Annotated in this window: 105 protein-coding genes and 13 pseudogenes (1 of these 118 only partly in view); 64 read left to right on the plus strand and 54 right to left on the minus strand. The window is 60.5% G+C overall.

Annotated elements, in window-relative coordinates; all coding sequences use genetic code 11:
- The 7 genes and pseudogenes from ligD to IVB19_RS25760 all read left to right on the plus strand — a co-directional run.
- Positions 1–118, plus strand: a pseudogene (gene ligD, locus IVB19_RS25730) (non-homologous end-joining DNA ligase) (it extends 796 nt beyond the left edge of the window).
- Positions 118–348 (plus strand): hypothetical protein, encoded by a 231-nt coding sequence (locus IVB19_RS25735; protein ID WP_018454854.1) that lies wholly within the window; start codon positions 118–120, stop codon positions 346–348. The pseudogene ligD and the gene IVB19_RS25735 overlap by 1 nt, the downstream one beginning before the upstream one ends.
- A complete protein-coding gene (locus tag IVB19_RS25740) occupies positions 326–574 on the plus strand; it encodes a hypothetical protein (protein WP_157642926.1) in 249 nt (82 codons plus the stop codon). Before IVB19_RS25735 ends, IVB19_RS25740 begins: the two co-directional genes overlap by 23 nt.
- Positions 575–682: 108 nt before the next feature.
- On the plus strand, positions 683–1096 hold the full coding sequence (locus tag IVB19_RS25745) for a hypothetical protein (RefSeq protein ID WP_018454856.1): 414 nt from the start codon (positions 683–685) through the stop codon (positions 1094–1096).
- Between the two features lie 14 nt (positions 1097–1110).
- A complete protein-coding gene (locus IVB19_RS25750; protein ID WP_018454857.1) occupies positions 1111–1788 on the plus strand; it encodes an SOS response-associated peptidase in 678 nt (225 codons plus the stop codon).
- Between the two features lie 258 nt (positions 1789–2046).
- Positions 2047–2247, plus strand: coding sequence for a hypothetical protein (locus IVB19_RS25755; protein ID WP_018454858.1), 201 nt, complete (start codon positions 2047–2049; stop codon positions 2245–2247).
- Complete coding sequence (locus IVB19_RS25760) at positions 2244–2450, plus strand: hypothetical protein (RefSeq protein ID WP_018454859.1); 207 nt, start codon at positions 2244–2246, stop codon at positions 2448–2450. The genes IVB19_RS25755 and IVB19_RS25760 overlap by 4 nt, the downstream gene beginning before the upstream one ends.
- On the opposite strand, the gene IVB19_RS25765 is transcribed toward IVB19_RS25760, so the two are convergent.
- The 5 genes from IVB19_RS25765 to IVB19_RS25785 form a co-directional block, all read right to left on the minus strand.
- Positions 2444–2713, minus strand: a complete 270-nt coding sequence (locus IVB19_RS25765; RefSeq protein WP_247335274.1) for a DUF6894 family protein — start codon at positions 2711–2713, stop codon at positions 2444–2446. The two genes, IVB19_RS25760 and IVB19_RS25765, sit on opposite strands and share 7 nt — an antisense overlap.
- 162 nt (positions 2714–2875) lie before the next feature.
- A complete protein-coding gene (locus IVB19_RS25770) occupies positions 2876–3115 on the minus strand; it encodes a hypothetical protein (RefSeq protein WP_018454861.1) in 240 nt (79 codons plus the stop codon).
- Positions 3116–3665: 550 nt separating this feature from the next.
- Positions 3666–3842: a hypothetical protein gene (locus IVB19_RS25775; RefSeq protein ID WP_198293354.1), complete on the minus strand. Its 177-nt coding sequence runs from the start codon at positions 3840–3842 to the stop codon at positions 3666–3668.
- Between the two features lie 107 nt (positions 3843–3949).
- A complete protein-coding gene (locus IVB19_RS25780; protein WP_247335279.1) occupies positions 3950–4141 on the minus strand; it encodes an SANT/Myb-like DNA-binding domain-containing protein in 192 nt (63 codons plus the stop codon).
- Positions 4142–4541: 400 nt separating this feature from the next.
- Entirely contained in the window at positions 4542–4829 is a 288-nt protein-coding gene (locus IVB19_RS25785) for a hypothetical protein (protein WP_247483223.1), read from the minus strand.
- A gap of 250 nt (positions 4830–5079) precedes the next feature.
- On the opposite strand from IVB19_RS25785, the gene IVB19_RS25790 reads away from it, so the two are divergent.
- Positions 5080–5265, plus strand: coding sequence for a hypothetical protein (locus tag IVB19_RS25790; protein ID WP_018454867.1), 186 nt, complete (start codon positions 5080–5082; stop codon positions 5263–5265).
- A 269-nt stretch (positions 5266–5534) separates the two neighbouring features.
- On the plus strand, positions 5535–6821 hold the full coding sequence (locus IVB19_RS25795) for an NRAMP family divalent metal transporter (protein ID WP_018454868.1): 1287 nt from the start codon (positions 5535–5537) through the stop codon (positions 6819–6821).
- Between the two features lie 151 nt (positions 6822–6972).
- On the opposite strand, the gene IVB19_RS25800 is transcribed toward IVB19_RS25795, so the two are convergent.
- Positions 6973–7161, minus strand: coding sequence for a hypothetical protein (locus tag IVB19_RS25800; protein WP_247296981.1), 189 nt, complete (start codon positions 7159–7161; stop codon positions 6973–6975).
- Positions 7162–7328: 167 nt separating this feature from the next.
- Between IVB19_RS25800 and IVB19_RS25805 the strand changes: the two genes are divergently transcribed.
- A complete protein-coding gene (locus IVB19_RS25805; protein ID WP_247372846.1) occupies positions 7329–8543 on the plus strand; it encodes a mandelate racemase/muconate lactonizing enzyme family protein in 1215 nt (404 codons plus the stop codon).
- A 6-nt stretch (positions 8544–8549) separates the two neighbouring features.
- On the opposite strand, the gene IVB19_RS25810 is transcribed toward IVB19_RS25805, so the two are convergent.
- The 4 genes from IVB19_RS25810 to rocF form a co-directional block, all read right to left on the minus strand.
- Positions 8550–8846, minus strand: coding sequence for a hypothetical protein (locus tag IVB19_RS25810; RefSeq protein ID WP_524536686.1), 297 nt, complete (start codon positions 8844–8846; stop codon positions 8550–8552).
- A 102-nt stretch (positions 8847–8948) separates the two neighbouring features.
- Complete coding sequence (locus tag IVB19_RS25815; protein ID WP_018454873.1) at positions 8949–9491, minus strand: c-type cytochrome; 543 nt, start codon at positions 9489–9491, stop codon at positions 8949–8951.
- Positions 9478–10749, minus strand: a complete 1272-nt coding sequence (soxC, locus tag IVB19_RS25820; RefSeq protein ID WP_247296979.1) for a sulfite dehydrogenase — start codon at positions 10747–10749, stop codon at positions 9478–9480. Before soxC ends, IVB19_RS25815 begins: the two co-directional genes overlap by 14 nt.
- Positions 10750–10910: 161 nt before the next feature.
- Positions 10911–11888, minus strand: coding sequence for an arginase (gene rocF, locus IVB19_RS25825; protein ID WP_085350647.1), 978 nt, complete (start codon positions 11886–11888; stop codon positions 10911–10913).
- Between the two features lie 267 nt (positions 11889–12155).
- Here rocF and IVB19_RS25830 point away from each other — a divergent pair, with 267 nt between their 5' ends.
- From IVB19_RS25830 to IVB19_RS25855, 6 genes are all read left to right on the plus strand, one after another.
- The gene (locus IVB19_RS25830; protein WP_247372841.1) at positions 12156–12416 is read left to right on the plus strand and encodes a hypothetical protein; all 261 of its coding nucleotides are present in this window, start codon (positions 12156–12158) and stop codon (positions 12414–12416) included.
- Positions 12417–12678: 262 nt separating this feature from the next.
- Positions 12679–12864 (plus strand): hypothetical protein, encoded by a 186-nt coding sequence (locus tag IVB19_RS25835; RefSeq protein ID WP_018454877.1) that lies wholly within the window; start codon positions 12679–12681, stop codon positions 12862–12864.
- 454 nt (positions 12865–13318) lie between these two features.
- A complete protein-coding gene (locus IVB19_RS25840; protein WP_247372839.1) occupies positions 13319–14302 on the plus strand; it encodes a DUF3618 domain-containing protein in 984 nt (327 codons plus the stop codon).
- Positions 14303–14394: 92 nt separating this feature from the next.
- Positions 14395–14994 carry a hypothetical protein gene (locus IVB19_RS25845; protein ID WP_247372837.1) on the plus strand — a complete coding sequence of 200 codons (600 nt, stop codon included), beginning with the start codon at positions 14395–14397 and terminating at the stop codon, positions 14992–14994.
- Complete coding sequence (locus tag IVB19_RS25850) at positions 14991–15407, plus strand: phage holin family protein (RefSeq protein ID WP_018454880.1); 417 nt, start codon at positions 14991–14993, stop codon at positions 15405–15407. The genes IVB19_RS25845 and IVB19_RS25850 overlap by 4 nt, the downstream gene beginning before the upstream one ends.
- On the plus strand, positions 15404–16147 hold the full coding sequence (locus tag IVB19_RS25855; protein WP_247820037.1) for a hypothetical protein: 744 nt from the start codon (positions 15404–15406) through the stop codon (positions 16145–16147). Before IVB19_RS25850 ends, IVB19_RS25855 begins: the two co-directional genes overlap by 4 nt.
- A gap of 197 nt (positions 16148–16344) precedes the next feature.
- Here the strand turns inward: IVB19_RS25855 and IVB19_RS25860 are convergent, their stop codons facing one another.
- Together IVB19_RS25860 and IVB19_RS25865 are read right to left on the minus strand one after the other, a co-directional pair.
- Positions 16345–19083 (minus strand): EAL domain-containing protein, encoded by a 2739-nt coding sequence (locus tag IVB19_RS25860; RefSeq protein WP_247820038.1) that lies wholly within the window; start codon positions 19081–19083, stop codon positions 16345–16347.
- 59 nt (positions 19084–19142) lie between these two features.
- Entirely contained in the window at positions 19143–20441 is a 1299-nt protein-coding gene (locus IVB19_RS25865; RefSeq protein ID WP_247820039.1) for a FecR family protein, read from the minus strand.
- A 130-nt stretch (positions 20442–20571) separates the two neighbouring features.
- On the opposite strand from IVB19_RS25865, the gene IVB19_RS25870 reads away from it, so the two are divergent.
- The 5 genes and pseudogenes from IVB19_RS25870 to IVB19_RS25890 all read left to right on the plus strand — a co-directional run bounded on the left by IVB19_RS25870 (position 20572) and on the right by IVB19_RS25890 (position 24664).
- Entirely contained in the window at positions 20572–22368 is a 1797-nt protein-coding gene (locus tag IVB19_RS25870; protein WP_247820040.1) for a ShlB/FhaC/HecB family hemolysin secretion/activation protein, read from the plus strand.
- A gap of 157 nt (positions 22369–22525) precedes the next feature.
- Entirely contained in the window at positions 22526–23356 is an 831-nt protein-coding gene (locus IVB19_RS25875) for an alpha/beta fold hydrolase (RefSeq protein ID WP_247409422.1), read from the plus strand.
- 77 nt (positions 23357–23433) lie between these two features.
- Entirely contained in the window at positions 23434–23610 is a 177-nt protein-coding gene (locus IVB19_RS25880; RefSeq protein ID WP_247361395.1) for a hypothetical protein, read from the plus strand.
- A gap of 359 nt (positions 23611–23969) precedes the next feature.
- The gene (locus tag IVB19_RS25885; RefSeq protein ID WP_247488397.1) at positions 23970–24350 is read left to right on the plus strand and encodes a GGDEF domain-containing protein; all 381 of its coding nucleotides are present in this window, start codon (positions 23970–23972) and stop codon (positions 24348–24350) included.
- A pseudogene (locus IVB19_RS25890) lies at positions 24350–24664 on the plus strand (PilZ domain-containing protein). The gene IVB19_RS25885 and the pseudogene IVB19_RS25890 overlap by 1 nt, the downstream one beginning before the upstream one ends.
- Here IVB19_RS25890 and IVB19_RS25895 read toward each other — a convergent pair.
- Positions 24556–24837, minus strand: a complete 282-nt coding sequence (locus IVB19_RS25895) for a hypothetical protein (protein ID WP_247821746.1) — start codon at positions 24835–24837, stop codon at positions 24556–24558. The pseudogene IVB19_RS25890 and the gene IVB19_RS25895 overlap by 109 nt on opposite strands.
- Positions 24838–25268: 431 nt before the next feature.
- On the opposite strand from IVB19_RS25895, the gene IVB19_RS25900 reads away from it, so the two are divergent.
- The gene (locus IVB19_RS25900; protein WP_247409421.1) at positions 25269–25469 is read left to right on the plus strand and encodes a hypothetical protein; all 201 of its coding nucleotides are present in this window, start codon (positions 25269–25271) and stop codon (positions 25467–25469) included.
- A gap of 96 nt (positions 25470–25565) precedes the next feature.
- Here the strand turns inward: IVB19_RS25900 and IVB19_RS25905 are convergent, their stop codons facing one another.
- The gene (locus tag IVB19_RS25905; protein ID WP_247409420.1) at positions 25566–25811 is read right to left on the minus strand and encodes a PilZ domain-containing protein; all 246 of its coding nucleotides are present in this window, start codon (positions 25809–25811) and stop codon (positions 25566–25568) included.
- Between the two features lie 223 nt (positions 25812–26034).
- Between IVB19_RS25905 and IVB19_RS25910 the strand changes: the two genes are divergently transcribed.
- The 5 genes from IVB19_RS25910 to IVB19_RS25930 all read left to right on the plus strand — a co-directional run bounded on the left by IVB19_RS25910 (position 26035) and on the right by IVB19_RS25930 (position 31518).
- The gene (locus IVB19_RS25910; protein ID WP_247820041.1) at positions 26035–27945 is read left to right on the plus strand and encodes a sensor domain-containing diguanylate cyclase; all 1911 of its coding nucleotides are present in this window, start codon (positions 26035–26037) and stop codon (positions 27943–27945) included.
- A 1294-nt stretch (positions 27946–29239) separates the two neighbouring features.
- The gene (locus IVB19_RS25915) at positions 29240–29743 is read left to right on the plus strand and encodes a YciE/YciF ferroxidase family protein (protein WP_247820042.1); all 504 of its coding nucleotides are present in this window, start codon (positions 29240–29242) and stop codon (positions 29741–29743) included.
- A 112-nt stretch (positions 29744–29855) separates the two neighbouring features.
- On the plus strand, positions 29856–30056 hold the full coding sequence (locus IVB19_RS25920; protein WP_247820043.1) for a hypothetical protein: 201 nt from the start codon (positions 29856–29858) through the stop codon (positions 30054–30056).
- Between the two features lie 199 nt (positions 30057–30255).
- Complete coding sequence (locus tag IVB19_RS25925; protein WP_247820044.1) at positions 30256–31209, plus strand: DUF72 domain-containing protein; 954 nt, start codon at positions 30256–30258, stop codon at positions 31207–31209.
- A gap of 66 nt (positions 31210–31275) precedes the next feature.
- Entirely contained in the window at positions 31276–31518 is a 243-nt protein-coding gene (locus IVB19_RS25930; RefSeq protein ID WP_247820045.1) for a hypothetical protein, read from the plus strand.
- A 1020-nt stretch (positions 31519–32538) separates the two neighbouring features.
- On the opposite strand, the gene istB is transcribed toward IVB19_RS25930, so the two are convergent.
- A complete protein-coding gene (gene istB / locus IVB19_RS25935; RefSeq protein ID WP_166107168.1) occupies positions 32539–33402 on the minus strand; it encodes an IS21-like element helper ATPase IstB in 864 nt (287 codons plus the stop codon).
- A gap of 8 nt (positions 33403–33410) precedes the next feature.
- Positions 33411–34901 (minus strand): annotated as a pseudogene (gene istA / locus IVB19_RS25940) (IS21 family transposase); the annotation flags it as partial.
- A gap of 120 nt (positions 34902–35021) precedes the next feature.
- On the opposite strand from istA, the pseudogene IVB19_RS40745 reads away from it, so the two are divergent.
- Positions 35022–35195 (plus strand): annotated as a pseudogene (locus IVB19_RS40745) (IS5/IS1182 family transposase); the annotation flags it as partial.
- Between the two features lie 1258 nt (positions 35196–36453).
- Here IVB19_RS40745 and IVB19_RS25945 read toward each other — a convergent pair.
- Positions 36454–36804, minus strand: a complete 351-nt coding sequence (locus IVB19_RS25945; RefSeq protein WP_247820046.1) for a hypothetical protein — start codon at positions 36802–36804, stop codon at positions 36454–36456.
- A gap of 1579 nt (positions 36805–38383) precedes the next feature.
- On the opposite strand from IVB19_RS25945, the gene IVB19_RS25950 reads away from it, so the two are divergent.
- From IVB19_RS25950 to IVB19_RS25960, 3 genes and pseudogenes are all read left to right on the plus strand, one after another.
- Positions 38384–38560 carry a hypothetical protein gene (locus IVB19_RS25950; RefSeq protein ID WP_247820047.1) on the plus strand — a complete coding sequence of 59 codons (177 nt, stop codon included), beginning with the start codon at positions 38384–38386 and terminating at the stop codon, positions 38558–38560.
- A gap of 274 nt (positions 38561–38834) precedes the next feature.
- A complete protein-coding gene (locus tag IVB19_RS25955; protein ID WP_256474562.1) occupies positions 38835–40142 on the plus strand; it encodes an amidase family protein in 1308 nt (435 codons plus the stop codon).
- A 153-nt stretch (positions 40143–40295) separates the two neighbouring features.
- A pseudogene (locus tag IVB19_RS25960) lies at positions 40296–40677 on the plus strand (nuclear transport factor 2 family protein); the annotation flags it as partial.
- Here IVB19_RS25960 and IVB19_RS25965 read toward each other — a convergent pair.
- Genes IVB19_RS25965 through IVB19_RS25975 form a run of 3 tightly spaced genes read right to left on the minus strand, consistent with a single transcriptional unit; the run spans position 40594 to position 42652 of the window.
- Positions 40594–40980, minus strand: coding sequence for a hypothetical protein (locus tag IVB19_RS25965; RefSeq protein WP_247821747.1), 387 nt, complete (start codon positions 40978–40980; stop codon positions 40594–40596). The pseudogene IVB19_RS25960 and the gene IVB19_RS25965 sit on opposite strands and share 84 nt — an antisense overlap.
- The gene (locus tag IVB19_RS25970; RefSeq protein WP_524536688.1) at positions 40977–41903 is read right to left on the minus strand and encodes a histidine kinase dimerization/phospho-acceptor domain-containing protein; all 927 of its coding nucleotides are present in this window, start codon (positions 41901–41903) and stop codon (positions 40977–40979) included. Before IVB19_RS25970 ends, IVB19_RS25965 begins: the two co-directional genes overlap by 4 nt.
- Complete coding sequence (locus IVB19_RS25975) at positions 41900–42652, minus strand: response regulator (protein ID WP_129273840.1); 753 nt, start codon at positions 42650–42652, stop codon at positions 41900–41902. Before IVB19_RS25975 ends, IVB19_RS25970 begins: the two co-directional genes overlap by 4 nt.
- Before the next feature lie 487 nt (positions 42653–43139).
- Between IVB19_RS25975 and IVB19_RS25980 the strand changes: the two are divergent.
- A pseudogene (locus tag IVB19_RS25980) lies at positions 43140–43346 on the plus strand (LabA-like NYN domain-containing protein); the annotation flags it as partial.
- Between the two features lie 1680 nt (positions 43347–45026).
- On the opposite strand, the gene IVB19_RS25985 reads toward IVB19_RS25980, so the two are convergent.
- Positions 45027–45470, minus strand: coding sequence for a DUF4399 domain-containing protein (locus IVB19_RS25985; RefSeq protein ID WP_247821706.1), 444 nt, complete (start codon positions 45468–45470; stop codon positions 45027–45029).
- The gene (locus IVB19_RS25990) at positions 45470–46795 is read right to left on the minus strand and encodes an SUMF1/EgtB/PvdO family nonheme iron enzyme (protein WP_247820049.1); all 1326 of its coding nucleotides are present in this window, start codon (positions 46793–46795) and stop codon (positions 45470–45472) included. The genes IVB19_RS25985 and IVB19_RS25990 overlap by 1 nt, the downstream gene beginning before the upstream one ends.
- A 758-nt stretch (positions 46796–47553) precedes the next feature.
- On the opposite strand from IVB19_RS25990, the pseudogene IVB19_RS25995 reads away from it, so the two are divergent.
- Together IVB19_RS25995 and IVB19_RS26000 are read left to right on the plus strand one after the other, a co-directional pair.
- Positions 47554–47829 (plus strand): annotated as a pseudogene (locus IVB19_RS25995) (ATP-dependent DNA ligase); the annotation flags it as partial.
- Positions 47830–47842: 13 nt separating this feature from the next.
- Positions 47843–48211, plus strand: coding sequence for an ATP dependent DNA ligase (locus tag IVB19_RS26000; RefSeq protein WP_247820050.1), 369 nt, complete (start codon positions 47843–47845; stop codon positions 48209–48211).
- 328 nt (positions 48212–48539) lie between these two features.
- Here the strand turns inward: IVB19_RS26000 and IVB19_RS26005 are convergent, their stop codons facing one another.
- The gene (locus IVB19_RS26005; protein WP_247820051.1) at positions 48540–49010 is read right to left on the minus strand and encodes an ester cyclase; all 471 of its coding nucleotides are present in this window, start codon (positions 49008–49010) and stop codon (positions 48540–48542) included.
- A gap of 389 nt (positions 49011–49399) precedes the next feature.
- On the opposite strand from IVB19_RS26005, the pseudogene IVB19_RS26010 reads away from it, so the two are divergent.
- Together IVB19_RS26010 and IVB19_RS26015 are read left to right on the plus strand one after the other, a co-directional pair.
- Positions 49400–50414: pseudogene (locus IVB19_RS26010) on the plus strand (IS110 family RNA-guided transposase).
- A gap of 444 nt (positions 50415–50858) precedes the next feature.
- Positions 50859–51216, plus strand: a pseudogene (locus IVB19_RS26015) (IS110 family transposase); the annotation flags it as partial.
- A 295-nt stretch (positions 51217–51511) separates the two neighbouring features.
- On the opposite strand, the gene IVB19_RS26020 reads toward IVB19_RS26015, so the two are convergent.
- The 8 genes from IVB19_RS26020 to tnpA all read right to left on the minus strand — a co-directional run bounded on the left by IVB19_RS26020 (position 51512) and on the right by tnpA (position 59387).
- Positions 51512–51676, minus strand: a complete 165-nt coding sequence (locus IVB19_RS26020; RefSeq protein ID WP_247820052.1) for a hypothetical protein — start codon at positions 51674–51676, stop codon at positions 51512–51514.
- Positions 51673–52035: a hypothetical protein gene (locus IVB19_RS26025; protein ID WP_247820053.1), complete on the minus strand. Its 363-nt coding sequence runs from the start codon at positions 52033–52035 to the stop codon at positions 51673–51675. The genes IVB19_RS26020 and IVB19_RS26025 overlap by 4 nt, the downstream gene beginning before the upstream one ends.
- A gap of 656 nt (positions 52036–52691) precedes the next feature.
- Positions 52692–55061 carry a hypothetical protein gene (locus IVB19_RS26030; RefSeq protein ID WP_247820054.1) on the minus strand — a complete coding sequence of 790 codons (2370 nt, stop codon included), beginning with the start codon at positions 55059–55061 and terminating at the stop codon, positions 52692–52694.
- 1134 nt (positions 55062–56195) lie between these two features.
- A complete protein-coding gene (locus tag IVB19_RS26040) occupies positions 56196–56483 on the minus strand; it encodes a hypothetical protein (RefSeq protein WP_247820056.1) in 288 nt (95 codons plus the stop codon).
- A complete protein-coding gene (locus IVB19_RS26045) occupies positions 56447–57049 on the minus strand; it encodes a plasmid pRiA4b ORF-3 family protein (RefSeq protein ID WP_247820057.1) in 603 nt (200 codons plus the stop codon). Before IVB19_RS26045 ends, IVB19_RS26040 begins: the two co-directional genes overlap by 37 nt.
- Complete coding sequence (gene tnpC, locus IVB19_RS26050) at positions 57046–58611, minus strand: IS66 family transposase (RefSeq protein WP_247820058.1); 1566 nt, start codon at positions 58609–58611, stop codon at positions 57046–57048. The genes IVB19_RS26045 and tnpC overlap by 4 nt, the downstream gene beginning before the upstream one ends.
- A 51-nt stretch (positions 58612–58662) precedes the next feature.
- Positions 58663–58971, minus strand: a complete 309-nt coding sequence (gene tnpB / locus IVB19_RS26055; RefSeq protein ID WP_247820059.1) for an IS66 family insertion sequence element accessory protein TnpB — start codon at positions 58969–58971, stop codon at positions 58663–58665.
- Entirely contained in the window at positions 58965–59387 is a 423-nt protein-coding gene (gene tnpA / locus IVB19_RS26060) for an IS66-like element accessory protein TnpA (RefSeq protein ID WP_247820060.1), read from the minus strand. Before tnpA ends, tnpB begins: the two co-directional genes overlap by 7 nt.
- A gap of 453 nt (positions 59388–59840) precedes the next feature.
- Here tnpA and IVB19_RS26065 point away from each other — a divergent pair, with 453 nt between their 5' ends.
- From IVB19_RS26065 to IVB19_RS26075, 3 genes are all read left to right on the plus strand, one after another.
- Entirely contained in the window at positions 59841–60020 is a 180-nt protein-coding gene (locus IVB19_RS26065; RefSeq protein WP_247820061.1) for a hypothetical protein, read from the plus strand.
- Between the two features lie 655 nt (positions 60021–60675).
- The gene (locus IVB19_RS26070) at positions 60676–60870 is read left to right on the plus strand and encodes a hypothetical protein (RefSeq protein WP_247820062.1); all 195 of its coding nucleotides are present in this window, start codon (positions 60676–60678) and stop codon (positions 60868–60870) included.
- A gap of 92 nt (positions 60871–60962) precedes the next feature.
- Entirely contained in the window at positions 60963–61199 is a 237-nt protein-coding gene (locus IVB19_RS26075; RefSeq protein WP_247820063.1) for a hypothetical protein, read from the plus strand.
- A 906-nt stretch (positions 61200–62105) separates the two neighbouring features.
- On the opposite strand, the gene IVB19_RS26080 is transcribed toward IVB19_RS26075, so the two are convergent.
- On the minus strand, positions 62106–62297 hold the full coding sequence (locus IVB19_RS26080) for a hypothetical protein (RefSeq protein ID WP_247820064.1): 192 nt from the start codon (positions 62295–62297) through the stop codon (positions 62106–62108).
- Positions 62298–63095: 798 nt separating this feature from the next.
- Between IVB19_RS26080 and IVB19_RS26085 the strand changes: the two genes are divergently transcribed.
- Together IVB19_RS26085 and IVB19_RS26090 are read left to right on the plus strand one after the other, a co-directional pair.
- Complete coding sequence (locus tag IVB19_RS26085; RefSeq protein ID WP_247820065.1) at positions 63096–63335, plus strand: hypothetical protein; 240 nt, start codon at positions 63096–63098, stop codon at positions 63333–63335.
- 2 nt (positions 63336–63337) lie between these two features.
- Positions 63338–63559 carry a hypothetical protein gene (locus IVB19_RS26090; protein ID WP_247820066.1) on the plus strand — a complete coding sequence of 74 codons (222 nt, stop codon included), beginning with the start codon at positions 63338–63340 and terminating at the stop codon, positions 63557–63559.
- Between the two features lie 462 nt (positions 63560–64021).
- On the opposite strand, the gene IVB19_RS26095 is transcribed toward IVB19_RS26090, so the two are convergent.
- Both IVB19_RS26095 and IVB19_RS26100 read right to left on the minus strand, forming a co-directional pair.
- Entirely contained in the window at positions 64022–64444 is a 423-nt protein-coding gene (locus IVB19_RS26095) for a hypothetical protein (RefSeq protein WP_247820067.1), read from the minus strand.
- A gap of 19 nt (positions 64445–64463) precedes the next feature.
- Positions 64464–64685 (minus strand): hypothetical protein, encoded by a 222-nt coding sequence (locus tag IVB19_RS26100; protein ID WP_247820068.1) that lies wholly within the window; start codon positions 64683–64685, stop codon positions 64464–64466.
- 1544 nt (positions 64686–66229) lie between these two features.
- On the opposite strand from IVB19_RS26100, the gene IVB19_RS26105 reads away from it, so the two are divergent.
- Entirely contained in the window at positions 66230–66418 is a 189-nt protein-coding gene (locus IVB19_RS26105) for a hypothetical protein (protein WP_247820069.1), read from the plus strand.
- 129 nt (positions 66419–66547) lie between these two features.
- On the opposite strand, the gene IVB19_RS26110 is transcribed toward IVB19_RS26105, so the two are convergent.
- The gene (locus IVB19_RS26110) at positions 66548–66853 is read right to left on the minus strand and encodes a hypothetical protein (protein ID WP_247820070.1); all 306 of its coding nucleotides are present in this window, start codon (positions 66851–66853) and stop codon (positions 66548–66550) included.
- Positions 66854–66895: 42 nt separating this feature from the next.
- On the opposite strand from IVB19_RS26110, the gene IVB19_RS26115 reads away from it, so the two are divergent.
- Positions 66896–67084, plus strand: a complete 189-nt coding sequence (locus IVB19_RS26115; protein WP_247820071.1) for a hypothetical protein — start codon at positions 66896–66898, stop codon at positions 67082–67084.
- Between the two features lie 92 nt (positions 67085–67176).
- On the plus strand, positions 67177–67365 hold the full coding sequence (locus IVB19_RS26120) for a hypothetical protein (RefSeq protein WP_247820072.1): 189 nt from the start codon (positions 67177–67179) through the stop codon (positions 67363–67365).
- Between the two features lie 925 nt (positions 67366–68290).
- Here the strand turns inward: IVB19_RS26120 and IVB19_RS26125 are convergent.
- From IVB19_RS26125 to IVB19_RS26140, 3 genes and pseudogenes are all read right to left on the minus strand, one after another.
- Positions 68291–69508 carry a hypothetical protein gene (locus tag IVB19_RS26125; RefSeq protein WP_247820073.1) on the minus strand — a complete coding sequence of 406 codons (1218 nt, stop codon included), beginning with the start codon at positions 69506–69508 and terminating at the stop codon, positions 68291–68293.
- An 89-nt stretch (positions 69509–69597) separates the two neighbouring features.
- The gene (locus IVB19_RS26130) at positions 69598–69735 is read right to left on the minus strand and encodes a hypothetical protein (RefSeq protein ID WP_247820074.1); all 138 of its coding nucleotides are present in this window, start codon (positions 69733–69735) and stop codon (positions 69598–69600) included.
- Between the two features lie 1590 nt (positions 69736–71325).
- Positions 71326–71625, minus strand: a pseudogene (locus IVB19_RS26140) (hypothetical protein); the annotation flags it as partial.
- A gap of 460 nt (positions 71626–72085) precedes the next feature.
- Between IVB19_RS26140 and IVB19_RS26145 the strand changes: the two are divergent.
- Together IVB19_RS26145 and IVB19_RS26150 are read left to right on the plus strand one after the other, a co-directional pair.
- Positions 72086–72235: a hypothetical protein gene (locus IVB19_RS26145; protein ID WP_247820075.1), complete on the plus strand. Its 150-nt coding sequence runs from the start codon at positions 72086–72088 to the stop codon at positions 72233–72235.
- A gap of 260 nt (positions 72236–72495) precedes the next feature.
- Positions 72496–72930, plus strand: coding sequence for a hypothetical protein (locus IVB19_RS26150; RefSeq protein ID WP_247820076.1), 435 nt, complete (start codon positions 72496–72498; stop codon positions 72928–72930).
- 151 nt (positions 72931–73081) lie between these two features.
- Here the strand turns inward: IVB19_RS26150 and IVB19_RS40475 are convergent, their stop codons facing one another.
- On the minus strand, positions 73082–74518 hold the full coding sequence (locus IVB19_RS40475) for an alpha/beta fold hydrolase (protein ID WP_345946531.1): 1437 nt from the start codon (positions 74516–74518) through the stop codon (positions 73082–73084).
- Between the two features lie 424 nt (positions 74519–74942).
- Here IVB19_RS40475 and IVB19_RS26165 point away from each other — a divergent pair, with 424 nt between their 5' ends.
- The 3 genes from IVB19_RS26165 (at position 74943) to IVB19_RS26175 (ending at position 76973) form a co-directional block, all read left to right on the plus strand.
- Positions 74943–75152: a hypothetical protein gene (locus IVB19_RS26165; protein ID WP_247370330.1), complete on the plus strand. Its 210-nt coding sequence runs from the start codon at positions 74943–74945 to the stop codon at positions 75150–75152.
- Positions 75153–75500: 348 nt separating this feature from the next.
- Entirely contained in the window at positions 75501–75755 is a 255-nt protein-coding gene (locus IVB19_RS26170) for a hypothetical protein (protein WP_247370328.1), read from the plus strand.
- A gap of 519 nt (positions 75756–76274) precedes the next feature.
- Positions 76275–76973, plus strand: coding sequence for an outer membrane protein (locus IVB19_RS26175; RefSeq protein WP_247820077.1), 699 nt, complete (start codon positions 76275–76277; stop codon positions 76971–76973).
- A gap of 204 nt (positions 76974–77177) precedes the next feature.
- Here the strand turns inward: IVB19_RS26175 and IVB19_RS40265 are convergent, their stop codons facing one another.
- On the minus strand, positions 77178–77312 hold the full coding sequence (locus IVB19_RS40265; RefSeq protein WP_256474563.1) for a hypothetical protein: 135 nt from the start codon (positions 77310–77312) through the stop codon (positions 77178–77180).
- Between the two features lie 468 nt (positions 77313–77780).
- On the opposite strand from IVB19_RS40265, the gene IVB19_RS26180 reads away from it, so the two are divergent.
- From IVB19_RS26180 to IVB19_RS26190, 3 genes are all read left to right on the plus strand, one after another.
- On the plus strand, positions 77781–78017 hold the full coding sequence (locus tag IVB19_RS26180; RefSeq protein ID WP_247361381.1) for a PilZ domain-containing protein: 237 nt from the start codon (positions 77781–77783) through the stop codon (positions 78015–78017).
- A gap of 140 nt (positions 78018–78157) precedes the next feature.
- Entirely contained in the window at positions 78158–78352 is a 195-nt protein-coding gene (locus IVB19_RS26185; RefSeq protein ID WP_247488357.1) for a hypothetical protein, read from the plus strand.
- 43 nt (positions 78353–78395) lie between these two features.
- Complete coding sequence (locus IVB19_RS26190; RefSeq protein ID WP_247820078.1) at positions 78396–78638, plus strand: hypothetical protein; 243 nt, start codon at positions 78396–78398, stop codon at positions 78636–78638.
- Positions 78639–78645: 7 nt separating this feature from the next.
- Here the strand turns inward: IVB19_RS26190 and IVB19_RS26195 are convergent, their stop codons facing one another.
- Both IVB19_RS26195 and IVB19_RS26200 read right to left on the minus strand, forming a co-directional pair.
- Entirely contained in the window at positions 78646–80016 is a 1371-nt protein-coding gene (locus tag IVB19_RS26195) for an IS1182 family transposase (RefSeq protein ID WP_026233905.1), read from the minus strand.
- Between the two features lie 2326 nt (positions 80017–82342).
- Positions 82343–82987, minus strand: coding sequence for a LabA-like NYN domain-containing protein (locus tag IVB19_RS26200; protein WP_247820079.1), 645 nt, complete (start codon positions 82985–82987; stop codon positions 82343–82345).
- Between the two features lie 871 nt (positions 82988–83858).
- On the opposite strand from IVB19_RS26200, the gene IVB19_RS26205 reads away from it, so the two are divergent.
- The 6 genes from IVB19_RS26205 (at position 83859) to IVB19_RS26225 (ending at position 87903) form a co-directional block, all read left to right on the plus strand.
- On the plus strand, positions 83859–84119 hold the full coding sequence (locus tag IVB19_RS26205) for a DUF1488 family protein (RefSeq protein WP_247820080.1): 261 nt from the start codon (positions 83859–83861) through the stop codon (positions 84117–84119).
- Positions 84120–84222: 103 nt separating this feature from the next.
- Entirely contained in the window at positions 84223–84540 is a 318-nt protein-coding gene (locus IVB19_RS26210) for a co-chaperone GroES (protein WP_247789780.1), read from the plus strand.
- Positions 84541–84680: 140 nt separating this feature from the next.
- On the plus strand, positions 84681–86330 hold the full coding sequence (gene groL / locus IVB19_RS26215; RefSeq protein WP_247820081.1) for a chaperonin GroEL: 1650 nt from the start codon (positions 84681–84683) through the stop codon (positions 86328–86330).
- Positions 86331–86689: 359 nt separating this feature from the next.
- Positions 86690–87073, plus strand: a complete 384-nt coding sequence (locus tag IVB19_RS26220; RefSeq protein WP_247789778.1) for a hypothetical protein — start codon at positions 86690–86692, stop codon at positions 87071–87073.
- Between the two features lie 258 nt (positions 87074–87331).
- On the plus strand, positions 87332–87454 hold the full coding sequence (locus IVB19_RS40270; RefSeq protein WP_256467685.1) for a hypothetical protein: 123 nt from the start codon (positions 87332–87334) through the stop codon (positions 87452–87454).
- A 230-nt stretch (positions 87455–87684) separates the two neighbouring features.
- Positions 87685–87903, plus strand: a complete 219-nt coding sequence (locus tag IVB19_RS26225; protein WP_247820082.1) for a hypothetical protein — start codon at positions 87685–87687, stop codon at positions 87901–87903.
- Positions 87904–89309: 1406 nt separating this feature from the next.
- Here the strand turns inward: IVB19_RS26225 and IVB19_RS26230 are convergent.
- From IVB19_RS26230 to IVB19_RS26245, 3 genes and pseudogenes are all read right to left on the minus strand, one after another.
- A complete protein-coding gene (locus IVB19_RS26230) occupies positions 89310–89987 on the minus strand; it encodes a Crp/Fnr family transcriptional regulator (protein ID WP_247820083.1) in 678 nt (225 codons plus the stop codon).
- Positions 89988–91772: 1785 nt separating this feature from the next.
- Positions 91773–92791 (minus strand): annotated as a pseudogene (locus IVB19_RS26235) (IS110 family RNA-guided transposase).
- 204 nt (positions 92792–92995) lie between these two features.
- A pseudogene (locus IVB19_RS26245) lies at positions 92996–94720 on the minus strand (carbohydrate porin).
- Positions 94721–94772: 52 nt separating this feature from the next.
- Between IVB19_RS26245 and IVB19_RS40480 the strand changes: the two are divergent.
- Together IVB19_RS40480 and IVB19_RS40485 are read left to right on the plus strand one after the other, a co-directional pair.
- Positions 94773–95057: a transporter family protein gene (locus IVB19_RS40480; protein ID WP_346283629.1), complete on the plus strand. Its 285-nt coding sequence runs from the start codon at positions 94773–94775 to the stop codon at positions 95055–95057.
- A 54-nt stretch (positions 95058–95111) separates the two neighbouring features.
- Positions 95112–95837: a SphA family protein gene (locus IVB19_RS40485; protein WP_346283630.1), complete on the plus strand. Its 726-nt coding sequence runs from the start codon at positions 95112–95114 to the stop codon at positions 95835–95837.
- Between the two features lie 80 nt (positions 95838–95917).
- On the opposite strand, the gene IVB19_RS26255 is transcribed toward IVB19_RS40485, so the two are convergent.
- On the minus strand, positions 95918–96130 hold the full coding sequence (locus tag IVB19_RS26255) for a hypothetical protein (protein ID WP_247488344.1): 213 nt from the start codon (positions 96128–96130) through the stop codon (positions 95918–95920).
- Between the two features lie 404 nt (positions 96131–96534).
- Between IVB19_RS26255 and IVB19_RS26260 the strand changes: the two genes are divergently transcribed.
- Together IVB19_RS26260 and IVB19_RS26265 are read left to right on the plus strand one after the other, a co-directional pair.
- On the plus strand, positions 96535–97434 hold the full coding sequence (locus IVB19_RS26260; RefSeq protein ID WP_247820084.1) for a GNAT family N-acetyltransferase: 900 nt from the start codon (positions 96535–96537) through the stop codon (positions 97432–97434).
- Between the two features lie 185 nt (positions 97435–97619).
- Positions 97620–98408: a GGDEF domain-containing protein gene (locus tag IVB19_RS26265; protein WP_247820085.1), complete on the plus strand. Its 789-nt coding sequence runs from the start codon at positions 97620–97622 to the stop codon at positions 98406–98408.
- A 670-nt stretch (positions 98409–99078) separates the two neighbouring features.
- On the opposite strand, the gene IVB19_RS40750 is transcribed toward IVB19_RS26265, so the two are convergent.
- From IVB19_RS40750 to IVB19_RS26300, 6 genes and pseudogenes are all read right to left on the minus strand, one after another.
- Complete coding sequence (locus IVB19_RS40750; protein WP_524536689.1) at positions 99079–99375, minus strand: PilZ domain-containing protein; 297 nt, start codon at positions 99373–99375, stop codon at positions 99079–99081.
- Between the two features lie 327 nt (positions 99376–99702).
- Positions 99703–100101: a response regulator gene (locus IVB19_RS26270; RefSeq protein WP_247821707.1), complete on the minus strand. Its 399-nt coding sequence runs from the start codon at positions 100099–100101 to the stop codon at positions 99703–99705.
- Positions 100102–101355: 1254 nt separating this feature from the next.
- Positions 101356–102948, minus strand: a pseudogene (locus tag IVB19_RS40755) (OpgC family protein).
- The gene (locus IVB19_RS26290; protein WP_247564412.1) at positions 102908–103165 is read right to left on the minus strand and encodes a hypothetical protein; all 258 of its coding nucleotides are present in this window, start codon (positions 103163–103165) and stop codon (positions 102908–102910) included. The pseudogene IVB19_RS40755 and the gene IVB19_RS26290 overlap by 41 nt, the downstream one beginning before the upstream one ends.
- Positions 103166–103264: 99 nt before the next feature.
- A complete protein-coding gene (locus tag IVB19_RS26295; RefSeq protein WP_247820086.1) occupies positions 103265–103792 on the minus strand; it encodes a hypothetical protein in 528 nt (175 codons plus the stop codon).
- Between the two features lie 636 nt (positions 103793–104428).
- Positions 104429–106204 carry an adenylate/guanylate cyclase domain-containing protein gene (locus IVB19_RS26300; RefSeq protein ID WP_247789774.1) on the minus strand — a complete coding sequence of 592 codons (1776 nt, stop codon included), beginning with the start codon at positions 106202–106204 and terminating at the stop codon, positions 104429–104431.
- 234 nt (positions 106205–106438) lie between these two features.
- Here IVB19_RS26300 and IVB19_RS26305 point away from each other — a divergent pair, with 234 nt between their 5' ends.
- Positions 106439–106654, plus strand: a complete 216-nt coding sequence (locus tag IVB19_RS26305) for a hypothetical protein (RefSeq protein ID WP_247540096.1) — start codon at positions 106439–106441, stop codon at positions 106652–106654.
- 1330 nt (positions 106655–107984) lie between these two features.
- Here IVB19_RS26305 and IVB19_RS26310 read toward each other — a convergent pair.
- Both IVB19_RS26310 and IVB19_RS26315 read right to left on the minus strand, forming a co-directional pair.
- Positions 107985–108218: a hypothetical protein gene (locus IVB19_RS26310; RefSeq protein WP_247540098.1), complete on the minus strand. Its 234-nt coding sequence runs from the start codon at positions 108216–108218 to the stop codon at positions 107985–107987.
- A gap of 1689 nt (positions 108219–109907) precedes the next feature.
- The gene (locus IVB19_RS26315) at positions 109908–110300 is read right to left on the minus strand and encodes a hypothetical protein (RefSeq protein ID WP_247489114.1); all 393 of its coding nucleotides are present in this window, start codon (positions 110298–110300) and stop codon (positions 109908–109910) included.
- Positions 110301–111091: 791 nt separating this feature from the next.
- Between IVB19_RS26315 and IVB19_RS26320 the strand changes: the two genes are divergently transcribed.
- Positions 111092–111625: a septal ring lytic transglycosylase RlpA family protein gene (locus tag IVB19_RS26320; RefSeq protein ID WP_247820087.1), complete on the plus strand. Its 534-nt coding sequence runs from the start codon at positions 111092–111094 to the stop codon at positions 111623–111625.
- Positions 111626–111986 lie beyond the last annotated feature (361 nt).

The following is a 111986-nucleotide window of genomic DNA, read 5'->3' on the forward strand; positions in this document are numbered from 1 at the left end:
CGCGCACAAGGGCATCTGGGTCGAGCCGAAGCTGCTTGCGGAAATAGAGTACCGCGCGAAGTCGGCGGAGGGGAAAGTCCGGCATCCCTTCTTTAAGGGCTTGAGAGAGGACTTGTGATGGATAGAACCTCCCGCATCCTTCAGGATCTATACGACAGTGAAATCAATTTCACGATTGCCGCCTTTTGGAATGGCGGTTTTCAAATCAACCTCGGGCTCGGTGATGAGGTGAACGGCTTCGATGCCGAAGGGGAGGCCGACAATATCGTCGATGCTGTCGAGTGGCTTCGTGTCGAAGCTATCGAGAAATATCCGGAGAGTGTCTTTGCAAAAACTCATCGACGATGACTTGACATGTTCGGCGGGTGCAACAACCACGATGGTGGTTTACTGCGCCCATAATTGTGACACCGAATTCGAGACCGAAGTTGAGGAACTCGAATGCGGCGCCGGCCAAATCGTCTGCCTGGAATGCGACGGGAGCGGACGCTGCCTGTTTCCTCCAGAGATGGTCGGAGGCGAACTGGCCTGCGTCGATTGCAAGGGGACGGGCCGCCAGTTGGTCAGCATTTGAGAGCGCTTTGGTTTTCCACAGCCACGACAGGAAGTAGCCCGTTGCGCTTCTCGCCTACCACCTATCGATAATTTGCCAGCTTGGCCGGCACATGGCTTTGATCGCGGCATGACCACCAAGTCCCGCCAACATCTCTACGGCACTCAAATCAAGATTTCGGCCGAGCGCGCCAAGGAGGCGCGCAAGGAGGCCGACAAACTGGCTTGCGCGGCCTGGAACTATCGGATGCTTGGCTATAAGGGCCCGGCGCAGCCATCGCCGACGATCGGAGATGCCATCAACGCCGGCTTCCTATACCTCGAAGTGCGATGCCTTGGATGCGACACCAACCAAACCGTGGCACTCGATGTCGTCCGTCGTGCCAAGACGACGCCGGTGCATGAACTTGAGCGCTACATGCGATGCAAGAACTGTTCGGAAGTGCGGCGCTATCCGTATAAGCGAAGCGCACTCGTTGCATTAAGACCAACGAAAATCTCGGCGGATAATCCGGCATCTTACTGGTGGCCCGGCGAGCGCTAAGGATCATCGAACATATGTGCAACCTCTATTCGATCACCACCAACCAAGCCGCGATAGCCGACCTCTTCCGGGTCGTCCGCCGCTATGAAGGCAATTTGGCGCCAATGCCGGGTGTGTTTCCGGATTACCCCGCGCCAATCATTCGCGATGCGGGCGGCGAGCGAGAGATGGTGCTGATGCGCTGGGGCATGCCGCCCCCTCCGCGTACCGGCGGCCCGCCCGTCACGAACATTCGCAACACCTCGTCGCCGCACTGGCGCGCGTGGCTCAAGCCGGAGCACCGCTGCCTCGTGCCAGTCAACAGCTTTGCCGAATACGCGCCGGAGCCCAACCCGGAGACCAAGAAGAAAGACATCGTGTGGTTTGCGCTCGCGGACGCCCGGCCGCTGTTCGCGTTCGCCGGGATCTGGACGACTTTCAATGGCGATCGCGGCACCAAGTCGAAGCCCATTCCGGGGCCGCATCAGGTGTACGGTTTTCTCACCACGACGCCGAATGCGGTCGTGGAGCCAATCCATCCGAAGGCAATGCCGGTGCTGCTGACGACAGCGAAAGAGCGAGACGTTTGGCTAAGGGCGCCGTGGGAAGAAGCCAAGGCGCTTCAACGGCCGCTACCAGACGAATGCTTGAAGATCGTCGCGCGCGGCATCGAGAAGGAAGACGCATTCGCCGCCGCTACAGCTGATTCCTAATAGGGGAGCCGGCTCCCTACGCCCTATTAGACATGCGCTTCTGTCCAAAAGTGCACATTGCTCACAAGCAATCAAGATGAGTAACGCGCTCAAGTGGCTGAATTTGCTCGCGCAATTAAATCCGCCAACATATCATATGATGTTTCCTCTCGCCGCCAGAAGCGCGAGGATTGATCCATCACCGCAAGGCAGTTGCCATCGACCGGGTGATGAGACCGCCGAAATTGCTCCCGCCCCACGCGAACGAGGGAGACGTGCATGCAGAAGCGACGACGATTCAAGCAGACCACGACACTCGACGAACGGCTCGCCGCGGAGGCCGCGCGGCTGCGCGAGGAGGCGCGCACGCTCGCGCCGGGGCGCCGCCGCGAGATGCTGCTGCGCCAGGCGCGGCAGGACGAGACCGCCATGCATATTGCCGCCTGGCTGCAATCGCCAGGGCTGAGGCCACCGACATGACCCAGCAATATCGCGCTTACCTGGTCGGCGACAACGGCGTGTTCCGATCGGCCGAAGCGTTCGAGGCCGCGTCGGATGCGAACGCCCTCACCTTCGCGCAGCAGTTCACGCAGCACGGCAAGGTCGAGGTCTGGCAGCTCGGCCGCAAGATCGCCGTACTCGAGCCCGAGCAATCCCCGCCGGGCGTTCTCACGCGTCAATGATCGCGTGATGCCGCAGGCGTCCTGAAGGTCTCGATGGCGAACGAGAACTTGACCTGCATCACGGGACCCTTGGCATCGCGAACGTCGATCGCCATCGTCTGCCTGCCGCCCGCGGCAGGCGCGGAGAGGATAGCATCGCGCGCCATGTCCGCGACCGACTTGGCGGCTTCCGCCTGAACGGCGCGCCAGCTGGCCAGCTCCAAGCCTTCCTCGTCGAGCGCTACACCGGTGTCGTCGCGCAGATCGAAATAATATCGGGGCATTGCAGCATCCTTTGCCCTAATAGGTCCGAAGCGGACAAAGGTTTCCGGAAGTCGCGAAAAATCTATGAGAGATCAATGGGTTCCGGGAACTTCGCGGTTCCTACCGCGTTCGTGCCTCTTCAGGAAGCCGAAAGCGACAGGGTGAAACGACATTCGGCCCCCTCACTCCTCCGCAAGCTTCCCGACGATGTAGGCATCCACCGTTTCCGCGAACGAGCGCTGCACGCCGACCGCAGTGCCATGCTGGTCGAGCGCGTCGCGCTGGAGCACGCGCAGGCCGCGGCCGCGCATGCACACCGGCGCGGTGTTCAGATATTGGTCGATGGCGCCTGTCGCGAGCGGGATGGCCTTCGGGTCGCCCCTTGCGATCAGAAGCCGCAAGAGGCTCTGGCATTCGGCCAAGCCTGGCGTGGGACCAGCGCCTCACGCCTGCCGTGATTTCGCCGGCCGCTTGACCGGCTGGGTGTGGGTGCCGAACAGCGCCAGCAAAAACGCGACTTCTTCCTTCGAACCAACCTGGATCATGATGATCTCCTTTTCGCTAGGTTGGTCGGACGCAGCCGGCGGGACGTTCGAGACTATCTGGTTTCAGCACTGTTTCAGGCGTGTTTCATCGGGCCGCGCCATGTCCATGGTCGCCTGAAATAGGAACAGCTCCTCGGGCCAAAGGGTTATCGGTGCGTCGGTCCGGATGCACGACCGGCGCCCCCCACGGCCTCAGCTCGCCCCCCGGGCTGGGGCCGTTTCTTTTCGACGGCCTAGTTTTGATCTTGCCTGGGCTTCTCCCAAGACAGCTTGTTGCAGCCGGAACACCGGAAGATGGCCATCGCGCCGTCCGGTGAACTCACCGCGTCGATGAATGTCATGGGTTTGTTGCACGCAGCACAAATCGGCCGCTGCCTGGTGTCTTGATCCGCCATGCGCGCAAACGCGGGAACGGCGGAAGAGGTTTCTATCGTTCTGGAGGTTGAGGGTGCCAGATCTTCGGAACTTGCTGCTGAAGCAGTGAGATCGATGCCGCGATCTGCTCCCGCGAACGGCGCAGCAATTGTCGTGTCGTTTGGCTTGCATCGAGCTGGTGCATTTTCTGCCGGTCGAGATCCGTCTCGAAGTCCTCGCGGGTGAGCATGACAAGCTCCCGTGTTGCTGCCCATTCGCAGAGTACGTCGAGAGACGATTGAGGACCGTTCACAAGTGAACACAGGGCGGGATGCCCGCCTTCGACCCAGCCGGTCTTCAGGGTCCGCGCTTCTGCGTGACGAGGCGCAGCGCGATGCCGTGCTGCCAGGCGCGCACCCTCACTGCCGCTTCGCTGCGACCAAGCTCGCCGGCGATCTCGTCCGGCCGCGAGCCCGCTTCGGCCAACGCCTTCAGCCGCTCGTGCTCTTCCGCTGTCCACTTCTTCAACAACGGGTAGCGTGATTGCATGATTAGAAGCTGTCTCGCCTGCGTGGTCGATGCAGGCGACAAGCGGGCGAAACCCGCGAAGTTCCTATCCGAGATTGCTATGAGATCTCCGACGGGGCGTCCCGCAGATGGGCCGACGACGGCGCGCGCTCAAATCCAGACGTCCTCGCGGCACGAATCGCACCGATAGATCAGGATCGAGCAATCGCGCCTCACGTCGAAGATCGAGGTCAGGCAGCGCGTGCCCCTCTCGCATTTGGGGCACGCCGGCCCCGGCTTGTAATGCTGATCCGGCCTCGTTGCCGGGCCTGCTTGCTGTTCGCTGCTCATCTCATCCCTCGTTGGAGGACTGAGTTCCTAAGTACCAAAGTGGACATTCGTTCCAAATCGCACGGGCAGCGCTTCTGATGGAAGCGACGGCCTAGACGCCCCATGATCGCGCCCGCCGATCATCGGCTTCGTCGTGAACCATCAAGCGGGTTTGCCCTGAACGATCAAACCGGCTTGCTGTTGGCGCCCCCCCCCGCAGTTCGTCCAGGCTCTCGACGGTGCAGATGCGCGCGGCGCGGCGGGCCAGTTCGTCGTAATTTTGCGCCACCTTGCGCAGCACGTCCCGCGTCTCGGGGTACTCGCAATTGTCCGCCTTGGTGCGAAATTCTTCCGCCCGCATCCGCCAGTAGCGCGGAGGGTGCATCCGCTCGGTGCCCATGGGCCACTCCCCTCGATTGGTCCGACTGTTCGTGTTCGTTAATGGAGAGCGCGTCCAACAGTTCCCGCGCAGATGTTCTGGCCCCGATCGCACGTTCAGATTGCGGCCCGCTGGGACGGCATCTCCCGGGATTGGTCGACTTTAGTTCAAATGCAGCAGGGCGGGTTCGCCAGGATGCAATTGGTTCGCGCCATGCTGGACAATGTCCCTTGCGACCAACGCAATCGGGCAAGGGCCGGAGAGATCATCGATGTATTACGTCGCCGCCGCGTTGCTGGTACTGTCGGGACTGTTCTACTCCGCGAGCCATCACGAGATCGGCTCGTTCGGCGTCACCATGTGCACCTATGGCAGTGCGTTCTGCAACAACCCGCTGATCGTCTTTGCCGGCGCCGCGCTGGCCGGCGCCTGGGGCATGTTCGTCAGCATCAAATAGTCCCGACCGCACGCGCTCAGGAGACAAACGTCTCGCCGGTGCGCGGGTTGCGCACTGGCCGGCCATCGCAGTCCGGTCGCGCTCGGAATGCGTGCCAACGCTGCACCGGGTATTCTTCGATGATGCACTTATACAGGTGTTTTGCCCGACGAGTCAAACGAAATTAGCTTTTTCAGAAATCAGCGAGGCGCGCCTTACCCGCAGCCCGGGAACCTTGTTCCCTCATTAGCATTTGTGAAGGACGCGCCCCGACCGAGACCCCTCCTGCCATGACCGACGATGCCGTCAGCCCCACGAAATCCGCACCGTCGCTGTTGCAGAGGCTGGGGCCGGGTCTCGTCACCGGGGCCGCCGACGACGATCCGTCCGGCATCGCCACCTATTCGCAGGCCGGCGCGCAATTCGGTTACGGACTGCTCTGGACGGTATTTCTGACCACGCCGTTCATGATCGCGATCCAGCTCGTCAGCGCCCGGATCGGCCGCGTCACCGGCAAGGGGCTGGCCGCCAACGTCATGCAGATCGCGCCGCGCTGGGCGGTGCTGTCGCTCGTCGCCATGCTGGTCGCCGCCAACACCTTCAACATTGCCGCCGACATCGCCGCGATGGCGGAGGCGCTCTCGCTGGTGATAGGCGGCCTCAACCACGAGCACGCGCTGATCTTCGCGGCGGGCTCGACCCTGCTGCAGGTGTTCCTGCCCTATCGGCGCTATTCGCCGGTGCTGAAATTCCTCACCTTGGCGCTGTTCGCCTATGTCGCGACCGCCTTCACCGTGAAGATTCCGTGGAGCACGGCGCTGCTCGCGGCGGTGTGGCCGAAGACGAATGTCAGCGCCGACTATTTCATGATGGTCGTCGCCGTGCTCGGCACCACGATCAGCCCGTATTTGTTCTTCTGGCAGGCCTCGCAGGAGGTCGAGGAGATGAACCAGGGCAAGCGCGACAAGCCGCTGCGCGAGCTGAAGCGCGGCGGCAGTCCGGAGCTGGCGCGCATCCGGGCCGACACCCTCTCCGGCATGCTGCTCTCCAACGGCATCGCCTTCTTCATCATCCTCACCACCGCCTCGGTGCTGCACGCGAATGGCGTCACCAACATCAACTCGGCGACGGAGGCCGCCGAGGCGCTGCGGCCGCTCGCCGGCGATTTCACCTTCGCCCTGTTCGCGATCGGCATCATCGGCACCGGCCTGCTCGCAATTCCGGTGCTGGCGGGCTCGGCCGCTTACGGCGTGGCGGAGATCTTCGGCTGGCGCGCGACGCTGGAGGCGAAGCCCGACGAGGCGGTCGGCTTCTACACCATCATCGCCGCCGCCACCATCATCGGCTTCGGTCTCGGGTTCACCGGCATCGACTCGATCCACATGCTGGTCTGGAGCGCCGTGCTCAACGGCATCGTGGCCGTTCCGATCATGGCCATGATGATGCTGATCGTCTCGAGCAAGGCGATCATGGGTCGCTTCAAGGGCCGGTCATGGCTCGTCGCGCTGGGCTGGCTCGGCACCGCGTTGATGGCGCTGGCTGTGCTCGCCCTGCTCGGCTCGTCATTGATGGGCTGACTAGCCTTTGACTAGCCTTGCGACAAGACTGCCGAGATCTGCGAGGCGATGATGAAGGCCGCGAACACAGCGGGCACGCTGATGAAGCGCAGGAATTGGTCGATCGAAAGCATCGCTGTCTCCCCCAAGACAAAAACGTATACGCCCCGCGCTATTCCACCCCGTGCGCGACGTGCTGATCGGCCGTCAGAAACTGATCGGAAATGGCGGCTCCACTCATCGTGAGCAGCGCCAGGATCGTAATCACAGCCAGAAATCTCATGGCCGGAAGATCGATCCCGATTGTGGCCAAAAACGTCAGAGCATGGCGCCTTTTCAGGACGATCCCGGGCAAGATCATGGCTGTCCCCACCGGATTCCCCGCGTTTTCCAATAGAACGTTCGGAAGGGGCTTCCCTGCACACCTCGCCAGGCTTCACTGCGCAAGGCCGTTAGCCTAACAATCGTGGCTGGACCCGGGCTTGCGCCCGCCAAAGAAAAAAGCCCAGCCGGGCAACAGGGAGCGACATGACCAAATCGTCGAAAGCAACAAGTCTCGAAATTCTCGCCTGCGACGCCGGCTGGAGAAACTACCACTTCGTCAAGCTGACAACCGAGGACGGCATCGTCGGCTGGAGCGAGTTCGACGAGGGCTTCGGCTCGCCCGGCGTCGGTGCTGCGATCCAGCGCCTGTCTGCCCGCGTCGTCGGGCAGAACGTTTTCCGGCACGAGCGCATCTACGCCGAACTGTTCGCGGCCACGCGTCCCGCCGCCAGCGGCGTGGTGGCGCAGGCGCTCGGGGCGATCGAGAATGCGCTGCTCGATGCCAAGGCGAAATGTCTTGGTGTGCCCTGCTACGAACTGCTCGGCGGCAAGATCCGCGACCATGTCAGGGTCTATTGGTCGCATTGCGCAACGTGGCGGATCAATCACCGGTCCTGGTACAAGCCGCCGATCGAGAACCTCGACGGCGTCAAGGCAATCGGACGCGAGGTCCGCGAGAAGAAGTTCACCGCGCTCAAAACCAACATCTTCTCCTATGATGACGGCAAACCGACCGGTTGGCGACCGGGCTTCGGCTCGCCCTTCGCTCCCGAGATCAACGTCGATCGCAAAATCCTGCGCGATCTGCGCATGCATCTGGAAGCGATCCGGGACGGTGCAGGCCCCGACGTCGACATCTTGCTTGACTGCAACTTCAACGCCAAGACGGAGGGCTATCTGGAGATCCTGCGCACTATCGCGGACCTCGACATGTTCTGGATCGAGATCGACAGTTTCAATCCGGAAGCGCTCGGTTACATCCGCAGGCAAAGCCCGCATCCGATCTCGTCCTGCGAGACGCTATTGGGCTTGCGGGAATTCCTGCCCTATTTTCGCGAGCAGGCCATGGACGTCGCGATCATCGACACGCCCTGGAACGGCGTCTGGCAGTCGATGAAGATCGCAGCCGCCGCGGAAGCGTTCGAAGTCAACGTTGCCCCGCACAATTTCTACGGCCATCTCTGTTCGATGATGAACGCGCATTTCTGCGCCGCCGTGCCGAACCTGCGCATCATGGAGATCGACATCGATCGCCTGGCGTGGGACCGCGAACTGTTCACGCATGAGCCCGACATTCAGAACGGCCATCTGGTCATTCCGGACCGGCCCGGCTGGGGCACCGATCCGAACGAGGAAGCCCTGCGCGCGCATCCGCCGAAGACCACCGGCGGATTGCTCAACTACGGCCGGAAGGGCTAGAGCGTCTTACGGCGTCACTGGATTGACGGCTGGGGACGTCTTCGGCCCCGGCCGCTCCGGCTCGATCGGGGAGTGCGGTTCGGTCGGGAGAATTTTGGCACCTGCGGCCCGCGCGGCTTCACCCGTGGTTGCGTACATCGCAACATGGGCGGGCTGCGTTTTGGCCCGATTCCATGGTCCGTGATCGACGATGAGCATCGCAGCAATCGTCAACGCGGCCACAATCAACGCGATTACGCCGGGATGGCGAAGCGCTGAGGACATGGAGTTTGCGAAGCGATCCGTTGCCATCGTGGAATCCATAGGCTTTTCCTCTCACAGGTTAATGCAATCGCGTCCTGCGAGTTCCGCCCTTGGCCAAGGCAAGTTCCAAGCGGATACGGGAACCTGGTCGCCCCAAGGCGCTCAGTGTTTCACATCCGGCCGCGCGTCGCCGACGAACCGGTCGCGGTTCGGCATCTTGACCGCTGCAAGCGATTTGGCATCGAGCGTCGCATCCGCTCCGACCAGTCCATTCAGGTTCAGGATGTAGGCGGACACCGCATAAACCTCTTCATCGCTCAACGATTGCGGCGCGTTCTGCGGCATCGCGCGGCGGATGTAGTCGAACAGCGTCGGCGCATACGGCCAATAGCTGCCGACCGTACGGATCGGCTTTGGCGTTGCGATCGTGCCCTGCCCACCGACGAGCCGGTCACCGAGCCCGCCCTCGCCTTTGTCGCCATGGCATGATGCACATTGCTGGGCGAACACCTCGCGCCCTTGGCTCACCGAGCCGCTTCCCTTCGGCAGATTGCTGCCGTCGCGTCCGATATCGATATTCCAGCCCGCAATCTCCGCAGCCGTCGCGGGCCGTCCGAGGCCGTACGAGGTCTGCGCCTGCGCTCCGCTCGGAAACGTACACAGCACAATGACGACAGCAATGCCGCAAGTCTCACGCCAGCGCATTGGTCACCTCGCCGTCAGCCGCGATGCGCCAGGGCCAGATCGCGTTATTGTGGTAGAAATAGTTCTCGCCGCGCACCGCGAGCAGCTCGGCCAGAGTCGGCTGCACATAGCCGGTTTCGTCAATGGCACGGCTCTGGATCACGGCAGGCTTTCCGTCCCACTGCCAGGGCAAGCGAAAGCGTGTCAACGCACGCGTCAGCACCGGCTCCTGCAATTGCGCGCTTTGCCAACTCTTTCCCTCGTCGACGGACACTTCGACGCGCGCGATCTTGCCGTGCCCGCTCCAGGCGATGCCCGTGATCTCGTGGAAGCCTGGCGCGCCCAGGCGTTGGCCGCCGGAGGGCCTCGTGATAATCGACTTCGCCTCCATGTAGAACGAAAATTCACGCGCGGTGCCGTCCGGCAGCAGGTCTGTGTATTTCGAGGTCTCCTCGCGCGAGTAAACCGGCTCCGCAGTCACATGCAGGCGCCGCAGCCACTTCACACTCATATTGCCCTCGAAGCCCGGCAGGAACAGCCGCAGCGGATAGCCCTGCTGCGGACGCAGCCGCTCCCCGTTCTGGCTGTAGACCAGCATGGCGTCCTCAAGGCATTTCTCGATCGGGATGCTGCGCGTCAGCGCAGCCGCGTCGGCACCTTCGGCGACGATCCATTTGGCATCCGGCTTCAATCCGGCCTCCTGGAGCACCAGCTTGAGGCTGACGCCGGTCCATTCTGCACAACTGACCAGACCTACAAGGTCCGACGCGGTCTTGCCGTAAGGCTTGCTGTAGCCGGGATTGCCGGAGCATTCGAGAAAGTGGACGCGCGATTCCGACGGGAAACGCCTGAGATCGTCCATTGTAAAAATCAGCGGGCGCTCGACCAGCCCGTGCAGCATCAACCGGTGCTGGGCCGGATCGATGGTCGGAACGCCACCATGATGACGCTCGTAGAACAGTCCGTTCGGCGTGATGATGCCATCGAGCTCCTGCAATGGCGTCCGGCTGGAGGCCGAGATGTACTGCTTGAGCGTCTTCGAGATGTTCTTGACGACGCCCTTTTCGAACGGTGACGGCGCGCCGTAGGGCTGGCTTCCCATCGGTTCGCCGGGCGCCTTCATCCATTCGGGAATGTTGGGTGGAAGGTTGTCGGTCTCGGCGGCAACCGATGCGCGGGCGCCCAGGACGGTACCACCCGCCACCGCAGCACCGCCGCGCAGAAAGCGGCGGCGAGTCGTCCCCGCGGGTTTGTCGTCGGCATCGAACGTGCGGCTCATTTGCGGATCCTCGGCTGAAGCGCGACCCGCATGAAACATTCTGCGACGAGCATTTGCAATTCGCACCTGTTTCAAAAACAGGCGATTTCCATCTGGACTGATCTAAATCCGGTGGCGGCGACGGCAGTTCTCTTCTTCGCAATGCACAAACGGCTCGTCCGTCACTCGCCCGGCGCGATCGCATTGCTCGGGGTCGGCCGGTCGGCGATCTGCTGGCCGAACAGGCTGCCGATCAGTTCGACCGCGGTGCGCGCGGTGCGGCCACGCTCGTCGAGAAACGGATTGAGCTCGACGATGTCGACTGATCCGACCACGCCGGAATCGTGCAGAAGCTCCATGATCAGATGCGCCTCACGATAGGTCGCGCCGCCCGGCACCGTCGTGCCCACTCCGGGTGCGACGCAGGGGTCGAGAAAATCGACATCGAAGCTGACATGCAGCACGCCGTTGCTGGCCCTGACGCGCTCGATGACGCGGCGGATCAGCACGGCGACGCCGAACTCATCGATCTGGCGCATGTCGACAACCCTGATCCGGCGCGTGCGCATCAACTCCTTTTCGAGCTTATCGATTGAGCGCGCGCCGAACAGGTCAAGCCGATCGGGACCGATCGGGGCACGGGGATCATCGCCGAGCAATCCGTCGAGGCCGGGTTCGCCGCACAGGAATGCCGCCGACATGCCGTGCATGTTGGCGGTGATCGTCGTCTCCGGCGTGTTGTAGTCGGCATGTGCATCGAGCCAGAGCACGAACAGCTCGCGTCCGCGCTCCTGCCAGTGACGCGCCATGGCATTCACCGATCCCATCGACAGCGTGTGATCGCCGCCGAGAAAAATCGGCAGCGCGCCGGTTTTTGCGATCTCGTAGCCTCTGCGGCTCAGGACGCGCGTCCAGCGCTGAATTTCGCGGTAGTGATTGGCCTTGTCTGGGGGCCTGTCGGCGAGGTCCCGGAGCTCGGCCACCGAGAGATCGCCATAATCGACGACCTCGAAATCCAGGCTCTCGAGCAGTGTCGCAAGGCCGGCGGTGCGGAGCGCCGCAGGGCCCATCAGGGTACCGCGCTGCGAAGCCCCCATGTCGATGGGAGCGCCGAGCAAGGCGATACGCCGGGCTCGATCCGTCGTGGTCGGGTCGGTCACAGCTGTCTCCTGAGATCAGCAAGGTTGAGCCAGCCTAACAGAGATTCGCATCCGTCGTTTCACGGGGGCGGTCGGCCCGGGGGGCGCATCGTCTCGGAACAAAAGCCCGCGCGCCGAATTGCTCATGCAAGGCCGGTACCCGCCGTAAAACCACGGCGCCTGTCGCGGATAGCCAAAGGTCATGCGACCCGCTGTTCAGAACGAGCGCTCGCGCGGATAGCCAAAGGTATCGGCCTCCGTCACTTGATCAGCCCGGAGGTCGCGCACTTGAGCACGGAGATCCCGCAGTCCACCTCACATCCCGGCATGGCCGAGCGCGCCATTGATGTCGCGACGGACGTATCCCGCACCATCGGTGAAGTCGCAGGTGGCCTGCACGCAGCTGTCGACCGCATGACCTGCGCAATCGACGACGCGCGCAAGCCCGGAAAACCCCTCGCGACCGTCGCCGCGATCACGCGCGAAGCACCGCTTGCCAGCCTGTTCGTTGCTTTCCTGTTCGGCGTCGCGGTGGCACGTCGGCGCTAGAAAGACATCAAACTTGCCCCACTTCGGCTTGGCGCCTGAGAGCTTCCGCACAACGTCTTTTAGCGTTGGGGGCAAATAGCGCTTCTGGGAGTGGGATTGCGTTCTTTCAGAAACACCCAGCAGGCGTGTCCCTTTCGGTCACCGCAGAAAGAGGCGGACCTGCCGCGATTGGGATCATCATCGCAATGAGAGCCGGACTTTTCCTCACTGATCTCATCCTAATTGTCGCGCGATAAGCAGCGGCATTTTCGAGTGCCGTAGAATGATTGATCCGCACCAGGTGAATACGATTATCTCCACGACCATTTGCGCATTTTTTGCACATTACCCAGACGCAAAAATAGGAATTGAAGAAGCCAAGCTGCTCGCGAAGCAAATTGCGGATGCTCTCAACGAGGCGGGACTGCAGATTTCTGCCCCCGATCCGGCGAGTCCAGAAGCTGACTAGATGCCGCTGGGCGATCGTCCAGAGCTCATGTGCGCCACTCTTCCTGACCGGAGATCGGCTGTCGTTCAGCTGGTTCGTTCCTGGCGCTCAGCCAGTTGGGTCCTCAATCACAGCTCCGGCTCTTTCGATCCTCTTCGGCACCAGAATTACTGCTTATGACAAGAAGGGCTTGCAGTAGCGGTGCACACCACGGACGAAGGTCGACGCCCCGGGCCGCACGTGGGGTAGACCATAAGACCACCTGCGCCCGTTGGCTGATATCTATTCCTGTCTCAGCTGCCGCTAATGGCTCCTGAGTTGTATTGCGGTCTCGACTTTGACGAAGATCAGGTCGCGCTCTCGCCCATCCCAAGTGCGCTCTGTGGATCGAATCCACTGCGAAGCGGGTCATAGGAACAATTCAAAAAACCGTGAGTTTGAATACAAGAAATCCGAAAAGCGAGAGAGGGATGTGATGACGCGGTCCGTGGAAGAATTGAGGCGTGAGTCCGAGCGAAGTCGCGCTGAGTTGGCCGCTACGGTCGATCGGCTGAAAGAGCAGGTCTCGGAGACGGCCGAGGACATCCGCCATAAGGTGTCGCCGCAGCACATCAAGTCGGAAGTATCCGACTATGTTACCCACACGACAAAGAGCTGGGTGGACGGACTGAAACAGCAAATCATGGACAACCCGATGCGGAGCGTGGCCGCCGGGACCGCCGTGGCGGTTCCACTTCTACGCTTGGCGCGTGGTGTCCCCTTGCCGCTTTTGATGATCGGTGCCGGCTTGGCGCTCACCTCGAAAACCGTGCGAGACCGCGCCGCCGAGGTTTCCGGCCCTGCGATGGACAAGGCGAACGAGGTTTTCGAGGACATGGCGGATCGAGCGCGCGCCATGCAAGGCGATCTCAGGGATCAACTATCTTCCGCCCGCAATCAGGCCGCGAGCATGGCCGACGAGGCGCAAGATTCGACTGCCGGTCTCGCGGCGGATTTACGCGCACGGGCCTCCCAGGCCGCCGAGACGATTGGCGAAAAGCTCAAGAGCGGGGTGGATGCGGCGAAGGACAGTGCCTCCGCAGCTAAGGACGCTGCCGGAAGGGCGCCCGAACAAGCTCGCGCGATCATTAGCGATAATGCCGCGCTAATCGCCGGTCTTGGGGTGGCGATCGGAGCCATTATCGCAGCCGCTCTTCCGGAAACCAAGGTTGAAGCCAAGGCCATGAGCCAAGCGAGCGACGGCGTGAAGCGGGCCGCCGCCGAGGCCGCTCAGTCCGGATTTGACGCGGCCAAAGATGCCGCAATGTCGGCAGCCGACGCGGCAACAAGCAGAGTCGCCGAGGCCGGCCTCGGTGAGCATGCCAGCCGCATGACTCAGAACCTCGCTGACTCGCTCAAGACAGCCGCCGACGACGTCGTCGGAGCCGCTTTCAATCCCTCCCGCAATTCCAATACCTGAAGGAACACACCATGAGCGATCTAGACCTGAGCAGAGGCACGAATTCAAATGAAAATCGGAACGCGGGATCTCCCAAGAACCTGAAGGACCAAATGGCGGAGGCTGGAGCGACTGTGAAGCAGCGGGCCGACGAGGCCTTCCGGGCAACCGCTGACATCGCCCAGGACAAGTTCAAGGAAGCCGGGGATGCGGCCAAGGACCTCGCTTCGGGGACCATGGACCAGATTCGCGGCCAGGCACGCGAGCAGCAGCGGACTGGAGCCGAGTTCATTGAGCGACTTGCCGGCAATGTTCGGGAAGCGGCTCGCGCCTTCGAGAGCGATGTGCCTTTTGCCGCCCGCGGCATCAACTCCGCCGCGGACTATGTTGAAGATACTGCCGAGAAGATCCGCAACGGCAGCTTCCGCGATCTCCTCGATGGCGCAACCGATTTCGCAAAGCGTCAGCCTGCCGCTTTCCTTGGCGTTTCGGTGCTCGCCGGTTTCGCCGCCGTCCGTTTCCTGAAGGCCTCCGGCGGTGACTCGCCTTCATCGCGACCTGGGATGAGTAGTGGAACGTCGTCGACGCAGGGCGACACGTGGCGCGGAAGCACGTCTTCCATGGGAGCCGGGCAGGCTTCCATGCAGGGCTCATCGGTATCCGGCAACAATCCGCAGCGAACGACGTCCTTCAAAGGCGGCAGCGTATCATGACCATTCAGCACGATATCAAGACAAGCCAGAACGATCTTCGGACCATCTCCACGCTTGTAGCGGACGCGATGGGGCAGTTCGCCAAGCTGTTCCAGAACGAAATCGACTTGGCCAAGGCTGAACTCAGCGACAGAGTGCAGAAGATAACGGGAGCAGCAGGCTTCATTGCCGGTGGCGCCCTTCTCGTGACCCCCGCCATTGTGATGGCGCTGTTCGCATTGTCGGCGGCGTTGATCTCCGCGGGATGGTCACAACCGCTTTCCTACCTGACATCCGCGATCCTCGCTGGCGCCATTGCGGGCGTGCTGTTTGCGGTCGGCATCAATCGGATGGACGCCCGTAATCTTGCGCCGCGGGAGACCATCCGGCAGCTGGAAAAGGACAAGGACACCGTGAAGGGAATGGTCCGATGAGGAGCACGCAAACCGGCTTTTTCGACAATCTGGTCGCAGCGGCCAAGGAAAATCCCCTTGCCGCCGTTCTAATTGGAGGCGGCGCGCTGTGGCTTATGGCTGGTGACGACAGGATCAAGGGCGCAGCTCGGTCGACGGCGGCCGCCGCGTCCGGTGTGGTCGATGGCGGGGTGAGCACGATGCGGACTGCGGCATCGGCGATCCAGCGCACTGCGGCGCCGCCCACGGCGCCCGAAATGGATCACATAGGGTCCCTCGATGGCGAAGACACGTTGCAGTCAGCCAAGGACGCTGCATCCGGCGTTCTGTCAGGAACCGCGGACAAGATGAGGGCTCAGTTCGAGGACGGCCTAGAGATGGCGCGGGACGGCTTCGCTAAAGTGCGCGACCAGATTCCGGGCGGCGAAGCCGTCTCAAAAGCAAAGTCGTCATTGTCTGATGTGCTCGAAAAGCAACCGCTGGTGCTTGGCGTCGTCGGCTTGGCCATTGGCGCCGCAGTCGCAGGGGCATTTAGAACCACCGACATTGAGAATGAGTATGTCGGAGAGACCAGCGATGCTGTGAAGGCCGACCTGAACAGCCGTGTTGGTGCCGTCTCGCAGGCGTTGCGCGAAAACTCCGACACGCTGTTAGCAGAGGCCTCCGATACCGGCGGCGAGGCTCTGGATCGAATCAGGCAGACCGGGATGGATGCAGTCGAAGCAGCCCGTGAAAGGGCCAAGTCGCCTAATGTGCTGTGACCACTGAAGAGTCGTCGCGACGTCCGCGGCGACTCTTCCGAATTATTCCGCGTACAACATCAGCGCATCATCTAGGGGCCCAGCTCGCGCTCCCGATTCGTGATCAGCGCTCCTCGTAGCAGTAGATCTGCTTCGCATCGCTCAGAAGTGGCTGTTGAAAGCGACCTTATGGGATCTTGATCGCGAAGCTCAAGTGTTCAGGAGGCACTGACGGCGGCGCACTCGGCTGCGAAGAATTGCCGCTCGAATGCTTCCGCCGGCATCGGACGGCCGAAGAAATAGCCCTGGCCTTCCTCGCATCCCATGCTCACCAGGAAATCGGCCGTCGCGCGGTTCTCGATGCCTTCGGCCACGACTGTCAATCCGAGCTGTTTGCTGAGGCCGATGGTCGACCCGACGATCGCGGCATCGTCGGAGTCCGCGAGCAGACCGAACACGAACGACCGGTCGATCTTGAGCCCGTCGAGCGGAAACTTCTTCAAATAGCTCAGGCTTGCATAGCCGGTGCCGAAATCGTCGAACAGGACGCGGACGCCGAGTTGCTGGATGCGTTTGAACATGTCGAGCACGCGGGCTTCGTCGTGAAGCAGGATGTCCTCGGTAACCTCGAGCTCGAGAAGCGACGGCGTGAGCCCCGTCGCTTCGAGCATCCCCGCAACCGAATGTGCCAGATCGCCGGACTGAAGCTGCGAGGGCGACAAATTGATCGCGACGCGCACACTGTCGCCGGACAATTCCCAGGCGCGTGCCTGACGGCAGGCGGTCTCCATCACCCAGTTTCCGATCCGCTCGGACAGGGCCGAGCTATTGACCACCGGCATGAACTCTCCGGGCGAAACGTAGCCGCGCACGGGATGCCGCCAGCGGATCAGCGCTTCGGCCCCGACCAGGCTGGCATCGACCAGGCGAACCTGGGGCTGGTAGAACAGCTCGAACTCGCCGCGATCGGCGGCAAGCGCCAATTCACTCTCCAGCGTCAGCCGGTTCTCCAGCTCCTCCCGGATCGCGCTCTCGAAGATCACATGGCTGCCCCGCCGGGTCAGCTTTGCCTTGCTCAGAGCGAGATGGGCATTGCTCAGGAGATCGTCGGCGTTGTGCCCGCCTTCCGGATGGATGGCGACGCCGATGCTGAGCCTGACGCGGTGCTGCCGCGTGCCGGTCGCAAGCGGCGCTTCGAAGGCGCGCGCGATGCGCTCGGCGAACTCTGCGATTGGCGGGTCGCCATCGGCGCCTTTGCGCGCAATGCCGAATTCGTCTCCGCCAAGCCGGGCAACGACAGCGCCCCGAGCCTCGGCTCTCAGGCGACCAGCGACCGCCTGCAGCACGAGATCTCCGGCCGAATGACCGAGCATGTCATTGATGCTCTGGAAGCCGTCGAGCCCGATCACGAGCAGCGCGACCTCGCAAGAGCGCTGCCCCGCATCCGCGATCATGCCGACCAGTCCTGCATGCAGCGTGTTGCGGTTGGCAAGAGCGGTCAGTGCGTCGTACTCGGCGAGGTATCTCACGCGTTCGGCCTCGCGCTTACGGACCGAGATATCGCGCAGGATCGCTCCGTACTGGAAGCCGTCCGTTCCCTGCCAGCCCGAGAAGCTCGCCTCGACCGGGAAAGTTTCACCGTTCTTGCGCCGCCCTTCGAACTCGACGACCACGGCCCCGCCGGGGACCAGAAGGGCCTGGCGCGCGGCGTCGCGCATGGACGGCGTCGCGTCACCGTCCACGGACACGGCGCACAGCGTTTCGAACGGACGGCCGATGATCTCGGCGGGCATATAGCCGAAGATCGCACTGGCGCCCGGATTCCACACGGTGATCAGCTGACCCTCATCGGTGCAGACGAGACCGTCGCCGAGCGACATCGCGATACGATGAAAGCGGCTTTCGGCAATGCGCCCCAGGAGACCTCGAAAATCGATTTCGTCGAGTGCGATTGCCGTCAGATAGGCGACAATCGCGATGTGGAACAGCGATGTGTCGATGATGAAGGGCCATCTTGCCTGCACGAGGACCGCCACCAGCTCGAAAACCGCCCCGACCGAGATCAGGATTGCGGCGCGAATTCCCGGTCCGAAGCGGCGCCACGAATACACCATCAGCAGGCAGATCCCAGCGAGACCCAGGATCATGCCGGTATCGGAGGTCCAGCGCAGCATCCGGTTCTGGAGGATCGATTCCGCTGCCAGCGCCTGGAGGATGGGTCCGGAGATAATGCGGCCATTCGGAACGCTGAAGCGGTCGCCGAGTTCGAGCGCCGTCGCTCCAATGATGATCTTCTTGTCTCTCAGCTTGTCGAGAGCAGCGGTTTCGCCGCGGAGCACGTCGACATAGGAGACACTCGGAACCGAGTTCGCCCGAATGCTGAAATCGATCAGGAAAGGCGGCCGCCGATTGGCGTCCTGCCCGGCCAGCACGACGGCCATCGACGGCATCCCGGCCTCGCCGAGCTTCTCGCCGAACGGATAGCGGCGAACGAGCCCGTCGGATTCGATCGCGACATTGACCAGCGCCGGCCACGACTGGTTGCCGAACGGCTTCAGGGGGCGATTGATGTGAGCTGCGCCGCCATTCGGCGCGGGCTGCTTGAAGGACGGCAGGATGGTCGAGCCCCCGGCCTCACGCAGCGCGTTGACGAAAGCCTCGTCGGAGGCCGGATCGGATGGCGAGCTGAAATCGACGTCGAAAGCGACGTCCTGCGCCCCCGCGGCCTCTAACCTGTGCAACAATTCCGCGTGCAGCCGGCGCGGCCAGGGCCACACCCCGATCTGGTCGATCGAGGGCGCGTCGATGGCCACCACGACGACGTTGCCGCTCGCGGCGCGCGATTGCCATGCGAACCGCAAGTCGGTCAGCGCGTTGCGAAGCGCACCATGCCACCCCGTGGACAGCACGATCGCCAGCGCTGTCACGACAAGAATATGCGGCCGAAAGCGTCCCACCCGATCCTCCTGCGCACCCGCTTCCGCAGGTGCGCCCCCTCATCCCCTAAGACATCGCCTCAGTGCTTGTTGTGGCCAAGGGCATTGCCGTGACCATTGCTGCCGTTGCCGCCGCCATTGCCGTTGCCGTTGCCGTTGTTACCCCGGCCGTTACCGGTGGCGCCGTTGCTCCCATTACCATTACCGTTGCCGGAATTCCCATTGCCGGAATTGCCGTTACCGGAATTGCCGTTGCCCGAGTTGGTCTTGCCTCCGGAATTTCCGCTGCCGCCGCCAGAGCCGTCACTGGACGCACCGGCCGTGGTGGCGGCTATTGTCGTGCTCGCAGCCGACGAACTGGTGCCAGCCGTCACGCCGCTGCTCGTGGTCACCGCAGTCTGGGCGGTGCCGTTGGATGCCGTTGTGCCCGCTTTCGAGTCGCCCCAGACCGTCTCGGTGCTGGCGTGCGCGTTGCGCACCTGTCCGGGGGCACCGCCGCCGTGGGCGAGCCCGTGCGTGACCTTGTGGACGTTCAGCTTGACCTCGCCCAGCGAACTCGAGATGCGCACGACGCCGGGCTTTGCAGCATCAGCCTTGGCAGCACCGCCCTTGGGCGCGTGAGCTCCGGCCGCCTGTTGCGATGACTTGAGCGCGCCGGCCGCCTTGGCGCCCTTGTCGATCGGACCGAGCGCGTGGATCGCATGGCCGTTCGCTGCGTTGCGCGGGGCCGACAGGCCTGATTTCGGCACCGGGACGCGCTCGATGCTCGAGGCGCGCGGCTTGCCGTGCTCGATCGGATTGAAGGTCCCGGAGCCGCTGAGAGAAAGGCCGGGCTTGCCATGCTCGAAGACGGTGGCGGCCTGCCCCGGCAGGACCTGGGCGATCTGTCCCGTCTTGAAGTCGGAGACCTCGACCTGGCCGCGGAGCACGCCGACTTTGGTGCTGCCCGCATTCACGGTAACGCTGAACTGCGTTCCCTTGACGACAGCGGCGAGATAGGGCGTCTCGACCTCGAAATGCTTGACGTTGCGCTTCTCGACCTCGAGCAGGATCGAACCTGCCTGCTGGATGATGGTGGTCGAAAGGCCTTCCTTGCTCTCGGTCGGTAAACCCACCACCGAGTTGGGAGAGATCAGGATCGTTTCCTCGCCGCGGACGAGCAGCACGCGGCCATTTCGTCCGGTGCGAATGGTATCGCCGGGCCTGAGTGCCTCCTGTTGGTTCAGCGAAACCTGCTGCGCGCCGCTGGTGGCGACCCAGACCTCGCCGCTGGCCTTGCCGACCGACCAGACGCCATCGTCCGCGGCGGATGCGACGGAGGCCGTTCCCAGGATCAGCGCAGCCGCCAAGGCGCACCGCATTCCAATTTTGCTCAGCATGACGATCCTCAGTCCCCGTTACAGCCGGCCTTGAGGGGTATCCGAAATCACTCAACATAGGATTAGCAGGAAGCGGCCACCGGAGCGGTCGCGTTAACCATTTGTTGACCATAAAAAACTATGAAAAATCATGTGGCTAACGAACCCTTACCGCTTCACGGGCGCATCTCCATCAAACTACGGGGACAAGCGAGTCGCGCGCGTTGGGAAGCGGCATCTCGTTACCACAGCGGTGCTGTTGGCGCCGATCTTCGCGGGAGTTCCTCAGGCTTTCGCGCAGCAGGCGAACCAGCCAGGGTTCGATCCGCGCCAACCTCAGAAATATTTTGAAAACCAAACCGAGCGGGAATCGCTGAACCGTCCGCCGGTCAGGCTCCCGACAGTCGACCAGCCCAACACCGGCGGCGATACCAAGCCTCAATTCGTGCTGCGCGGCGTCAACGTCAGCGGAGCCCGCGCCGTTTCCCCCGATCGCATCGCCGCGGTCTACCAGCCCTATGTCGGCAAGAAGGTTTCGCAGGCGGATCTCGCCGCGATCGCCGGCGCGATCAGCGATCTCTACCGTGCCGATGGTTTTCACTTGAGCCGTGCGATCGTGCCGCCGCAGGACATTGCCGACGGCCTGCTCCGGATCCAGGTGATCGAAGGCGCCATCGTGCAGGCAGAGCTGAAAGGCGACGGCGCCGAGCAGTTCGGCGTTAGACTGATGCTTGGGCCGGTTCTGGCCGAGCAACCGTCGCGCCTGGCAACGCTGGAACGTCAGCTCTTTCTCATCAACGGCAGACCTGGCGTCCGGATCACCGATACCGCACTGGAGGAGATCGGCGGTGCAACCGGCCGCTTCCGCCTCATCGTCTATTTGAAGACCTGGCACGTCTTCTCGTCGTTCGGTCTGGACAATCTCGGCTCATCATCAGTCGGTCCGTGGCAGACCTATGCGACCGGCGCGTTCAACTCCTATCTCACGCCCGGCGACACGCTGGCGGTCAACCTGTCGACCATCGTCAACGACCCCCGCCAGCTTGGCTTCGCACGGCTGTCCTACGATGCACCGATCGGCGTCGACGGCGTGCGTCTCGGCGGGTCTGTCTTATACAGCGCGGTCAGGCCGGGCGATGCGCGCCGCCTCGACAGCGACATCACCACGACCGAGGCGTTCGAGCTGCGTGCCAGCATCGTCCCATTGCAGTCGCAATTGTCCTCGCTGACCCTGACCGCGGCGACGACCTTCAGCAACGTGTCCGAGCATGACCTTTACGGCCCCTGGTACAACGACCACATCAGGACCGCGAGCCTGACCGCCGACTACCGGCTCCAGGATCATTTCGGCGGCACCAATTTCGCGACGCTGATCTACCGCCAGGGCCTCGACATCTTCGGTGCCTCGCATTTCGACGACGACCTGTTGTCGCGCGATGGCGCGTCATCGAACTTCTCCGTGCTGAACCTCTGGTTCACGCGCTACCAGACGCTCAACGACGTCTGGTCGCTCAAGCTCTCCGCTGCGAGCCAGACGGCGTCACGGCCGCTGTTCACCTCGCAGCAATTCTATCTCGGCGGCGCTGCCTTCGGGCGCGGCTATGGCGCAGCCGAGATCAGCGGCGACAATGGTCTCGCCGGCTCGCTCGAACTGCGCTTCGACCAGAAGCTCAATTTCCGCTACTGGACCGGCTATCAGCTCTACGCCTTCGGTGACGCCGGCGCAGTCTGGAACCACGGTTACCGCCTGAGCGAGGGCCTGTCGCTGACCTCGGCCGGAGCTGGCGTGCGGTTCTTTCTGCCAGACGATTTCCAGGCTGATCTCGGCGTGGCCGTCCCCCTGAGCTACCGGGCGCCCGACAACGAGCGCCGCAGCCCGCGCTTCCTGTTTACTCTGTCAAGCGCGTTGCAGCTCTGCTCCGAACGCGGCAAGGGCGGTTGTCTGTAAACCCCTTGTCCTGCGCGCTGTAGCCCGCGACATGCGGCCCCTTTTCGGGCTCAGGCTCACAGCCTTGCCTAAATTTAATCCCGAAACCTGCTCACGATCGCTCGATCCGGGAGTTCCCAATGGCCATGTTCAGTCAAAAGTGATTTGAGACGGAACCATGAAAAGGGTGTTTGCAGTTCTGGCGTTTCTCTGCGTCCTCGGCGTCGGCCAGTATTTCGTCGTCAGCCGGTTCGCGATCCGCCATGAGGTGTTGCCCCTGTTCGACGCCGCCCGCCAGCGGCCGATTGCGGTCGAAATCGCTGTACGGCGCGATTACGAGACCAAGGCCAATCTCGGGCTCTGGAAGCTCCCGCTCGCCATCATCAGCAACGGCAATACCGTCAAGGCCACCGAATATTCCTTCCTGGCCAACGTGCTCGCCGCACGCGGTTATCTCGTCGCCAGCATCCAGCAGGATTTGCCGAGCGATCCGCCGCTGATGACCAAGGCCGGTCAGCAATATGTCGGCCGGCGCGAGGTCTATATCCGCTGCGAGGCCAACATCCTCTTCACCCTGGGCGAGTTGAAGCGGCGGCAGGAGAATGCCGACTACGACCACATCACGCTCGTCGGCCATTCCAACGGTGGCGACGTTTCGATGTATGTCGCCCAACAGCACCCGGAGCTGGTGTCGAAAGTGATCACGCTGGACAATCTGCGGGTGCCATTCGTGCTTAGCGACAACATGAAGATCCTGTCGTTCCGCTCGAAGGATCCGCATTTTGTAACCGATCCCGGCGTGCTGCCGACGCCGGAAGAGGCCAAGGCGCGCGGCATCGACATCATCCATACTGGCGCACAGCATACCGAGATGAGCGATCGCGGTCCCGATGCGGTCAAGGAGAAGATCCAGGCGACACTCGACCGCTTCCTGCGCGACAGCGCCAGCAGCGCGCTCGCCCCGGCCGATACACGAAGCCCGATGATCATGAACCCCGGCGACTATTAGTCCGGCCCCTTTGCGGCAGATCAAGGCTGCCGCGAGCCGACCACGATAGAAAGGGCCTCGCCATCTCGGAGAGGCACGTGTCGCACTCCATCGAAAGCCTTGATACAAAAAGACTCGATACGACAAGCTTTGGCCTGCCCGCGGCAAGGACGCCGAGATTCGCCCGGCATCTCTATCGTTCGGCTCGCAAGCTGCTGCGGTCGATCATCGCCCGCATCGACCTCTCGCAGTTTCCGGGTTCGTGTTGCGGATGAGGACGGCGTCGCGAGCCAACAACACGCAGGGCTTCCCTATGCACCGGCATTTAAGACGAATTTACCTGCTGGTTGCAGTGCCCTCAAGCGCGGGCACGTCGTCCGCTCCTGCCTAGCGTAATTTTGAAATGGAGGAAGTACTCTTGTCCCGTCCGCTTCTGGCGCGCTGTCATCGGCCAACCTCAGATTGGCGCAGCTCGCGACCACAGATGGTCTGACGAGGCTCGCGAACCGGCGAGCTTCGATGCCTTCCTGCGGGAGGCCTATGTCAAGCACGCCATTCTATCGGTGCTGCTGATCGACATCGACCAGTTCAAGGGCGCCTGGGCCACCAGGCCAGGGACGGTTGCCTCCAGCGCATTGCCGAGGTGATCGGAAGCGCCACCGCAAACACGGGAGGATTGTCGGCGCGGTATGGCGGCGAGGAGTTCGCGGTGATCCTGCCCGGCGTGAACGAAGAAAGGGCGGTGAAGGTGGCCGACGCGATTCGGATGCTGGTCGCTCGTTTGCAGATCCACCATCCGCGCTCGCCACGAAAGTACGTGACGATAAGCCTGGGCGTTGCCGAAAAGGGCGACGCCACCACGGATGAGTTGGCGCTCACCCGTGACACTGACATCGCCTTGTACCACGCAAAGGTACAGGGCCGGGACTGCTCGGTCGCAGACTCGTCGCTGGTATCCTCGCGCCTGGAAATGCCGTCGCTGGTGCCCTCACTGCCTGATCTGGAGGGCGCGTGATGAGAGCACCGGACAAGCGAGGGACACGGCGAGTTGAGTTCGAGCGGGCCATTCCGGCGAGCATGATGGCGATCGACGGAACGCGGCAGCGCGCTTGCACTTTGAAAGACGTATCTGACGTCGGAGCCAAGCTTTCATTGAGGGCTCCGTGGAGGGGCTGCTTTTGAAGGAGTTTTTCCTGGTGCTCTCGTCCACCGGGCATTGCTTATCGCCGATGCGAACTGGCGTGGGTAAACGGCGGCGAAGTCGGCGTGACCTTCATCAGACAGGACCACAAAAGACCGATGAAAGCCCAACCTACTGGCACCCGCTGACCAAACCTGGACGGCGAAGAAGGCTTGGTCGCTTCACATAAAGCCCGGGGCAGGTACTGGGCCCAACTGCCGAAATCGCGGGATGACATCAGCAGCATCGGAAACTTAAGCCGCATGCCGTGCTCGAAGGCCATCGTCAGGCCGGCTTCGCTGGCGCCCGGCAGAAATGCCATACTTGCGGTCCGCCACTCTCGACGGCCAGGCGGAGCGCTGTCGTGAGGGCGGTGGCAGCGGCGCTGAACTGCAGGACCGCGACTGGTCCGATATGGCCGACGGTGTCGACGCAACGTAGCCGGCCCAATCATCCCCGTCATACAGGCTGAAGCCTCGCGTCCGGCTGTGTTGATAAGATAGCGATGGTGCTGCTTGCGGGATACTCCAGGCATCCGCTCATCCCCCTTCCAGAGCTACGTCGGGCACAATCTTCATCGGCCTACCGCACGCCGGGCACGCCTTCCGGACGGAATAGGGCACTGCCATTGGATTTCCCTACCGCCCAATCGTAATCTCGCTCTCGACATCTACGCAACTGCATCCATCAGGCTTGACGTGGGTCCCGCAAGCCATTGAAATCGGGCTTTCGGTGATGTTGCGGGGGTGCGTCATGGAAGAGTTTTACAGGGGCTTCGCGCAACGGGCGCGCGATCTGGCGGAGAATGCCGATCCTTTCACTAAGCGGCGGCTGCTTGACCTAGCCCAGCGGTACGATCTCAAGAGCCGACCAGACGCCGCGAGCGGGTGGTCCCTTCCGCCGCAGCGCGCCACGCCACCGACGGTGCTGTTCTCCGGCGCTGGCGAAGCCTGAAACGCTGGCAATCCCCGTCAATCGGCCTGCGCTCCGCGTCGTACTGCCGAGTTGATTCTTGGACGGTTTTCGGGCCAGGGCTCAGGCGTCGAAGCGCTAACTCGCCTCGAACCGAACGCCGATGCGCATCTCCTTCCGCCACACGATGCGGCAGGGCAGCTTGCTTCGATCCGCGTCCACGATAAGCGTGAACCGGTCCGGAATCCCGACGGGTGATATCACGTCGAGCGAGGCGCCCGTCTCCGACAGATTGCGGATGGTGCAATCGATCGCGCCCCCGCCGAACGAGATCGAAGCCGCTTTCAGGATTCGCCGCCGCTGTGCCGCCCGATGTTCTTGCATAGGTACGTGCGGGACTGCCGAGACCCGCGTTAACGCGCGAGCTGGCTGGTTCGGGGCTCTCCCTCGGCGAGCTTGCGCGGACCCTGGTTAATGTGTCGTTCCGTCGCTTCGCTGATTTTCCACAACGTAGTGATGGATTGTTTACTATCGAGCGGTGGCGCCCGGGAAGCGCCATCCGCCATTAAGACCTGCGTGCGAGCATGCTCGGAACGGAGCAGCCCGGATGCCGCATAGCCGCCGCGAACTCGGCAAAGCCCTAGTCCCATTGCGGGTCGCAGGATTCGTGGCGTTGGCTTGCCTCGCCATCCTGGCGCTCAGCGGATGGCGCGAGTGGGAGTCCCGGGAGGTCGATCTTCGAAACGCGGAAGTCGACATGGCCAACCTCGCCAGGTCGCTGACGCAGCACGCAGAGGACACATTCGATCTCGCGGACACTATCCTCACAGGAATGGTCGACCGCATGGAGATCGGCGGAACGACCCCGGCGGGCGTCGCCAAGATCCAGACTTTCCTCCAAGCCAGGAAGTACAATCGGCAACGTATCCGCGGCATCTTCGTCTACGACGAGACCGGCCGCTGGCTTGCCACGACTGAAGAAGTCGACCTCGCCGGCCTCGACAACAGCGACCGCGACTACTTCCGGCGTCATCGAGCTTCGAACGATCGCGGGACCCTGATCGGTCGTCCGGTTGAGAGCCGGTCCGGCGGCCAGTGGATCATCACGCTCTCCCGGCGGTTCAACCATCCGGACGGCAGTTTCGCCGGCGTAGTGCTGACGAGCATCGAGGTCGCCTACTTCACGCAGTTCTATCGGCGGTTCGACATCGGCCCCAATGGCGCGATATCGCTGTTGAATGCGGACGGCATCATGCTGGCGCGCAGTGGCGACGAGGATGGCGCTTATGTCGGGCGGGACATGTCCCAGTCCCAGCTCTTCCGAACTCTGCCCGGTCGGCCGGACGCCAGCGTCTACTACTTCAAATCTCCCCTCGACGGGCGACAGCGGTTGAGCTTCTACCAGTTGAGCAGCCGGTATCCGATCGTGATCCTGGCGACCAAGGATCAAGACGACGTGTTGGCACCATGGCGCCGGCAGGCCGTGGTCCGGATGGCGATCGTCACGAGCCTCACGCTGTCGATCGGCCTGATCGGTCTCTATCTGGTGCGCTACCTCTCTCAGCGGCAACGGATGGCGGCGGCCCTGGTCGCCAAGGAGGCCGATTTCCGCCTGCTGGCGGAGGAATGCAGCGATTTCGTCATGCGCATCGGACTGGACGCGCGAATTCTTTACGCGTCACCATCATGCGCTCGCATCTTCGGTTGGGACCCCGCCAAGCTGCTCGGAACGCCGGCGCTTGCCGGAATCAACTCGGAGGACCGACCGCGGGTGCTGCATGCGATCGATGCTCTGAAGAGCGGCGAGGCCGAAGAGGCGCGGATCGTCTACCGGACGAGACATCGCGAGAAGGCCGAGATCTGGGTCGAGACGGCACTCCGCGTCACCCGATCGTCGATCAGCAACGAGATCGACGGCGTGGTGGCGATCTCGCGGGATATGACTGAGCAGAAGGACCTGCAGGACAAGCTCGCGTCTCTTGCCACCTTGGATGGCTTGACTGGCATCGCTAATCGCCGCCACTTCGACGAGCGCCTTGAGGAGGAATGGGCCCGGGCCAAGCGCGACGGCACGTCGCTCTCGCTGTTGCTGATCGACGTCGACCACTTCAAGAAGTTCAACGATCAATACGGGCATCCGGCCGGCGACGCCTGCCTGCGGGCGCTCGCCCGTATCTTGGCGGCGCAGGCTCGCCGGCCGGGCGATCTGGCCGCGCGGTACGGCGGCGAGGAGTTCGCGCTCTTGCTGCCGAATACGGGGGCGGAAGGCTGCGTCGAGGTCGGCGAGCGCGTGCGCGAGGCACTGCGCGAGTTGAGCATGCTGCACGCGCTCAATCCGCCGTCAAGGCTGGTCACCGTCAGCCTTGGTGGGGCCACCAACGTTCCGGCCCAGGCCATAGTATCCGACTCGCTTGTGGCGGCAGCCGACCGGGCGCTCTACGCGGCCAAGGAGAGCGGACGCGATCGGCTCGTCATGTCGGGGCAGGTGGTCGCGTGGCCGGGCGCAAAGACAGCATGAGCCGCCTGGAAGAGGCAGACTAGGTGTCTGACCGGCTTCGGCCGAAGCGATGCTGGCTCCTGCTGTCTTCAACATGCCGGTGGGAGTCGCTGGCGACCCCCAGTATCTTTTGGAAGAGCGCCCGGTTGGCCCGGTATTTAGCCCAGACCGCTTGCTTTCCGAGCCCTGCATGAGCAGGCGACCGTCGGACGTAACAAAACCACGTCCACCTTCGGCCGCGCCTTCTCAGGTGGGCCTCGAAAACAGGAAGGTGCTCGGGCATCGCCACCGCCAATCGGTCATGGCGTCTCGCCGCAGGTTCAAGCATATGTTGTGCCGCTTGCAAGCATATCGGATGGGAACCTCAACTTGGTGGGAGTAGCGTTCGGCCTGTGGAGCACGTATCGTAAGGCGATAGCGGTCGCGCGATACTTGGGACCGCCGCCGGCTTTAAGCCATTTCGTCGACCCAAGCTTTTGCGGATGCGCATGCCTCCGCGTCTCCTACTTTGAGCTCGTTGTCGCAGCGGTCGTACATCAGCAGCGTGTCGAGCTTGGCGTGCCGTGCTTGCTTCTGGACCAACAACGGATCGACGCGATTGCGAAGCGGCGCGCATCGAATGTGTGCGGCGAACGCCGCCTGTTCAGGCCATCAGTCGCGATCGCCCGCCTTACGATCCGAAGCCAACAGAGCGATGTCAGGTCTTGAAGAAGACCATCCAGACACCGTCTGGTGTAACAATCGCGAGCACCGTGCTTATGCCGACCAGCAGAAGCACACTTGGACCAGGCTCAGCCTGCCGAGCTTCGGTCGGAGTCTCCACGGTTCTTCCGTTTTCGCATTTTGGCATGAAATCTCCTTGTGCGCCTCAACCAATAGGGTCAGGGGGCATTGGTTCCCCTGGGGGAAGACTCACAATATGGGCCGTTCTATCCGGCCGACGAGAAACACTTCGCTGCGGTGACCGACCACCCCAATCCAGCAGCGATCTCAATCCATGGTCCCGAAACTTTGAAAGCGACAATGCCGGCTTAGCTCCAAGGGCGTCGCAGAAGAAGATCGCGAAGCCCCGTGACGCCAATGGAAGACGCCGTCGGCTGCCGCGCGTGCTTCCGAATATTGTCAATCGCAACCGCGGCACCCCCAAAAAGCCGGGCCAGGGCCCGAGCATGTGGACGCACTATTACGAGCACTGACATTGAGAGACATCCACCGGATTTTATCGCGCCGATGAAGTCATCTCCCGCGATCGTTCGCCGGGAACCCCCGGACAGCCCTGCGTGTTTCCTGTCCGGAAACCACTCCGGAGGATGCCATGGGCTTTTTCACTAAAGACATCAAAACACTCAACGACCTCTTCGTGCATACCCTGCAGGATATCTATTACGCAGAGCAGCAGATCGCGAAGAACTTGCCGGACATGATCGAGAAGGCGACCGATTCAGGCCTCAGGAACGGCTTTCAGATGCATCTCTCCGAGACCAAGGGCCAAATCACGCGGCTGGAAAAGGTGTTCGAGATGCACCGCGTCGAGGCCAAGGGGGTCGACTGCCGCGCCATCGATGGCATCCTAAAGGAAGCGAGTGAACTCGCAGGCGACATCGACGACAAACAAGTTCTCGATGCAGCCCTGATCGCGGCGGCGCAGGCCGTCGAGCACTATGAAATCACGCGCTACGGCACTCTGATCCCCTGGGCCAAAATGCTGGGCCGCGACGATTGCGCAGCGGTCCTGCAGCAGAACCTCAACGAGGAGAAAGCGACGGATCAGAAGCTTAACACTATGGCACTGCGCAGCGTGAACCAGAAAGCAGCATGAGCCGTTAGCAAGCGAGGCCGCCCGCATGCGGGCGGCTAGCCATTTAGCAGGAAAAGATGGACCCCGAAATTCTCAGAGCGGCAGCTGCGGCCATCACGATAATTGCGGCAAGATGGTCGCGGCTAATTTGAACGCGCGGATTACCGTGTGGGGCTTCGCCATCTTTACTGTGGCTTCCATTGCCTGGATTGCTGACGGCGTGCTTGAAGGCAAAACCTCGCTTGGCGTCCAGAACGTCGTGCTTCTCCTGATCAACGTTTTGGGCGTGTGGCGCTGGCTGCCGCGCGCTGGCAAGGAAGCCGGCGCGATCTAAACCTGCGACGCTTTCAATCGGCAGGCTTGTTTTGTGTCGGCGGTCGCAGCGGGCAAGCGGCGCTTCCCCTGCTTCCGTCAAGGCGCCGATCGTTCTGCAGTTCTCGAAGCTGAAATGGAGCATGAGGAAAGGGCCGAGCTCTCGCGAAGGATCTGGAGTCGTGCAGCGCCGCTTGGAAGCCAAGGAGGAGGACTGACCGATGCCGCGTCCGGCTGCAGCTCCCGTGATCAAAGAATTGACGCCCGAGGAAAGACGCGAACGGCGTCACCTTCGGCGCGAGAAACAGCGCGAAAGCAATATCGCTCGCGCAGCGAAGATGCACCGAAGCCGGCTCAAAATGGAGAGCGAGGGACTGAAGTCCGCGCCGGCTTTGAAGAAGACCGTCTTCGTAGGGTGTTCCGGCTGGCGTTACTGGAAATGGCGGGACTCATTTTATGCGGAAGTGCCACAGCCGGACTGGTTCGTGCATTACGCATCTGCCTTCGACACGGTCGAGATCAACGCTTCCTTTTATTCATGGCCGACCGTCGCGAATGTTCAGGCGTGGCGCCGTCAGCCGGGCGGCAAGGATATCGTCTACACAGTCAAGGTCTGCGAGCTCATCACACACGTCAAAAAATTCAAAGGTACAAAAACGCTGATCCGGGATTTCGGCATCATCGCGGATATTCTCGGCGAGCGGATGGGCTGCTTTCTTTTCCAGCTGCCGCCGAGCTTCCGCTATACCAAAGCCCGGTTGAATTCGATCGTCAGCCAGCTCGATCCGGCCCGCCGCAATGCGGTTGAGTTCCGTCACAAGAGCTGGTGGAACGAAGATGTCTACGGTGCCTTCCGCAAAGCGGGGATCATCTTCTGCTCTTGCAGCGGTCCGCGTCTCCCTGACGAGCTCGTCCAGACGGCTGACGAGGTCTATGTCCGCCTCCATGGACCTGAGCGCTGGTACCGGCACAATTACTCAGACGAGGAGCTTTTGAAGTGGGCCAGCAGGATCAAATCGAGCGCCGCAAAGAGAGCGTGGATTTATTTCAACAACGACTACGACGCCCATGCGCCGCGAAACGCAAGAACGCTGCACCGCATGCTCTCTTCTTCCCACCCCCAAGCGGCAGACCGCCCTTTCCACCTAGGAACCTGCGGCGCCAAGGACGCTTAACCTGGGCGTTCCGCGAAGATGCCCTCCGCGAACGCCTCGGTCGCAAGGGGTTCAAGCGGAGTTCGCATGTTTTTCTGGTATTCAGCGCTGATACTCATGGCCGATGCTCTCCAGGTGATGGATATGCGGCTTCGCCAGCTTGCGGCGGGTAATGGCACCTCGGATGAGATGTTTCTTATGGTGACGGAGAAGCTCGAGGCTGCTGCAGAGGCTCGCACCATTTTCATCCGGGGTGGCGATTGCAGTCACGTCCTTGATCACTACCGCAAAGTGGTTGCCGCGAATATTGAGAGATTACCGGCGAGGTAACAAACCGGGTGGGGTCTTACTTCTCTCGCCGGCGCTTTTCCGGCTCATGACAGTAGTGGGAGACCAAACCCATCTGTTCTTGAATTCTCAAAAGAACGCGTTCAACGCTTGAGGCCGAACCTACAATTGATGATTTCTCAACGAGGTCGCGGCGGTGCCTGTACCAAATACCAGGTGACCCGAATGGTCTCTTCTTACGCTCGCGACTAGCGCTACTCGGTTCCAACGGAGCGCACGATATTCTTGCCCGCTCGACCGGCAGCCCTTCCTGCTTTTAGAGGCCGTGGTGAGCTGCGACGGCCTGTTCGGAATGCTAATCGTATCTATCAAAAATACCTCGGGGTTGCGCTTGGGATCTGCGCGTGTTTGTCCAGCGGGACGGGATCAAACTTCTCGGTCATTCTATTCTTATCCTATTCTGGGGGTAAAGATTGAGAGCGTTCCATTGCTGCGCTCTGTTCCTCCCATCGCCGCGCCCTACCTCAAGGTTCTGTATCCATCACCTTTGTCGCCGTTGATTTAGCAATTCTTGCATATCTTTTTGACGGTCTGGTCGACTTTGCTGTTCTCCTGATCGATCTTGGCGTCACTATCGTGTTGATCAGTGGTCGTCGGCCGACCGATGCCGCCCGCGGCGGCTCCCTGTGTGTTAGTCGCAGGCGTTCCCGATGAAGTTGCGGTTCCCGCAGCGTTGGTGCCGGGACTTGCCGGGTTCGTGCTATTTCCGTTGACCGCCCCCTGATCGCGCCCGGATTGAGGGCCGGGTGTACCATTGGCGATACCGGTTATCGCATTCGTGGTGCCCGTCGTTGGATTTGTATTTGCATTTGGGGCGGTAGCCGGTGGGCTTACAGTCCCGCCCGAGTTCGCAGCGCCCGCTGCTCCTGTAGCGGACGGAGATGCCGCGGTCGAACCACCTGCACCTGCAGAGGACGACGCACCGCCAGCGCTTCCACCGGCAGACCCGCCGCCACCGCCACCCCCACCGCCCCCACCTTGAGCAAAGGCTGCGCAGGGGTGTCAATCGGCGTTCGACTGGGACCCCCTATCGGCATCCAAAAGGGACCCCTTTGATCGGCGTGCTCTGCTGGTAGCGCTCGGGTCGTCGGAGCTGGTCGGGGTTGCGGAGACGGCGCGAGCGCGGGTTGTTTGAACATCGTCGCGGCTTTTGAATCGCCAGCTGTCGTTGCCGGTTTCGACGATGTCGCAGTGATGGGTCAATCGGTCGAGTAGCGCGGTGGTCATTTTGGCATCGCCGAACACGCTCGGCCATTCGCCGAACGCAAGATTGGTGGTGACAATGATGGAGGTGCGCTCGTACAGCCGGCTGATGAGATGGAACAGGAGCTGACCGCCGGATTGCGCGAACGGCAGATAGCCCAGCTCGTCGAGAACGATGAAGTCCATGCGGGTCAGATGCTCGGCGAGCCGTCCCTGCCGACCGTTGCGGGTCTCGGTCTCGAGCCGGTTGACGAGGTCGACGACGTTGTAGAAGCGTCCTCTGGCGCCATCGCGGATGCAACTTCTGGCGATGGCAATGGCGAGGTGTGTTTTGCCTGTACCGGTGCCGCCAACCAGCACGACGTTGCGTTGTTGGGCGATGAAGCCGCCGCCAGCGAGATCATTGACGAGAGTTTGATTGATCGGCGTGCCGTCGAACTGGAAGTCGGCGATGTCCTTGGCGAGCGGCAGCTTGGCAATGGTGAGCTGGTATTTGATCGACCTGGCTTGCTTCTCGTTGATCTCGGCGTTGAGCAGGTCTCCGACAATGCGCTGAGGTTCGTGCTGGCGCTTGACGGCAGTTGCCATGATCTCGTCGAAGGCGGCCTTCATGCCGTAGAGCTTGAGTTCGCCCATAAGATCGAAGATTTGGGTTCGTTCCATCAGATGGTCCTCCGGAGGTTGTCGTAGCGAGCACAATCGGCGATCGGTGCATGACGGAGCGTCAGTGCGGCCGGCGTCATGATGTTTGCCGGTGGGGCGGGTTCACGTTGACGGGCCAGGATATTGAGAACGACATCGGCGGAATGGACGCTGTGACTGAGCGCTTCGGCACAGGCCGCTTCCACCGCAGACAGACCGTCAGTCAGCACCGCGTTGAGGATGTCGACCATCTGCCGATTGCCATCGTCGGTGCTGGCCAACTTGCGCCGGATCCGCTCGATCGCGGCCGGCAGCACCCAGTCTTTGAAGGGAGCACCGTTGCGCAAGGCGCCGGGTTTGCGGGCGAGCACCGGCACATAATGCCAGGGGTCGTAGACGGTATCGCCGCGGCCAAAGGATCGCGGGTGCTCGGCAACGATACGTCCATCCTGACGGATCACGATGCGATCGGCATAGGCCTGGACCTCGACCGGTCGTCCGACTGCGCTGGCTGCGACCGAGTACTTGTTGTTGTCGAAGCGCACCAGGCAGGTCTTCGAGACCGATGCCGTCACCGCATGGAAGCCGTCGAAGCGGCCGGCATAGGGAACGAGTTTGGGGCGTTCGGCTTCGAACACGTCCCAGATCGTCTGATCGGCCAGCTCCGGATGGCGATGAGCCTTGGCGTAGGCGATGCACTTGTCGAGCAGCCAGGCGTTTAACTCGTCGAGGTTTTTGAACCGCAGCCGCGGCGTGAAGAAGCGTTCCCGGACCAGCCCGACCTGGTTCTCGACCTGCCCCTTCTCCCAGCCCGACGCTGGCGTACAGGCGACCGGATCGACCAGATAGTGGCTGCACATCTGCAGGAAGCGGCGATTGTAGAGACGGCCTTTACCGACGAAGATCGTCTCTACGGCGGTCTTCATGTTGTCGTAGATGCCGCGGGTGCAGGTGCCTTTGAACAGGGCGAACGCCCGGTCGTGGGCGTCGAACACCATCTCCTGCGTCTCCCTCGGATAGGCCCGCACGAACAGCATGCGGCTGTGACAGAGCCGGACATGAGCAGCCTTCACCATCACCGTGGTGCCGCTCAGCAGGACGACCTCGTGGCTCCAGTCGAACTGGTACGCTTCGCCTGGTGCAAAGCTCAGCGGGACATAAGCGGCTGCGGTCGATTGCCCGCGTTCCTTGCTCCACCGCCGTGCGTATCGACGAACCGCATCATAGCCGCCGGCATAACCCAGGCCGCGAAGCTCTTCGAATAGCCGGATCAGCGTCAGCCGTTCCCGTACTGCCTTGCTCTCATTCCCTGCCAGCAACCGGTCAAGCTCGGCACTCCAGGCACCGATCTTCGGGAGCGGCTGCGTCTCGCGCTCATACCGGAACTCCGTCGCTTGAGAACGAATGACCTTGCGAACCACCTTCCGCGATACGCCAAGTTCTCGGCAGATCGCCTTGATCGGACGACCATCAACAAAGTAGGCGCGACGGATCTTACCAATCGTCTCCACCACCAGCATCCCAACCTCGGCTTCCATGACTCGATGGAAGCCACTGTGGACCCTTATCCCGGGGTCCCGATTGGATGCCGATCACCCCGAAAACGGGGTCCTTATTCCATGCCGAAACACAGTCTCGGCATCAGAAAAGTCTGCGCGCGCTTCGTCGAGGTGTGCCGCAAGATGGGGTTGCTCGCGGCAGCCAGCGTCGCCATCGACGGCAGCAAATTCAAAGCAGTCAATAATCGCGATAAGAACTTCACGCGCGGCAAAGTCGAGCGGCGGCGTACGCAATTGGAGGAGAGTGTTGCGCGCGCGCGCCGATCGAGATCGCCGCGATTACCAAGCACGAGGGGTTCAAGTGGATAAGCAGAAAATTGTTCTTCGATCGAGGGCTCAACTCATGAAGGGGTGGCTTGGCGCTTTGAAGGAAATGTCGGATGGAGCGTCGCCCCTCTGGGAGCCTGTAGCGAAGTTTTACAATTCGCCGGTTTGGTCCAGGATATGGGATCGCGCTCTTACAATACGAATAGCTCCGCCGCAGCGAAAATGGTCCGCACCGAGCGGCGCGGCACAGGAGCGCAACTGGTAAGATACAGCTACCCCAGCCATTGCAATACCCTGACTCAGGCGCGCCCTTCCGCAGCGCAATTGTGCGCTAGTGTGTTGCCTCGGTGCGGCTGCGAATGATTCCCGAGAGGAGCAGCTTGGCCGTCATTTCGGGCGGAGACCCTCCAACGTGGGTTGCCTTGCTCCCGAGAACCGATTGCACGTACACGATTGAGTTCTGGACGAAATAGGTCCCGTGATGCGCTACACCGGACGTCGTGACTGTGATGGTTCGAACTACAGCAGGCCTTCCCATGTGAAGCCTCGCTCAAAGCAGCCCATAAAAATCCAAGCCATCAAGTGCATGATTCGGATGGGCTTAGAAACTTAAACCAGTGCTGCCCGTGTCTGCATTCAAGTCAGCCTGCGCCTGGCGATACAGGCAAGAAGTTATCCGGCATCTGACAGCAAAAGGCCCGCCGGTTCACACTGACGGGCCTGGTGCTTCTCTAGGCCTTCCGAGGCTTCGCTTGATCACAGTTCGGCATCTGTCCGGTGCCCTGGCACGCCGAGCAGATGGGTTGTGGTGGTATAGGGTGCCCCCATTTGGGCGGACGCATCACCAGAACGAAGCCGTCGATACAATTCGGGCACTTCATGATTGCTCTCCAGTCGGCCACCATTGGTCGCGTGGATGAGAGTGAAGCAATTGGGCGGGCCAGCAACGCACCGGCCCTGGTTCACGCTGACGGCCCCGCTGTTCTCCGGGCGAGAACAGATTGTGATTTTAATAAATTCGTTCGTTCCTCGCGCGTGTATTTATAAGCGGAACACCTAGAAGTATGGCCGCCTCAGTTGGCGGCCTGATGCTGCTCTCTTTTCGGGGGCGCCTATAACTTAGGCTATTTGGAACTTGTGTACACTCTGGTACTTAGTGAGTCCTCCGCGAGGGCAGCACTGTGGACCGCGATTTTAAGAACGAAGTCTTTTCCAGCTATCAGCCAAATCCAGTGAAGCCGTGCAATCAGTGTGGCCGCGAGCCGATCTTTGCGGCGAAGATGCTCAACACCCAGACCGGTGGGATCGTTCGCATGTTCAAGTGCCAGTGCGGTGAGCAGACCTGGACCGAGAGTAAAGAGTAGTCGGCGGCCGCCAACTGACCGCTCGCCCTAGCTGCTCCGCCGCAAATCACAATCGCCTGATTTGACTTCAGCGGCCCGTCGCCGGGCATAATCGTTCCGTTTATGGAACGAATGTCATGGACTACCGCGCTTACATCCTCAACGATGAGGGGCATATCATCGGCGTGCATAAACTGAATTGCGCGGATGATGATGAGGCTAAACAGCAAGCCACCAAGTTGCTCGACGGCCACGATTTGGAAGTCTGGGAGCACGCGCGCCGAGTGGCCATCGTGAGGTACCATACAAGGCATTGAGGCGGCCTCAGTTGGCGGCCTATTTCATTTCGTTTGGCGATTCACCCCGGCGGGCCTCTGTTGGCGGAGAGACGGCCCCGGCTTCAAGGGAGACTCTGATTAGGGCCGGGGCCGCTCCGCCGGCTTGGGCTGGGAACCGGCGGCCCTTCAACAACCGCCCGCAGTTCTCGTTCCTATTGCTCATTTCGTCTTTCGATAGCGAGCTAGACTCCGCTCTCGCGAGTGCCCGGGCCTGCTCAAGCGCTCCTGCCCCGGTCAACAGGTTCGGCGCGAGCCGCCGTCCCGCGACATCGTCCCAGTAGAAATAGGCGCTCGACCGACCATCGGCGAAGCAAACTTCGTAGCTGCCGGTTTGAGGCACAGCTTCGTGCTTACGGATGCGGACGGGATCGGGTGCCATCGGTTTCGATAATTGCCTTTTCTGCGTCGGGGTTCATCCTGAGGGCGCTTTTCCGGCCGGTTCGCCGGGTCTTTCTTTCTTAGAAAGAAGTTGGGGAGCTTGGGCCCGCTCGCGGATGATGTAAGTTCCCATGCAAATCCCTAATGATTCGGGGTGCCGTGGGTATTCTCTTACTCGCACTCGCGGCGTGCGTTGTTGGTGTCCTTCTCCTACTGGCCTTCCGCCGATAGGGCCGACAGCGGACGCAACAGTTGCGTTGAAACCTCACCCCTGCGTCGAATTAAGGTTGCCGGCGGGTTGTTTTTGACTGTGCGCGGTTGAGCGCGTTCAACTCCATGGCTGGAGACGAACGTGATCACTTGGCTACTAGTCATCATCATCGCGGCCAGCGTTGCAATCCTGATTGCCCACGCGATTGACGCGTTACGTTCCTGAAGCGCAGCGGCTGCCTGTATAGGCGTGGCACGGCTAAGCGCGAGGCTCATCGCCGATGCCTAACGTGACCGCGAGAGTAATGGCCAGCAAAGCCCCGCCGACGATATTGACGGGGAGCCTGTCAAACTTGCTGCAATCGCTCGTCTTTTCCGGCAGCGCCGTACGCGGTGCATCGGCCTCTCCGGGCGCCCTGCTCTCCTCCGCTCACTCAGGCAGATGCACTCCATCCGCGCGCGCTCGTCCAGATGTCGTGCTGATGCTGTCCCGTGTGGCAGATCAGACTCCCGCAGACCCTGACCTCCAAGGTGCCCAGTCCGGTGCGGACCGATGGGCCGTCGGCCCTAGGCCGATCCAAATGAAAAACCCCGGTGCCTTGGAGGGAGCACTGGGGTGTTCGACAAATGAATTGGTCAAGCAATGACGTCTGATAGCAGAAAACACGCTCGTCGCACGTGAGCCATTTCACAAGCGGCCGATTTCTCAACCCACGACGCACAGTAGTTCGCGCGCGTTCCGACGCGCCAACTAGACTCGGGCCTGCGTGTCGCTTCGATGGCGGCATGCGGCCTCAGGAGATCACCATCGGCGACATGCGCGGCGCCGCGGCGCCGGCGTACGCGCGTCTTGCCGGCGCGCAGACCCTTGCACTCGCCCCGCGTTTGCGGGCAGGAACGCGAGCAGATGAGCACTTCGATATTGTCTCCGTTCATCCACGTGATTACCAAGCCCGAGATCACTCCCCTACTCCAACAAGCGAGCGATATCGGCTGCAGCACTCAGACCGGCGTTGGAATGTTCAAGAGTTCCGTGGGCCTGATGGCAGACTTCTTTACGCCCTCGATCGGTGCTGCCCGCTGATGTCAGAGCCTCATGATGTCATCACGTTTTTGATCCTCACGATATGAACAGGGAGGGCGCGATGCCCAGGTTGAGCCGCAGATCATTGGCTACGGAAGTAGGATCTGCTTTCCTATGGAGCCTGTCCGCCCTCACCGCGGCCACGCCGCGGATCTCGGGCTGAATATCGCAGATATGTCCGGACGCGTCATTGTGACCAATGTGGCCGCCGGCCGGCTCGATCCCTGTCGCGTAGCGGAGAGCCTATTGTCTGCCATCGCCAGCGATGGCCACAATGCCTTCATCAGTACGCGTCGAGCCGACGAGCTCGACGTCTGTAAGGATCCTCGCGCACCGCAAGATCTCCGCCCAAGGCGCCCTAGCGGGCCTGCCGGTGGCCGTCAAGGACAATGTGCTCGTTGCCGGCCAGCGCGCAACATTCGGAACATCCGCGACCAGGAATTACGTCCCCACCGAGACTTGCCGACACGGTTCAGCGCCTGATCGATCAGGGCGCGGTATTTTGGGCAAGCTCAATCTCCACGAACTTGCAGGCGGCGTAACGAGCAACAATGCGGTGTTCGGTCCCGTCCGAAATGCCTACGATCCCAAGTGCTTTGCTGGCGGATCAAGCGGCGGCGCTGGGGCTGCCGTCGGCACCCGGCTGGTAGCTATCGCCTTGGGCACGGATACAGGAGGCTCTGTTCTGATCCCGGCGGCACTCAACGGTGTCATTGGATTTCGTCCCACCGTCGGGCGATATCCAATGGGAGGAGTGCTACCGGTCTCGCCGACGCATGACACGATCGGTCCGATCACAAGGTCAGTCGAAGACATCATCCTGGTGGATTCCGTCATGGCTCAGACAAGTACCCCCGTGAGCCCATCGAACCTGACCGGATTGAGGATCGGCGTTCCACGAAAGCTGTTCGTGGACGTTGCCGACGCAGACAGCAAGGCGACTTTCGAGAACACACTACAGAGGCTTACCGCAGCTGGGGTAGAAATTGTTGAGATTGACCTACCCGATCTGGTGCAGGCCGAAAAAGGCTTCGGTCCCATAACGCCCTACGAATTGAAGACTGAGGTACCAAAGTTTCTGGCGCGCTATCACGTCGGCATTTCTTTTGACGAGCTCGTTGCAGGTATCCGCAGTCCGGATCTGATCAAGGCCTATCAAACACGGATCGTCGGCAAGGCAAGTCCGAGCGATGAGGCCTATAAGGAGGCAGTTCGGACGTTCAAGCCGGCCGTCGAAGGTGCATTCCAAAAAGCATTTGCCGAGCACCGCCTCTTCGCACTCGCATTTCCTACAACATTGACCGACTCGCGTCCCATCGAAGGATCTGACGAACAGATCATGATGGACGGTGTCTCGATTCCTACTTGGAAGGCGTATATCAACAACACCAACTATCTCACCAAGGGATCGCTTGCGGCCATGACCCTTCCCATGGGGATGTCGTCGCGTGGCCTGCCTCTCGGCGTTACTCTTGCAGTGCTGCCGCATCACGACGAAGAGTTGCTGTCCCTCGGGCTTTCGGTCCAGCCGCTCTTGCCTGCCCTGCCCGCTCCGCCCAGAACTGCGGATCGACCGCGATAGCACGAGCCCGGTGCTCTATCAGACCACTTGTTCAGCCGCGGCATCTTCTTCAGCGACATTATCTGGGGGTTGTCGTTGGCTCGTCAGCCTGTGTGATGCAGAGCTGCCCAGGTGGTCACCCGATGAAGCAGTCGAAGTTCAACGGAGTCTTCCATGAGCGACGCACCATACGCTGACAAACTGGAGATTAGGGAGCTGATCGAGAACTGGGCGATATGGCGCGACTCCGGCGATTGGCACCGTTTCGCAAACGGTTTGGCATGACGATGGCTGGATGTCGGCGACTTGGTTCCAGGGGCCCGCGACAGATTTCATCCGAGTGAGCCAAGCAGGTGGGAGCCGAGGGCTTCGTATCTTGCACTCCCTCGGAGGGAGCAACATCGAAGTCGCCGGCACCCGCGCCATCCTCCAGACCAAAATGACAATCTCGCAGCGAGCATCCGTGCATGGTTCATGGTGCGACGTCGTGTGCACAGGCCGCTTCTTCGATTTTCTCGAGAAAAGAGCTGGTCGATGGGGAATGGTTCGGCGCCAAGCCGCGCGACGTCCAGGCGGCAAGCCTGATGGCAGCGTCTGTTTGAGGATCTGCGTGCAGGCCGACAGCCGTTTGCGCCGCATCTAGAATTTGGCGTCGCTCGGCTACCAAGGCTTCCCGATCTCGGCAGAACTTCCCGACGCCGCCCTTGCACTCGCGATCACGAGCGATGCTCGCGTCGCAGAGGGCTGTCTGCGCCATCGTCACAGCCGGCGTAACCCGTGACGCACGCGCAAGCGTCACGTCACTGAGGTTCGTCGACGCGAAGCCCAGACCCGCCGTCACGGCGAAAACGAAGGTCACCAGCCAGAGCATCCAGCCACAAGCTGCAGCGTGCTGGCGATGTCGACCAGCGTCATGGATTCGGGTCTACGGTCGTTGCGCAGGAAGGAAAGCACCGACTCCAGCATCGATCGCATTTGATCGAGATCGCCCAGCATGCTGCTGCGATGCCCATCGTCTTCGATAAATTCGGAGCGGAGGCGCATTCGGGTGATCGGAGTCCTCAGGTCGTGGCTGATGGCGGCCAGCATCTTGGTGCGGTCGTCAATCAGACTGGTAATTCGTTCCCCCATGCGGTTGAGCGCCTTTGCAACCAAACGAATTTCTTCGGGGCCGCGTTCGGGCAGCGGCGCAGGGGCGCCGTTCAGGCTGAAGCTTTCGGCCGCCCTGGCGAACGACGACAGCGGCGCCGTCAACGCGCGAGCCGTCCACAGCCCAAGCAAAGTGACGCTAATGGCGGCGAACAGCAATGTCAGGACCCAGGGTCCAATCCAAAACGGACGCGGCCGTTCGTCGGCGGTGAGCTTTGCCGAAATCGTTGCGCCGTCCGGCAAAACGATACCGACCTTCTGGATGCCTTTCCCAGCCGGGAGCGAAAAGATCCGATAGTTGCTGCCAAGACGGCGATGCAGACTTCGCAGGCCGAGACCATCAGGCTCGTCCGCCACAGGACCTGGACCTGGCAGCAGACTTGCGATGTCCAGTTGCGGAAATGCGCGCGCGATGTCGGCGAACAGCCGTGGCCGTCCGGTCGCAGGCGCTGCGCCGAGAAGCTGGGCCACCGCGGCAAGCTGACTGTTTCCGCGTTCGATCGGTGCCTGATCCGGGCGATAGACAAGAAAGGTTGCGGCAAGGATCAGATGGATGGCCATTATCGAAGCGACCACCAGCGCGGCGATCTGTCCGCCGATATTCTTCGGATTGAGAAAACCGGGTAGCTTCATGATCCGTGGTTTTCCGGGGGCATGACCGTATCCACCGTCGGTGTGAACATATAGCCGCAGGAGCGTACCGTCTTGATCACAGTGGCCTCCTGTGGATCGGGCTCGATCTTGCGCCGGATACGGCTGATCAGCACATCGATGCTGCGCTCGAATGAGCCGTGGTTGCGGCCCTGGGTGAGATCGAGCAGGCTGTCGCGCGACAACACGCGGCCGGGCCGCTCGCAGAAGGTGCGCAGCAGATCGAATTCGGCGCTGGTCATCGCGACCCGCGCACCGGCCGGATTGCGCAGCTCCCGCAGTCTGAAATTGATCCGCCACCCCAGAAAAGTGACGGCGGTCGCGTTATTGGTATTGGTGGCGCTGGACGTCTGGACGACCGCCAGGCGGCGAAGCACCGCGTTGATCCGGGCCAGCAATTCGCGCGGATTGAACGGCTTAGCAAGGTAGTCGTCAGCGCCCATTTCCAACCCGAGAATCCGATCGACGTCCTCGCCGCGCGCGGTGAGCATGATGATCGGCATTTGCGACTCCGCGCGAACCTTGCGGCAAAGGCTGAGGCCGTCCTCACCCGGCAGCATCACGTCGAGGATGAGAAGGTCGACACGGTAATCGGCCATCACCCGCACCATTTCGCGCCCGTCATTTGCCGTCCTTACGTTGCAGGCATTCGTACGTAGATATTTCGTAATCAGCGTCCGCGTCTCGCGGTCATCTTCGACGACTAGAATGTTAGGCGATGCCGCGGCCATACGGATTCTTTGCCTCCCAACTCGGAGAACCGGCGACTGATTCCGGTTTCGAAATAGTTCTGAGCAGTGCTCGCAAGATGAGGCAACATGCCAGCGAGGCAATAAAAAGGCGACTCCTGCGCCGTGAAGGCCCATCAGGTCACGGAGTCATCACCGTCATTTGAGGACCACGGTAAGTCTCCTCAGGGAATACGCGCGTGTGATCCAAAACCATCTTTCCACTTGTTTCCGCAATGTTTCATTGTGTTGCTGCGACGAAAACAAGCGAACTAAGCGACGGCTAGAACCAATCACGCACACGTCAAGCCGAGTTGCACGCCTTGAATAACGGCTCGGTGCACGTCAGCAACGACCTTGAGACGTAAACCGCGATTTGTCCGTACCGGGCATCCGAGGGCGCGCTCGACAGCGTCGGCAAGGACTCCCCGATCATTCGATCAACGCTGCATCACCGAAACTATAATCTCATTTCATGTGAGTGCCACACTTGTCCACGATCGCCAGCCAGCCGCCGATGATCGCCGACGAGCTGCGCCGCCAGGCCGACGTCTTCACCGACCTCGTCGAGCTGCAGTCCAAGCTCGGCCGCGACCCGTCCGAACGCGCCGCCCCGCGCGATCGTGAAGCGCGTGGGCCCATGCCAAAGTTCTTGCAAGAGCCGAAGGAAACGACCCTCCCGGCTAGACAGAAGGATCGCCCGCATCGACGGACGGACTTCAATAGAACAGCATCACCGACATCCATGCCGCCAGCGACGCACAGAGACAAATTCCTAGATAAGGCAACGCAAGGCGCATCGGCTTTCTCCCTCCGAGACGCGAAATATGCCTTAGCTTTGCATGTCTGCAGGCCGACGGCTACGAATCTACGGTTGCGCTGCTGCCAGCCCCAGGCGACGACTTGGTGGAGCACTCGACCCATCCCTCGGCTTGCTGCTTCTGAACCTGATCTTCGACGTACAAGAGCACCGTGCGCCGTGTGCCTTGGTCGGCTAGCTTTTGAAATGCCCTGATCAAGCGCAGTATCTATAGATCTTCGACACTGTTCGACATGGCGAAAACCTCATTGGAAAAACTTGGCAAGCAATGGGAAACTATGGTGGAACGCTGAACTTCGTCGCAGGTCAAGGTTTTCCGGTCGTGCCGCCGACGCCGCGGAGCGGCCCCGGTCTTCACACCCAGCCCCCGAAGCCGCGGCCGTCACTCCGCCCTCAACTTTTCCGAGCCCCAAAGAAATTTTTAGTTTGCGACCTGCACGATGACCTTTGATGTCGGCATGCTCCCGCCCGTGCGCATCCGTAAGCACAAAGCTGTGCCCCAAACCGGCAGCTACGAAGTCTGCTTCGCCGATGGCCAGCCGAGCGTCTATTTCTACTGGGATGATATCCCGGGACGGCGGCTCGCGCCGAACCTGTTGACCGGGGCAGAAGCGCTTGAGCAGGCCCGGGCACTCGCAAGAGCGGAGCTCGCCCATATCGGGAGACATGATCGGCCAACCACGTTCGTGTCGTCCACTATTCGTTGTTTTACAACCGCGTCCCACAACCTAGCACTCGCACAGGGTGTTCGGCACGGTGAACACCAGACTGGGCCGCCGCCAGATTCAAGTCGAGCAACAAGGGGTTAAAGCCGGCTAGCACCCATCATGCCTGCCAGAAGAACGTTACGGCAACCGAGAACGCGCCCGCAAGCGTGAACCGGCGGGGCTGCCCTCCCACCCTCGGCACGAAGCCATTTCGCACTCCTGGCGAAATCTTCTTGAAACATACCAGGTCGAAGCTGGCCGCATCAAATACGGGGATGCCACATGCTAGTCCTGATGAACCTGATTTGGCGTCGGCTTGCCTACACAATGCTGATCGGTATGCGCTCTAGGCTCGTCCGGCAGTAAGGGTGAAGGCGGCTTTCGTCAGGAGGCCACCACGATGCCTAAAGAGATCGTTATAGCGCTCTGGTCCTTGGCAGCTGCCTGCGTAGTCGCATTCAGTGTGGCAGCTCTGGTTGCGCCTCACTAGAAGCGACACAGACCCGCGAGCGTGAATCTCGGCAGAAGTGGGCCCGACCGGGGCTGCCTGCTATCTCAGTGCAGCGCCCCTCTCGCGCAAAATTGTTCCCGTTCTCGGAACCAAATGCCCGTCACTTGGATTTCGGTTCCCGCGAAATTCGTTTGCAACGGGGCCTAGTTGGAGCAGAATTTTGTCACCGGGGCTGGCTGCATATTTTACATTCTGAGCGTCTGAGCGGCGGCATGAATTGCTACGGCCATATACTACAACTCGGTGGCTTCCGGCCGGCTCGCACTTTTCCGCCTTTAGATCACATCGGATCGCCTTGATTGAGAACCTGGCATTGCCGGGCCTTAGGTCTGCGACGTGTTACTTCGCTGTCGCCGGCTGTCTGACGCGGACGGTGATCTTCTCGGACACGATGGGCGGCTCGAATGGATAGTGCTTGGCATCGCCCGGCACGAGTTGAAGCGTGTGCATCCCGGGCGGAAGCTCGAGCAACGTTTCGGTCTGTCCTGCCCCGAAATGCAGATGTGACTTGTCCTGCAGGATCGGCTCCTTGGGATCGATGGGGTCGTTGACGTCGACCAGCAAATGATGGTGACCGGCGTTCTGATGCTCGTCGCCGGCATGGGTCACTCCCATGTTGCGCAAGCCGAACCGGACCGAGAATCCGCAGCGGACCCTCTGCCCGTCATGCGGGGTGATGAAATAGAGCTTTGCGTCTTTGGGAGCTGTCTTGCCTTGCGAAAAGGCTGCAGCCGGGAGCAATGCGAGCGCCGCCGCCAGCGCGACGCAACGACGGATCAGTATCAGACCAACTCCAACGGGTTCGGCTTGAAGCTGCCGACTTTCGCTGGCTGCTCGGCCGCGAGATCACCGCAATCCTTGCAACCGGCCATGCCCGGCTGCAGCTTGTCGCCCCACCAATATCTGGTCTGCGTTCCGCCCCGCGCGGCATATTCCCATTCGGCTTCGCTCGGAAGCCGATACGTCTTCTTCGTCGCCTTGGCGAGATAGGCCGCATATTGCTGCGCGTCGGTCCAGCTCACATTGCTGACCGGCGCATCGTCCTTGCCGATGGCGGTGAAGCTGCACGCCTTTGCAGCGGCGCACTCGTTCCATTCCTGCACGGTCACGGGATATTTGCCGATCGAGAACGGCTTCACCGTCACCTGATGGACGGGACGCTCGGTCGGGTCGTCGTTGCTTCCCATCGCAAAGCTGCCGCCGCGAATGGCGACCATCTCGGGTTCGCGGACGGGAATCGGCGATTGACTTACCGATTGACTCGTCGATTGACTTGGCGCCGGAGCGGGCGATGGAGATGATGAAGCCGACGAGGGAGAAGGCTGCGGCGTCTGCGGCGCCGCTTCGCGCGGCGGAGGCTGCGGGCTCGGCGATGCGGCAGGAGAAGCGGGAGTGACGGCGGCCTGCTCGCCCACCCTGCCCGGCGCCTGAGCCAGAAGATACCACAGCACGCCGGCGGCCATCACCGACAGCGTGATACCCAGGAGAAAGATCAGGGCATTCTCGCGCCGCCCCCGCGTCCTGCCGACCGCGTCTGCATCCGGCAGCACTTTATAAACGCGCACGGGATCGGTGATGTTCTTGACCTTGCGGTCCCCGAGCGACTCGTAACCGCACACGACCTTGTGCTTGATCTGCTCGTAGATCGCGCCGGAGATAAAGACCTGGCCTGGCTCGGCGATGCCCTCGATACGCGTGGCGATATTGACGCCGTCGCCGTAGACGTCGTCAGGCTCCACGATGACGTCACCGAGATTGACGCCAATCCGGTACTCGATCCGGGTGTTCTTCGGAAGCGAGGCGTTGCGGCCGATGAGATTCTGCTGGATGACGATGCTGCATCGGACGGCCTCGACCGGACTGTCGAAAATCGCGATGAAGCCATCGCCCGTCGTCTTCACCAGACTTCCGTTGTGCTCGACGATGCTGGGCTGGATGAGATCCCGCTCGATCCGCTTGACGCGGACGTGCGTGCCCTCTTCGTCGGCCTGCATCAGGCGGCTGTAGGAAGCGATGTCACCGACAATGATGGCCGCGAGGCGACGAGGCATAGGGCCGTGCGAAGGCGGCTCGTCATTCCCGGATCTGAAGTTGCGAATTTCGCCCATAGCGGGACCCACAAAACTGCAAGGCGACCCAGCATACGACCCGTCAAAAGGATCATCCGCGACGATATCACATCGATGAACGCAGACAACATCGAAGCACTCGTGCATCGCCTTGCCGATCGAAATGCCATCCCAGATCACCTGCTGGTCGTTGGACGCGGTCGCCGCCGATGCCCCTCGTGCGTAGGGATGGGGCTTAAGGCGCGGCGACCAGAGCGCGCCGATCCCCGACCTTCACATACCTGCGACAATCGACTCCATGGCTTTTGACGTTCGGCGTCATCTCCGCGGTCAATCAGTGGTGCAAGCAAACTGCCGCTAGGCCGGCCTGCGTTATCGGCATCGATCTCTTGTCAGGTGTGGCGCACCGCAGCCCGCGTAACCGAGAACGGATTATCGCGTCGCGTTCGCTTACTGTTCGGCTTTATTCTTAAAAACACAACCCGAAAGCACTGATCCGTTGTATTGCCCTGCGCGGAACACGCTGCCGATCTCGAAGTTAGGAGTCTCGTGACTAAGAAGGTAGACTGCCCCGCCGTCGGCTCCCAACGCCGGCGGCGGGCTTTTTGTGAGTAGCGTTAGTGCCAAAGCGTACCCGAGCACCGGCCAAGAAGCCGCGAGCTTCCATGCCGGGCTTCATCAGCCCCAGCTGGCGACGATGAAAGCTCCTTCGGGGGCTCAGTGGATTCACGAAGTCAAATACGACGGCTACCGCATCCATCTTCAACATCGAAGGGCAAGCCATTGTCGATGGTGAGGTGGTCGTCATTCACCAGGGACGAACCAACTTCTCCGAACTCCAGGCGGACCTCGGCAGAGGCGACCAGGATCGGCTGGTTTACTTCACCTTCGATCTCCTCTGGCTGGACGGCAAGGACCTTCGCAGAATGGCTCAGCTTGCCCGCAAGGAGCTTCTAAAGGAGTTTATCGAGGCCAACGAGGTGGAGAGGCCCATCCTGTACAGCGAGCACCATGAAGGGGACGGGCAGGCGCTGTTCGAGGCTGCCAGCAAGCTGAACTACGAGGGTATCGTCTCGAAGCGGGTTGATGCACCGTATCGGTCGGAGCGGGTTGAGGCCTGGCAGAAGATCAAGACGGTGCACCGCGAAAAAATTCCCTGTTGTTGGTTTCGTCAAGGACCCGTCCGGCGTCGCCGCGCTCTACCTCGGCAAGCAGGAGGGCAAAGAGCTGCGGTATATGGGGAAGGTCGGCACGGGCTGGAGCCGGACGAAGTCGGCGGAGATCCGCAAGGCCCTGGATACCGTCGTCAGCCCAAAGCAGAAGCCCACAAAGCCCATCAAGAAGCCGAAGGCCACGTGGGTCGATCCGAAGTTCTACGCCGACATCGAATGCCGCGACATCACCTCGGAAGGCCTGCTGCGGGCTAGTTCGTTTAAAGGCCTCTCGAAGAAATAACCCAGGTTTAAACTCCAGTGATTTCTTCCGTAGTCTGCGGCTGATGGAGGAACGGCAGCGCGGCGAATGCCGTTGGCCATGCTGACGACAGTGTCCCTCCTAGACTTGCCTCCGCCACTGGCGGAGGCCTTTTCCTGTAGATAGGAACTAAGCTTCCCGCGGGTATGTTCTTCGCTCAAGCGGAGACGAACGTTTGTCACCGCCGGTCGGATAGCGAGTCTATGCCCCGACGCCCAGCGCCATAGTTGCGCTGATGCTGCCCGAAATCATAACATTGGCAAAGCCGCCCCGAATTCCGGCCAGACCGCCGCTGATGGTTGCGCCGGCACTATTGGTCGATGTCACGCCTACCGTGCGCCTTGATAAGTCCAAGCTGTGTCAAGGCCGCCACACCATCGTCAAGGCCGATCTCCTCGACAATCTTGCCATCCTTGAGCTTCAGGACGGTCGTACCGGTGAACTTCATGTTGCGCCCTGTGTTCGCAGGCAGTGATCCCGCCAAAAAGTCGCCGAAGGCCGGCCCGGTGTGCGTGCCACCACCTTCCCAGCGTCCAACGACGTAATCGCCTTCCGCGATCAGGTCAGCGGCACCCCAGAAGTTGAGGTCCGGAAACGCCTTTCGAAAGTCGGTCATGAAGGCTTTAATGTCCTCGCGGCCGCGACGAGGTTCGTGAAGCGAATACTGCAACAGCATGTCCGGCGCTGCGAGTTCGTCTACGATGTTCAGGTTGCAGGTCGCGCCCCAAAAGTCTGTAAACCAGCGACCCACGATCGCCTTGTTGTCACTTTCCTTCGACATGTAGCTAATCCTCTGTTTGTGTTTTCAGTTCGAGTGGACGCCTTGGAGACGGGATCGGGGCCGGCTTGGACCATGCCGTCGGGACGGATGTGCAGCCCAGACTGAGGATCAATCGCCAGCCGTTCGAACAGCTCTCGAAGTTCTGGTCGGAGGCCATCTCCACAAAGAGCTGCGATAGAGTGAAACTTGTGCATGTCGTGCTCCTATGTGCGCCCGCCCACGATAGGATTTCACTCAGATCGATCCACCCGATTTCCGACCGGCCGCTGCGCCAACACAGGTCGGCTAGACTGTATGTCCCCTCCATAAAATGAGGCGACTCACCCTCGATATTGCGACGAGGGTTGCCTGGATGGACCGGGCAGAGCCTCAAACAAGGAGGGCGAGTCGTGGGTCATCATACCGAGGTCTTTGTCGGAATCGATACGTCAAAATCGCGCAATGCAATAGCCATTGCCGATGGCGGCCGTGGCGGCGAGGTACGATATCTCGGGGAGTTTTCTGCCACGGAGGCAGCGATCCGAAAGTGCCTGGTGGTGGCCCCCTCGCTCGTTCCGAAGAAGGCCGGCGATCGAGTGAAGACGAACCGGCGCGATGCGGGTAAGCCTCGCAAGCTGTTGCGCGCGGGCGAGCTCACCGCGGTGTGGGTACCGGACGAGCGCCATGAGGCCATGCGCGATCTCTCGCGGGCCCGTCAGGCAGTGAAGAAGGACCTCCAGGGCAAGCGTCAACAGATCTCGTCATTGATGCTGCGGCTGGGACGCATCTATCCGGGCAAGACAACGTGGGGGCCAGCCCACATGAGATGGCTGATGTCGCAGAAGCTCGAGCATCGCGAGCAGCGCATCGCATTCGAAGAGCTACTTGAGGGGATACGCCAGGAAAGTGAGCGGATGGAGCGTTTGGAAGATGCCATCCGCGAGGTAGTACCCGAGTGGTCGCTTGCCGAGGTTGTCGCGGCCCTGCAGGCGATGCGGGGGATTGATCTCATTGCGGCTGTGGGGGTGCTGGCCGAGATCGGTGATCTCTCCCGCTTTCAAAATCCGCGCGAGCTGATGGGCTATCTGGGTTTGGTGCCCACGGAAAACTCGACTGGCGACAAAGTCAGGCCAGGCGGCATCACCAAAGCCGGTAATGGGCGGGCGCGACGTATTCTTGTGGAGACGGCCTGGAGCTATCGATATCCGCCGCGCGTGAGCCGAGACAAGCAGCCAAAGGTGGAGGCGGCACCGAGACGCGCGCGCGAGATTGCGTGGAAAGCGCAAACCAGATTGTGCGGACGCTTCCGCTCACTCGAGCGGAAGGGCAAGCGGCGAACCGTAAATCGTCACGGCGATTGCCCGAGAGCTATCCGCCTTCATTTGGGCAATCAATCGCGAGCTCATGCCACCTCGACAGGCGTAGCGTCGTTGCGGGCTGTGGACCGCTCGAGTCGTGAGGTGCGCTCGACCGGCCCACAGCCCCCTTTATTGCAATCAGGATCAGGGGTAGTCGCAGACATCAATCGTGCAGAGTTGAAGGTGGGACCACGGCAGGGGAAATCCTGAAACCCATTATGTGGCCGATCATCCGATCGACGCCCGACGCTAGACCAGGGACAGCCCCAGACGAAAAAACGGAAATGCGGTATCCAACCCGCGCATCAGAGCGCTGTTCACCGACGTCTTTGGGTTCCACCTTCTCCTCTGCACGATCTATCGGTGCAAAAGCTTCACGATAAGCCTCGTGGAGATGGGAAACCGTGCGTTGTGTGCTTGACTGGGGACATCAGAATGGAATGGTCCGGCCGTGCTCCGGCCCTGCCGGTACGAGAAGCTGGCAAGGGGCGCCCAAGACAAGGAGCACGCCATGTCTCAGAAACTCGACACGTCGCCCGCCGTCATCGGCATCGATATCGGCAAGAACTCGTTCCACATCATTGGCCAGAATCAGCGCGGCGGCATCGTGCTGCGGCAGAGGTGGTCGCACGGCCAGGTGGAAACGCGGCTCACCAACCTGCCACCGTGTTTGATCGGCATGGAGGCCTGCGTCGGCGCGCATCACCTCAGTCGCAAGCTGCAAATGCTTGGCCACGACGCCCCGGTTGATGCCGGCGAAATACGTGCGCCCCTATTCGAAGGGACAGAAGAATGACTTCCGAGATGCGGAAGCCATCGCCGAGGCGGTCCAACGCCCGACCATGAAGTTCGTCGCAACCAGGCCTGCGCTCCCTGCGGTCCGAGTTGCCGGGTACCCGCCGAGGTCTGCGAGAGGAATGAGACAACGATGGAGGATCGGTCTTCCCGGCGCATGCGAACACTGGTGACCCGAATGGCCCGTTCGCTGGCGGCGTCTGGGTCGGCTCGCTTCCAGATGTCCCCATGATGAGCATGTGCGGAAGCATGCCCGAATTCGGATCAGCTGCTATGTACTAGGGTAAGTCTCCGAAGGCCTGCGGGATGGTTCTCGCACACCCACTGGATGCCGTCACAGCGGGAGAGCGTGCCGCGTCCGATCCTCCGTCAATGAGTTGCGGGCTCTTCCTCGATCTCCTGCCCGTGCAGATGGTCGAGCACATCGCCGAGGTCGCGCATATCGAGCATCTTGCCGCAGATCGTGCAGCGGATGAAGTGGTCACGCTCGCTTTGCGGCGGAGGGCCTTGCGGCTTGCCCTCTCGGAACATCATGCGGCGCCCTGCAGCGGCACCGCGAGCTGCACATCAAACCGCCTGGTGGCGTTGGCGGCGATGAAGTCTTGCAGGGCGGTCGAGATTTCGCCATCGCTGTCGACCGCGCGCTGCGCCAACGCGGCGGCGACGTCGGAGGTGGCGTCGCGCGACCATCCTTCACCCGCATTGAAGCACACGATTCGGACTGGATAGACGTACTGGCCGGAGAGCAGGCCTTGCAGCACCGCTTCGAGGTCGGTGTCGGCTTCATCCGTCTCGCGCCAGGCGCAGCCGGCACGCGCGCCGAAATCTTCAAGGACCAGGTAGATGTCGCGGTCGAGGCGATCGGTCGGCACGATCGACGGGGACTGACGCATACGCAACTCTCTTGAAAAGGACCGAGATTCAATTTGAGAAGGGCAGAGTCGTTCCCGGAACACGGCACCGTCTCGCGCGATTAGCAGACGAGAGGGAAACGGTGTGTCGGACGCGAACCGGTTTAAGAACAGGGCGGAGCAATGCCGACGGCTGGCTGCAGAGACGGACAACGAAGGCGACAGAATGGCTTGGCTCCGTCTCGCAGCCGAATGGGACAAACGCGCAGATGACGCGGCTCAGAGGCGCGGGATCTTCGAGCGATACGATTAGATCTTCCGAGCAGGTTGGCGCATCACCGTCGGGCGGAAGAGTCCAGCGAGACTAGAGTTGGCCCTCGCCCCCGAATTGCAGATCGAGCTCCCATCTGACTTCGTGCGCGCCAATGATATCCCGCTCTATGTTTACAGGGCGGAGACTACGACTGGCTGTTCGGCGTCACGCCACCCTACCTGGCCCAGGAAAAGCGCCAGGATACGTTGGCAATCTGGTCATCGAGTTGACAGAAAGGCACGTCGATCGTGCCGGCCTGCCGGCCTGTGCGAAGCGCATGGTTGCCGCCTTCAACAAAGAAAATCCTATGCGGGCCTATGGAGATATTCACTCTCCGCTGCCTCTCGACGCGCTAGCTTATCTCGACCATGTCTCGCGGTGGAGATTATTTCGGAGGGCCTCTGGGCGTGAACTGAGAAGACCCTGATGGAGGCCCGCCGGTTACCGCTAACGATGATAATGCCGCGTTCGGCGAGCGAGCCGCCGATGCCATCGGGCGCGGTGGCGGTGATTTCGTGGCGGCCCTCGCCCAGCTGCGCAACGAGTTCGCGGCCGAAGCCGAGTTCCCCGTCGAGGCTGGAGGTCCAACGTATTTCCTGCGGTGCGGGTGCGCCGCGACCGCGGCTGTCGACAAAGGCGCGGAGCGCCACCGGCCCCGGTTTGATGCCCCAGCTATCGCCAGGTAGATCGAGGTGCAGCTTGCGGCGGCAAGGTGCCAGCTCGAAAGGCTCGGTATCGGCATGGGCCGCGCGCAACCCGGCGGTGGCGATGGCACGGAAGCGGCAGCGTTCTCCGCCGGGCAAGCGATCGGCATCGACCGGCACCTCGCCGTTGGGCGGATCGAAGGTGACTGGCTGCCAGGTCGCTCCGTCATGGCCGCTGAACAGCACGACAACCGAGACGGGTGCGGATGTACTACCGTCACCGGAATTCTCAGGCGGGAGGGTGCTTGGGTTTGCAGCTGGACGGCAAGGCTGCCGTCGCGGCGTTCGGGGCCGGCAATCTCAACCCGCGGTGCACCACCCGCTTCGAGCCGGGCGAATGGTTCTCCCCCGCGATGAAAGGACAAGGCGGCCACCTCGTCGCCGGGTAATTCGATTGCCTCGTGCATTTCAAGATAGGGCTCGCGTTCCGGCGACACCATCTCGGCGCTACAGCCGCAGCCGCAACTACCGCCATGGGCCGGCACATAAAAGCAATGATGGGTGACGAGGATCTTGCCACTGCCATCTAGGAGATCGATGGAGAGCGGTGACATCGTTGCGCCAATATGCTTGGGCGGTGGGCCGGCCGCACTGACGAGGTGCGCCTGGCGAATTTCCACGCGCCGCGTATTGCGAACACCACGATGCAGCCTGATGCCAACCACAAGAATGGAGCGAACATGCTGCGGATCGGCGCTTACAAAGGCATGCGAATCCCAGCCATCGAGAATCTTTTGGTAGGTGTAGGGCGAGATCCATTGGTTCTGCCCGTATGACATTAGATCGTCGGATGTCGCAGGATCGAATAGCGTCGGCGGTGAAGTACCGGTGTCGATGCCAACCTCGCCGATCGACTTAGTGTCGCCGCCGTAGTTCGGATAGTTGGCATCGCTGCTGGCATCGCCAGCCACCGCGACATGCGGACGACCATACTGATGGCCTAGCTCATGGGCGAAGCTGGTGTTGAAGCCGATAATGCAGCCGGCAGAACCGATGCTGCAGCCGCTGTTGACGCTGCCGCCCGCCGCTGGAACAACCGCGTTCGGCACCATGCCAAAGACGATGTCGCCCAAGCCGAAGAGCGCGGTGAAGATTTTGGTGACGGCGAGCGAGCTGAGAAGACTTTGCCAAGCAAGATTGCAGCCGCCCGAAGCCGCCGAGGGAGCGGCGAAAGCGCCGCTGCGGTTCTCTTCCAGACCAAGGATGGTGGTCTCAAGATAAGGAAAAGGCAGCATGCGTTCGGCAAGACTGGTGGTAGCCAGCATGCTGGCATCGCTCGGCTTGGTGACGTTGCCGGCCCCGTCGGTCCAGTTCACCCGCACCAACGAGACGCGAGGCGCCGGGACTGCTAGAAAGGTGACCACCGACGAGGTAGTCGCGTGATAGCTGGACATGGGACCGTCGTCGGCCCGCCAGAGACGCACCGAGATGGTAGTGCGGCTGCCCCGACAATAATATGCGGGTACGATGAAGTTGAGCGAGGAATTGAGAACGAACCTTCGTAGCGCCGCCAATGACGAGCTCGGAACGAGACCGGAGAAATCTTCATCCCACAAAGTGCGATCCAGCGATTGCTGCGGTCCCACCCTGCCGCCTTCGGCGCGCGTTGGGTCGGTGCGATAGGCGACGCGATCGCCACGAGCGAGAATGAGCTCGCCAGTGACGCGGCTGCCGGTTAAGCTATCGGAGAAGAGACCGGCATGGGCCACAGGATAGACTCTCGCGACTAAAGTCTTCAGCGCAACAAGCGGTACAGAATTGTCGTCGCCGAACGTCGTGCCTGCCGCGCCGCTATACTGGATGGATTGGGTGAGCTCCATGCCGGCGATGCCGAGACGGGCCCGCGGCAGCGCATCCGCGCCTGAGTTGTGAGGCCCGTCAAAAGGAAGGTTCGGACGCTCGGGATCGATCTCGCCAAAAGGACCGCCCGAACCGGGGATGCCGGGCGTTGGAACGCCGATCGGGCGAAGACCGCCGGGTGAGCGCTGGCTAAGTCGCTGGACAATTGCATCGGCCAGCGCATCGAAATTGGAGTTCTCGGGATTTGGCATCCGGGCGGCTCCTCAAAATAGAGGCCGGGAGTTCCGGGCATGAAAGATTACTGATTTCGTGATGCGCGAAGACTATGTACTCATCAAAGAAACGAAAACGGGACCCTTCGTTAGGGCGGTTCTATGTTGCCGCCACCTCGCTTCTCAATTTCCATCACGTCGTTCAAGGACGGGACTTCAGTCGGCGTTGGGAACGGCAATCCGCTTGCTAATCTGACAACCTGTCGCCCTAGTTGCGGCGCCGCAGTACTCGTGCCCGTCAGTCGAAATACGCTACCGCTCCTTGTGCCTCCGGCACGCATACCCTCAAGCGCGCAGGATTCGTCGCAAGGCAGTACGTTATCGGGACCAACCCGGTAACCACGACGCGCGGGACCCGCCGATAAGGATCGCCCGCTAGGGATGCAAGGATCATTCAACAGGCTGATGCACTCAATGATAATGGCGCCGACATCTTTGCTCTCATTCGAGCTGCGGTGCCATTTGGTCTTCCTGCGCAGATCCGACAGGACACCATTTCGGCAATGGCGCGCTGCATCGGCTCTAGGTCCAAATAAATGCGCCGCCGGGCAAACAATACCTCCCGCGGCGATGGGTTTAGTCCAGCCCCGAGAGGGATCAACAAAGTCCCGGATCCGAACAGAAGCGCGCGAAGTTTCAGTGCACTCTCCGGGCATTGCAATTCGAGGGGTCGCCGGTTCACGCTGGCGGGTCTAATCAGAATGTTTCGGGCGCCTAAGTTCGTTCCGCCGTTGGAACTGAACGTAGGTTTTCTGGTTTTGGAGTCGTTATTAACGGCCGGAGGAAAGCGCCATGACGGAGCGCCGAGTGAAGCAGGCCTACTCTCTTGAGGAACGATTGGCCGAACTGGCAACAAGGTACAAGGAGCAGGCCAGCGCATTGCCGGCAGGCGCGGAACGCGAGGCACTTCTTAGGAAAGCACGGTTAGCTAATACTGGCGCGCACATCAGCGATTGGCTGATCTCTCCCGGCCTACAGTCTCCGAAGTAAGCCATCGTACTCAGTGCCCCCTTTCCGTTTTGTGCCGACCCTTGAGATAAATCAAGGGATTAGGTCCGCCGTGAACACGTGGCGAACGCTAGCGTATCTCCGGACGGAACGAGCCGCATCGGTCTATTTTGCTTTGTCGCTATCGCCCAGCTTGCCCAAGGCATCCACCATATAGCCAGACTTCCGGAGCGCCCGCTCGCTATCAGCCAGGGTCCGGTAACTCCGTTCCATCGTTTCAAGATGGTGGCGCGTGAAGGCTTCCTTGGCCGTTTTCAGCACCTTCCGGTATCGCTCCGCCAGTTTGAGATATTCGTCTCGGGTCATCGTTGGAAAGTAAGCGTAGCTCTGCGGCCCTTTTGAATGGCGCTTGACGTCTATTTTGAGCGCGTGACGCGGCGCGGCGGCTTCCATGTGTCGGACAACGCGTCGACGGCGGCCTCGAGGGCCTTCCGGTCGATCACGTTGGGATCGAACCGCTCTGGGCCCCAGCGGCGCATATGTTCGTGCTCCGGATGAGCAGGGTCGCTGATGGCGTCGAGGTATTCGGCATAGCCTGGCGCACCGCCGACGTCTTCCGGAGGACAACGACCGGCGGCCTCGAGCAGGAAGGGCATGCCCTCCGTCGTGGTGTTGTCGAACCATTTTTCGAGCTTGATCACATGGTCCCAGCTGTCGCCGAAGTCATAGAGATAGTGGATCGTCTTGGCGCCGGTCTCTCGAACGATATCGCAAAGCCGCGCTTTACGGGCATCCATGGGCTGGTGGCCGTAATCATTGTCGGGGTCGGGAATCCCCCAATGTGCCTCACCAGCGAAGAACTCGAAGAGATGGCTATTCGTCCAGCCAAACGCCGCCTGAAGCGTCAGATGCAGCCGATCAAGGCGCAGCGTGAGCGGCACGACAAGGCATCGCATCGCCTCCGGTTTCACGTCCTTGAGGGTCACCTTGATCCGCACCGCGGTCGTGCTGAGGCTCATGCGGCAAGCCTCGGATCTTGTGCATGCATCGTATAGGTGGATGCCCAGGGAAGCAGTTCGTCCAGCCGTGCCGCCGGCCAGCCATTGACGAGCTTTGCGAGAACGTCGGCAAGCCAATACTCGGCGCTGACGCCGTTGAGCTTACAGGTCTCAATGAGCGACGCCAGCAATGCCCAATTCTCAGCACCCTCGTCACACCCGGCGAACAGGGCGTTCTTGGCATTGAGCTTGATCGGCCGCATCGCACGCTCGACTGCGTTGGTGTCCATTTCGATGCGCCCGTCATCAAGGTAGAGCGTCAAGCCGTCCCAATGACGCAGTGCATAGCGTAAAGCTTTCGCCGTCTCACTCTTCTGCGCGAGGTGACCAAGCTTCGCCTCAAACCACTGCTTCAAGGCTGCAGCCAACGGCCGGGCATGCGCCTGCCGGCCCGCGCGGCGCTCGGCGTCAGATCGGCCACGGAGGACTTTCTCGACCGCGTAGAGCTGGGCGATGCGCTCGAGGGCCTCGCGGGCAACCGGCGCCGGCGCCGGCGAAGCCTCGCGCTCGATCTTCACAAACTGGCGCCGGAGATGCGACCAGCAGAATGCGAGCGTCCCGGACAAGGCGTCCGCACGCGTCTCTCGCATCATGGTCTTGTAAGCCTGATAGCCGTCGCAGTGGATGATGCCGCGATAGCCTTCGAGCAGTCGCAAGCCATGAACGGCGCCGCGGCCTGGTGCATAGGCATAGACCACGCCGGGCGGATCAGGCCCGGCCCAAGGCCTGTCATCGCGCGACAGCGCCCAGAAGTAGCCGGTTTTGGTCCTGCCGCGCCCGGGATCCAGCACCGGCGCCGGGGTCTCATCGACACAGAGCTTCGGAGAGGCGAGCAGAAGCTGGCGCAGACGATGCCACAAGGGCTTCAATTCCTGGGCCGCATAGCCGACCCAGAAGGCGAGCGTGGAACGGTCGATGGCAATACCGTGCGTCGCCAGCATCTGCGTCTGGCGGTAAAGCGGCAAATGCCAATGATACTTGGCATCGATCACATGCGCGACGAGCCGCTCGGTCGGCAGTCCTCCCCTGATCAATCGCTCGGGAGCAGCATGCTGGAGGACGACGCCGTGACAGGCGCGGCAGGCCAGTTTGGGGCGGCGGGTGACGATAACGCGATACTGCGCCGGTACGACGTCCAGCCTCTGGCTCTCATCGTGACCGATCTCAAAAAGGTCGCCTGCGCAGCATGGGCAGCAGGTTGCAGCGGGCATCAGGTCCTCGATGATGCGCGGCAAATGCTCCGGCAGCTTGCCACGATTGGCCCTGCGCTCGGCAGCTCTCTTCTCGCGTGTTTTGGGATTGGCGCGGTCCTCGGCTGCTTCGAGAGCCGCGACAGCCTGATCGATATCCTCCAGAACAAGCTGGAGCTGATCACCGTCAAGCTTTTCCGACGATCGACCGAACTGCGCGTCTTTTGCAAGCTTGAGCAACCGCTCGAGCCTGGCGCAGCGATCCAGCAGAGCCGCGGCAAAGGCACGCAACTCGGCTGGATCGCTCGGCAGTTCATCAGGCAAATCACTCATTGGTCCGAGTCTGCCATGCTTCGCGCCCCGATGCAGCGAAGATTTTATGTCCTACGCAAGCGCTTTCGGCTGCGGGATTCGAGGCGCATGCATGCGTGTCCAATCCATGCCGGCCAGAAGCGCGGACAACTGCGCGGCGTTCATTCGCATGACGCCGTCAACGACCGGCGGCCACTTGAAGGCGCTGCCCTCAAGCCGCTTCCAATCAGCGCGCTTCGCACGGAAGACCACCGCCACGCCCTTCATCGGATCGTGGCCCAGCGTCTCCTTCGCCAACAGCGCCAGACCATCCGCGCCCTTCCTGAAGTCTACAGGTCGGGTCGCAACGTAAATCATGAGGCCAGCGGGAGCCGTCAGCATGAACGTGTCCGGCGCAACGCAACAAACACATCACTCAGCACGGCAAGTCCAGGCGTCCCTCGCACCTCAACTCGTGCCCCCTGGAGCTCAACCGTCACAACGGCTGCTTCCGGCGATCCGGAGGGAGCTGCAGCCGCCGATGGCGACGATTCCGACACCAACGGCACAAACGACAGTGCACCCGCCGCAGCTGGCAGCACCAATTGACCCAAACGCGCCCGGCGCCGCCAGTCATGCACCTGCTGGGGCCGGCAGCCATGGCGACGTGCGACATCTGTTACAACCGCGCCCGGCTCAAGGCTTTCCGCGACAATCTGCGCCTTCAAATCATCTGGCCACTGTTTCCGGCCGCCGCCGGCGTACACTTCTATGCGCGGTGACAACGGTCGTCTTATGTCGTCCGAATGGTCGTCCATTGTGAGCACCCTTGCAGAAGATGACACGGCGCTCACAGGTCTACGCACAAACAATCTGGTGGGCCTCGCAGCCCCGCTTACGTTGGAAACCGTTGGAACAAGTGTACACTATGGCACTTAGAGTCGCTCAATGGCTTGGTGATAGTAGTGGACCACGATTTTAAGAACGAAGTGTTTTCGAGCTTTGACCCTAGCCCGGTGAAGCCCTGCGGCGAGTGTGGCAGAAAGCCCCTCTCCGTGTTGAAAATGCTAAACCCGCAAAACGGTAAAACAGTTCGCATGTTCAAGTGCCAGTGCGGTGAGCAGACGTGGACCGAGACCAAAGAGTAAGGCCGCCTCGGTGGCCCGCCAACTGACCGCTCGCTCTAGCTGCTCCGTCGCAAATCACAATCGCCTGATTTGACTTCAGCGGCCCGCCGCCCGGATAATCGTTCCGTTTATGGAACGAATGTCATGGACTACCGCGCTTACGTCCTCAACGAGGAGGGCCATATCATCGGCGTGCACAAGCTGAATTGCGCGGATGACGATGAGGCTAAACAGCAGGCAGCCAAGTTGCTCGACGGCCACGATTTGGAAGTCTGGCAGCACGCACGCCGAGTGGCCATTTTGAAGCGCCACACAAGACATTAAGGCCGCCGCAGTTGCGGCGTCTTTCGTTGGCCGGTTCACGCTGGCCAGCCTAGCACACCGCACCGATCGGCCGGAACAGCGCGGCATCGGCCGCATTGATCGCGATGAGCGAAGCTGATTTTGCAAGATACGTCCGGCAAGCGCAGGAGTGCCTAGAAGAGGCTGGGAGGGCCACGCGCGCGGTCTTCGCCGGATGCTTACCCTTCGGTGCCAAATCGGATCGGACTTCCCATTGCAGTCACCCTAAACCGTTCGCACCCCGGGGTTCGGCCGCACTAAAGATCAATCGTTTGGCAATCACCTACATGTCGACCCGTAAATTCAATACCGATACGTTCTGCCTGAACGCCAGATTAGGCGGCAGCGGACGCTGACCAACCTCTACAACGAACGCCCGACATGGCTGGCTAATGCGCATGCCGACCTAGACGCGGCGGATGCCGCCGCTTGCGGCTGCCCCGCCGAAATTTCGGAAGAAGAGGCGCTTGCGCGTCTGTTCGCCTTAAACTAAGTGCGAGCCGCAACGCAGGCGTAGAAGGGTTCGCAACCGCAGCATCGATGAATGTTGCTTCACATCAGTCTTCCGATAATCTGCCCGCATTAGCGCCGATCATTTCAGCACCTTGGGAGATTGCCATTTACCAACGAGACAGCCGTGTACGTCCGCATTGATCCGATGAACGGCGGCGCGGAATGGGCCGGCCGCATGGGTACGCGCAATGCCATAGCCAGAGACGGCCTTACGATCGACCCCACATCGCTTGCCTATTGCCCGCACGAATGGCTGAACGAAAGCGGCTATGTCGACCTTGAACGGGTGCAGTCGTCGCCGTGGCTCTTTACCCTCTGATCCCCAGAGGAGGGCCACGTTCGCCAATACACGGTCCGGTGACTTCTATTTCAGGCCATCCTCACCAGCGATTTTCGAGAGAGACAATTGCGATGAAGCCCAGGAAGAGCGCGGACGAACTTGTCGCGATTATCATGCAGGAAGTCCGCAAGCGGCCAGATTGCAGCCAAGTGCTTGATGTGATGATCCTGCCGAACATCGACGGGGCGCCAGATCACCCTAACTGGAAAGCCGGCTTTACGGCCGATGGCCCAAGCACTGCACCCGCAGAGGCCTATCAAATTTCCCGAGAGTTATCGGCGCAATTCGATTGGGATGAATGCCGTTAGCTGCCGCAGACTTCACGTTATTGGATCAGCGCCAAGGAAGTCGTAGCGATGGACAAACCTCTTCCGGAAGCGGCGGTGCGGCGTCTGCTAGGCCGTCTCGCAAGAGGACGGCGGCCCGCCCGGCCGCCTTGGACAACGCCTCACGCGACCGACAGCAACCCGAACCGCGAATTCGCGCGAAAGGATCAGGCAGCGGTTTGGTTCTTCGTCTTCTTGCCTATTTTCATGCTGCTCTACGCGATTGTTGAGAAGATGCATGTGAGGTGAGAGCTAGACTGAAAGATGCGGTGAACCGCCTCAAAGAAAAACCCGCCAGCCGCGTAGGGCTGACGGGTTCTCGATTGCCCATGCGTCCCGCGGTACTCGTCACCAAATCCGCGATGGCAAATCGTACGGCCATAAGGATTGAGGTTAGGTTACCGCTCATAAAGACGATATCGCAGGCCCGTCCGCGCCGCGTTATTGCCCGATAAACATCCAGAGCCCGCCCGAATTGGTTAACGGGTTGTTAATCGGCGCTCGGCAGGCTTGCGGTCAGCGCTGCCGATTAGCCCCCCAGCCACGGTGGCGCGAGCGATGGCCGGCGGCAGTGATGCTCGCCGGCCATTTCGTTTGGTGACCGCCGCTCGCAAACGCCGCGGCGGATCCCCAGAGGCGGGGCGTGTGGACGCGTCGGTCATGAGGCCAACGCTTACTGCCCACGACCGCCACAATCCGTTCTGTCAAGCCAGAACGTCGGGAAAAGTCTTTCCAAAGAAGGGCAAGTCCTTTCCAACAAACAGGAACGGACTACGGACGAAAGACGAACCTAAGTGATCAATCCAGTACTTTCTGCCCGCGATCCTGAACGCGCGCGTTGCGCATGCTTGGACCAAAGATCGCGTCGTCGAATCCCGCCGAGTTTGATCAAGCTGTCCAGTTTAGCGCTTGTCGAACCTTCGCACGCTGGGACAGAACGGTTTGAAGTCCGGTGATGATCAACTTGTTCAGTGTCTGGCAATCGCTGTGCGACAGATAAGGAAGCTGGCGCGAACTCTTCCACTGCTGAATGGCGGCGGTGACCGCGGCGCGCAATTCGTCATCAGTCGGGCTGGTCATCGTGGACCTCAACGCGATCATCTACAGCTTGGCATCTATTGAAGCGGATGCAATTAAACCTTCGATGTACCGGTTGAGGGGTACTTCAGCACGGGCGAACAGACGATGCGATCGGGTCGCTACCTTCATTCTGCTGCGGATGTGATCTTGCGACCTTAGAGATCGATCGCCGCCGCTCGATCACTCTGGTAACTGAGCAAAGAACTTCCCACTCATTCTACTCGCCCGTCCCCGCTGTTTTTGAAAGCGCTGCAAGCGAGCGTAAACCGCTTGGCGGGTGCGGCGTAGCCGTTCGCCGACCTCTTCAGCTGTGGCACCTGCGCCAAAGAGCGAGAGCAATTCCGCCTCTTCCTCCGGCAACCACGGACGCGTCGATGTGCGATTGTTCATTATTCGCGATGCCTGCAATGCCTAAATGCGGGGCGGCGCTGGCGGCCGCGGCGGGTCGGGAAAGCGAGCTGGCCGCTCTGAGCGAGGCGGCGCCGGCAAGCGGCTAGGCTCAGGCGCGCGATTACCGCGCGTCATCCACGCTGCTAGACGAGCGTAGCTTCGCCTGAGAGCCGGAACGAACCAAGCAGATGCGTCCTCGTGATCCATGCCGCAGAACAATATCCATGAACCATTTAGAAAAGATTGCCGGCTATTCCCGATCGGTAACTGATCGTAAACGATGCGATGGCAACAAACGGCCATGGAAACCGAACGCCCGATTGAAGCGATCTGGTCAAGACATCGGTCGGCAGGAAAAGCGCAAGCCGCTTTTTAATCAGTATCACCGGCAAATGCTCGATCCTCTTCGTGACCGCGATTGGGTGCCCTCTTCGAAGCTTCCCGATCACCCCGGAACAACGCTCGCTCTTTTACGCAACGGATGGATGGAGCGACGGTCAAAAGGTGCTAGCCCAGCTGCAAGCCGTGTCGGGCATCAACCCAGAAAACGCGGTCAAAGCAATCCAAAAGGAATTGGCGGTGATCGAAGCCGGCCTCGAAGAACTTAAACCTCCGCCCGGTTCGCTGCCTGAGAACGAGCGGAACTAGCGATGCGCGTTAACAAGATCAATTGGGACAAGATCGGCCGCATGACCGAGCCCGGCCGATACAAATGCTTCTTCGGCTATCTAACCGTCACGTCAGACGACATCGAAGTGTGGACGCGATATCCCAACGCGACGTTCACTTTGATCACGCAAATGGGGGACGCGCAGTCGGTGGGTGAAGAATATCGTCTAGGCGCATTCGATATCGGCGATCCTCAACAGTAGGACCGCTGGCCGTCCTCGCCTGCGGCACCGCGTCGACAGATCGTTGCCGACAAGAGGGTCGCGATCGGCGCTTTCCCCCGGGTCGTGAACGGATGATCCTCATTCTGCCCACCTCATCCCCGCAGCCCCCAGAGCACGAGACAAGAGCTGGCCAGCATCAGCGTCCCTGTTGAACCGCTTCCTCGTGAAGATTGCTTTTCTCTCAGAGCCAAAAGATGCGGCGCACGCTCGACATCTTCAGTCTGAATTCGCTCGGATGCTGCGAACTGTTGACGAAATCGTCTCACGAGGCCGATCCACGAAGCCGCGGGCGCAAGTAACACTAACGCACGAACGTTCTTGCGCCGATCCGGCTCAGCGCAGATGCTGGATGCAGTCGCGAAGTCGTCATCGTTTCGCGTGTCGGCGCATTCGCGGCGACGGGTCGCCGTCCCCCGGTCGGCGACCCCGCCCATGGGCGACCTAGTAAGCACGCCGCACTACTCGGGGCAGAGATGGCAGTCTCAGAGAAAACCGGTGGGCAAGCGCGAGCACCGCGCCTTCGTCTGTTTCGAGCGCGATCTTCTGGGCGAGCATCACATCGCCAGCCGCCAGAGGACGTTCGGCAACGAAACACCAGCCGATCACGGGCTGCCCTGATGCGTCCAGTTCTACAACATTGCTCAGGGTACCATATTGAACTCGATATCGTCTGCCGGTGTGAGAACCCGTGACTTCGAAATAGTTGTTGGCATCGAATTGCGCGCGCTGCTCTGGAGATAACCAATCCCGCAGCAGACGCCGCGAACGCGCTTCCGGGCCATTTTGCTCGGTGAAGCTCCGATAAAGCTCACGGAGGGCCCGGAAGCGCGTTCTGTTAGCGTCGCTGCGTCTGAACGGAAACATTGTCGCATCGCGATATAGCTTAGCCGCCGACGAGACGCGGATAGAATAGTGTATCATCTGCGCTGGGATCAAACGACCGCGTGACCTTCAATTCACTGCCCGCCTTTCGCGTCGCGGCCGTAAACCCCTGATCAGTGAGCTGCTTAAATCGCCGTTCAGCCTCGGCGAGCCCCTTCGGATCGGTTTGCTCAAAGAAATGTCTGCTGTCGCCTGTGTGGTCCATCACAATCTGGGTAGCCATGGAAGAGAACTCCGCAATGCCTAGGGCTCTGATGAAGGAAAGAAACCTCGCAGCACTAAAAAGTGTTCCTAAGTTCGGCATGACTGGCAGTTCTTCTGCGACGCTCGAACTCGACAAATACCTGATCGGCCGCCACCTAACGCCGGCACAGATCGGCGCGGTCGATCCGCCGCGACCCGCCCCCGTGCCAATGCGTAAGGCGCCGATCTCGACCGTTTCACGACGTCGCGTACCAGCCGTCAGGAAATGGAATGAGCGGCCAGTGCGTGTTTGCGGAGTTGTCGTTCGCGGCGGCGGGTTTGCTCGCAGGTGTAGGATCGGAGGAGCAGTCCTCCACCTCAGCCACCGCAGCGTCACTCGCCGGGCTGCGCGCGGCGCACCTCAAATCGATTTGCATGAACAAAGCTCCCCACCGGAAGCGCAGTTAAATTTTCAGAGTTCAAAAGTCGATCAAAACTTAATCACCCGACAAGATATCGGGTCGCCCTGGTTAGCGATAGGAGCGCGGCTCTGACCTAGTTGGTGAGCAGCGCTATCAGGCGTTGCCGCGCGGCCAACACTCATCCCCCCATTGAACGAAGACGGCGCGTCACAGTCGGGCTTGTTGAGCAGGCAAACGCCCAAGCCTAGGCGCTGCTACCTCCGGTGTGCGGCTGACGTCCGGCGAAGGCACAAGGAGCCAACGGGCGCCGATGTAAGACTGTCGCCGGATGACCCCCGTTTAAGGTCGCGCTTCTTCCACAATGGCCCAAGTCCGCAGGTTGGTGCGGCTTCGATATTTGGGTGTCGCCGTGGACACGGTATTCGCGATCGAAAAACGCGCGCACAGCGCGCGTATATCGCCCGCCATAAGGCCGTCGATTTGGGGAAGCCGCGACCTTCTCATCCCAATGTCGGAGTTAGGACCGCGTTGAAGGCGCCACCTCGACGCGGTCCGCCACCGGTCAGTCACCGGTTCGCGTCCATTCTGCTTAGCGATCTTCAGTAAGGTCAGCGATCTAACGCATCAACGACCAGCGGGGCGGCCGAGATGGCTGCTGTCCGCCCCTGTCCCTGAGGGAGTGAACGCTAGACCTGCCTCCTATGTGGGCAGGTAGCCTCACGTTTCGGCGAACGATCATATTCGCGCCGTGCTAGCTTTCGGCATTCCCTCACGGTTCGCGGAGGAAGCGGACCGGCACATTGTTTTTGTGTTGGAGGCATTCGTGAAGAACTCGCCCCGTCTCCTTTTTGCTCAGCGGTTGAACGAACTCCATTCTCAGCTCTCAGAATTCGAAGTGCTTCGAGCTCGGATCAAAGAAGCGGAACGGCGCGCCAGCGGTGCACCGACGCGACGATCAACGCCGAAAACCCGAAGTCTCGCGGAGATCGATATCTGTCCTGACACTCGGAACCCGGCGCGCGCCGCTACCAAGCGGCAGACTTCCTGAAGGGCGCGACCGGCGCCCTGATGGAGTGGACTGATTCACCTATGAAAATGCTGGAACTGGAGAGGACTGCGACGATCCGGCCATTCCAATCGTCCAAGTATTGCAGGTCGCTCCATGATTTCAGCCGATCAGTCGAACGAGAACACCGTGATGCCTACGCAGTTGCCGATCGCGGGCAATTGGCACCTCCCCGAGTGGATTTTGGGAGCGAGCTTTTTCCTCAGCATCATGCTGGCGATGGCGGGATGGCTCTACGTGCTGGGCACGCTTTCCATCAAAGTTGTCTATTGGCTGGCTTCCTAGCAGCTTCGCTGCCACGCGCCCATTGCCGTAAAGATTACGATTAAAATTCAACCGAAATTTTAGACTGTCCTTCAGCGGACTTCCGGTACGCTGTTTGAGCATTCATCAGTGGAGGCACTCATGAGATATCTACCGGACCATGGCCTGCCCCTCGTTCAACTCAAAGAGCGACGCCGCGAGATGGTTGTGGCGCTGCAGAGCCGCATCGGCCCGATCGGGGACGATGAGCTTCAGAAGATTGCAGCCATCCAGCAGACAATCTCTGCCTTCGAAGATGTCATCGCAGATCTCGACGCGGAATGTCTCGATCGGGCAGCTTGAGGCGAGCCAATCAGGCTTGCGCACAGCCCAGATCTCGATGAAAATCATTCGCCGCCGGTCGAGGTATTGGGTGGCCGCCCCACCTTTTATTAGGGCCTTGGCTAAAGCCGCCATCATCTCCCAAGATTGCGGCGGTTTGATTCAGTGATCCTATCCATGGAAGACGACTACTACTTTGTTTGGGTACTCGACCGGGCCGGCATTGCACGCCCACAGATCTGGGCCGGAGATCAGTTCGACCGCCCGGATTGGCAGTTGGCTCATGTCCTTAGCAAACGTCTGTTAAACGCGGCGGAGCGCACATTGCCGCTAGATCGTCTTGCTGCGCTGTATCCGGCTTCCTGAAGGGGGTGAGCTGACCAGCCATTGCCGGATTTCCAACTTGACCTCTTTTTCTGCGCCGTGCGATTTATGAAGGTATCCCGAGAAGGCAGCCGATGAAGCTTTTGACCGAGTACTTACAACGTGCCGTGAGCCTCGAGAAACTAGCGGCAGGCGAACAGGATTCGACGTTTAAAACCCAACTGTTGAACCAGGCTTGCGCTTATCGAAAGCTAGCGGCAAAGCGCGCCCTGGAATACGGCCTGCCGCCACCAAGCCCGCCAGAAGATCCGCCGCTCCCTTGAACAAGGGAGTGGACGGTAACCTTGCTGCCTTACGTTAATTCCAGCGCCTGCTTGCAGCTCGCCTGCACTCCGCACCAGTATCGTCTGCGCCAAACGTCTGACCGTTCTCGGCCAGAATTTTCAGGATTGGCAAGGGCCGCCAGTGGATACTGGCTGGAAAGCTGGCGGCCCACATGCTTGAAGAGAGTGGACATGGGCGGTTGAGCGGCGGAGGCCATTTGACGCTCTTGTTGCGTTGATGACGATCCGCTTAGCGTCGGCTCAGAGAAGGGCCAAAAATTAGCGAAGCTCTTCGGTCAGGAAGCTTCTGCTGCGCCCTATAAGTCGCAACAGCAAGATGATCTCGACACTTGAGTTGCCGACCTCTACACCCCGTGGCGACCTCGTAGTACCCGGTCACCTTTACCAAATGCCCAATACTGAGCGATGCAAAGTACCGAGCGATACATGACATTGGACGCAATTCGCGGCATCGCCGCGCTCTGCGTTGTCTGGCTCCATTGGGCAGTTCCCATTGGCATATACAAGCCGCCTGCAGCAGGCCCAGCCGTGGATCGCTGCCAGCGGCTGTCGTTACCCGATAGGCCGTTCGGCGCTGTGTTCGCACACGTCCACCGGTAATAGGAGTAGAGCCCTCGCGAGGACAACGGGATTTCAAATGCCTTGATTTCCCCTGCTGTCCAGGTGAGCCCGCTCACTGAAAAGATTTGCGTGAAAGCCAGTCCGTCGTTCGACCCTTCCGATCCTTAGAGCTTGCGAGGAGGTTGAGGTAAAAATCATCGATTGCGGCGCGTAAAGATCATCGATCTGCTCACCGCTTCAGCGCCCAGCGATCTTCGCCCGAACCCGCGCTTCAATCCCGTCAGCAAGTCGCGCCAAATATTCTTCGGTCATCAGCTGAAGGCGTTCGTTGGGCGCGCGCGGACTAGCGTCGAAGCCGCCTCTGATCCCTTGCACGAGTTCGCGCGCCAAGTCGGGGCTGAAGGATACCAGCAACGGCACTATTCACTTCCGTCAGCACGGCCTCGGATGCGGCCTGCCTTGCCGCAAGATGTTCCAGTTCACTGAGAACGTCGATCCCCATCACCAACTCCCGCTTGCGCCGCCGCTCGTGCCGGTCGGCGGTCGCGGCGCCGGGGCTGTTGCGTCCGGGGATGACAGCCCGGTCGATCCGGGACCGCTCGAATTGATCGTTCCGGACAGGCGGACAGCGGCCTGCGCTTGTTTGACCACGTCTAGCAGGGATGACCCGGCGTTGATCGTCAGTTCGACCTTGGCGACGCCGTCGACCGTTCCGGTGACGTGCGTCTCGGCTGCCTTGTCGCCGCCGATGCCTGTCCCGTAAGTCATGGTCGGGGAGATTTCCGGAGCGATCGAGTTGTCCCCGTAGCCCCATTCCCGGCGGTACAGGTCGCGCATCGATCCCCGGCGTTGCAGGGTCAGGCGTTGGCCGCTGGTCGAGCCGCTGTAGCCGGCATCCTCTACGGACTTGTGCATCGAGCCCGCCGCCGACCGCAGCGGCGCCGGCAACCCAAGGCGCAGCCGCGGCGCCCGCGGCCCAGATGGCGCTTCCCGCGCCCGCCGTGGCCGCTGTGGCGGCCGTGCCCTTGGCCGCGGCGCCAACTGCGGCGGCGGATAGCTCCGCAGCGGCCGCCGTGAGCGCGGCGGCGGACCCGTCCAGCGCGACGGCAGACGTGCCGAGGCCGAACCCATTCATCAGCCCGGAGAGCAGGCCATACGTTCCGACCACGCCCGCAGTCGCGCCAGCGGTCATTGCGCCGTCGCCAAGCAGGTTCGCCGTCGTCGGATTGTCCGTCGAAAACTTCGATAGGCTGTCGGCCCAGCCGCCGATCGCCGACGACATGCTGGACAGGATGCTTGCGGCATTGTCCATCGCCGGCGAGGTCAACGCGCCGGCGAAGTTCGACAGCGAGGTCGTCAGCGAGTTCAGCGCCGTGAACGGGTCCGACTTGTTCGTTTCGGTCGCGTTGAGGCCCTGCGCATTGCCGTATAGGGTTGCATGATTTTGGAGCGACGCCTTTTGCGTGATGAGCTTCGCGACCAGATCGGACGACGTTCCCGGGAACATCTTGCGGGCTTCGGCGATCTGTTCGTTCTGGTCGGTGATGCCCGCCTTCTCCATTGCCGGGACAAGTTCATCCCACACCCATTGATCCGGACTTTGCATGGCCTTGCGCCATTCCTTGACGTGCTTCCCGGCCTTCAGGCCCTTCAGTTCGCCGGTCTTGGTTTTTTGAAGTCGCCTTCGTTCGCGAGGCCGTACCGGACGAAGCCCTTCGCGGCCGCGTGGCGGTTCAGGTTGGGGTCAACGTCCTCACCATTCTGCACAAGTAAATTCGCGGCTTTCATGTCGCAACCGTTTGCCTGTAAGCTCCGTTTCAGACTTCAATGGGCTGCACTATCGGACCGGAGCTTTTCCGGGCGGCCTGCCGCATGGGCCTTGAAGGTCTCGTCTCGAAGCATCGCGATCGGCCCTACCGCGGCGGCCGGCAAAAGCACTGGATCAAGGTGAAGAACCGCAGGCACCCAGCAATGGATCGAGAGCTGTGATGGCCGCGGAGTTGATGATTGGGTAGCCCAGTTCCCAATAAATCAAGTCCGTGCGGGATCTATGCCGCACGGACTTGATTGCAACTGTCCAGGCCCAGTCGGATTCCGTCGCAGCAGATCTAGCGTCCCTGTAATGCCCCTAGAAGGAAGCCCGTCATTTGCGACGGGCTCAAGGTCAGGGAGGAAAGGCGCCATGAAGGCGCGGGTTAAACTTATAACGAGTCGCGCCAATACCGTGTGTCGCAACTCACACTGTGGACAACAAAAGTGCCCGCGGGTCGCGCCATTCGATCGAGCCGCATCAGCCTTGATCCGGCTGCTGAGGCTGCCGGTCCGCGCACGATCAATGCACCACGCCGAGGTGAGCAGCCGTCGCGGATGCAGGGCGTCATCACACCATGGAGCTCTCAAACCCATGACCCCGTGAGATCATGTAGGGTCTGCCGTGGGCCATCAAGGCCGTTCGCCGCGGCGCTGGGGCCGCCCGGCACTGTGCGACGTCCGCGGCTTTCACTGCCGCTGCGCTCCCAGCAGGGCCAGTTGGCGGCCCCTTCTCTGCCCTGATGGCAGCCAAGGGCTCAGTCCAGCGCACCTCAGCGCGTTGGAGCTGGCCGCAGCCTTCTTAGCGGAGGGCCGCAAAGGTCGACATGCTCGGAACCGAGAGCGTAGCCCGAGATAGCTCCAAAAGACACACGCCAGACGGTGTTCGGATAGCTGCCGGCGCAAACCAAATGTGTCGTATCGGATGCATAGTTGACGCAGCGCTTTAGACACTGCCTCGCCAGCGCAGCTTGGCGATCGGGGCAGTTCAGGCCGGTTCTTTCGTCTTCGGCCCTCCCGGCGTCGTCCTCAAAAAAGCAATCCCGCAACTGCGCATTTCGAGTCAACACGTTCACGCATTGAGTGGTCGCGTCGCCGACCTGCGCCTTGGTCGGTTTCACCAATGGGCACTCTGGGGGAATCTGAGCTGGGACCACGTAGGTACGCGCTGGCCGGCGGGCGAGCACGGCGGCTCTGTGCTTGCTCACCGCGGACCCACGTGACGGCCCTCGAGAATCTTCGGCGCAGGCGATAGGAAGGCATCTGGTCCACAGCGGACCGCTGCTCACGCACCGATTGGCGTCTGGCGCGCAGCCGGTGGGGCAACAGGTTTGCGCAGACGCGGGCGATATCACCGCATATGCCAAAACCAGGATTGTCACCTTGAGACGGCGCATGTTCCCCCCACCAGACAGCAGCTAAGCGGCGCTCCACTTGTCCTTTTCAATCGCGCTCATTCTTTTTCTTCTTGTCATCTCCATCCTGGCCGCCAAAGCCCGAGGAGCCCTTGTTACCGCCGCCACCTCCAGATCGGGAGCCTTCCTCTCCGGAATGCGCGACCTTGGACCCCTTTGCGCCACCCGAGTTCTCGCCGCCACCCCCGCCAGAGCCCCCACCACCGCCGCCGGCTGATGAATACTCCTTGGTCGAGTGATCCTCGGTCGCGCTGTGTGGATCATTGTCGAAGGCTGAATGACTGCTGCCGCCGCCGCTATATCCTGCTCCGTCTTGGGCGCCGGAACGTGCGATGGCTGTTGACGTCAACGACGTCGACAGGAGTAGAGTCATCGCTGGCGGGGTTACGGCAGCAAACCTGCCACACATCTTCAAGAACTCCCGGCGGTCTTCGTCTTCTTCTGTTGTGGGCATCAGGTATTCCCCTCGGGCTAACTGCGACTATTTAACTTAAATCAGATTAAATAAATTAAATACTTTTAATTGGTTCAATCACGAAAACTTACGTTCTGGTGCGCCTACCATTGGTCGTACTGCCCTGCCGCGCGGCGGCAGAAGTTCTGGATCAGGTGAAGAACCGCAGCCACCACCCTGGCAAATGCGAGCCGCTGGATCCTGTTGGCGCTGAAGTATATTGCGGCAACTACTCGGGGTCAGTCGCTACTATGCTGTATAGAATTTCAGTTGCCGTGGCGTGGGCTTCTCTTGCCTTTATCACTACGCAAGTCTGTCTCCAATCCACGACAGGCCTCAACTGAGCAGTTCGGCCAATATCGAACACGTCGCGGCCTTTGCGTTCCTAGGTTTGGCATTTTGTGCCGCGTACCGGGACCGGATGACGCTGGTGTGCAGCCTCGTGCTTGGGAGCGCAGTGGTGCTGGAATTGTTGGAAAAGCTGACGCCAGATCGCCATGCTAGATTGCTGGATGCGTCCAAAAGGGTGGTCGGCGGGTTGCTTGGGATTTTGCTCGCCAGCATAGCTTTACGCCTGATCGAGCGCTGGACGGCTGCATCTGATGTCTAACGGTTCTTGCGGGTTGGGTTCATGCCCAATCGTGCCATAAGCCAGGGACGACCGTCGACATAGCTCACGTCCCAATATGGATAATCAACTTCAGCTGGTTGGGTCCCTAGTTAGCCTGCTTAGTCCCTTCAACCAGGCCAGGAGCCGACTAGTTCGTAAGGTTTGCGTTTGAACTCTCCCGCGCCGTCATTACTGTGATTGGATTGCCAATTGCCTTTCCCTCCGCGCTTCGCGGCCGGGTTCAAACCAATCGGACCACCATGTCCTCTAGCTCCAACGCCAGTATCGCCAAGAGAGCGCGCACGAAGGCTGAGGCGGATTTTGCCACCTGGCTCATGATGGCCAAGCTCGGTGGTTTCGATGACCTGCCGTCCAGCGCCCAAAGCTTTCTGACTAACTATCGAACTCGGCTCGAGACAATGAGCGAGGCCGAGTCCATGGCCCTAGCCGTTCGCGAGGTCTACAGCGCTTATTACAGCGAGATGGGAGGCGTAGGCGCAGCGCCGGAACCAAAGGCTCGAACGCCAACGACAGAGGGCAAAGCCGCGCGGTCCAAGAGACCGCCTAGACCTCAACCCGGTCAATCGGCTGCGCGCCATTCGACGAGGCCAATGACCCGAAAATCCCTCCCGGCACTGCTGATTTTCGCAAGCATGGTGGCACTGGTTGTCGCATTCGGATTTTTAGCGCAGTAAGACCGTCCGCGGATTGTGTGCGACGTCCGCTTTCCCCCGATAGCGACCCAAATAGCGGACATCGTGCACTTCGCTTGGCCAAGAACAGACATCAAGGGGAAACCCGTGGCGCATATTGGTCGGCGAAACGGAGCCGCCGTATCCAGTACCTTTAGTGTTGAGTATCGGAGGCAAGAAATGATCGTAGCTCGTCGAGAAAGCGTGCCAAAGCCGGCTCGCCCTCCAGCATGATGTGATTCCGGCCTTCGAGCGGGACAAAGCGGGCGCCGGGAATCCCCGCGGCCAGCCGACGGCCCGACTCGAACGGCACCCTCGCGTCGTTGCGGCAATGCATGACAAGGGTCGGCACCTTGACCTGCGGCAGTAGTGAACTGATTTCCACTTCGCCATTTGCCAGTAAATTGCGCGCTGCGTCTTCGGCCGAGCTCGAGATACGCTGTAGCTCGTTAAACCAGTCGGCCTGCTCCTTGTTAGCGTCCGGAATAAACTGGGACGTGAACATCTGCCTGAAGGCCGGGTTTTCCTGACCCCATCCTAGCCGCATCAGCGTCAGCATCGCATCCCCGGCCGCCTTCTCCGCCTCGGTCCTGGCGCGCTTCTTCCAGCCGACGACATAACCTCCGTAGAGAATCAGATGCGACACTCGCTCCGGATGCCGGACCGCGTAGGCAATCGAGACGGCGCACCCCTGGGATATGCCGAGCAGCGCGAACCGTTCGATGCCCGCGGCGTCGACCACCGCATCGAGGTCGTCGACGAACCGCTCGAATGTTACGTCCGGGATGTCACGATCCGAAAGCCCATTTCCCCTTGCGTCATATCGGATGAAAAGGTGCTCGCGGGAAAATTCCTGGTAGAGATGCCGCCAGATCGGACTTTCGAAGTCGAATTCGATGTGGGTCATCCAGTGCCCTGTCTTCACCAGCGGATGCCCTTGGCCCATCCGGGCGTAGGCCAGCTGCACGCCGTCGCCGGTCTGGCAGAAGTGAATTTCCTGCTTGTGTTGGACGGTTGACGCCGCCACGGTGTCTTCCGCAGACGAGGGAATCGCGGCGTCTGGAATTGCCTCGATGTCCTTGGCAGTGAGCCCGAACACGCCGACCGCGCGCGAGATGTTCTTCACAGCCTGCTCGCCCAAATCAGCAAAAGCCATCGACAGCTTGTCCCGGATCTGGTCGTTCGCCGCCCTGGATATGCATACGCCGCCGGGCTCGCAGAGCGTTTCCAAGCGTGCCGCGATGTTGACGCCGTCGCCGAAGATATCGTCGCCGTCGATGATAATATCGCCGACGTTGATCCCGATCCGGAACACGACCTGCCGTTCCGCAGCGATCCCTGCGTTGCGCCCCACCATGCTGCGCTGAATCTTGACCGCACAGCCGACCGCATCCACGACGCTGGCGAATTCCACCAGCATCCCATCGCCGGTGGTTTTGACGATGCGGCCGTGGTGCTCGGAAATGCCGCAGTCGACCAGTTCCCGGCGGTGCGACTTGAGGGAATTGAGGGTCCCCACCTCGTCGGCGCCCATGAGGCGGCTGTAGCCGACCACATCCGCCGCTAGAATGGCCGCAAGCCGACGTTGCATAGCTCTTGCCCTCTCTGCCACTGCTAGTCTGCCCGCAATGAGTGGCCGCGACAAGGCTGAAGCGGGCCGGTGGAATCCGCCTCGGATCAAAGCGCCGTTTTGATTTTGCCGCGCACTTCCGGTCTATCCCGATGATCGGACGTAGTCGGTGTCGGCGGCCACTTCGCAAAAGGCCCGATTGCGTTGACAAAGGCCGGAGGTAGTTCGTTGTAATGGCGCGATCGCCGATGCGGCCGACGGGCCTGACTCTGGATGCGCTCATTGATCCGTTCCATGCATTTTCTCTGTCGCAAACTCGGATGAGGTTTGGCTTAGATCGCCATCACCTCATGATGGGGCTCCGGACCTGCCTCTGCACAGGCGGAGGATATCAACCGTGGCAAGCGCGGCCGCGGTAAGTGCACCGGGAACATTGACCTAGGTCATGGGCCGGGCGCTGCCATGGCCGATGCTGGGCTATGATGGACACGTTCGTTGCGCGACAAGCGGCGAGTACGTTCAGCACCGGTTCGACGCTGAGTCGAATGCGGCACGCGCCTCCTTCATCCTCGTGCAATGCCCAGGCTGCGGCAAAAACCATTTCATCAATCGCGTGACGCACAAGCTGCTGTTGGGCCATGAAGACGACCGCTGATAGTGCCTCCACGCAAAAGCCGCTAAGGTTTCCCTCAGCGGCTTGTGTCGTTGCGTTGCGTTTGCGTAGAGGTTTGCCGCGCCGAGCGGTGCTCGAACGTTGCCCAAGCCTGCCACCCACAGGACGCACAACCTTCATGAATGAGGTGGATGCGTCATCGCATGAGGCAGTCGATGCGTTGCCTGTATGTCGGGGCCAACGTATCCCCGATGGACTATGATGTGTCAGCGGCGACGATGCGGATCAAGCCAGTGCTGCTGTCCTATCGGATGAAATAGATAGTCCCGCCGCCCTGCGTGCCTCAGTATCACGACCCATGATAGCAGCTCCATCGAGAGAGCTCCCTCCATGAAGCGGCGTAAGTATCATCCCGGCAACTTGATCCCGATGTTCCGGCTGGCTTCGAAGCTGTGCAAGCAAATGCGCGCGACGGGCTTCGCCGATAACGGCGGAGCCATTCACAGCGCCGAGCGGATACTGAACATCCTCGGCCAGTATCTGGTCTATCCGGAGCTGAGCCACATTAACATCTCCGCAACTATGACAGAGCCGAGTTCTCTGTTGCCGCGCGAGCAGCGTTCGACCGTGGTGGCAAGGTTCTGATCGAGCACGTCTCCCCGGTCAGAGACCTCACGCGAATAGCAATCAACAGGATCGATGAGCTAGACGACGACGCCTTCGCCATTTTGTGAAGAAGCACTTTCGTCTCGTGCTCCTGACCCCGGAAGAGGCGACGCGATTAAATCGTCAGAACCGCTCGAGGATGACCATTGATCGCCTTGCGGGCATTAAGATGGCTAAGCGCATAACTCGATAAACTCAAGCGCGACGGGGTTAGGCGGAATCGATTTGGCATGCCCAAATCAGAGTGTCTCGCCGCCATGCTGGCTGGGCGGAGGCCAACATGCATAGGCAAGCCTTACTCTCTTGATCTTCGCAAGCGTGTAGTGGCAGCGATCGAGGGCAGAATGTCCCGCAATCAAGTCGGCGCCGTTGCCTGCGGGCGTGCGCGAAAAACGCTGCCACTTCAGCATTCTAGTCCACTGTGTGTCTTGCGCGCTACAGCAAATTCGGTGGATTAGGGTAGCTTTGGCACAGCTTGTGAAACCTGAGAGACTCGAAATGAAAAAGTTCCTTCTCGCTACTGTCGCTTTTGCCGCCCTAGCGGGTCCAGCATCGGCCGCTGATATGGCCGCGCGTCCTTACACCAAAGCCCCGGCGATGCAGCCCTCGCCGATTTACAACTGGACCGGCTTTTACATCGGCGGTCACGTCGGCGGCGCATTCGGCGGCAACAACAACATTCTGGCCCCCGGCTTCACCGGCACCAATAGCAACGACGGTGTGTTCATGGGCGGCGCGCAGGTCGGTTACGACCATCAGTTCTCACCGAACTGGGTGCTGGGCATTGAAGCGAACTACAGCTTCCTCGACACCAATAACAATCCCTTCGTCAACCGTGGGCTCGGTTCGGTCACCGGTCGCCTCGGCTACACCTGGGGTCCGGCGCTGGTGTACGTCAAAGGCGGTTATGCCTGGGCTGACTCCCGCCTTACGAATGGCTTCGGCGGCGGCACCTTCACCAACAACGGCGGTGGTCGCGACGGCTACACCGTAGGCGGTGGTCTCGAATACCTGTTCGCCCAGAACTGGTCGGGCAAGGTCGAATACCAGTACTATGACTTCGGCACCCGGAACGCTCTCTTCACCAGCGCCGCTGGTGTTGTGACCGCCGTCGGCTTCCGCAATGACGAGCACACCATCAAGGCCGGCCTGAACTATCGGTTCAATTGGGGCGCTGCCTCGGCTTCTCGTTACTGACGGCTTACATAATATACTCAAAAGGGTCAGCCTCGGGGCTGGCCCTTTTTCATGAGCCGGAATGACTGGCGCCAGGATTGCGTGTTTATCGGACATCGAGGGGCGCTTCGTCTCCTCGCCCTGCGGTGCGCGGGGCGGACGTCCGGCGGGACTGGAGCACCAAGGCCGTGCTCGTGCCGTGGCGCGGGTTTAGCCGGCTCTCACCTATCGCTGGAAGGAATGCTCGATCTCGCGCAGCATAGCCAGGGCGCGGTCAGTGTAACGTCCTTGGGATAGTTGTTGGTCCGCAAGACCGGCCGCCACCAATACAAGACCAGCTATGGCCACGCCCTTGATCATGGCCTCTTCCGCTTTTGCATCACCAGTCGCGACGGGATGTTATGGAGATGCGCGCGGCCTCGCACGACTGGCTCTGTACTGCCGAGCGCGCGGGCGATCTCATCTGGTCGCCGCCTAGCCGCCGCCATCGCCAGCAGTTGTTGATGCTCCTGCGGCGTCCCCCTTGGCACCAACGGTAACCGTGACTGTGCCATCGCTCCGGCATCCCCAGCTTACCAATCCCTCTTAGTGAGCAGACCTGGACGGCGGACAAGGCGTTGCACTTCCGGAACACTGCAGGCGTAAGGTTTTCTGCGCTCGCTCGCACAACCTCCGATGCCCGCGTGAAGACATCAGGTCCACTGGAAGGAGACTCTCGCTGGACCAGCCCACGGTAAATGCTTTCTCTATTTGCCCGCAGAATGTACTCCCGCCTTTCCACGACAGCTTTATCGATCTGTAAGAAAATCTGGCTTAAACTTTGTCCCCATGGAAAAGCGAACCGCACGCCGTCAACGTGTATTTAAGTCGGCAATCATCGAGTTTCCCGGGGGCGCCTTCAGTTGCGTCGTCCGAAACTTCTCCGACCTGGGCGCCAATCTGGACGTGCCCAGCGCATCTGGCATTCCGCACGAGTTCACACTCGTCATTCCGAGTGCGCAGTCCCAGCTTTCCTGTCGAGCGGTGTGGCGCTCGGAGCGACGGATCGGGGTTGCGTTTTCCTGATCATCATCCTGGTGCTGGCGGTTGGTTAGCGAGGCTATATGGGCTCAGGCCAAGACGCTGGCCCATGATCCGGCAACCCGTTGGCTTATCGCAAGCTCTAAATCACGGTCCTCCTCGCCGGCAAGAGGCGGGGCTAAGTGATGAACGACCAGAAGAACTACAACGAGCGCTACTTCCTGCGCTTGCTCCAACATGGCCCGTTTGAGCGGCGGCCGCGCGGAGGCTGGCGCTTCGGTGTCAAGGTAATCAGCGATGCCATCGTCGAGCGGCTCCTCGCCAGTGGCCGCGCGGAGATTACCGGCTCGCAATTAAGGCTGAAGCCGCTCGCAAGCTAACCTCTGATCCGCCGAGCAGATCGAGCTGAGCTACGACCTCGCCATGATAGTGCTGGCGCACCTGACGCGCGAGCGTGACGCGGGCGCCACCACGATCGGCTGGCTGATCGGCATTGTTCAGGACGACGGCCCGCGCGATACTGTCGCCGAGGTAATCGAACCGGCCCAGTTGGTCCGAGACGGGCCGATTTTGTTGCAAAAGTTGGCTGCAATGGATTTGGCCGCTGGGCCTTTTGTTGAGCCGCGCTTTGAAGCGCTGGCCCTGACGCATTTTACGCAACTTTGACGCTACGCTACGCGATGCGCAGAACCTGAGCCGGCGGCGGTCGTGCGACCAGCGATGCAAACCGCCTCAGATTCTGAGCGATGGCGGCTAGAACAAACTCATCCTGGGCACCTTGCGGGCCTCGCAATCGGAGCCGACCAAGCTTCAGGATGCGCTTCAAGTGTGCGAACCTCATCTCGATCTTCTTGCGCTGACGCCGAGAGAGCTCGAAGCCCTCGGTGCCAGCGAACGACCGGGCAACGTCTCGGGCATGCTCATGGATATCGCGCGGGATCTTGCGTGATGGTTCCTTTGGGCAGCACTGCGGTTTGAGCGGGCATACATCGCAGTCGAGCTTGCTGGCACGATACAGAAGGGTCTTGCCCTCGTGCACGGTACCGCTCGTCCCAAGCCGCTTACCACCCGGGCAGTGGTAAACGTCCCCGGTTGGGTCATATCGAAAGTCGCTCCGCGAGAAGGTGCCATCATCCCGCTTCGACTTATCGAACACAGGGATATGCGGCGCGATGCCCTTCTCCTCGACCAGCCAGTTCAGCATCGGAGCCGCTCCGTAAGCGGTATCCCCGACAAGTCGCTCTGGCTTGAGACCAAAGCGCTCCTCGGTTCGTTCGATCATGGTTTTTGCTGCACCGACCTCGGCCTGGCGAATGGCGCGGGAGGCCTCGACATCCACGATGACGCCGAACTTCACGTCGATGAGATAGTTGTCGGAGTACGCGAAGAATGCCGGCCCCTTGTGAGCGCCGGTCCACTGCGCTGCCGGATCGGATGGCGAGACAAACTTCGGGATGACATCGCTGGCGGCGCCCCACGCCGGATCGTCGAGGGTTGCCAAATACTCCTTCACCGCGCGGCTGGACCTGGCCGGATCGCGATCCCTGCGCCAGTCCTGACCTGCGATCGAGCGCTGCTTGTTCGCGTCGGCCGCAATCAGGCTCGCATCGACTGCAAATCCTTCGCCACCAACCAGACCGGCGGCAATGCATGTCTCGACAATCCGTTCGAACACGCGGCGGAGAACATCTCCATCACGGAAGCGCTCGTTGCGGGCGCGCGAAAATGCCGAATGATCCGGGACAGCGTCCTCGATACCAAGCTTGCAGAACCAGCGATAGGCGAGGTTCACCTGCACTTCACGGCAGATCAGCCGTTCCGAGCGGATCGCAAAGACATACCCCACGACCAGCATCCGGATCATCAGTTCCGGATCAATCGACGGGCGCCCCATCGACGAATAGTGAGATGCTAGTTCACCGCGAAGCCAGGACAGATCGAGAGCAGCATCGATCTTCCGCACCAGATGATCTTCGGGTATCGCGTCGCCAAGACGAAACTCGTAGAACAGTTGACCTTGGTCACTCTTCAGACGGCCCATCATGGATCGACCTCGCCGAGATTCGCGTCAACACAACGGAATCACGGTTCGTGACTTGTCTCAACCGACTTTTGCAACAAAATCGGCCAGAAGCAGACCGTTCACGCGGCAAGCTCATCTTCATCTTTGGTTTTTCTCGCCTGGACTCGCCTTAGAACCAACTTGCCGAATTTCCCCATCGTGGTTACGACTTGTGGTTGCTTCTCACTACGTTGCAAGGCAACGGTTCAGTTGCCCATGCGTCAAGACCAAAGAACAAGAAAGCCGACGGGTGACCTTTGAGCACAGCTTGCCAGCGCAAATGATGGCGATCGATGGCACCTTGGCGTCGTTCGTGTACGCGTTCAGCCCTTGCAAGTCTGCGGGCCTGCTCAAGCGCTTCGGCGCCAGACCCGGCCGGAGCCGGCAGCTCGGTATATCGTCCAAATAGAAATAAACGCTCGGCCGGCCATCGTCGAAGCAGAGTTCACAGCTGCCGCTTTGGGGCACCTTCGTGCTTGCGGATGCAGACGGAGACCATCCCGACACCAAGCCACGCGCGGCTGGCAAAGTTGTCGATTACTGGTGGCTCGATCGGCGGCGCGGCGATCTACTGCCTGGCGTGGGTGTGAATAAGGGGCGTCAACTGGGGCGGCGTCAGCCGAGAGCGACAGTATCGACCCGCAGACAAGGAAGACACCTATAGGCATATACTGCGGGTAGGGTCGCAATCTCTGGCAGCAAGGCGAGGTACTCCATCTGCCGTCTGCACTTCAGACAGATCAAGATGGGGTGATTGTCCTCGTTGAGGCCGCGCGTGATTGCCCAAGCCGGTCAAAGTGCAGGGCAAGATAGCTTCGGCGGTTCCATGGCGCATCTCCGGTGGACTACCGGGAATTATCGGAATTTAGACGCCAGGTGGATGAAGTGAGCGCCAAGTGAGGCTAGCCTTACTTGTTTTCGCGCCGGTCCATATTCTCGCATTTTGAGCAGCGGAATAGCTGGACGGTCTTGCCTCGCCGGGTATTAAGGATAGCCATGGGTGAACTGCCCCCTCGGCACCGTGTGCATGGGACGGAAGTAATCGGGGGCGGTCGCCCAGCTCCACTGGATGCTAATCGGTCATCAGTCACTGAGATAAATCCGGCTTCATTGCGGGCGCTTACGTACCAAACAGCACACAAGGCTTTCAATCGAAATCAGGACGCTCCCGAACTCGCCCTACGGCTGCTTGCTCAGATTGGACGGTGCGGATTTGCTCGGCGCGGCGGGCTAGATCGTCATAGTCTTGGCAATGTCACGCAGCGTTTCTCGCCTCAGCACCAGATAGATGTCCCGATCGACTCATCGGCGCGATCGACGGCGCATGACGCACTTTCGTTCCGAGCTTGGCTGCGTATCGGCTGAGTTGTTTTCAGCTTCACTGGGCTCGCTGCCGGGCCTGACATTGGCACGGCGACTCCGCACGCCTTGCAGACAAAGCGGGGTTCGAGATCGGAGAGCCGGACGTGGTCGGGCCACTGGTCGGCGAGAGCGTTGATCGGTGCTGCTGCTACACGAACGGGTCACCCATCTGACTGGAAAGGCCTGGACCGCCGGCCTAGGCGGCATCGCGGCGGGTGTTGGGCCGGCGGTCCGTCGGGCCGAATGCACGGGGAGCACATTCAGCACGCCGAAATAGGCTAGCAAGGATCCGCCCCGGAAAACGCCGCCCGCTTAAAATGAAGCGTAGGCGGCGGCGTTCCAGCCCCGAGAGGGATAAGCAAATCCCGGATATTCATTGGTCTCGACGCTCAGCGGCAAGGTTCACTCTCTTTGCGGCGAGTGGCGAGCGCAGGCCCACGAGGACCGCAGGCCGGGGCTGCCTGGGGCTGCAAGGCCATTTAGCCGGTCCTTAACCAGCTCCGGGCATCATATCCCGACATGATCAAGGGCGTGGCCATAGCTGCTCTTGTACTGGCGTGTGCCAGTCTTGCAGATCAGCAGTTGTCCTACGGGCGCTATACGGATGCGGCCGTGGCTCTCCTGCGCGACATCGATCGCTCATTCCGGAGGTGAGAGGCTGGTCGCCCCACCGCACGCCGTGGGCGTGTACCGGCAAAAGAAAGAGGCCGCCCGAGGCGGCCCCTTGGGAGTGGTCAGCTCTGCGGCTGCTCCACGTCGGGCTTGTGCGCTGTCTTTAGGCGTCTCTTCGCTCTCGGATGACAGATCGGCGGCCTTCGGTCGCGCTCACCGGGGCGCGATCTCTCTCGAAATTCGCCGCGAGTGTTACGCCGCTGGATGGCCTCAGTTCGTCTGGCGAGCAATGCGGACGTGACATCGTCGCGTCATCAACTTCACGGGTACACCGCTATTCGTCGCTCGGCTTCTCGCTGGGCTCGCGCGTGCTGACGATCGAATCCTCAGCTCCGCCGGGTCGCGAGGCGCCGCGCCTCATCGGCGCGCCATTCTGGCGCACGTCGCCGCGTTCGGAGGGATCTCTGCCGACCGTGGACTGCAGCTCCGCCAGGTCGGTGAAGACGTCGGCTTGGCGGCGGAGTTCGTCGGCGATCATCGGTGGCCGGCTGGCCATGGTGGAGACAACGGTGACCCGGACGCCGCGGCGCTGCACGGCCTCGACCAGCGAGCGGAAGTCACCGTCGCCGGAAAACAGGATCATCTCGTCGATGTGTCCGGTAAGCTCCATGGCGTGGACCGCGAGCTCGATGTCCATGTTGCCCTTGACCTTGCGGCGGCCGCCGGCGTCGACGAACTCCTTGGTCGGCTTGGTGACGACGGTGTAGCCGTTGTAGTCGAGCCAGTCGACGAGCGGGCGGATCGACGAATACTCCTGATCCTCGATGACGGCCGTGTAGTAGTAGGCGCGAACCAGGGTGCCGCGGCCCTCAAACGCCTTCAGCAGGCGCTTGTAGTCGATGTCGAATCCCAACGTCCTTGCGGTGGCGTAGAGATTGGCGCCATCGATGAAGAACGCGATCCTGCTCGGTGCGGACATTTGGACGCTGCCGGAAATTGGTTTCCAGGACGGAAACAGGCGCTTCTATCCGGGCTCTGGGTCATTGAAGCAAAAAGGTTTAGGTAAGGTCGGGCGGCCTGGGTCTCGCTTCCGCTCACCCTCATTCCGGCGGAATCCCAGCTCCGACAGGTCGGAGGCTACGCGCAATTGTTTCTGCCTCAAAGCATTTTTCCTTCAACGAAGGATTATCCGTCGATCGCCAGGAGCGAGCTTGGGCACGCAGATCTGAACCCGCGGCAGCATCGGTAAGACAAAGCACAATGGGAAGTCCCCCTGACGGTTGGCGGTGCGATGCGATTTCCTGTTTTCGAGACCCACGTGCGAAAGCGCGGCCGCACGTGGTGGTGGTTCTTGTGCACGGCCGACGGCCGCACGCTTATGCACGGGTCGGAAGGCAAGCGTTCCGCAGCCAGATATCGGGCAAATCGGGTGCTATTCGAGGTGCTGCTGTTCGCCGAGCCTCAGTCGGACGGTGGCCTCGACACGAGCCGAGCCGGCCCGCGGCGGAGCCGTTCAGCCAACTGAGCCAAGCCCCGACGACGCGCTTCGTCCTCGGCCAGACGACCACCGGTCCGGACATGACCAGGCAATCGCGCCCGCCCTCCTTGGCCGCGTAGAGCGCCCGGTCGGCTGCGCTTGGGCAGGAGCGTTGGTGGCGCCGCCAAGACTGACGGTGACGAGCATGGAGGGCGGATCCAGCGCGTGCAGCATGGCCCAATTCACGAGGCTGGTCGTAGACTTAATTGGCGCGGGCAGTTGTAATCCGATTCCAGAGTAGCCATCTAAGGCTTAGCGCCGCCAGATTGCTTTCAGCATATCTTCCCCGTGCGCAAACTTGATCGGACCCACCATGATCGAGTTTCCAAATCACAGTCGTTCATATGACCGAACGCGGCATGCCGTGCGTTTTTGGGGATACGATCGTGCGCTAGAGGCGTCGTTTTTCATAGAGGAAGACGCGCTGAGGCGACTTCAACCGGATGCTCACCCTAATGAATCGGGTTTCCTGAACGCATTCGACTTCAATCGTGATGCGATATGTGCCGCCGCTGCCAGGGTGTACGTCCGCGGCAGCAGGGGTTCTTACGATCTGGTCGCCGCTAATTTTTGAAACGAAGACCCACGTCTTAGTGGACGCGGAAGGCTCGATTTACGCCACGTAGTTCATTCCGACCGCCAATTTAGAAATAATTACAAAAGCCAGGGAGAACCGCATGAAATTCCGTCCGCTCCATGACCGTGTCGTGGTCAAGCGCATTGAGCCCGAGGACAAGACCGCTGGTGGCATCATCATCCCGGACACTGCCAAGGAGAAGCCCTCCCAGGGCGAAGTCATTGCCGTCGGCCCGGGCGGCCGCGACGAAGCTGGCAAGCTGATCCCCATCGACCTGAAGGTCGGCGACCACGTGCTGTTCGGCAAGTGGTCGGGAACCGAGGTCAAGATCGACAATGTCGACCTGCTGATCATGAAAGAGAGCGACATCATGGGCGTTCTCAACGATCTGCCCGCTGCCAAGAAGAAGGCAGCGTAAGCGCCAGCCAGTTTTCCTTACCCTAGGGATTCGGCGTAGCCGGGCTCTCCGAAGGATGAGGCCGCAATTCAAATCTCATCGCTCAAAAGCTCGCCAGTTGCGCGGTCTTTGGGATTTGACCAGTTGAAACGGAGATCACTATGTCAGCCAAAGAAGTCAAGTTCGGCGTCGATGCCCGTGACCGCATGTTGCGCGGCGTCGAAATTCTTAACAACGCGGTAAAGGTGACCCTCGGTCCGAAGGGCCGCAACGTCGTGCTCGACAAGTCGTTCGGCGCTCCCCGCATCACCAAGGACGGCGTCACCGTCGCCAAGGAAATCGAGCTCGAAGAGAAGTTCGAGAACATGGGCGCGCAGATGGTGCGCGAAGTCGCCTCCAAGTCCGCTGACGCGGCCGGCGACGGCACCACCACCGCGACCGTGCTCGCGGCCGCGATCGTGAAGGAAGGCGCCAAGGCGGTTGCCGCCGGCATGAACCCGATGGACCTCAAGCGCGGTATCGATCTCGCGGTCGAAGCCGTCGTTGCGGACCTCCAGAAGAACTCCAAGAAGGTCACCTCGAACGAGGAGATCGCCCAGGTCGGCACCATCTCGGCCAACGGCGACGCGGAGATCGGCAAGTTCCTCGCCGACGCCATGAAGAAGGTCGGCAACGAGGGTGTCATCACCGTCGAGGAAGCCAAGTCGCTCGAGACCGAGCTCGAGGTCGTCGAGGGCATGCAGTTCGACCGCGGCTACATTTCGCCCTACTTCGTCACCAACGCAGACAAGATGCGCGTTGAGATGGACGACGCCTACGTCCTCATCAACGAAAAGAAACTGTCTCAGCTCAACGAGCTGCTTCCGCTGCTCGAAGCGGTCGTTCAGAGCGGCAAGCCGTTGGTTGTCATCGCCGAGGACGTCGAAGGCGAAGCGCTTGCGACCCTGGTCGTGAACCGTCTCCGTGGCGGCCTGAAGGTTGCGGCCGTCAAGGCTCCCGGCTTCGGCGATCGCCGCAAGGCCATGCTGCAGGACATCGCGGTCCTGACCGGCGGCGAGGCCATCTCGGAAGATCTCGGTATCAAGATGGAGAACGTGACGCTTGCAATGCTGGGTCGCGCCAAGAAGGTGATGATCGACAAGGAGAACACCACGATCGTCAGTGGCGCCGGCAAGAAGGCCGACATCGAGGCGCGTGTTAATCAAATCAAGGCGCAGATCGAGGAAACCACCTCGGACTACGATCGTGAGAAGCTGCAGGAGCGTCTCGCCAAGCTCGCGGGCGGCGTCGCGGTGATCCGCGTCGGCGGCGCGACCGAAGTCGAGGTCAAGGAGCGCAAGGATCGCGTTGATGACGCGATGCATGCGACCCGCGCTGCGGTTGAGGAGGGCATCGTCCCGGGCGGCGGCGTCGCCCTGCTCCGTGCTTCCGGGCAGCTCAAGGGCCTGCGCACCAAGAACGACGACCAGAAGACCGGCGTCGAGATTGTGCGCAAGGCACTGTCCTACCCCGCCCGCCAGATCGCGATCAACGCCGGTGAAGACGGCTCGGTCATCGTTGGCAAGATCCTGGAAAAGGAGCAGTACTCCTACGGCTTCGACTCGCAGACCGGTGAGTACGGCAACTTGGTCGCCAAGGGCATCATCGACCCGACCAAGGTGGTTCGCGTGGCGATCCAGAACGCGGCCTCGGTCGCGGCTCTCTTGATTACCACTGAAGCCATGGTGGCCGAGGTGCCGAAGAGGAATGCAGGCGGCGGCGTGCCTGCGGGTGGCGGCGGCATGGGAGGCATGGGTGGTATGGATTTCTAGGTCAACTCGCTCATAGCCGAACCGCAGAAAAGGGACGGGATGGACCGATCTCCAGGACGTAGAAGACTATGAGGCTGCTGTTCGACCGGCATCGACCGCGAATGGCCTCCCAAGCGAAAAGCCCGGCCACGAGGGCCGGGCTGATCGACAACATACTCCAAGTCAGGCAATGCATTATTTCCAGAAGGATCGCGGGGCAGATACTCGCCGTAGGGCGCAGGCGCCAGACTGCAGGGACCGGCGCCTCAGGCCATCCCGAGAGTGTCGGCACCCAATTGACTGAGCAATTTGGTACAGACGTCGATCGCTCGACCTGTCTAGCCTCCTGCTCAACATACCTCTAACTCAAGGTGAAAATCATGGAAATCTCCAGGGAGACAAAAGCTGCCGTGCGGCCGGCACTTTGGGGAGCCGTGGCCGGAGCAATCGCTCTGGCAATCATGGGGTTCAGCTGGGGCGGTTGGGTGACAGGTGGGACCGCCGAGACGCTCGCGAAGAATAGTGCTGCGACAGCTGTCGTTGCAGCTCTCACACCCATCTGCGTTGAGAAGTTTCGACAAGCCGCTGATGCATCCGCGAACTTGGTCGAAATGAAGAAGGCGACCTACGCATGGGACCAGAGCAAGTTCGTTGAAAAAGGCGGTTGGGCCACGATGCCGGGAAGCGCCGGGCCAAACTCAGCCGTTGCAAAAGCCTGTGCCGAATCGCTTGGTACCAACAAAGCTGTGGAGCTGCGTGGATAGTCACATCGGCAGTTCGTGTAGCTCCCCTCGTTCTCCCTTAGCGATAGAGCGGCAGCGCCAGGTCTCGCATCGCTAGGCGTATCCCTTATTCGAGGCAGCTTGTTCGCGACCGGCTTCATTCTTGGGCCTGTACTCCGTCAACAAGATGAAGCCGGCCCTCCACGTCTTGAAGCGGCCGCAACGCTGAGCTCGATCGAGAGCCAGCCGAGGTGGCGACCATGACGGCATGAGGACCGACCGCACGCTAGCGACAGAGCAATGGAACTCGCGAGACAGGATGCACCGGCCGAACTGTCTCCGCACGAGGCGGTGGCCGAGATTCGGGACGTGCTGGAGTCGATCGGCGACGCCTGTCCCGAATGTCCTCCCGAGGACGGCTGAAGCCGAGCGTTTTCACGGGACTATCCGCCGACTAGCCAAGAAAAGCCGTGCTTCCCAACCCAACCCATCGCCGCTGAAAAAACGAGCGAAATCAAGCCGGCCAAAAACCAGGAACGTCCGCGTGCGGCACTGATCGAGCGCAGATACAGGAAGGCTCCGAGCAGCGTCCCGTAATTCCTCCTGAAGTCTCCGTTAAGCTTCGCTATCTTCGATAGCTCTGAAGATGTTTCGTGTTCATCGGCCACGATGCTGGCTCCCCTGACGACTACCAGCACCCTATCAACCACTGTTTTGCCCGACGGCGCAAGCACTATTTCGGTTTATCGAAATGTCGATTCGGCTCGCTTGAAGGCCCCTCGGATGTGCCGGCTCTCAGCCGCGCCGTCGAATCCCTTCAGCGGGAGAAAGGTTGGCTGAAAGCGCCCGTTGATCGGGTGCTGACCAAGTAAGGCGCGGCTCAATGATGGGTATCTTCCTTAAGAGACCTTTGGAGGTCCGAATGTCGCAGTACGTTCACGCTTCAAACATTGCACATTATCGAAAGCTCATCGCTGCAAATACGCTTGATCCCGCTCGGGGTCAGGGCCGACATGCAATGCTGTTGACGCTGCTTGCCGCGAAATTAGTGCTGGACAGGCTGCCGCCGACATATTCGCGAGAATACAGATGGCCTTGGACGCGACAAGGTCGCGCCTGAGCCAGTGAAGCAGGGCCGCTTCAGTTGTCGCGGCCTCTCTTTCAATTCCATGTCGCCTATTGGGCTCTTCTCGGAAGTCGCGCGGTGGCTCCGTCGTCATTTCAGAGCGGACGACAAGAGGCACGGGCTTGCTCTCGCGGGGCTCTCAGTCCTCTGCGGGCACTTAAGGCTTCCTGAGAAGTCCCGGCACCTCCAAGGCGCTCCAGCCGAGCAGCAACGGTTTGCAGCGGGGACCGAGGAGAGCCTTGGATTCCTAGGGCGCCTCAGGCCTTCCGCCCCGAAAGAACTCCGATCACCAAGCCGGCCTCAGCAATGATTTGCAGCGCGATTAGTGGCTGGCGCCGTCTGCTCATTGAGACCAAGCGCACGTCGGCATGCAGGGATCGCGAGCTGACTGTCAGGCGCGGAATATTCACGGTATCTTGTCGGAGGCCGATCACTTTGCGAATTGCCCTGTTCTCTCGGAGCGATAGTGATCAACCATCGAACTGGGCTACAAGAGCTGTCTTCCTTGACCGATCGGACCATGCCTCTCACCGTTGCGCGGCCAAAGGTCACGGTGGCAACTAGTCCTCGATACTGGGCATAGCGGCTACCTCAGGCCTCGATAGGGTCATTCGTTTCGATCTGCTGCACGTCTTCCGCCGTTCCGTTCATGAACCACAAATCGTGACCATGTCTGCAGAACAGTAAGAGCATAGAGTTAATGAATGGCCGACACTGCAGCAGGGCCTCGTCCCGGCGGATTGGAAATAGGCCGCAGATTCTCGCTAATCGGCTGGAAGTGGTTATACCTACGGCATCACCGCGCGCCCTGGCAGTTATCGGCGACTGAGCGTCCCATGCTCCCGCGAAGTTACGCGGAACCATTCATGCTCAAGCTAACCCCTTCTGGGGGCCTCCTTCATGGTGTGCCTGCTATGGGAGTGCTCTTGATATTGCTGGCGGATGAGCAAGCGCAAGACTCCCGCACACCCAGGAAATTAAATACGGCTGCGAACTCAGGCCGACATATAATTCCGCCCGAGTATTTTAGCGCGCTGTCTGGCTAATGGATTCGCGTACAGGATTGCGGGATCACGCCCGAAAGATCCCCTTCAGTAACTGGCCTAGACGCCGCGTGCGTCCGCCGGTTCTGGTACCTAGATGTTGCTCGACTTATGGGTCGCGTTGGATCTCGGGTTTGTCGTACAAAACGGCGTTCAGTAGCGAGCTATTGACCTCGATCTTTCCGTTGTAGTTGATCAAGCCGAGCTTGCGAAATTTGTTCATGAAGAAACTGACGCGAGATCGGGTCGTTCCGATCATCTCGGCCAATGTTTCCTGGCTGATGTTTGGGCTGATCTGTTGAGGGCTCCCCTCCTTGCCGAAATTGGCCAGGAGGAGAAGTAGGCGCGCCAGTCGCTTTTCACTGGAATTGAAGAGCTGGTCGATCAGATCTTCTTCAACACGACTGTTTCGGGTGAGCAGGTAACTCATGAACAGCTCGGAGAATTTGGGCTGGTCGTGCAGCGCCGCGAGCATGGCCCTTTTAGTGATCACCGTGATCAGGCAGGCCTCCATCGCTGTCGTCGTCGCAATCCGCACCGAATGGCCCTTCATGCAGCCTTCGCCAAAGAATTGAGCCGGCTCCAAGATTCCGACCACGGCTTCCTTGCCCTGCTCGGATATGACGACGACCTTCACCCTCCCTTTTTGGATATAGAAGATCGTGTTCGCCTCATCTCCCTGGGCAAAGATGACGTCACCCTTGCCAAACTTAAGGATGGTCTTTCCTTCGCCTACGTTGGCGAGAAACTCCTTCGGGTCAAACGGTGGATTGGCCTTGCCTGGCATGCCGATTTTTGCTTCCCATCAACGCCCGCTTTGGTTGTCCCGCCCGAGCCGCGCCGCTAAACCGGCCAGACGGAAAGCCCTCCACTCTCCGCATCGTTGTGCCATTTAGCGCCTCGCCGCAGACGAGCGTTGCCAAGAGGGCCGCAATACGCACCTGAGACTATATCACGGCTTTGAACCTACCGATTGTTGTGCATTCCGAACACTCGAAAATTCGGACTTCATGACCGGGCTGGTCAGGTTCGATACAAACGAGCCGCATAGGCTTGCCGCACCTCAAACACGGAAGAATTCTGCAGCACCTGCCAGACCCTCGTCTCGCTGCCTTGGTGAGCCTGTGCCAGCTCCAACCTAAATAAACAGTGGCAGATGGTTCCTTCCGCTAACGCACGACGTTGGCCAGAAGACACCCCTCGCACCAATTCGGAGTCTTGGTCAATATTGACCAGTCCCGCAGCCATGACTTGAGCGAAACTAGGTCAATCGCCGCTCCGACCGGCTGTTATCGGCGACAGAGAGATAGGTAATGCTCCCGCCGACTTCGGGGAACGCAGATGTCATCCGTCCAACCAAACCCAGTGCACAGCCGCGCCGAGCTCGGACGGAATATCCTCGGTTCCGAGCCTTTGACCCAGAGGGGTCATTCGATGGTGACGGTTCGGCATACGTTCCGGTGGCCAATCCGTTCCATTTTCGGGCTGGTGCTTGGTCTACTTCCGGCCTCGGTGGCCTAGTTTGAAAATCATCTCAGTGGCTCAACATAAATCGCTCGGGTGGTCAATTTGGGACATCGGCGATCCGTCCGAGAGGATACCGTCTTAAGAAACAGGGGACCCTATGACCGATAAATGGGATGAAAGGCTGCGTTGCCCGCAATGTGGCAGAACGGGCACCGCCAGTTTGTCTCACTTCGAAGGCGTCGACAGACCAACCGTGAATAGTGTCACGGACGGCTTTAGAGTTGTGCAAACAGAGTTTGGCCCAGATTTCCATTGCGCGACATGCAATGTACCAGTGGCGGGGTAAGGCGTCTCCGCTGGTCAGATGACTTCCGAGTTATTTGCAGCGGTGAGACATGTGCGATAATTGCAAAACCATCGATGATCAGATCCTCCGCTACCGCCGTATTAAGGACCGCATTAACGACCGTCAGACGCAACAGGCCACGGTCGAAATGATGGCTGAGCTGGAAGCGCGAAAGGCGGCGCTTCATCCGGCAGACAAGTAAGGTGCGCTTCAGCCGGATGCTTGCAGAGCGAATTTGCTACCCACAGAAAGGGCGTACGGTAGCTAGCACCGTCCCTGTTCGGTAGGGCTTGCGGCCACCCGAAATGAATAGGCCGCTTTGGCATTCTAAAGAGTGAGCAATTTTGCTCAGATTCCACGATGCGGATATGCAATTTGTGTCACCATCGGGATTTTGCTCACCCTCCCGGGGCTGGAATGCCGCCGTCCGCGATATATTAAGCGGGCGGCGTTTTTGCTATGAAGGCCGCCTCATGTGTGGATGTATATGGACCGCGCCCGATTGCAACGACCGGCTTGATTGGGATCGACGGCCACAACTGCTGACGTATATCCGGCTTCTTGATGCGGCTGGACAACGTCTCCGCCGCGAGCCTCGATGGTTTTCGCCCGCTTCCACCTCAACGGCCCCGAGACATCGGCGCAAGCCGTGCCGGTCCACACATCAGGTTCGGGAAGCGACGGGGTGACCGTTTCGCCATCTCCTGCCATTTGTTGCAATTGCCGGTGAGACCTCCTTTCCTTGATTGCCGCTTCGCTTCAGGCCGCCTTCACCGAAAGCGCCGGCTCATAAGCCGCGTCGCCTGTGAGCATAGCCCACACGATCCGCGCGTTCTTGTTGGCAAGAGCCACGGCCGCGACATTGGGATGGCGCCGTTGCCGCATCTTGCCGAGCCAGAGGCTTCGCGGATCCTGCTCGCACCGTGTGCGCACTGTTGACCAGCAGGCGACGGAGATAACTGTCCCCTCGCTTGCTAATTCCACCGAGGCGCGCCTTGCCCCCGGTGGAGTTTTGTCTCGGCACTAGCCCGAGCCAGGCGGCAAACTCTCTGCCGCTACGGAATGTGTTGGGATCTGCAACCGTTGCTGCGATGGCCGTGGCGATGATCGGCCCGATGCCTTGGAATGGTAGCCAGTCGTTGGCTGACTAGGTTGCTCTTATGCCACGCGAGAACCTGCTTCTCGAGACCAACGATCCGTACCTGAATATCTTCGATGTGGTTGACCATTACCTGCAACACCTGACGGGCAATATCCGGTACACGCCCATCATTCTCGTTGGTGACAATCGCAATCAGTTTCGCCACCTTGTGCAGACCCTGCGCCTCGATAAGACCGAACTCGGCCAGGTGCCCACGCAGAGCATTCACCAGCATGGTGCGCTGGCGGACCAGCAAATCCCGAGCCCGATGCATCATGAGCGCCGATTGTTGCTCCGCCGTCTTTATCGGGACGAAGCGCATCGACGGACGCCTAACCGCCTCGCAGATCGCCTCGGCATCGGCCACGTCGTGCTTGTTACGCTTCACATAGGCTTTCACATAGTTGGGCGGCATCAGGCGCGCTTCATGGCCAAGCGCAATCAACTCACGAGCCCAATGGTGCGCCGTCGCGCATGCTTCGAGGCCGATGAGGCACGGCGGAATCTCGGCAAAGAACGCGAGGACCTGGCTGCGTCGCAGCCGCTTGCGCATCACTACGCTGCCCATCTCGTCGACCGCATGAACCTGGAAGACACTCTTTGCCAGATCAAGACCAATTGTTGTAATATCGCCCATGGATGGCTCCCTTTGCTGGTGATCTCTAACGACCACCATCCTGGCACATCGATGCCGTCAGGGGGCCATCCACCCCATCAGTTGGCGGCCTCTTTCATTTTATCGAATGGCGGCCTAAGGCCCATCGCTACCGTTCATGTCGGCTCAGAGGGTACCTGGCCCTGCTAGCGGCCAGACTTCGTGGCGAATGCGCCGGAGTTATTTTCAATCCGGCTTGAATATCATCTGCCAGCCTTTCCGTGTGTCCATATATTCACGAACCTGCTTGATGCTGTCGCCCGCAACGACGAAGACGAAGCAATAGTCATTTTCATAGGGCTGGCCGCCTGGGAGTGGCTCGCATCCGCTCCTCAACCACGACAATATCGCCATCCGCATGAATGCCGCAACGGCGTACTCGCCTCGCCCGTGATGGTCATCCTCACGGTGCTTGTCCGGAGACCGAAGGTCATGGGCAAGCTCGTCGTCACCGGCCCCCGCTACGGTTTCGGTTGGGCTGCGACCGCCGCGATGGCTCTTCGCTTTGTGGGCATGGCCGCCACGATGTTCATGAGCACATCGTCCTAGAACTTGAGCGTGGTCTTGAGACCGAACACGGACGCGTTCTTGAGAGGCTTGCCGGAAAGCGGGCTCGCCGGCAGCGTGGCGCCACCGCCGGGATGAACGATGTATTGGAAATTGGGCTGTAACGTCCAGCCGTCCTTGACCTGATAATTGGTAAACCGCTGTCAGCAATCCTTCGAAGCTGCGCACCGGCCAAGTCATATCGACCAAAGTCCGATAATCCGCGTCGAGTGCCTGCGCTCGTTTCGAGACGTGGACATAACCCGCGGCGATCCCGAACTTATCGTCAGGGCGGTCATCGCGCAGGCCGATGAACTCAACGCCCACATCCGCGTAAAGATCGATCAGGTTGCGATCGGCAGGCGCGCCGGCGGCCCTGGCGAACACGCCGATCCCCCGATCATCGCTATGAGGCACGCGGTGGATCTGCTGCTCGAAAACCGCCCACCCTCCGACATCCCCGGACAATAGCAAGGGCTCGCCGCTGCTGCTGGCGGCAGCGGCGAGCGAGACCCCGTTCGACGCGAGCCGCTGATCTGCGAAGGAACCGAAGTGCCGCCAGCCTCCGAACTTGATCTGGCCGGTCAGACTCGGGTCGCCCTTCTTGTTATTCCAGGCATACTGAATCTGCCCGAGCAACAGCGGCGCATTCGTTGACGCGGAAATTAAGGCGGTAGCGGTTGCGCTCCTGCGGGTCGGCCGGACCGCGTCCGGCCTGGTCGCCATCGAAGATTCCGCCAAGCACAGCAAGCTGATCGGTTACGTTGACGAGCAGCTCCCATGGCGGCCAAAATGCGGCGAGGGTCCACCGCTGGGCAGATTTACCGACCTGATGGCTGGCCAACCCATCGAGGCGCTGGTGAACACGTCCGTGTACTTGGTGTTGAAGAATTCGCTGTCCGCGGCTAGCTGGCCCAATTTCAGCGAGACCTGCTTCGCACCCCACTGCTTTTCAAAATAGGCTTCGTACAGACGGGTCGACGGCAGAGCCTCGATCCCGCTAACAACGAAGAAGTTCTGCAGGTTACTGCGCGATAGCCCGTCACCATGGATCAGGAACATGTTGGCGTGAAAGGTGAGCTTGTCGATCCCAATCAGCTTCTGCAAATCGACGTCGACGGCGAGGTTCAGGCGACCTTCGTAGATCGCGCTCTGCTTCAATCCTCCGGACGCGATGCCGAGCACCTCGCCGATGTAGGTTGCCGCGAACTTCACGCCGTACTTCTGCAGCGGATTGGGCAGCAGCCCAAGCGTCTTTTCCTCCACCGTGCTCTCTCCCGTGTCGGGATCGGCCGGTTTGTCGTCATCGGTCTTCTTATCCTCTTGCCCAATGGCATTGGTCGCAAGGAACAGAACAACCGCCATCAAAAGCGCCGCTTCTAGTGCATTGGCCGACGAAGGCGGCGTGAGTTTCTGGGTGCCTGGCTTTTTTGGAAGCCTGTCGGCGGCGCCGCAGCAGCCGGGTTGGTCGCTGGCGACCGTCTACTACCACACCTCGGTATCGGCGGGCTCGGATGTGGCCTTGGCGCGTGAACTCCAGACGGGCAGAGTCCCTGCGAACTTGTCGGCCCGCCTGAACGCGAGTCTGACCGGTACCGGCGATCTGGGTTTTGTCATCCCGAGCTACGTGTTCGCAACGCCGGTGCTTGGCGGCCAGGCAACGTTTGCCCTTGTGGGTGCCTATGGCGTCACCAGCGCTTAGCTGGCGGGCACGTTGTCGGGAAACCTCTCGACGCCTGTCGGAAGCATCCCCTTCATGCGGTCCGACAGCTTCAGCGATACCACTTGGGGCTTCGCCGATGTTATTCCTCAATTCTCCCTGCGTTGGAACGCAGGCGTCAACAACTTCATGACCTACGTCACTGGCGACATACCTGTTGGAGCCTATCAGTCCACGAGACTGGCGAATCTGGGCCTCGGCCACGGCGCCATCGATGCCGGCGGCGGGTACACCTACTTCAATCCGGCGACGGGCCCCGAATTATCCGCGGTGCTCGGATTTACGTACAACTTTGTCAACCCGTCGACGCAGTACCAGAGCGGCGGGGACATGCATCTCGACTGGGGCGCGTCGCAATTCCTGACCAAGCAGGTGCAGGTGGGTCTGGTAGGGTACGCCTACAAGGAACTGGGGTGCGACAGCGGCTCTGGCGACCGGGTCGGGTGCTTCCGGTCGCAGGTGTTCGGCGTCGGGCCGCAGTTCGGCTACGTCTTTCCGCTCAGCGAAGGCCTCCACGGGTACGTCAATCTCAAGGGATACGCGGAATTCGGAGGGGCGGCTCGCCCGACCGGGTGGAACAGCTGGCTCACATTTGCCATCTCGCCCGCAGCGGCGCCTCCGCCCCCCGGTACATCGCATGATCACGAAATAGGTTACGGTTCTCGACCGCATTTTTCAGGAGCCACTGACGGCTCTCGTGGCCGTTCCACGGTTCAATTTCGTCCTGAGCGGGGCGCCAGGTTTCGGCATAGCAGCGCCTGAACAGCCTTCGGTTGGAGATGACGCTGACCGAAGACGACGTGCCCACTGTGGAGCAGCCGGCAGGATGAGCCTGCCGCCTGTCAGGCCTCGCCTGGTCCGGTGAAGGTCGAGATCGGTGGCGTCGTGCGCGGCACCAGCAGTGGCCGCTCGGTTACTCCGGATCGGGCAGTCGGGCTGCCCTTGGCATCGTACCGCTTGGCGAGATCCAAGAGGCGACGTCGGGTGAACGGATCGGCCTGCTCGGCGATGTCCCGGACCCGCTGCGCGAGGCTCCGATAGAATTCCTGCTCCATGACGCACCCTCGCAACATCACTGCCCGGAGTTGAGTAGCCTGCGGTCGCGGAGTCAAGAAGCGTCGGCACGCGCATGCAACTTTCCGTGTCGGTCTTGAGATCGCGATGCCGGCGGACGTAGACTGGCCATCGCAGGGGAAATCAGATGCCGGTGTTCTATCCGTCCGGAAGGCCTGCCCTGCGTGCGGCAGGCCGATGAAGGCTGTGCCCGACGAAGTCGCTCATGGGGAATTGCGGTACGTCTGCACCGGTTGTGACGACGACCCGTTGCGCGACTTGAAGCCCGCAAGTGGGCGGACGGGCCGCTGAAGCCTCTGGAGGAGTAGTCCGCGCTGTTGAGGCTGATCCGTCGGCAGTAGGTGTCGAGACCCTTTCGGGGGCCGCGTGGTCGTGGAGTTGTTCGATGACAGTGGTTTACCGGCCCGCCCGCGCGGAAGATCTGGAGTTCGCCGACGCGCTTGTCGTGTCCAGCATCAACGATCTCACGGTCCGCCATGGTTTCGGGCAAATGGCCTCCCCAAGCCAGCCGAACTTTCAGTTGTTCTCACTGGCGGACGATCCCGACGGTCTCTGGGTCGCGGAAGCCGACGGCCGGATCCTGGGCTTCGCCTGGAGCTGGGTCTGCGGCGACATCTGGTTTCTGGCGCAGCTCTTCGTATCTCCCGACCGTCAGGGTGGGAGCATCGGCAACGAGCTGATCAAACGGACGCTGGATCACGCCGAGAAGTCCGGCGCTTCCAACAGGGTTCTGATCACATTTGCCTTCAACGCCGTATCGCAGGGGCTCTACATCCGCCACGGACTGTTTCCGCGATTTCCGATCTACAGCGTCAGCGCGCCCCGGGAGCATTTGGTCGGTCGCCTGAATGGGCCGCAATTCGAATGCGCTCCGCTCGACGAAGAAGCTTCGACGCTGGCTCGCCTCGCGCAGGCGGACGAGCGGGTGCTTGGGATCTCGCGCGAGAAGCACCACCGATATCTCATCAACGACAGCCGGACGCGAGGCTTCAGCCTCTACGATGGAGCTGATTGGTTGGGCTACGCTTACGTCGATGCCGGCGGCCACGCCGGACCTGTCGCGGTGCTGCAGTCCAGCGCGATGGCCACCGCCTTCAGGACGGCGCTGCGCCTCGCCGCAGAGAGCGGCGCCTCGCAGGTGTCGGCATTCTTGCCCGGCTCGAGCGAAGCGGCCCTCTCGGCGGCGCTCGAGTGCGGCATGCGGATCAAGTTTCCGATGCTTCTGATGTCGTCGCGCGATTTCGGCAGTTGGGCCCAGTATCTGCCTCGCAATCCGGGCATGTGACATCGTGTGGTGAGACTCGCAGTGCTGAAATGTCTGCGGCCGGGCCGCTGCGCTTTTCAAGGCGGGCCATCGCAAATTGAGCTTCGTCTTTAGGTCGGCGTTAACGGCGTCTGCGCAGCGGAGCGTGCCTTAACCTGCCGTGAAGGTGAGGGGGCGGATGCTGGTCGCTTTACGGCGGCAGAGCCATGGCCAACGACATCATTACGCACCGGGACGCGCTGCGCCACACGATGGGCCGCTCTGCCGTGAGCGTCGGCCTGACCGTCCTCTTGACGTTGTCCCTGTGCTTCCTACAGTTCGGATCCGATCCGGATGCGTTGGTGCGCGTCGGCTTCGTGACCAAATCGTCTATCCTCATCAGCATGATGATTTCGGGGCTGCTGACGGCCGCCCTGAGCTACCGGTCCGCGCTGACGATGCGCGAGCTGGCGCTGACGCGCGCCGAGCTGCAGCGAATCTCCGGCACCGACCAGCTGACTGGACTGCTCAACCGACGTGGCTTCGACCAGGCTGCCGAATCGGCCCTCACCAAGGCGCGCGATGCTAACCTGCCGACCACGGTGCTGATGTGCGACATCGACCGCTTCAAGGCGATCAACGACCAGTTCGGGCACGACTTCGGAGACAAGGTGCTCATCGCGGTCGCGCAGGTGTTGTGCTCCTTCGCCGAGCGAAGGCAGATGCTGGTGGCAAGGCATGGCGGCGAGGAGTTCGCCGTTGTGATGACCGGGGTATCCAGGGAACGCGCTGCCCAATACGCCGAAGATCTGCGGCAGGCCTGCGCCGCCGAAGCAGTCGTCGGCGAAGGTGCCTCGACCAACGTGACGATCAGCATCGGGCTCGCCCAATCCCTTGGCGAAATGGATCTGGGCAAGGTCATGCGCATGGCCGATCAGGCGCTCTATGCCGCCAAACACCGAGGTCGCAATCGCGTGGTCCGGGCGGACGTCCTGGCGGACTCGGTCGCGGCGTAGCCCCCCGAACGGACCTCAAACGGCGCGTTCCCGAAGGGTACCAGTTTCTTGATCCGTTCCCATCCGCCACGATGGTACTGGCCTGCTTCCGACGCTAGTGGCCTAGTTCGATTTTGGGAGTGGCCTGATTTGAGTGAGCAATTTTGCTCAGCTTTAATCTGCGATGCCTGCAAAGATCCCGTGGCCGGAACACAAGTCAGAGTGCAATGATGATTAGCATTACAGGTGCCAAAAAGCTGCTGACCACTATTCTACACTTTCGAGTCGGGTTAGCCCTTCCGAGGATCGCGCCGCCGTCCTCAAAAACATCGCCAGAACTTTGCGGGGTTTAGCCGGTCAGCTAGATAGACTGGAGTGCCTTGAAAAAAACAGTGCCAAGTAAGGCCGGCGCCCACGTCGGGCCTTGTCATACCCGATGCCTTAGTGGGCGGCCTCTTTCATTTTGTCGATTTGGTCCATGTCGCCTATTGGCCATCAGCGAAGTAACCGCGCACCTCGTTGAGGTCCGCTTAGTGAGGCACGGCGGACTAGATCTGCTCAGGCTGAGTTCTTCGCATTTTGACCCTCAACGGACATGCGGGCGTTGTCCCTCAGGAGGCCGCATTTCAAGTCAGCCAGCACACTGGCTGCTCTGCCGAAAGTGCTACTCAGGGCCGGTGCCGAGGCTGCATCACAACGGGACGCATGTGTGTTTGCCGCCTTTGAATTTTACGCCATACAAATGCTCGTCCCTCCACACAACTTCGCACCTCAGAGTACTCTTGAAGCCGTCAACCGACAGGTCAAGCTCATCGGCGAAAATGCGGACCGGAGAGCTAAGGCAGGCTCCTTCTTCGCTGAGATTTCTCACAACACATGGATGAACTCCACGAATGTCGCGAAAGCGGAGCAGCGCGGGTTGATTGACTGAAAGCCGTTTTGAGGCACGACGTTCTAAGATCGGGATACTCCCCCGAGGGCCGTTCATCTTTTTCCTTCCGTGCTGATTTGGAGTGGCTTCCTGGCATGTGTGCGTTGTACTCGGCAGGCCATCGCCGGTTCATAACGGCATGTTACGGAATGGCAATCGGGAATGAATGTTAAAGGGTCAGATAATAAGCGCTGGCGCTATCGTTCCGACTCACGACCACCCATGTATTTTCTCTCAAATGGGGTCGGCTACTTGCTAGTTCTTCAGCAAGCCTTTGAGCCGCACGGAAGGCATCTATTTCGTGCTCAAAGACGAGGCCGCCGGATCATTGACGTTTTCTGTACCGCAAAGGCCGAAGAAGAATCGCACCATCTGAGCACCAAGCTAGCCGAAGGGTTCGTCTGGTGCTTTGGGACTCAAGCAGCCGTTGAGGAGGTCGGAAACTGCCGTCACGAGCTGCACGGGCGCGAACGGTTTATGAAGCATTAAGCTGTTGGGAACCCCTAGTACCAGCCATTCGTCAGCGGCCACGCCGGACATATAGACCACGGGGAAGCTCGGATCGACCTCACGTGCTGCGCGCGCTACCTCCCAGCCGTTGAACCTTCCCAGCAGATTAATGTCAGTCACGAGGCCGCCGTATGTAACGAGCCCCCCTTTAAGGAGGGTCACGGCTTCCTCGCCGGTACTTGCGACGGCGGTCTCGAAGCCTCCCTCGTTCAGCGCATCCTCAACAAGGCTCTGGATCGCGTCGTCATCCTCGATGACAAGGATGGATGGCATTTCCGTCAAGGCTTTCCCCGTACTCGTACTTTCGCTGGATGTTACAAAGTGCACAGAAGCAAAAGGTTCGATAGCCCGGGAAAATTAGGCATGCGGGATGTTTAGCAGGCGCGATGTCTCTCTGATTAAGCCGGAGATTGCCTCCCAAGGTAGTGACAAGCAACCAACAAGTCGTAACCACGATCGGGAAATTTCGGCAAGTAAGGCGAGTCCAGGCGAGAGCAACAAAGATGAAGATGAGCTTGCCGCGTGAACCATCTGCTTCTGGCCAGTTGCCGCCGTTCGCTGACAGGGCCGCCGTGTCTGCCGTCAGGAAATAAGCCGACCTAGGCTCAAGTCGGTTTGGAAGTCGGCCTGTGACCCGCTGCCGACCTAAGCTCCAGCCGTTGTGACGTCGGGTCTTGAACTGCCTGCTTGGTCAGGCCTTCATGTCCACCATTGAAGTCATCTAAGGACTGAAAGCGTTAAACTACATCGTCCCGAGCCGTGGAACCAATTCGACGCCGCAGCCGGAGACAGACCCGCTAAACCACTAAGTTAGGGTGTGCGCCAACTAAGAGTGGCGGTCCAGCGACCCACACCAACTGGAGGATCAGGAATGTTGCAAGGAATGCGAAAATTTGTGTTCGGCGCCGCAGCGGCAGCTGCTCTTTTTGTAATTCCGGTCTCGGCCTTTTCCCAATCCCTTGAGATTGGACCGGGAGGCGTCCGTATGGGGGGCGGGGAATGCGAGCAACTGCGGCGTGCCTGCGAAAGTAAGGACATGCTGGGCGAGCGGGGCGAGGGAAATTGCCGCAGATACCGGGAGACCTGCCAACGACCAGTGCGGAGGGATGCGTGCGCCGAATTGCGACAAGCCTGCCTCAACAAGGACGAATTGGGCGAACGAGGCGAAGGAAATTGCCGCAGGTATCGCCAGACCTGCAGAGGGCGCTTGTAAGGGGTCGCTAATTGTCAGTTGTTTGCCATCGGCCGTCGCTCGGCACCTCTGCCGAGCACAGCTCACCCGAAGCCCGCCATTGAGGCGGCATTCTTTCATATCGGCCTCACGTGCGACGTCCGGCCCATGGCTTCCGTTGACGCCGCGTCGCTGCATGTCAGCTCAAGAGCACAGACCAGAAGTTTGCAACCGGGCGCCGCTTTGGCGGCTTGTGAACCCAAGGCGGACTCTCACCCCCAAGCGAACTGCCACTGCATCCGCTGCGTCGTAAGTGGTGGCGATTCTAATCAGGTTACGGCGTTTCCTTACCATTCTCAGGAGATCATGGTCTTCCCGCCGACCGTGTTTGCCGCCGGTTTGATCCGGATCGAGTTCAGGAACGTTGCGGCCGCAATCATGACCAAGATGCCAGCGAGACTCAGCGTGATCTGCATGGCAAGCCCATCCGAGATATCAATCAGTACGATCTGGCCGGCAAGCGCCAGCAGGACGCCGATGCAATAGATTGCCAGGGAGTTCTCGCCACAGCGGATCGCCCCACGCATGACCGGAGTCGTAAGCCAACGCCAATCGCGAGGCACGGCCCACGCAACCAGAATCGCGAGAGCAACAAAATGCAGCAGGCGCAACGGCGCGAGATTCGATTTGTCCGGCGGGTAAACCAGCTCCGCCAGCATTTGTGAAACCACGGGTCCAATGCTCCAACTCAATGCGATCGTCAGGCCGAAAACCAGGTAGAGAATGGCAATTGCAAGCGCCGTGCGCGAGGTCACCCACGGCCAAAACGTCTTGCCCTCGATGACCCACCAGGCACCAAGAACAACCAGCAGCTGCCAAGCCAGCGGATTGAAGAACCAGACGTCATTGGGCCATGCCGGGACGGACCAACCGAAGACGTGCACCAGCGCATAAAGCAAAGCGACGCGCCAAGCATTACGTTCGGCATTCGCAGCATCAACCACAGCAACGGTGCGAATAGAAGATGATAAATCACGAAGAGCGGCAAGACATCGGAGTTGACTGGGCGGTATTGCAGGATCGCTGCATGGGCGAGCGCCGCGCCCGGCTGTTCCAGCAGAATGCGCGTGTTGCTTTCGTCGGCAATCCTGCCGCCGCCGGCGAGGTAACCCATGATGGCGCAAGCGAGAGTGAGCAGCAGAAATGCCGCATAGATGTCCCAGCTTCGCCACAGCGTACGGCTGACCACACTCGGCCAACCATCGCACCGACTTGCCTTGCCGTAAGCCAGCGCAGGTCACACCCGAGAGGAACATGAACACTTCCGCGGTATTGCTAAAACCATAATTCCGCAGCGTCAGCCAGCTTCCGATGTTGTTGGGGACATGGTCAAGAAAGATGCACCATAGCGCGATGCCACGCCACGCATCGATGCGCAAGTCCCGGCGAAACCGTTTCAGCACTGGTAGCGCGCCCACCACTGACTGCGCGGGAATCGCAAGCAACTCGGATTCACGTAGCGGCTGCTGACCGCGCAACGCCTTGCTTTCGATCTCCACCATCATCCGCCGGAAGTTTGGCGAGGGCATGTCGCGATGCTTGTCGATGTCAACAGGCACATCATTTTCGGGACACCAGCGCATCGTCTCGCGAGCTATGGACAGTTCGGTCGAACTGATCGCTACCATCTCAACGGCAGGACTACGTGGCGGGGCAGGCACGATCATCCTGGTGGCGACGCACCGAAGGGATGGAATTAACGAGCCTTCCATCAACTCTTCGTCGGTAATGACCTCATACGAGCCCGCCGGTAGCAGCCGCTCGATGCTTGCGATCCGGAATGGATACTTGAAAACCACCGTTTCACATCGCGATCGGACCGCTGTCATCGTCATTCTCGCACATTGGCTACGGGACTCCGCCGCCATAGCGGCTACGTTCGTTGACATTTGCGAATGCCGCAAGCCGCAGTTCGCTTTGATCACGCTCACCCGTCGCCGCACGAGCGAGGATGTTCTGCGCAACCTGCAAACGGTTGGAGGTTGTGAGCAGTCTAGGTGAGAATGAACCTATCGCATCCTCAAAAACCGTTCTGAAGCTGGCAAGCTCTTCTGGAGAGAAGTTCGCAAGCTCTTCTGGAGGATAGGCAACACGTTGACTACTCATTCAATGACTTTCTTTGTTTGCTCCGTCTTGTCCGTGTGCCTCTCACTGTCGCGCCGCTCAAACCAGAGACCAGTGGCGTCAGAGCAATTGCAGCGTCAGTTACTCGCCATCATCTTCGAGCACGCCGTTGCGAGCGATGGAGCCGGCCGCAATTTGAAGCGAAGAACCAATCGCCCAACAGCATGCGATCAGAATGATCGAACCTTGAGACAGGACCTGATCAACGACAATCATGCTGACAGACAGAAACGCCGCAATCGCGGCAACGAATGTGCCTGCCGCACTGAAGATCTGAGCCGCATCGGTGCCACGGTTCCGCTCTTCCGGGAGTCTCGAAGTCGCTCCCTGAACAGGACGGCCAGGCAGATCGATGCCGATATAGAAGCTGAAAGCTCCGTAGAGCATCATCAACAAGATGAACCAGCCGCTTCCAAACAGTTCGTTTTCCAGGCGCATCAATGCTGCGGCCACGTACAGGCCGCACGAGCCTCCAACCGTAGCGAGTCCAATCCTTTCAAAGAGATGAACCGATTTGATGAGAGCAGCCGGAGCTACCCATATGGTCGCCGCGACATAAGTGTACTTTGCTACAGATAACGCGCTGGGAACTACATTGCTCATTTTCATGTTGTTCCTCCTTTAACCGGGTGGCCGACGGCGCGCGTCGCGGTCAGCAGACCGCGAGCGTGAGACGTGTTTGGGACAGCAATTTTGGAAAGAGTTTGCCTACCGACGGCACTGGGCTGCACTTAAGTGGAGGCGGAGACTTCGGTGGGTCGCCGTTTTGTGCAGCTGTCAGGCAAGTAATCCGCTTGACTGCTGCAAAACGCTACTCCGTTTCGGGTCCAACGCCTAATGAATAACGACTGCAAGTCGAGACGGTGTGAAAATTCTGCCGGTGTCGACGAAACTCTCTTGAGCTAGCAATTTCACAAACGAAGGCATCGCGGCACGATTATCAACGATGAGCAGTCCTGCCGGATCGCACGGTTTGCAGGAATCCATCGTGTTAAGGGCCCACGCGGGAAGAACTTCTCGATGGTCGTTGGAAATTTCCAGAGGAGGTGAGGCGCGATAAGCCCGTTGTTGGACCGAAGGCGTAGATCGCGATCGGGTCGGTCGGGAGTTGAGGCGAGACCGGACATGGCGGCGAAGCAAGCAATTCGACGCTCTTGACCTTAGCAGGCAACTCGTCCCGCTGGGCCACCCCCTGCGGGATTCTCCTGATTTGCTAGAACTACTTTGCCGCTTGCCCGTACAAACCTATTTGCCTTCTGGGACGCCCGCCAAGCTTAGGCCCTCGTAGATGCGCTCGCGTTGAGCCAGGAAGGACGGGTTTTCACTGCGTCGCTCGTTTCGAAATCTTGCAACAGTAAAGTGCGGGTCCAGCTCGAGGCCGGCATTCCGCTCCTCCCGCGCATCGGCAGCGCGGCCGCTCAGCGCGAACGCCGCGGCTAGAAAAAAGTGAGCCATCGCGACGTTCGGATTCATTTCGACCGATTTGCGGAGCCGATCCAACGCTGAGTTGAGCCTGCCGAGGAACAGGTCGGCGATACCGAGTAGGGCATACCAGCGATCGAGCGCAGGGTCCCGTGGGCTAAGCCGGATCGCCTTTGTGAGGTCAGCTTCTGCCTCTTCAGCTCGCCCCAGTAGTACCTTAAGAAAGCCTGCATCAGCATGGGCCCAAGCCAGATTACGATCGAGCGCAATAGCGAACTGAAGTTCGCGCAGCGCGCGTTCCGTCGCGCCTGAGACATGGAGGAGATTGGCGTGAACGAAATGGGCTAAAGCGTTGGACGGAGCGAGCCTCAGTGCCTCAGTGATGGCCATCTGGGCGATGCGTAGCTGTTCGTCCCGATTGGTCGAGGCGAAGGTGCGAAGGTCATTACCATGGTAGAAAGCAAGACCGACCAACGCCTCGACGTTGCAATCGTCCAACCGGAGCGCCGCCTCGAACAGGTCACACGCGGCGCTGTCGCGGCGCAGCGACAAGGGTTGGTTGAGGATTGCCCAGCCGCGCATGGCCAAGTCCCCGGCATCCATATTGTTCGGTCGTTCGCGTTCGGCGCGGCGGCCCTCTGCGGCAACGAGCTCGACACCCACCGTCCGGGCGAGGCGCGTGGTGATTTCGTCCTGCATGTCGAAGATGTCGGCGCGCGGCTTGTCGAAGCGCTCAGCCCAGAGGTGTGCGCCGGTTTCCGTGTCGATGAGCTGCGCGTTGACGCGAATGCGGGCCTCGCCACCTTGCACGCTGCCTTCCAACACGTAGCGCACACCAAGTTCTCGCCCGATCACCCGGACGTCCACTGGCTTGCCTTTGAAAGTGAAGGCAGTGTTGCGAGCTATGACAAAGGCGCCAGGAATACGCGACAGGTCGGTTGTGAGGCTTTCAGTGACACCGTCGACGAAGTAGTCCTGCTCGCTGTTGCCATCGAGATTGACGAAGGGCAAGACAACGATAGAGAGTCGCGGTGCGACGGTCGTGTGCGGCGCTGCTGCTGCGGGTTGCGCGGGTGAAATCGAATAGATCTGCACCAGCTCGGCGATGTTCTTTAGCTGCTGCCGACCGCGATCTTGCGCGGTGATATCCATTTTGCCACGCACCTGGTCATAGACTGCACTAGAAAGGCAAATACCACCAGGGTCGGCAGTGCCCTCCAATCGCGCCGCCACATTGACGCCGTCGCCCATGAGGTCGCCATCGTCCTCCACGACCACGTCACCGAGATTGATTCCGATGCGGAACTCAATGCGCCTATCCTGTACGAGGCCAGAATTGCTCTCGGCCATGGCCTGTTGCATACCGATCGCCGAACGAACTGCATCCACAACCGAGGCGAACTCGGCCAGCAAGCCATCCCCAGTAGTTTTGACGATACGCCCGCGATGGGCGGCGATCATAGGATTGATGAGGTCATTGCGGACGGTCCGGAGGCGATCGAGCGTGCCTTCCTCGTCAATCCCCACAAGCCGACTATAGCCGACTGCATCAGCCGCGAGGATCGTCGTCAGCCGTCGGTTTGGCCGCTCGATCGCCAAAGCTCTCTCCTGGCTCGTTCGGGGCTAGTCTACGCATTTGGTTGCAGGTGCCAAGGGATCCGGCGATGACCAAGACCCGAAGCGGCCATGCGGCCGATCCGCAAACCGAAGGACTACTCGTCTACATTAATATTTGCCGTATGAGCAATATTGACCAGTAAAGCACACTGCCACAGTGCCACACTGCCACATTCGTGATTTTCGTAGTAGAGTTCCATTAATTGGAGGTATCCGATGAGTTCTCTTAAGCGGCGCATTGAAGCCGCCGTGGACTCGCGGATTGCAGCCCTGACCGAAGTGCGAATTGCAGCCGTCGCAGCGACGGCAGCTAATTTAAGAACTCAGTTGAACGAATTGCACCAACTGCGCGATCAGATCAGAGAGTCTACGCTGGGATCGCGGGCGACGACTATTGGCGGAAGAGGCAGCGAAGCGAGCCGCTCGGACTGAGGTGACCGAAGAAATGACCTCGCCGTTGCACCAGGGCGGCTACGTGACAATACATAGTCCTGTTCGTTTTCATGCAGCGGCCACAATTGTTAACTAGAGTAGCTCCATCATCGGCCTATCTTCCGCAGCTATCCGATGACAGTGAGCAGAAGACTCGCGCGTTTTCAGCGTGAGTAGCATGCCAAAAAACCCTCCCCGACCGATCTGCCCTAACTGCGGTACGCCGATGCACTTCGTGATCGTCAGGACAGGCGGTCGCAAGTTTCAGTGTATCAAGTGCGACGACATCGATCCAATGCAGGTCCCGGATTTTCAAGCATGGACCAACAGCGAATTGCGCCCGCCGAAAACGACATGAAAGGCACCATGTACAACATCGGGCAATCCTTTCGGCACGATGGGAGCCATGGGACTGCGCCGCAAGGTCTCAGTCTTCCGGTGTGAACACTGCCCGCGAATAGAGGTCCAGAAGGAGTATGGCCGCCTCACGTGGTTTGCTTTAGTGAGCAATTTTGCTCAGACTCCACGATTCGGATGTACAATTTGCCAGCACCGGTTTTGCTCACGCTCCCGGGCTGCCGCCGTCCGCGCTTATTTAAGCCGGGCGGCCTTTTTGCCATGAAGAACGGTTGCCTAGCTAAAGTCGCTTCCCATATGGTACCGTCGCCCCCTCAGTAGGAGTGGAAGAGAGGCAGGCAGCAGGCGCACGCCCGCGACCATGGGAGCGTCGCTCGGAAAGCTCTGTGCTGAAGTGCGTAGACACTATGGAGGGCATAAAGTGCAGTCCGCGCGCTGGGAGCGCTGAAATTGAAATTGAGGGAAAACGTCCGGCTCAGATCACGCCCACAATGATCAAAACTCCGACCTCGACCAGTAGGAGCGTACCCGTCGCTGCGGAGATGAAAAACCAATCACCTAATGACAAGAACTGCATGATTCGCCTCCCAATTTGCCAAAGAAAAGAAGCGGCCCCTACATCCTTTTGACGGCGTAAGCTGGGGGGCAGGATGATGGGGCCGCTTCCAGGAGGTCCTTGACGCGTTCGTCCGGCGCCAAGCATTCGCATCCTAATCCAAATTTAAACCTCGTCCATCATTTAATTTATTTAATTTCCGTTTTATTATTTAGTAGTTAATCCGACGACATTTGCAAAGATTGCAAGCCGCCGATCCCCTAGTGGAGCGAGCCGGGGATTGGCTTTTTGGCGGCGAGCTATCTATCTGCTTGGTCGCGCCATTCGAGCGGCGAGCTCGGGCCTTACATAGATCGGGCGGCCGCCGCATGGGTCGGAGGGGTTCGTATCGACGCCCACAAATGGAAAGGGATTGGGTCAGCGACGATCTGGACGCACGTGGAGGGGCACGACTTTATCCATGTCGCTGTGACCGGAGCGCCGGCTTTGCAGCTTCACCACCTGCTCGAGTTCGAGAGCCTCTATGGCGAGCTCATCTGCCAAGCGTTCGAAAAGTGCGCGCTTTTGCGGGTCGCTCGATCGTCTGCTCATAAGGACAAAATCCGCGGCATCGGTGCGGAGTTTGTCCAATTTTTCCCTTAGGTCCGCCATGGTATCGGCCCCGTCCTAGACCTACCTCGTCATGCGTGACGGGATGCAGGTCAACGGCGGAACACGCTATGGGTTCTTCGTTAACCGATTGTTAGGCCGACGTTCGTGAAGGCCGAGATGTGTGAACGAGCACCCGCTAGCTTTGCCGAGCGCGCGTCTGCGGCTATCCGATCAATGCTTCAGTGCGCACACGTGGTCACGAGCAGCATGGTCCGGCTGCATTGCCAATCGGATCCCAACATTGGTTCAGGGACTCCACGAGGAGTACCGATGGCCATAGTAGTACCAGCCGCCGCCAGAACAGCGGCGGTCAGCGCGAGCATTCGATAGGTTGCCAAGTTCCACTTCATTGCGCTTCCCTCCAGTGGAAGCGCGCACGCTACGCTCGGTGATACCCTGCCGGTTGTGAACTACTTCACACAATGCGCATCACAGCCGTGTGCAGGAGGCCCGCCGGCACGAATTGGTGGGCATTGTTCGCCAACGTCGCGCTTCCCTAGCGTTGACGATTGACTCTGACGACGACGCCGCTTGGCTAAAATCATAGTCGAGGTCGCTGGCGATGTCCCGAGCGACGCGCGCGCCGTATTGGACGGCTAGTTGAGCCGAGCCAAATAGCTCCCCCACATCGTCCGCATGTGGCTCTCCCTTGTGAAAAATCGGGAAGTAGTAACGTCGCATAGCCGCGGCCCTCGTCCTTTAGCGCGATCATGCCCACGGCTCAGGACGGCCTACACCTGTCGAAAAGGACAGCGTCCGTCAAACAGCGCCATTCACGAGGCATTTGCGAACCGCGCAACACGTGTTAGACCGCGCTCCTATCAACGAAGGAGCGCCAAGTTGGCCAAGAAGAAAAAAGGTTTCGTCGCGAGTGGACGAAAGACGACCTGAAGACGCTGAAGTTACTTGCGAAGCAAAAGACTGGTGTCACGAAGATCGCAAAGAAATTGAAGCGAACGCCGGGCGCGACGGCGGCTAAGGCATTTGTTCTTGGCTTGTCGCTAAGCACGCAATAGACCGGCACCTACTCGATCATCCGACAGTGCTCTCGCTCCACGCAACCTCCATCTGACAGGATGCGCGCGATGCGACGTGCGTTTCTGGGCGCCGTCGATCGCGCGCAGTATGTTCGTTACGCATTTCCGACTATGCAGATATCGTGTTTCGCGCGTTGAGGCAGTTGCTATTGCGAGGTGCGGTAAGCGTTGCAGGCGCCGCTTTGACGGCCGTCTGCATCGCTGGTGTCCTGTCGTTGGTTGCGACGTACTTTCCGACCAAAGAGCAAACAGTCGTCGAAAACATTGCTCTCAAAAGCGGTTCGTACCCAGCCGTTGCGGCACGAGGGTGAGCGCTGAGCACTAGCGGGAACAGCGACGTTTTCCAGGATCGGATATCCCCACTGGGTGATCGTCGCAGGAGTTGTCCTCGGGCTGGCGCGATTGATCGGATGGGCGTTTCAAAGAAACCGCAAGCGGCGGAAGAAGTGCGAGAACCCCGCAGTACTGATCAACTGGCCGTCGGACCGGAGGCGAGTCCCAAATCGCGTTGAGAGGACCACTCTCAAGGGCGCGTTAATTGGTCACTAACGTTGACGCGCGTCGCTGTTTCGTTCTCTGTGTTGAAGATGTTCGCGAAAGGTTTTTCCCACTTTCGGAAAGAAATTTCCGGCACTGAACTAAGCGCCAACATCTATCGCTTTGTGCGTGAGTTCTGACGGGCAGTCGCGGCGCTCTCCGCGTTCGCCGATGCCAGCCCATCAACGCGTGCGCCTAGTGCGCCTAGTTGATCTGACATTAGCTTGCGATTACTGCCTTCCGAGGCAATTTTGCGCTGGACCTCCGCAATCCGGTCCACAAGGCTTTGCTGGCTTGACTGAATGTCTTTCACCGTCTGCTCAAGAGCTGCTACCGCCCTCTTTGTTTGTTCGACGCCAGAATCTTGACGAATAGCAGTCGCTGCCTGTAGGGCATCAATTCTGTTACTCATCCAAACGAACATGCCTCCAGCCAACACAACAATCAACGCGACCACGAGCCAAGGCAACACCTGACGGTGCGTGCGGGCAGATTCTGTTGGTTCCATCACGGCTCCTAGGAGGAACTCAACTCCGTCATACACCCTGAATCGGACTTAGTTGCGACCGCCGCCCCTGTGTTGCCTGCAACATGCTGTGCGGGCTCAAAGGAGCAAGTCTGCGGCAGCCAAGCGTGCAGAGCGAGAGGCATTGAAGGAAGAGCCGGCTGACCGGACTGAGGAAGCCGAGCAAGCAATCGGAAGTCTTGGGAAGGTACTGTGGTCAATTGCCAACGCTCGTCCGGTCTTCGAAATCGCCGAACAGAAGATTGCGGCGTCCTTTAGCGAGCGCCAACCGCAGGCTCCTAAGTACCTCGAATAACCCCCTCTGCCGCGAATCAAGCTGCCCGACACAGTTCGTTCGGCACCCGCCGCGGCGTGGTCGTCGTGTTCGGCCTTGGCGATTGCCCCTCAAGCTGGGGGCCGCTGCTCGTCCACTAAGACCAGCGCGAAGCACCGCTCGCCGGGCTTGGCGTCGGCGGGCGTACGGCCACCAACAACTCTGCCCCTTTGTCAGTAGGCGGGTTGAAATTTCTCATTTTGGGGATACGCAACTTTCCCATGGGCCGCTCGTATGTAGTGCGCGCTGGGAAGACTGGCCGCCCCTAGGCCCCGGCCGGTGGCGCTAAATGGCGCGATGCATCGCAGCGAGATAATTGACTTGCTGCGGTGCTCCTACGCACATCCTCGCAACGTCGGTATGCAATCACCTATGTGCGAGACGCGAATACATGTTCAGGAACACTGGCTGGTGGGTTGCATTGTTGACTTGTGCTTCAATTGTTTGATGAGGCCGAACGATGCGTCTTCTCCTCAGAATGGTTGCGATTGCGACAGTCCCTGCTTGGATTGGATTGAATGCGAACACCGCTGCAGCAGAGGATTTCAATGAGCGGTGGTCCATCATTCCAAAGGCTCGTGCTGAGCCGGCTCCTGATGGGCTCGAACAGACAAAGAAGGATGAGCCGCAAGTGCAAGCTCCGAACGGACAACAAACATTGAAAGATCGTCAAGAACCCTTGAAAGACCGTTCAGCCTCTCGCTCCCTCGACCGAGTGTTCTCCGGAAGGGCCTCATTCTACTCGTACTCAAAGGGCAAGACGGCGAACGGTTCATCGTACGACCGGAATTCACTAACCGCGGCGCACCGCCGTCTGCCGTTCGGCACGAGAGTCCGGGTCATTGATCTTGAGACTAAGAGCTCGGTGGTGGTTCGTATCACCGACCGCGGACCATGGGTCCGTGGCCGCGTCCTCGACCTCTCGCTCGCCGCCGCGCGCACCTTAGGGATTACGGATCGTGGCGTGGCTCCGGTTCGTGCTGAAGTGTTGTAGCAGTCGTCCATCACCTTGCGAAAATACCCAACCGCCGCCCCGCGCCCTTACATCAACGGTCCGGTTTTGGGTCTGAACCGTGCCGTGGCTCTGAAGAACCCCGCCGGTATTGCGGGTCATCGTGACCTCCCTCCGGCTTACTGACGGCGACGAAGCTGCACGAGCCTGCTAGTCGGCGGCGTGAGCCTGGCCGCGCTGATAGAGGCGATGTTCTCCGCACCCGTTGAGCGACGCGATGCCGTTCGGTACGTCGCGTCTGCCTTAGACGACTTCGCCATCTCGCCGGAACTCGGCCCGGTCTGGCACCTTCGCTACGTTTACGAAAGTCATGGCTCGTTTCGCGTCGTCGATATGGAGATGC

The organism is Bradyrhizobium sp. 187, from assembly GCF_023101005.1.
Taxonomy (GTDB): domain Bacteria; phylum Pseudomonadota; class Alphaproteobacteria; order Rhizobiales; family Xanthobacteraceae; genus Bradyrhizobium; species Bradyrhizobium canariense_D.

Excerpts from the sequence above, each read along its gene's own strand:
- IVB19_RS25735 (WP_018454854.1), top strand. The coding sequence starts at position 118 with ATGGATAGAACCTCCCGCATCCTTCAGGATCTATACGACAGTGAAATC.
- IVB19_RS25745 (WP_018454856.1), top strand. The coding sequence starts at position 683 with ATGACCACCAAGTCCCGCCAACATCTCTACGGCACTCAAATCAAGATT.
- IVB19_RS25750 (WP_018454857.1), top strand. The coding sequence starts at position 1,111 with ATGTGCAACCTCTATTCGATCACCACCAACCAAGCCGCGATAGCCGAC.
- IVB19_RS25755 (WP_018454858.1), top strand. The coding sequence starts at position 2,047 with ATGCAGAAGCGACGACGATTCAAGCAGACCACGACACTCGACGAACGG.
- IVB19_RS25760 (WP_018454859.1), top strand. The coding sequence starts at position 2,244 with ATGACCCAGCAATATCGCGCTTACCTGGTCGGCGACAACGGCGTGTTC.
- IVB19_RS25765 (WP_247335274.1), bottom strand. The coding sequence starts at position 2,713 with ATGCCCCGATATTATTTCGATCTGCGCGACGACACCGGTGTAGCGCTC.
- IVB19_RS25775 (WP_198293354.1), bottom strand. The coding sequence starts at position 3,842 with ATGCTCACCCGCGAGGACTTCGAGACGGATCTCGACCGGCAGAAAATG.
- IVB19_RS25780 (WP_247335279.1), bottom strand. The coding sequence starts at position 4,141 with ATGCAATCACGCTACCCGTTGTTGAAGAAGTGGACAGCGGAAGAGCAC.
- IVB19_RS25785 (WP_247483223.1), bottom strand. The coding sequence starts at position 4,829 with ATGGGCACCGAGCGGATGCACCCTCCGCGCTACTGGCGGATGCGGGCG.
- IVB19_RS25790 (WP_018454867.1), top strand. The coding sequence starts at position 5,080 with ATGTATTACGTCGCCGCCGCGTTGCTGGTACTGTCGGGACTGTTCTAC.
- IVB19_RS25795 (WP_018454868.1), top strand. The coding sequence starts at position 5,535 with ATGACCGACGATGCCGTCAGCCCCACGAAATCCGCACCGTCGCTGTTG.
- IVB19_RS25800 (WP_247296981.1), bottom strand. The coding sequence starts at position 7,161 with ATGATCTTGCCCGGGATCGTCCTGAAAAGGCGCCATGCTCTGACGTTT.
- IVB19_RS25805 (WP_247372846.1), top strand. The coding sequence starts at position 7,329 with ATGACCAAATCGTCGAAAGCAACAAGTCTCGAAATTCTCGCCTGCGAC.
- IVB19_RS25810 (WP_524536686.1), bottom strand. The coding sequence starts at position 8,846 with ATGGATTCCACGATGGCAACGGATCGCTTCGCAAACTCCATGTCCTCA.
- IVB19_RS25815 (WP_018454873.1), bottom strand. The coding sequence starts at position 9,491 with ATGCGCTGGCGTGAGACTTGCGGCATTGCTGTCGTCATTGTGCTGTGT.
- soxC (WP_247296979.1), bottom strand. The coding sequence starts at position 10,749 with ATGAGCCGCACGTTCGATGCCGACGACAAACCCGCGGGGACGACTCGC.
- IVB19_RS25835 (WP_018454877.1), top strand. The coding sequence starts at position 12,679 with ATGATTGATCCGCACCAGGTGAATACGATTATCTCCACGACCATTTGC.
- IVB19_RS25840 (WP_247372839.1), top strand. The coding sequence starts at position 13,319 with ATGACGCGGTCCGTGGAAGAATTGAGGCGTGAGTCCGAGCGAAGTCGC.
- IVB19_RS25845 (WP_247372837.1), top strand. The coding sequence starts at position 14,395 with ATGGCGGAGGCTGGAGCGACTGTGAAGCAGCGGGCCGACGAGGCCTTC.
- IVB19_RS25850 (WP_018454880.1), top strand. The coding sequence starts at position 14,991 with ATGACCATTCAGCACGATATCAAGACAAGCCAGAACGATCTTCGGACC.
- IVB19_RS25855 (WP_247820037.1), top strand. The coding sequence starts at position 15,404 with ATGAGGAGCACGCAAACCGGCTTTTTCGACAATCTGGTCGCAGCGGCC.
- IVB19_RS25865 (WP_247820039.1), bottom strand. The coding sequence starts at position 20,441 with ATGCTGAGCAAAATTGGAATGCGGTGCGCCTTGGCGGCTGCGCTGATC.
- IVB19_RS25870 (WP_247820040.1), top strand. The coding sequence starts at position 20,572 with ATGTGGCTAACGAACCCTTACCGCTTCACGGGCGCATCTCCATCAAAC.
- IVB19_RS25875 (WP_247409422.1), top strand. The coding sequence starts at position 22,526 with ATGAAAAGGGTGTTTGCAGTTCTGGCGTTTCTCTGCGTCCTCGGCGTC.
- IVB19_RS25895 (WP_247821746.1), bottom strand. The coding sequence starts at position 24,837 with ATGGCATTTCTGCCGGGCGCCAGCGAAGCCGGCCTGACGATGGCCTTC.
- IVB19_RS25900 (WP_247409421.1), top strand. The coding sequence starts at position 25,269 with ATGGAAGAGTTTTACAGGGGCTTCGCGCAACGGGCGCGCGATCTGGCG.
- IVB19_RS25905 (WP_247409420.1), bottom strand. The coding sequence starts at position 25,811 with ATGCAAGAACATCGGGCGGCACAGCGGCGGCGAATCCTGAAAGCGGCT.
- IVB19_RS25910 (WP_247820041.1), top strand. The coding sequence starts at position 26,035 with ATGCCGCATAGCCGCCGCGAACTCGGCAAAGCCCTAGTCCCATTGCGG.
- IVB19_RS25915 (WP_247820042.1), top strand. The coding sequence starts at position 29,240 with ATGGGCTTTTTCACTAAAGACATCAAAACACTCAACGACCTCTTCGTG.
- IVB19_RS25920 (WP_247820043.1), top strand. The coding sequence starts at position 29,856 with ATGGTCGCGGCTAATTTGAACGCGCGGATTACCGTGTGGGGCTTCGCC.
- IVB19_RS25925 (WP_247820044.1), top strand. The coding sequence starts at position 30,256 with ATGCCGCGTCCGGCTGCAGCTCCCGTGATCAAAGAATTGACGCCCGAG.
- IVB19_RS25930 (WP_247820045.1), top strand. The coding sequence starts at position 31,276 with ATGTTTTTCTGGTATTCAGCGCTGATACTCATGGCCGATGCTCTCCAG.
- istB (WP_166107168.1), bottom strand. The coding sequence starts at position 33,402 with ATGGAACGAACCCAAATCTTCGATCTTATGGGCGAACTCAAGCTCTAC.
- IVB19_RS25950 (WP_247820047.1), top strand. The coding sequence starts at position 38,384 with ATGAGCACTTCGATATTGTCTCCGTTCATCCACGTGATTACCAAGCCC.
- IVB19_RS25955 (WP_256474562.1), top strand. The coding sequence starts at position 38,835 with ATGCCTTCATCAGTACGCGTCGAGCCGACGAGCTCGACGTCTGTAAGG.
- IVB19_RS25970 (WP_524536688.1), bottom strand. The coding sequence starts at position 41,903 with ATGAAGCTACCCGGTTTTCTCAATCCGAAGAATATCGGCGGACAGATC.
- IVB19_RS25975 (WP_129273840.1), bottom strand. The coding sequence starts at position 42,652 with ATGGCCGCGGCATCGCCTAACATTCTAGTCGTCGAAGATGACCGCGAG.
- IVB19_RS25990 (WP_247820049.1), bottom strand. The coding sequence starts at position 46,795 with ATGGGCGAAATTCGCAACTTCAGATCCGGGAATGACGAGCCGCCTTCG.
- IVB19_RS26000 (WP_247820050.1), top strand. The coding sequence starts at position 47,843 with ATGCACCGTATCGGTCGGAGCGGGTTGAGGCCTGGCAGAAGATCAAGA.
- IVB19_RS26005 (WP_247820051.1), bottom strand. The coding sequence starts at position 49,010 with ATGTCGAAGGAAAGTGACAACAAGGCGATCGTGGGTCGCTGGTTTACA.
- IVB19_RS26020 (WP_247820052.1), bottom strand. The coding sequence starts at position 51,676 with ATGATGTTCCGAGAGGGCAAGCCGCAAGGCCCTCCGCCGCAAAGCGAG.
- IVB19_RS26025 (WP_247820053.1), bottom strand. The coding sequence starts at position 52,035 with ATGCGTCAGTCCCCGTCGATCGTGCCGACCGATCGCCTCGACCGCGAC.
- IVB19_RS26030 (WP_247820054.1), bottom strand. The coding sequence starts at position 55,061 with ATGCCAAATCCCGAGAACTCCAATTTCGATGCGCTGGCCGATGCAATT.
- IVB19_RS26040 (WP_247820056.1), bottom strand. The coding sequence starts at position 56,483 with ATGGAAGCCGCCGCGCCGCGTCACGCGCTCAAAATAGACGTCAAGCGC.
- IVB19_RS26045 (WP_247820057.1), bottom strand. The coding sequence starts at position 57,049 with ATGAGCCTCAGCACGACCGCGGTGCGGATCAAGGTGACCCTCAAGGAC.
- tnpC (WP_247820058.1), bottom strand. The coding sequence starts at position 58,611 with ATGAGTGATTTGCCTGATGAACTGCCGAGCGATCCAGCCGAGTTGCGT.
- tnpB (WP_247820059.1), bottom strand. The coding sequence starts at position 58,971 with ATGCTGACGGCTCCCGCTGGCCTCATGATTTACGTTGCGACCCGACCT.
- tnpA (WP_247820060.1), bottom strand. The coding sequence starts at position 59,387 with ATGGACGACCATTCGGACGACATAAGACGACCGTTGTCACCGCGCATA.
- IVB19_RS26065 (WP_247820061.1), top strand. The coding sequence starts at position 59,841 with ATGGACTACCGCGCTTACGTCCTCAACGAGGAGGGCCATATCATCGGC.
- IVB19_RS26075 (WP_247820063.1), top strand. The coding sequence starts at position 60,963 with ATGAAGCCCAGGAAGAGCGCGGACGAACTTGTCGCGATTATCATGCAG.
- IVB19_RS26080 (WP_247820064.1), bottom strand. The coding sequence starts at position 62,297 with ATGACCAGCCCGACTGATGACGAATTGCGCGCCGCGGTCACCGCCGCC.
- IVB19_RS26090 (WP_247820066.1), top strand. The coding sequence starts at position 63,338 with ATGCGCGTTAACAAGATCAATTGGGACAAGATCGGCCGCATGACCGAG.
- IVB19_RS26095 (WP_247820067.1), bottom strand. The coding sequence starts at position 64,444 with ATGTTTCCGTTCAGACGCAGCGACGCTAACAGAACGCGCTTCCGGGCC.
- IVB19_RS26100 (WP_247820068.1), bottom strand. The coding sequence starts at position 64,685 with ATGGCTACCCAGATTGTGATGGACCACACAGGCGACAGCAGACATTTC.
- IVB19_RS26105 (WP_247820069.1), top strand. The coding sequence starts at position 66,230 with ATGATTTCAGCCGATCAGTCGAACGAGAACACCGTGATGCCTACGCAG.
- IVB19_RS26110 (WP_247820070.1), bottom strand. The coding sequence starts at position 66,853 with ATGGCGGCTTTAGCCAAGGCCCTAATAAAAGGTGGGGCGGCCACCCAA.
- IVB19_RS26115 (WP_247820071.1), top strand. The coding sequence starts at position 66,896 with ATGGAAGACGACTACTACTTTGTTTGGGTACTCGACCGGGCCGGCATT.
- IVB19_RS26120 (WP_247820072.1), top strand. The coding sequence starts at position 67,177 with ATGAAGCTTTTGACCGAGTACTTACAACGTGCCGTGAGCCTCGAGAAA.
- IVB19_RS26125 (WP_247820073.1), bottom strand. The coding sequence starts at position 69,508 with ATGGAGAAGGCGGGCATCACCGACCAGAACGAACAGATCGCCGAAGCC.
- IVB19_RS26130 (WP_247820074.1), bottom strand. The coding sequence starts at position 69,735 with ATGAAAGCCGCGAATTTACTTGTGCAGAATGGTGAGGACGTTGACCCC.
- IVB19_RS26150 (WP_247820076.1), top strand. The coding sequence starts at position 72,496 with ATGTCCTCTAGCTCCAACGCCAGTATCGCCAAGAGAGCGCGCACGAAG.
- IVB19_RS40475 (WP_345946531.1), bottom strand. The coding sequence starts at position 74,518 with ATGCAACGTCGGCTTGCGGCCATTCTAGCGGCGGATGTGGTCGGCTAC.
- IVB19_RS26165 (WP_247370330.1), top strand. The coding sequence starts at position 74,943 with ATGGGCCGGGCGCTGCCATGGCCGATGCTGGGCTATGATGGACACGTT.
- IVB19_RS26170 (WP_247370328.1), top strand. The coding sequence starts at position 75,501 with ATGAAGCGGCGTAAGTATCATCCCGGCAACTTGATCCCGATGTTCCGG.
- IVB19_RS26175 (WP_247820077.1), top strand. The coding sequence starts at position 76,275 with ATGAAAAAGTTCCTTCTCGCTACTGTCGCTTTTGCCGCCCTAGCGGGT.
- IVB19_RS40265 (WP_256474563.1), bottom strand. The coding sequence starts at position 77,312 with ATGATCAAGGGCGTGGCCATAGCTGGTCTTGTATTGGTGGCGGCCGGT.
- IVB19_RS26180 (WP_247361381.1), top strand. The coding sequence starts at position 77,781 with ATGGAAAAGCGAACCGCACGCCGTCAACGTGTATTTAAGTCGGCAATC.
- IVB19_RS26185 (WP_247488357.1), top strand. The coding sequence starts at position 78,158 with ATGAACGACCAGAAGAACTACAACGAGCGCTACTTCCTGCGCTTGCTC.
- IVB19_RS26190 (WP_247820078.1), top strand. The coding sequence starts at position 78,396 with ATGATAGTGCTGGCGCACCTGACGCGCGAGCGTGACGCGGGCGCCACC.
- IVB19_RS26195 (WP_026233905.1), bottom strand. The coding sequence starts at position 80,016 with ATGATGGGCCGTCTGAAGAGTGACCAAGGTCAACTGTTCTACGAGTTT.
- IVB19_RS26200 (WP_247820079.1), bottom strand. The coding sequence starts at position 82,987 with ATGTCCGCACCGAGCAGGATCGCGTTCTTCATCGATGGCGCCAATCTC.
- IVB19_RS26205 (WP_247820080.1), top strand. The coding sequence starts at position 83,859 with ATGATCGAGTTTCCAAATCACAGTCGTTCATATGACCGAACGCGGCAT.
- IVB19_RS26210 (WP_247789780.1), top strand. The coding sequence starts at position 84,223 with ATGAAATTCCGTCCGCTCCATGACCGTGTCGTGGTCAAGCGCATTGAG.
- groL (WP_247820081.1), top strand. The coding sequence starts at position 84,681 with ATGTCAGCCAAAGAAGTCAAGTTCGGCGTCGATGCCCGTGACCGCATG.
- IVB19_RS26220 (WP_247789778.1), top strand. The coding sequence starts at position 86,690 with ATGGAAATCTCCAGGGAGACAAAAGCTGCCGTGCGGCCGGCACTTTGG.
- IVB19_RS40270 (WP_256467685.1), top strand. The coding sequence starts at position 87,332 with ATGGAACTCGCGAGACAGGATGCACCGGCCGAACTGTCTCCGCACGAG.
- IVB19_RS26230 (WP_247820083.1), bottom strand. The coding sequence starts at position 89,987 with ATGCCAGGCAAGGCCAATCCACCGTTTGACCCGAAGGAGTTTCTCGCC.
- IVB19_RS40485 (WP_346283630.1), top strand. The coding sequence starts at position 95,112 with ATGCGGTCCGACAGCTTCAGCGATACCACTTGGGGCTTCGCCGATGTT.
- IVB19_RS26255 (WP_247488344.1), bottom strand. The coding sequence starts at position 96,130 with ATGGAGCAGGAATTCTATCGGAGCCTCGCGCAGCGGGTCCGGGACATC.
- IVB19_RS26260 (WP_247820084.1), top strand. The coding sequence starts at position 96,535 with ATGACAGTGGTTTACCGGCCCGCCCGCGCGGAAGATCTGGAGTTCGCC.
- IVB19_RS26265 (WP_247820085.1), top strand. The coding sequence starts at position 97,620 with ATGGCCAACGACATCATTACGCACCGGGACGCGCTGCGCCACACGATG.
- IVB19_RS40750 (WP_524536689.1), bottom strand. The coding sequence starts at position 99,375 with ATGAACGGCCCTCGGGGGAGTATCCCGATCTTAGAACGTCGTGCCTCA.
- IVB19_RS26270 (WP_247821707.1), bottom strand. The coding sequence starts at position 100,101 with ATGCCATCCATCCTTGTCATCGAGGATGACGACGCGATCCAGAGCCTT.
- IVB19_RS26290 (WP_247564412.1), bottom strand. The coding sequence starts at position 103,165 with ATGAGTAGTCAACGTGTTGCCTATCCTCCAGAAGAGCTTGCGAACTTC.
- IVB19_RS26295 (WP_247820086.1), bottom strand. The coding sequence starts at position 103,792 with ATGAAAATGAGCAATGTAGTTCCCAGCGCGTTATCTGTAGCAAAGTAC.
- IVB19_RS26305 (WP_247540096.1), top strand. The coding sequence starts at position 106,439 with ATGAGTTCTCTTAAGCGGCGCATTGAAGCCGCCGTGGACTCGCGGATT.
- IVB19_RS26310 (WP_247540098.1), bottom strand. The coding sequence starts at position 108,218 with ATGGCGGACCTAAGGGAAAAATTGGACAAACTCCGCACCGATGCCGCG.
- IVB19_RS26315 (WP_247489114.1), bottom strand. The coding sequence starts at position 110,300 with ATGGAACCAACAGAATCTGCCCGCACGCACCGTCAGGTGTTGCCTTGG.
- IVB19_RS26320 (WP_247820087.1), top strand. The coding sequence starts at position 111,092 with ATGCGTCTTCTCCTCAGAATGGTTGCGATTGCGACAGTCCCTGCTTGG.